The sequence below is a fragment of the Streptomyces albiaxialis genome, assembly GCF_039530985.1.
Taxonomy (GTDB): Bacteria; Actinomycetota; Actinomycetes; order Streptomycetales; family Streptomycetaceae; genus Streptomyces; species Streptomyces albiaxialis.
On sequence record NZ_BAAAPE010000007.1, the window covers coordinates 555,544 to 664,902 of the forward strand.

General features: G+C 72.3%; 111 protein-coding genes and 1 pseudogene (2 of these 112 cut by a window edge). 62 read left to right on the forward strand and 50 right to left on the reverse strand.

The window, feature by feature from the left end; all coding sequences use genetic code 11:
• Window positions 1-1,457, forward strand: the 3' portion of a protein-coding gene (locus tag ABD343_RS13490; protein ID WP_344527576.1) for an N-acyl-D-amino-acid deacylase family protein. Its footprint begins 139 nt before the window's first position; the window shows 1,457 of its 1,596 coding nt (coding positions 140-1,596); its start codon lies beyond the left edge, outside the window; its stop codon occupies window positions 1,455-1,457.
• On the opposite strand, the gene ABD343_RS13495 is transcribed toward ABD343_RS13490, so the two are convergent.
• Entirely contained in the window at window positions 1,454-2,026 is a 573-nt protein-coding gene (locus tag ABD343_RS13495) for a dihydrofolate reductase family protein (RefSeq protein ID WP_344527578.1), read from the reverse strand. The two genes, ABD343_RS13490 and ABD343_RS13495, sit on opposite strands and share 4 nt — an antisense overlap.
• Before the next feature lie 177 nt (window positions 2,027-2,203).
• Between ABD343_RS13495 and ABD343_RS13500 the strand changes: the two genes are divergently transcribed.
• Genes ABD343_RS13500 through ABD343_RS13515 form a run of 4 tightly spaced genes read left to right on the forward strand, consistent with a single transcriptional unit; the run spans window position 2,204 to window position 5,823 of the window.
• Window positions 2,204-3,109: an ATP-binding cassette domain-containing protein gene (locus ABD343_RS13500; protein ID WP_344527580.1), complete on the forward strand. Its 906-nt coding sequence runs from the start codon at window positions 2,204-2,206 to the stop codon at window positions 3,107-3,109.
• Window positions 3,106-3,894 (forward strand): ABC transporter permease, encoded by a 789-nt coding sequence (locus tag ABD343_RS13505; protein WP_344527582.1) that lies wholly within the window; start codon window positions 3,106-3,108, stop codon window positions 3,892-3,894. Before ABD343_RS13500 ends, ABD343_RS13505 begins: the two co-directional genes overlap by 4 nt.
• Complete coding sequence (locus ABD343_RS13510; RefSeq protein ID WP_344527583.1) at window positions 3,891-5,246, forward strand: sensor histidine kinase; 1,356 nt, start codon at window positions 3,891-3,893, stop codon at window positions 5,244-5,246. The genes ABD343_RS13505 and ABD343_RS13510 overlap by 4 nt, the downstream gene beginning before the upstream one ends.
• Window positions 5,152-5,823 carry a response regulator gene (locus ABD343_RS13515; RefSeq protein ID WP_344527585.1) on the forward strand — a complete coding sequence of 224 codons (672 nt, stop codon included), beginning with the start codon at window positions 5,152-5,154 and terminating at the stop codon, window positions 5,821-5,823. Before ABD343_RS13510 ends, ABD343_RS13515 begins: the two co-directional genes overlap by 95 nt.
• A gap of 157 nt (window positions 5,824-5,980) precedes the next feature.
• Here ABD343_RS13515 and trhA read toward each other — a convergent pair whose 3' ends face one another.
• Window positions 5,981-6,670: a PAQR family membrane homeostasis protein TrhA gene (gene trhA / locus ABD343_RS13520; protein WP_344527587.1), complete on the reverse strand. Its 690-nt coding sequence runs from the start codon at window positions 6,668-6,670 to the stop codon at window positions 5,981-5,983.
• A 249-nt stretch (window positions 6,671-6,919) separates the two neighbouring features.
• On the opposite strand from trhA, the gene ABD343_RS13525 reads away from it, so the two are divergent.
• Complete coding sequence (locus ABD343_RS13525) at window positions 6,920-8,782, forward strand: phosphoenolpyruvate carboxykinase (GTP) (RefSeq protein WP_344527588.1); 1,863 nt, start codon at window positions 6,920-6,922, stop codon at window positions 8,780-8,782.
• Window positions 8,783-8,791: 9 nt separating this feature from the next.
• Here the strand turns inward: ABD343_RS13525 and ABD343_RS13530 are convergent, their stop codons facing one another.
• A complete protein-coding gene (locus ABD343_RS13530) occupies window positions 8,792-9,196 on the reverse strand; it encodes an SCO4983 family protein (protein ID WP_344527590.1) in 405 nt (134 codons plus the stop codon).
• A 96-nt stretch (window positions 9,197-9,292) separates the two neighbouring features.
• Complete coding sequence (locus ABD343_RS13535) at window positions 9,293-10,504, reverse strand: pyridoxal phosphate-dependent aminotransferase (RefSeq protein ID WP_344527592.1); 1,212 nt, start codon at window positions 10,502-10,504, stop codon at window positions 9,293-9,295.
• Between the two features lie 109 nt (window positions 10,505-10,613).
• Here ABD343_RS13535 and ABD343_RS13540 point away from each other — a divergent pair, with 109 nt between their 5' ends.
• The 3 genes from ABD343_RS13540 to ABD343_RS13550 all read left to right on the forward strand — a co-directional run bounded on the left by ABD343_RS13540 (window position 10,614) and on the right by ABD343_RS13550 (window position 13,740).
• Complete coding sequence (locus ABD343_RS13540) at window positions 10,614-12,302, forward strand: MFS transporter (protein ID WP_425578170.1); 1,689 nt, start codon at window positions 10,614-10,616, stop codon at window positions 12,300-12,302.
• 5 nt (window positions 12,303-12,307) lie between these two features.
• On the forward strand, window positions 12,308-12,952 hold the full coding sequence (locus ABD343_RS13545; protein WP_344527595.1) for a TetR/AcrR family transcriptional regulator: 645 nt from the start codon (window positions 12,308-12,310) through the stop codon (window positions 12,950-12,952).
• A gap of 140 nt (window positions 12,953-13,092) precedes the next feature.
• Entirely contained in the window at window positions 13,093-13,740 is a 648-nt protein-coding gene (locus ABD343_RS13550) for a VHL beta domain-containing protein (RefSeq protein ID WP_344527597.1), read from the forward strand.
• Window positions 13,741-13,861: 121 nt separating this feature from the next.
• On the opposite strand, the gene ABD343_RS13555 is transcribed toward ABD343_RS13550, so the two are convergent.
• On the reverse strand, window positions 13,862-15,934 hold the full coding sequence (locus ABD343_RS13555) for a thioredoxin domain-containing protein (protein ID WP_344527598.1): 2,073 nt from the start codon (window positions 15,932-15,934) through the stop codon (window positions 13,862-13,864).
• Between the two features lie 329 nt (window positions 15,935-16,263).
• Complete coding sequence (locus tag ABD343_RS13560; protein WP_344527600.1) at window positions 16,264-16,797, reverse strand: DNA polymerase III subunit beta family protein; 534 nt, start codon at window positions 16,795-16,797, stop codon at window positions 16,264-16,266.
• A gap of 215 nt (window positions 16,798-17,012) precedes the next feature.
• On the opposite strand from ABD343_RS13560, the gene ABD343_RS13565 reads away from it, so the two are divergent.
• Both ABD343_RS13565 and ABD343_RS13570 read left to right on the forward strand, forming a co-directional pair.
• On the forward strand, window positions 17,013-17,396 hold the full coding sequence (locus tag ABD343_RS13565) for a VOC family protein (protein ID WP_344527602.1): 384 nt from the start codon (window positions 17,013-17,015) through the stop codon (window positions 17,394-17,396).
• Window positions 17,393-18,268: a sigma-70 family RNA polymerase sigma factor gene (locus ABD343_RS13570; protein ID WP_344527604.1), complete on the forward strand. Its 876-nt coding sequence runs from the start codon at window positions 17,393-17,395 to the stop codon at window positions 18,266-18,268. Before ABD343_RS13565 ends, ABD343_RS13570 begins: the two co-directional genes overlap by 4 nt.
• A gap of 511 nt (window positions 18,269-18,779) precedes the next feature.
• Here ABD343_RS13570 and ABD343_RS13575 read toward each other — a convergent pair.
• The gene (locus ABD343_RS13575; protein ID WP_344527606.1) at window positions 18,780-19,232 is read right to left on the reverse strand and encodes a hypothetical protein; all 453 of its coding nucleotides are present in this window, start codon (window positions 19,230-19,232) and stop codon (window positions 18,780-18,782) included.
• On the opposite strand from ABD343_RS13575, the gene ABD343_RS13580 reads away from it, so the two are divergent.
• Complete coding sequence (locus tag ABD343_RS13580; protein ID WP_344527607.1) at window positions 19,231-19,920, forward strand: hypothetical protein; 690 nt, start codon at window positions 19,231-19,233, stop codon at window positions 19,918-19,920. The genes ABD343_RS13575 and ABD343_RS13580 overlap by 2 nt on opposite strands.
• A gap of 16 nt (window positions 19,921-19,936) precedes the next feature.
• On the opposite strand, the pseudogene ABD343_RS13585 reads toward ABD343_RS13580, so the two are convergent.
• Window positions 19,937-20,131, reverse strand: a pseudogene (locus ABD343_RS13585) (IS5/IS1182 family transposase); the annotation flags it as partial.
• 122 nt (window positions 20,132-20,253) lie between these two features.
• Between ABD343_RS13585 and ABD343_RS13590 the strand changes: the two are divergent.
• Window positions 20,254-21,450: an ABC transporter substrate-binding protein gene (locus ABD343_RS13590; protein WP_344527608.1), complete on the forward strand. Its 1,197-nt coding sequence runs from the start codon at window positions 20,254-20,256 to the stop codon at window positions 21,448-21,450.
• Window positions 21,451-21,828: 378 nt separating this feature from the next.
• Complete coding sequence (locus tag ABD343_RS13595) at window positions 21,829-22,188, forward strand: hypothetical protein (protein ID WP_344527609.1); 360 nt, start codon at window positions 21,829-21,831, stop codon at window positions 22,186-22,188.
• A 104-nt stretch (window positions 22,189-22,292) separates the two neighbouring features.
• On the opposite strand, the gene ABD343_RS13600 is transcribed toward ABD343_RS13595, so the two are convergent.
• The 4 genes from ABD343_RS13600 to ABD343_RS13615 form a co-directional block, all read right to left on the reverse strand.
• Window positions 22,293-22,604: an SCO5918 family protein gene (locus ABD343_RS13600; protein WP_344527610.1), complete on the reverse strand. Its 312-nt coding sequence runs from the start codon at window positions 22,602-22,604 to the stop codon at window positions 22,293-22,295.
• A gap of 57 nt (window positions 22,605-22,661) precedes the next feature.
• Window positions 22,662-23,072, reverse strand: coding sequence for a CBS domain-containing protein (locus tag ABD343_RS13605; protein WP_344527611.1), 411 nt, complete (start codon window positions 23,070-23,072; stop codon window positions 22,662-22,664).
• Window positions 23,073-23,118: 46 nt separating this feature from the next.
• Window positions 23,119-24,636, reverse strand: coding sequence for a DEAD/DEAH box helicase (locus tag ABD343_RS13610; protein WP_344527612.1), 1,518 nt, complete (start codon window positions 24,634-24,636; stop codon window positions 23,119-23,121).
• 253 nt (window positions 24,637-24,889) lie between these two features.
• On the reverse strand, window positions 24,890-25,093 hold the full coding sequence (locus tag ABD343_RS13615; protein WP_344527613.1) for a cold-shock protein: 204 nt from the start codon (window positions 25,091-25,093) through the stop codon (window positions 24,890-24,892).
• Between the two features lie 502 nt (window positions 25,094-25,595).
• Between ABD343_RS13615 and ABD343_RS13620 the strand changes: the two genes are divergently transcribed.
• Window positions 25,596-26,687: an IS630 family transposase gene (locus ABD343_RS13620; protein ID WP_344527614.1), complete on the forward strand. Its 1,092-nt coding sequence runs from the start codon at window positions 25,596-25,598 to the stop codon at window positions 26,685-26,687.
• On the opposite strand, the gene ABD343_RS13625 is transcribed toward ABD343_RS13620, so the two are convergent.
• On the reverse strand, window positions 26,684-27,442 hold the full coding sequence (locus ABD343_RS13625) for an IclR family transcriptional regulator (RefSeq protein WP_344527615.1): 759 nt from the start codon (window positions 27,440-27,442) through the stop codon (window positions 26,684-26,686). The genes ABD343_RS13620 and ABD343_RS13625 overlap by 4 nt on opposite strands.
• A gap of 195 nt (window positions 27,443-27,637) precedes the next feature.
• Between ABD343_RS13625 and ABD343_RS13630 the strand changes: the two genes are divergently transcribed.
• The 8 genes from ABD343_RS13630 (at window position 27,638) to ABD343_RS13665 (ending at window position 37,097) form a co-directional block, all read left to right on the forward strand.
• Window positions 27,638-28,249, forward strand: a complete 612-nt coding sequence (locus tag ABD343_RS13630; protein ID WP_344527616.1) for a VOC family protein — start codon at window positions 27,638-27,640, stop codon at window positions 28,247-28,249.
• A complete protein-coding gene (locus tag ABD343_RS13635) occupies window positions 28,246-29,154 on the forward strand; it encodes a fumarylacetoacetate hydrolase family protein (RefSeq protein WP_344527617.1) in 909 nt (302 codons plus the stop codon). Before ABD343_RS13630 ends, ABD343_RS13635 begins: the two co-directional genes overlap by 4 nt.
• Complete coding sequence (locus ABD343_RS13640; RefSeq protein WP_344527618.1) at window positions 29,154-30,383, forward strand: alpha/beta hydrolase family protein; 1,230 nt, start codon at window positions 29,154-29,156, stop codon at window positions 30,381-30,383. Before ABD343_RS13635 ends, ABD343_RS13640 begins: the two co-directional genes overlap by 1 nt.
• A complete protein-coding gene (locus ABD343_RS13645; protein WP_344527619.1) occupies window positions 30,380-31,312 on the forward strand; it encodes an NADP-dependent oxidoreductase in 933 nt (310 codons plus the stop codon). The genes ABD343_RS13640 and ABD343_RS13645 overlap by 4 nt, the downstream gene beginning before the upstream one ends.
• 33 nt (window positions 31,313-31,345) lie before the next feature.
• The gene (locus ABD343_RS13650; protein ID WP_344527620.1) at window positions 31,346-32,959 is read left to right on the forward strand and encodes a bifunctional 3-(3-hydroxy-phenyl)propionate/3-hydroxycinnamic acid hydroxylase; all 1,614 of its coding nucleotides are present in this window, start codon (window positions 31,346-31,348) and stop codon (window positions 32,957-32,959) included.
• 37 nt (window positions 32,960-32,996) lie between these two features.
• The gene (locus ABD343_RS13655) at window positions 32,997-33,797 is read left to right on the forward strand and encodes an alpha/beta fold hydrolase (RefSeq protein ID WP_344527621.1); all 801 of its coding nucleotides are present in this window, start codon (window positions 32,997-32,999) and stop codon (window positions 33,795-33,797) included.
• A 130-nt stretch (window positions 33,798-33,927) separates the two neighbouring features.
• A complete protein-coding gene (locus tag ABD343_RS13660; RefSeq protein WP_344527622.1) occupies window positions 33,928-35,553 on the forward strand; it encodes a BCCT family transporter in 1,626 nt (541 codons plus the stop codon).
• A gap of 23 nt (window positions 35,554-35,576) precedes the next feature.
• Window positions 35,577-37,097, forward strand: a complete 1,521-nt coding sequence (locus ABD343_RS13665) for an FMN-binding glutamate synthase family protein (RefSeq protein WP_344527623.1) — start codon at window positions 35,577-35,579, stop codon at window positions 37,095-37,097.
• 15 nt (window positions 37,098-37,112) lie between these two features.
• On the opposite strand, the gene ABD343_RS13670 is transcribed toward ABD343_RS13665, so the two are convergent.
• The gene (locus ABD343_RS13670; RefSeq protein ID WP_344527624.1) at window positions 37,113-37,967 is read right to left on the reverse strand and encodes an NAD-dependent epimerase/dehydratase family protein; all 855 of its coding nucleotides are present in this window, start codon (window positions 37,965-37,967) and stop codon (window positions 37,113-37,115) included.
• A gap of 172 nt (window positions 37,968-38,139) precedes the next feature.
• Here ABD343_RS13670 and ABD343_RS13675 point away from each other — a divergent pair, with 172 nt between their 5' ends.
• The 4 genes from ABD343_RS13675 to ABD343_RS13690 all read left to right on the forward strand — a co-directional run bounded on the left by ABD343_RS13675 (window position 38,140) and on the right by ABD343_RS13690 (window position 42,404).
• Window positions 38,140-38,970 (forward strand): helix-turn-helix transcriptional regulator, encoded by an 831-nt coding sequence (locus ABD343_RS13675; RefSeq protein ID WP_344527625.1) that lies wholly within the window; start codon window positions 38,140-38,142, stop codon window positions 38,968-38,970.
• A 59-nt stretch (window positions 38,971-39,029) separates the two neighbouring features.
• The gene (locus tag ABD343_RS13680; protein ID WP_344527626.1) at window positions 39,030-39,959 is read left to right on the forward strand and encodes a helix-turn-helix domain-containing protein; all 930 of its coding nucleotides are present in this window, start codon (window positions 39,030-39,032) and stop codon (window positions 39,957-39,959) included.
• A gap of 142 nt (window positions 39,960-40,101) precedes the next feature.
• Window positions 40,102-41,181, forward strand: a complete 1,080-nt coding sequence (locus ABD343_RS13685; RefSeq protein ID WP_344527627.1) for a hypothetical protein — start codon at window positions 40,102-40,104, stop codon at window positions 41,179-41,181.
• 95 nt (window positions 41,182-41,276) lie between these two features.
• On the forward strand, window positions 41,277-42,404 hold the full coding sequence (locus ABD343_RS13690) for a PP2C family protein-serine/threonine phosphatase (protein ID WP_344527628.1): 1,128 nt from the start codon (window positions 41,277-41,279) through the stop codon (window positions 42,402-42,404).
• A 52-nt stretch (window positions 42,405-42,456) separates the two neighbouring features.
• Here ABD343_RS13690 and ABD343_RS13695 read toward each other — a convergent pair whose 3' ends face one another.
• Window positions 42,457-43,644 carry a hypothetical protein gene (locus ABD343_RS13695; RefSeq protein ID WP_344527629.1) on the reverse strand — a complete coding sequence of 396 codons (1,188 nt, stop codon included), beginning with the start codon at window positions 43,642-43,644 and terminating at the stop codon, window positions 42,457-42,459.
• Window positions 43,645-43,744: 100 nt separating this feature from the next.
• On the opposite strand from ABD343_RS13695, the gene ABD343_RS13700 reads away from it, so the two are divergent.
• A complete protein-coding gene (locus ABD343_RS13700; protein ID WP_344527630.1) occupies window positions 43,745-44,932 on the forward strand; it encodes a cystathionine gamma-synthase in 1,188 nt (395 codons plus the stop codon).
• A 142-nt stretch (window positions 44,933-45,074) separates the two neighbouring features.
• Here the strand turns inward: ABD343_RS13700 and ABD343_RS13705 are convergent, their stop codons facing one another.
• From ABD343_RS13705 to ABD343_RS13715, 3 genes are read right to left on the reverse strand one after another with little or no spacing between them, the layout of a single operon-like run.
• A complete protein-coding gene (locus ABD343_RS13705) occupies window positions 45,075-45,320 on the reverse strand; it encodes a hypothetical protein (RefSeq protein ID WP_344527631.1) in 246 nt (81 codons plus the stop codon).
• Window positions 45,321-45,323: 3 nt separating this feature from the next.
• Window positions 45,324-45,800 (reverse strand): sigma factor-like helix-turn-helix DNA-binding protein, encoded by a 477-nt coding sequence (locus tag ABD343_RS13710; protein ID WP_344527633.1) that lies wholly within the window; start codon window positions 45,798-45,800, stop codon window positions 45,324-45,326.
• 47 nt (window positions 45,801-45,847) lie between these two features.
• Window positions 45,848-46,411: a MarR family winged helix-turn-helix transcriptional regulator gene (locus ABD343_RS13715; protein WP_344527635.1), complete on the reverse strand. Its 564-nt coding sequence runs from the start codon at window positions 46,409-46,411 to the stop codon at window positions 45,848-45,850.
• A 202-nt stretch (window positions 46,412-46,613) separates the two neighbouring features.
• Between ABD343_RS13715 and ilvA the strand changes: the two genes are divergently transcribed.
• The 3 genes from ilvA to ABD343_RS13730 all read left to right on the forward strand — a co-directional run bounded on the left by ilvA (window position 46,614) and on the right by ABD343_RS13730 (window position 49,914).
• Window positions 46,614-47,864, forward strand: a complete 1,251-nt coding sequence (gene ilvA, locus ABD343_RS13720; protein WP_344527637.1) for a threonine ammonia-lyase — start codon at window positions 46,614-46,616, stop codon at window positions 47,862-47,864.
• A gap of 200 nt (window positions 47,865-48,064) precedes the next feature.
• Complete coding sequence (locus ABD343_RS13725) at window positions 48,065-49,072, forward strand: ATP-binding cassette domain-containing protein (RefSeq protein ID WP_344527639.1); 1,008 nt, start codon at window positions 48,065-48,067, stop codon at window positions 49,070-49,072.
• The gene (locus ABD343_RS13730; RefSeq protein ID WP_344527640.1) at window positions 49,069-49,914 is read left to right on the forward strand and encodes an ABC transporter permease; all 846 of its coding nucleotides are present in this window, start codon (window positions 49,069-49,071) and stop codon (window positions 49,912-49,914) included. The genes ABD343_RS13725 and ABD343_RS13730 overlap by 4 nt, the downstream gene beginning before the upstream one ends.
• Before the next feature lie 86 nt (window positions 49,915-50,000).
• Here the strand turns inward: ABD343_RS13730 and ABD343_RS13735 are convergent, their stop codons facing one another.
• The 5 genes from ABD343_RS13735 to ABD343_RS13755 form a co-directional block, all read right to left on the reverse strand.
• Entirely contained in the window at window positions 50,001-51,410 is a 1,410-nt protein-coding gene (locus tag ABD343_RS13735; RefSeq protein WP_344527642.1) for an alkaline phosphatase, read from the reverse strand.
• A gap of 212 nt (window positions 51,411-51,622) precedes the next feature.
• Window positions 51,623-52,120, reverse strand: coding sequence for a transcription elongation factor GreA (gene greA / locus ABD343_RS13740; RefSeq protein ID WP_344527644.1), 498 nt, complete (start codon window positions 52,118-52,120; stop codon window positions 51,623-51,625).
• 130 nt (window positions 52,121-52,250) lie between these two features.
• Complete coding sequence (locus tag ABD343_RS13745) at window positions 52,251-53,174, reverse strand: D-isomer specific 2-hydroxyacid dehydrogenase family protein (protein WP_344527646.1); 924 nt, start codon at window positions 53,172-53,174, stop codon at window positions 52,251-52,253.
• A 148-nt stretch (window positions 53,175-53,322) separates the two neighbouring features.
• Complete coding sequence (locus tag ABD343_RS13750) at window positions 53,323-53,967, reverse strand: bifunctional 4-hydroxy-2-oxoglutarate aldolase/2-dehydro-3-deoxy-phosphogluconate aldolase (RefSeq protein WP_344527648.1); 645 nt, start codon at window positions 53,965-53,967, stop codon at window positions 53,323-53,325.
• 124 nt (window positions 53,968-54,091) lie between these two features.
• On the reverse strand, window positions 54,092-54,484 hold the full coding sequence (locus tag ABD343_RS13755; RefSeq protein WP_344527650.1) for a DUF4307 domain-containing protein: 393 nt from the start codon (window positions 54,482-54,484) through the stop codon (window positions 54,092-54,094).
• A gap of 144 nt (window positions 54,485-54,628) precedes the next feature.
• Between ABD343_RS13755 and mca the strand changes: the two genes are divergently transcribed.
• The 5 genes from mca to ABD343_RS13780 all read left to right on the forward strand — a co-directional run bounded on the left by mca (window position 54,629) and on the right by ABD343_RS13780 (window position 57,222).
• Entirely contained in the window at window positions 54,629-55,507 is an 879-nt protein-coding gene (gene mca / locus ABD343_RS13760; protein ID WP_344527652.1) for a mycothiol conjugate amidase Mca, read from the forward strand.
• Between the two features lie 4 nt (window positions 55,508-55,511).
• On the forward strand, window positions 55,512-55,766 hold the full coding sequence (locus ABD343_RS13765; RefSeq protein ID WP_344527654.1) for a hypothetical protein: 255 nt from the start codon (window positions 55,512-55,514) through the stop codon (window positions 55,764-55,766).
• A 40-nt stretch (window positions 55,767-55,806) separates the two neighbouring features.
• Window positions 55,807-56,472, forward strand: coding sequence for a peptide-methionine (S)-S-oxide reductase MsrA (gene msrA / locus ABD343_RS13770; protein WP_344527656.1), 666 nt, complete (start codon window positions 55,807-55,809; stop codon window positions 56,470-56,472).
• Between the two features lie 127 nt (window positions 56,473-56,599).
• Window positions 56,600-56,953 carry a DUF6247 family protein gene (locus ABD343_RS13775; RefSeq protein WP_344528554.1) on the forward strand — a complete coding sequence of 118 codons (354 nt, stop codon included), beginning with the start codon at window positions 56,600-56,602 and terminating at the stop codon, window positions 56,951-56,953.
• Entirely contained in the window at window positions 56,950-57,222 is a 273-nt protein-coding gene (locus ABD343_RS13780) for a hypothetical protein (RefSeq protein ID WP_344527658.1), read from the forward strand. The genes ABD343_RS13775 and ABD343_RS13780 overlap by 4 nt, the downstream gene beginning before the upstream one ends.
• 218 nt (window positions 57,223-57,440) lie before the next feature.
• On the opposite strand, the gene ABD343_RS13785 is transcribed toward ABD343_RS13780, so the two are convergent.
• Both ABD343_RS13785 and ABD343_RS13790 read right to left on the reverse strand, forming a co-directional pair.
• On the reverse strand, window positions 57,441-57,740 hold the full coding sequence (locus ABD343_RS13785) for a hypothetical protein (protein ID WP_344527660.1): 300 nt from the start codon (window positions 57,738-57,740) through the stop codon (window positions 57,441-57,443).
• A 675-nt stretch (window positions 57,741-58,415) separates the two neighbouring features.
• Window positions 58,416-58,673, reverse strand: a complete 258-nt coding sequence (locus tag ABD343_RS13790) for a hypothetical protein (protein ID WP_344527662.1) — start codon at window positions 58,671-58,673, stop codon at window positions 58,416-58,418.
• A 398-nt stretch (window positions 58,674-59,071) separates the two neighbouring features.
• Here ABD343_RS13790 and ABD343_RS13795 point away from each other — a divergent pair, with 398 nt between their 5' ends.
• A complete protein-coding gene (locus ABD343_RS13795; RefSeq protein ID WP_344527664.1) occupies window positions 59,072-60,235 on the forward strand; it encodes a DNA methyltransferase in 1,164 nt (387 codons plus the stop codon).
• On the opposite strand, the gene ABD343_RS13800 is transcribed toward ABD343_RS13795, so the two are convergent.
• From ABD343_RS13800 to ABD343_RS13815, 4 genes are all read right to left on the reverse strand, one after another.
• Window positions 60,213-61,580, reverse strand: coding sequence for a 5-methylcytosine restriction system specificity protein McrC (locus ABD343_RS13800; protein WP_344527666.1), 1,368 nt, complete (start codon window positions 61,578-61,580; stop codon window positions 60,213-60,215). The two genes, ABD343_RS13795 and ABD343_RS13800, sit on opposite strands and share 23 nt — an antisense overlap.
• Window positions 61,577-62,560 (reverse strand): McrB family protein, encoded by a 984-nt coding sequence (locus tag ABD343_RS13805; protein WP_344527668.1) that lies wholly within the window; start codon window positions 62,558-62,560, stop codon window positions 61,577-61,579. The genes ABD343_RS13800 and ABD343_RS13805 overlap by 4 nt, the downstream gene beginning before the upstream one ends.
• Window positions 62,553-63,269 carry a hypothetical protein gene (locus ABD343_RS13810; protein WP_344527669.1) on the reverse strand — a complete coding sequence of 239 codons (717 nt, stop codon included), beginning with the start codon at window positions 63,267-63,269 and terminating at the stop codon, window positions 62,553-62,555. Before ABD343_RS13810 ends, ABD343_RS13805 begins: the two co-directional genes overlap by 8 nt.
• A 417-nt stretch (window positions 63,270-63,686) precedes the next feature.
• Window positions 63,687-64,334 (reverse strand): TetR/AcrR family transcriptional regulator C-terminal domain-containing protein, encoded by a 648-nt coding sequence (locus ABD343_RS13815; RefSeq protein ID WP_344527671.1) that lies wholly within the window; start codon window positions 64,332-64,334, stop codon window positions 63,687-63,689.
• A 54-nt stretch (window positions 64,335-64,388) separates the two neighbouring features.
• On the opposite strand from ABD343_RS13815, the gene ABD343_RS13820 reads away from it, so the two are divergent.
• Both ABD343_RS13820 and ABD343_RS13825 read left to right on the forward strand, forming a co-directional pair.
• Window positions 64,389-65,861, forward strand: a complete 1,473-nt coding sequence (locus ABD343_RS13820) for an FAD-dependent monooxygenase (protein WP_344527673.1) — start codon at window positions 64,389-64,391, stop codon at window positions 65,859-65,861.
• Window positions 65,858-67,432, forward strand: a complete 1,575-nt coding sequence (locus tag ABD343_RS13825) for an MFS transporter (protein ID WP_344527675.1) — start codon at window positions 65,858-65,860, stop codon at window positions 67,430-67,432. The genes ABD343_RS13820 and ABD343_RS13825 overlap by 4 nt, the downstream gene beginning before the upstream one ends.
• Here the strand turns inward: ABD343_RS13825 and ABD343_RS13830 are convergent.
• Window positions 67,393-68,679: an SGNH/GDSL hydrolase family protein gene (locus tag ABD343_RS13830; RefSeq protein WP_344527677.1), complete on the reverse strand. Its 1,287-nt coding sequence runs from the start codon at window positions 68,677-68,679 to the stop codon at window positions 67,393-67,395. The two genes, ABD343_RS13825 and ABD343_RS13830, sit on opposite strands and share 40 nt — an antisense overlap.
• A 233-nt stretch (window positions 68,680-68,912) precedes the next feature.
• Here ABD343_RS13830 and ABD343_RS13835 point away from each other — a divergent pair, with 233 nt between their 5' ends.
• The gene (locus tag ABD343_RS13835; RefSeq protein ID WP_425578171.1) at window positions 68,913-69,863 is read left to right on the forward strand and encodes a DUF5829 family protein; all 951 of its coding nucleotides are present in this window, start codon (window positions 68,913-68,915) and stop codon (window positions 69,861-69,863) included.
• A 44-nt stretch (window positions 69,864-69,907) separates the two neighbouring features.
• The gene (locus ABD343_RS13840; RefSeq protein ID WP_344527679.1) at window positions 69,908-70,531 is read left to right on the forward strand and encodes a hypothetical protein; all 624 of its coding nucleotides are present in this window, start codon (window positions 69,908-69,910) and stop codon (window positions 70,529-70,531) included.
• Here the strand turns inward: ABD343_RS13840 and ABD343_RS13845 are convergent.
• Together ABD343_RS13845 and ABD343_RS13850 are read right to left on the reverse strand one after the other, a co-directional pair.
• A complete protein-coding gene (locus tag ABD343_RS13845; RefSeq protein WP_344527680.1) occupies window positions 70,516-71,295 on the reverse strand; it encodes a VOC family protein in 780 nt (259 codons plus the stop codon). The two genes, ABD343_RS13840 and ABD343_RS13845, sit on opposite strands and share 16 nt — an antisense overlap.
• A gap of 54 nt (window positions 71,296-71,349) precedes the next feature.
• Window positions 71,350-72,546 carry a trans-sulfuration enzyme family protein gene (locus ABD343_RS13850; RefSeq protein WP_344527681.1) on the reverse strand — a complete coding sequence of 399 codons (1,197 nt, stop codon included), beginning with the start codon at window positions 72,544-72,546 and terminating at the stop codon, window positions 71,350-71,352.
• A 63-nt stretch (window positions 72,547-72,609) separates the two neighbouring features.
• Here ABD343_RS13850 and ABD343_RS13855 point away from each other — a divergent pair, with 63 nt between their 5' ends.
• The 6 genes from ABD343_RS13855 (at window position 72,610) to ABD343_RS13880 (ending at window position 77,513) form a co-directional block, all read left to right on the forward strand.
• Window positions 72,610-74,115 (forward strand): aminotransferase-like domain-containing protein, encoded by a 1,506-nt coding sequence (locus tag ABD343_RS13855; protein ID WP_344527683.1) that lies wholly within the window; start codon window positions 72,610-72,612, stop codon window positions 74,113-74,115.
• Window positions 74,063-74,968: a phosphorothioated DNA-binding restriction endonuclease gene (locus ABD343_RS13860; RefSeq protein ID WP_344527685.1), complete on the forward strand. Its 906-nt coding sequence runs from the start codon at window positions 74,063-74,065 to the stop codon at window positions 74,966-74,968. The genes ABD343_RS13855 and ABD343_RS13860 overlap by 53 nt, the downstream gene beginning before the upstream one ends.
• A gap of 23 nt (window positions 74,969-74,991) precedes the next feature.
• The gene (locus tag ABD343_RS13865) at window positions 74,992-75,507 is read left to right on the forward strand and encodes a VOC family protein (RefSeq protein WP_344527687.1); all 516 of its coding nucleotides are present in this window, start codon (window positions 74,992-74,994) and stop codon (window positions 75,505-75,507) included.
• 10 nt (window positions 75,508-75,517) lie between these two features.
• A complete protein-coding gene (locus ABD343_RS13870; RefSeq protein ID WP_344527689.1) occupies window positions 75,518-76,438 on the forward strand; it encodes a MerR family transcriptional regulator in 921 nt (306 codons plus the stop codon).
• A 41-nt stretch (window positions 76,439-76,479) separates the two neighbouring features.
• Window positions 76,480-76,974: an FBP domain-containing protein gene (locus tag ABD343_RS13875; protein WP_344527691.1), complete on the forward strand. Its 495-nt coding sequence runs from the start codon at window positions 76,480-76,482 to the stop codon at window positions 76,972-76,974.
• A gap of 95 nt (window positions 76,975-77,069) precedes the next feature.
• Window positions 77,070-77,513, forward strand: coding sequence for an acyl-CoA thioesterase (locus tag ABD343_RS13880; RefSeq protein ID WP_344527693.1), 444 nt, complete (start codon window positions 77,070-77,072; stop codon window positions 77,511-77,513).
• Here the strand turns inward: ABD343_RS13880 and ABD343_RS13885 are convergent.
• Window positions 77,503-78,975, reverse strand: coding sequence for a hypothetical protein (locus tag ABD343_RS13885; RefSeq protein ID WP_425578172.1), 1,473 nt, complete (start codon window positions 78,973-78,975; stop codon window positions 77,503-77,505). The two genes, ABD343_RS13880 and ABD343_RS13885, sit on opposite strands and share 11 nt — an antisense overlap.
• 116 nt (window positions 78,976-79,091) lie before the next feature.
• Window positions 79,092-80,327 carry a L,D-transpeptidase gene (locus ABD343_RS13890; RefSeq protein ID WP_344527697.1) on the reverse strand — a complete coding sequence of 412 codons (1,236 nt, stop codon included), beginning with the start codon at window positions 80,325-80,327 and terminating at the stop codon, window positions 79,092-79,094.
• A gap of 294 nt (window positions 80,328-80,621) precedes the next feature.
• Here ABD343_RS13890 and ABD343_RS13895 point away from each other — a divergent pair, with 294 nt between their 5' ends.
• A complete protein-coding gene (locus ABD343_RS13895) occupies window positions 80,622-80,795 on the forward strand; it encodes a hypothetical protein (RefSeq protein WP_344527699.1) in 174 nt (57 codons plus the stop codon).
• 27 nt (window positions 80,796-80,822) lie between these two features.
• Here ABD343_RS13895 and hutH read toward each other — a convergent pair whose 3' ends face one another.
• Window positions 80,823-82,394, reverse strand: a complete 1,572-nt coding sequence (gene hutH / locus ABD343_RS13900) for a histidine ammonia-lyase (RefSeq protein ID WP_344527701.1) — start codon at window positions 82,392-82,394, stop codon at window positions 80,823-80,825.
• A gap of 123 nt (window positions 82,395-82,517) precedes the next feature.
• On the opposite strand from hutH, the gene ABD343_RS13905 reads away from it, so the two are divergent.
• A complete protein-coding gene (locus tag ABD343_RS13905) occupies window positions 82,518-83,081 on the forward strand; it encodes a TetR/AcrR family transcriptional regulator (RefSeq protein ID WP_344527703.1) in 564 nt (187 codons plus the stop codon).
• Window positions 83,082-83,331: 250 nt separating this feature from the next.
• On the opposite strand, the gene ABD343_RS13910 is transcribed toward ABD343_RS13905, so the two are convergent.
• The 4 genes from ABD343_RS13910 to ABD343_RS13925 form a co-directional block, all read right to left on the reverse strand.
• Window positions 83,332-84,525 carry a GGDEF domain-containing protein gene (locus tag ABD343_RS13910; protein WP_344528558.1) on the reverse strand — a complete coding sequence of 398 codons (1,194 nt, stop codon included), beginning with the start codon at window positions 84,523-84,525 and terminating at the stop codon, window positions 83,332-83,334.
• A gap of 78 nt (window positions 84,526-84,603) precedes the next feature.
• Window positions 84,604-85,413, reverse strand: coding sequence for an enoyl-CoA hydratase/isomerase family protein (locus ABD343_RS13915; protein ID WP_344527705.1), 810 nt, complete (start codon window positions 85,411-85,413; stop codon window positions 84,604-84,606).
• A gap of 366 nt (window positions 85,414-85,779) precedes the next feature.
• A complete protein-coding gene (locus ABD343_RS13920) occupies window positions 85,780-86,988 on the reverse strand; it encodes an adenylate/guanylate cyclase domain-containing protein (RefSeq protein WP_344527707.1) in 1,209 nt (402 codons plus the stop codon).
• Window positions 86,989-87,113: 125 nt separating this feature from the next.
• Entirely contained in the window at window positions 87,114-87,986 is an 873-nt protein-coding gene (locus tag ABD343_RS13925) for a biotin--[acetyl-CoA-carboxylase] ligase (RefSeq protein WP_344527709.1), read from the reverse strand.
• Window positions 87,987-88,300: 314 nt separating this feature from the next.
• On the opposite strand from ABD343_RS13925, the gene ABD343_RS13930 reads away from it, so the two are divergent.
• From ABD343_RS13930 to ABD343_RS13950, 5 genes are all read left to right on the forward strand, one after another.
• The gene (locus ABD343_RS13930) at window positions 88,301-89,890 is read left to right on the forward strand and encodes an acyl-CoA carboxylase subunit beta (protein ID WP_344527711.1); all 1,590 of its coding nucleotides are present in this window, start codon (window positions 88,301-88,303) and stop codon (window positions 89,888-89,890) included.
• Between the two features lie 43 nt (window positions 89,891-89,933).
• A complete protein-coding gene (locus tag ABD343_RS13935; protein ID WP_344527713.1) occupies window positions 89,934-90,137 on the forward strand; it encodes an acyl-CoA carboxylase subunit epsilon in 204 nt (67 codons plus the stop codon).
• A gap of 70 nt (window positions 90,138-90,207) precedes the next feature.
• Window positions 90,208-90,342, forward strand: a complete 135-nt coding sequence (gene mmpB, locus ABD343_RS13940) for a morphogenic membrane protein MmpB (protein WP_344527715.1) — start codon at window positions 90,208-90,210, stop codon at window positions 90,340-90,342.
• A gap of 61 nt (window positions 90,343-90,403) precedes the next feature.
• Complete coding sequence (locus ABD343_RS13945; protein ID WP_344528560.1) at window positions 90,404-91,027, forward strand: Maf family protein; 624 nt, start codon at window positions 90,404-90,406, stop codon at window positions 91,025-91,027.
• Between the two features lie 4 nt (window positions 91,028-91,031).
• A complete protein-coding gene (locus ABD343_RS13950) occupies window positions 91,032-92,039 on the forward strand; it encodes a hypothetical protein (RefSeq protein ID WP_344527716.1) in 1,008 nt (335 codons plus the stop codon).
• Here the strand turns inward: ABD343_RS13950 and ABD343_RS13955 are convergent.
• Window positions 92,005-92,421, reverse strand: coding sequence for a hypothetical protein (locus ABD343_RS13955; RefSeq protein WP_344527717.1), 417 nt, complete (start codon window positions 92,419-92,421; stop codon window positions 92,005-92,007). The genes ABD343_RS13950 and ABD343_RS13955 overlap by 35 nt on opposite strands.
• A 308-nt stretch (window positions 92,422-92,729) precedes the next feature.
• Here ABD343_RS13955 and ABD343_RS13960 point away from each other — a divergent pair, with 308 nt between their 5' ends.
• Window positions 92,730-94,517 carry an acetyl/propionyl/methylcrotonyl-CoA carboxylase subunit alpha gene (locus tag ABD343_RS13960; RefSeq protein ID WP_344527719.1) on the forward strand — a complete coding sequence of 596 codons (1,788 nt, stop codon included), beginning with the start codon at window positions 92,730-92,732 and terminating at the stop codon, window positions 94,515-94,517.
• Window positions 94,518-94,621: 104 nt separating this feature from the next.
• Here ABD343_RS13960 and ABD343_RS13965 read toward each other — a convergent pair whose 3' ends face one another.
• Both ABD343_RS13965 and ABD343_RS13970 read right to left on the reverse strand, forming a co-directional pair.
• A complete protein-coding gene (locus tag ABD343_RS13965) occupies window positions 94,622-95,578 on the reverse strand; it encodes a DeoR/GlpR family DNA-binding transcription regulator (protein WP_425578173.1) in 957 nt (318 codons plus the stop codon).
• 151 nt (window positions 95,579-95,729) lie between these two features.
• Window positions 95,730-97,226 (reverse strand): NAD(P)H-quinone dehydrogenase, encoded by a 1,497-nt coding sequence (locus ABD343_RS13970; protein ID WP_344527722.1) that lies wholly within the window; start codon window positions 97,224-97,226, stop codon window positions 95,730-95,732.
• Window positions 97,227-97,322: 96 nt separating this feature from the next.
• Between ABD343_RS13970 and ABD343_RS13975 the strand changes: the two genes are divergently transcribed.
• A complete protein-coding gene (locus ABD343_RS13975) occupies window positions 97,323-97,760 on the forward strand; it encodes a gamma-glutamylcyclotransferase family protein (RefSeq protein WP_344527723.1) in 438 nt (145 codons plus the stop codon).
• On the opposite strand, the gene ABD343_RS13980 is transcribed toward ABD343_RS13975, so the two are convergent.
• Genes ABD343_RS13980 through ABD343_RS13990 form a run of 3 tightly spaced genes read right to left on the reverse strand, consistent with a single transcriptional unit; the run spans window position 97,732 to window position 99,355 of the window.
• Window positions 97,732-98,271 carry a tetratricopeptide repeat protein gene (locus tag ABD343_RS13980; RefSeq protein WP_344527725.1) on the reverse strand — a complete coding sequence of 180 codons (540 nt, stop codon included), beginning with the start codon at window positions 98,269-98,271 and terminating at the stop codon, window positions 97,732-97,734. The genes ABD343_RS13975 and ABD343_RS13980 overlap by 29 nt on opposite strands.
• Window positions 98,272-98,282: 11 nt before the next feature.
• Window positions 98,283-98,714 (reverse strand): SRPBCC family protein, encoded by a 432-nt coding sequence (locus ABD343_RS13985; protein WP_344527727.1) that lies wholly within the window; start codon window positions 98,712-98,714, stop codon window positions 98,283-98,285.
• 5 nt (window positions 98,715-98,719) lie between these two features.
• Complete coding sequence (locus ABD343_RS13990) at window positions 98,720-99,355, reverse strand: CGNR zinc finger domain-containing protein (protein WP_344527729.1); 636 nt, start codon at window positions 99,353-99,355, stop codon at window positions 98,720-98,722.
• Window positions 99,356-99,376: 21 nt separating this feature from the next.
• Here ABD343_RS13990 and ABD343_RS13995 point away from each other — a divergent pair, with 21 nt between their 5' ends.
• Window positions 99,377-99,832: a VOC family protein gene (locus tag ABD343_RS13995; RefSeq protein ID WP_344527731.1), complete on the forward strand. Its 456-nt coding sequence runs from the start codon at window positions 99,377-99,379 to the stop codon at window positions 99,830-99,832.
• Between the two features lie 42 nt (window positions 99,833-99,874).
• Here ABD343_RS13995 and ABD343_RS14000 read toward each other — a convergent pair whose 3' ends face one another.
• Complete coding sequence (locus ABD343_RS14000) at window positions 99,875-100,588, reverse strand: DUF5701 family protein (protein ID WP_344527733.1); 714 nt, start codon at window positions 100,586-100,588, stop codon at window positions 99,875-99,877.
• A gap of 65 nt (window positions 100,589-100,653) precedes the next feature.
• Entirely contained in the window at window positions 100,654-101,040 is a 387-nt protein-coding gene (locus tag ABD343_RS14005) for a VOC family protein (protein WP_344527735.1), read from the reverse strand.
• A gap of 117 nt (window positions 101,041-101,157) precedes the next feature.
• Between ABD343_RS14005 and ABD343_RS14010 the strand changes: the two genes are divergently transcribed.
• Window positions 101,158-101,862: a TetR/AcrR family transcriptional regulator gene (locus ABD343_RS14010; RefSeq protein ID WP_344527737.1), complete on the forward strand. Its 705-nt coding sequence runs from the start codon at window positions 101,158-101,160 to the stop codon at window positions 101,860-101,862.
• Here ABD343_RS14010 and ABD343_RS14015 read toward each other — a convergent pair.
• Window positions 101,847-103,013 carry a PP2C family protein-serine/threonine phosphatase gene (locus ABD343_RS14015; protein ID WP_344527739.1) on the reverse strand — a complete coding sequence of 389 codons (1,167 nt, stop codon included), beginning with the start codon at window positions 103,011-103,013 and terminating at the stop codon, window positions 101,847-101,849. The genes ABD343_RS14010 and ABD343_RS14015 overlap by 16 nt on opposite strands.
• A gap of 277 nt (window positions 103,014-103,290) precedes the next feature.
• On the opposite strand from ABD343_RS14015, the gene ABD343_RS14020 reads away from it, so the two are divergent.
• The 3 genes from ABD343_RS14020 to ABD343_RS14030 are packed head-to-tail and all read left to right on the forward strand — an operon-like array spanning window position 103,291 to window position 106,746.
• Window positions 103,291-104,112 (forward strand): purine-nucleoside phosphorylase, encoded by an 822-nt coding sequence (locus tag ABD343_RS14020; RefSeq protein ID WP_344527741.1) that lies wholly within the window; start codon window positions 103,291-103,293, stop codon window positions 104,110-104,112.
• Window positions 104,113-104,146: 34 nt separating this feature from the next.
• Complete coding sequence (locus tag ABD343_RS14025) at window positions 104,147-105,838, forward strand: phospho-sugar mutase (RefSeq protein WP_344527743.1); 1,692 nt, start codon at window positions 104,147-104,149, stop codon at window positions 105,836-105,838.
• Between the two features lie 56 nt (window positions 105,839-105,894).
• Window positions 105,895-106,746 (forward strand): arylamine N-acetyltransferase family protein, encoded by an 852-nt coding sequence (locus tag ABD343_RS14030; protein WP_344527745.1) that lies wholly within the window; start codon window positions 105,895-105,897, stop codon window positions 106,744-106,746.
• Window positions 106,747-106,793: 47 nt separating this feature from the next.
• Here ABD343_RS14030 and ABD343_RS14035 read toward each other — a convergent pair whose 3' ends face one another.
• Window positions 106,794-107,504 (reverse strand): PH domain-containing protein, encoded by a 711-nt coding sequence (locus ABD343_RS14035; RefSeq protein ID WP_425578174.1) that lies wholly within the window; start codon window positions 107,502-107,504, stop codon window positions 106,794-106,796.
• Window positions 107,505-107,605: 101 nt separating this feature from the next.
• On the opposite strand from ABD343_RS14035, the gene ABD343_RS14040 reads away from it, so the two are divergent.
• Entirely contained in the window at window positions 107,606-108,637 is a 1,032-nt protein-coding gene (locus ABD343_RS14040; RefSeq protein WP_344527747.1) for a protein kinase family protein, read from the forward strand.
• Here the strand turns inward: ABD343_RS14040 and ABD343_RS14045 are convergent.
• Window positions 108,553-109,359, reverse strand: the 3' portion of a protein-coding gene (locus ABD343_RS14045) for a proline iminopeptidase-family hydrolase (protein WP_344527749.1). Its footprint extends 114 nt past the window's final position; 807 of the gene's 921 nt are visible here — the last part of the coding sequence; its start codon lies beyond the right edge, outside the window; the stop codon is at window positions 108,553-108,555. The two genes, ABD343_RS14040 and ABD343_RS14045, sit on opposite strands and share 85 nt — an antisense overlap.

Sequence of the window (109,359 nt, forward strand, 5' to 3'; positions counted from 1 at the left end):
CCATCGAGGCCGACGGCCGGGCGCTGGCGCCCGGCTTCATCGACATGCACGCCCACAGCGACCTGGCCCTCCTGCGCGACCCGGACCACTCGGCGAAGGCCGCGCAGGGCGTGACCCTCGAAGTCGTCGGCCAGGACGGCCTGTCGTACGCGCCCGTGGACGACGAGACGCTCACCGCGATCCGCAGCGCCATCACCGGCTGGAACGGCGACGGCTCGGACATCGACTTCGACTGGCGCACCGTCGGCGGCTACCTGGACCGCATCGACCGCCAGGGCACCGCCGTCAACGCCGCCTACCTCATCCCGCAGGGCACCGTCCGCATGCTCGCGATGGGCTGGGACGACCGCCCCGCGACCCCCGAAGAGCTGGACCGGATGCGCACGCTCGTCGCCGAGGGCATGGAGCAGGGCGCCGTCGGCATGTCGTCCGGGCTCACCTACACCCCCGGCATGTACGCCTCGGACTCCGAACTGGCCGAGCTGTGCCGCGTCGTCGCCCGGTACGGCGGCTACTACTGCCCGCACCACCGCTCGTACGGCGCGGGTGCCCTCCAGGCGTACGCGGAGATGGTCGAGCTGACCCGCGACGCGGGCTGCGCGCTCCATCTCGCGCACGCCACCATGAACTTCGGGGTCAACAAGGGCAAGGCGCCCGAGCTGCTCGCGCTGCTCGACAAGGCACTCGCCGAGGGCGCCGACATCACCCTCGACACCTACCCGTACACCCCCGGCTGCACGACGCTCGCCGCGATGCTCCCGAGCTGGGCCAACGAGGGCGGCCCGCAGGCCACCCTGGCCCGCCTCGCCGACCCGGACACGACCGCGCGCATCCGGCACGTCATGGAGGTCGAGGGCGCCGACGGCTGCCACGGCGTGCCGATCGAGTGGGACACGATCGAGATCTCCGGCGTCAGCAACCCGGAGCTGCACGCGTACGTGGGCCGTACGGTCGCGGAGTCCGCCGCCGCGCGCGGCGAGGAGCCGTTCGCCACCGCGCACCGGCTGCTGACCGAGGACCGGCTCGGGTCCACGATCCTCCAGCACGTGGGCCACGAGGAGAACGTCCGGCAGATCATGCGGCACCCCGCGCACACCGGCGGGAGCGACGGCATCCTCCAGGGCGACAAGCCCCACCCCCGCGCGTACGGCACGTTCCCCCAGTACCTGGGGCGGTACGTGCGCGAGCTGGGCGTCCTCTCGCTGGAGGAGTGCGTGGCCCATCTGACCTCGCGCGCCGCGGCGCGGCTGCGCCTGGCCGACCGGGGGCTGGTCCGCGAGGGGTACATGGCGGACCTCGTCGTCTTCGACCCGGAGACGGTCGCGGCGGGCTCGACCTTCGAGAAGCCGCGCACCCTGCCCGTCGGCATCCCCCACGTGCTGGTCGCGGGCACGCCCGTGATCGAGGACGGGCGCCGCACCGAGGCCCTGCCGGGACGGGCGGTGCGCCGCCGCTAGCGGACGACGTCGAAGACGTTCTTCTGGATGCCGTTGGCGTAGGCCTCGTGCTCGACGAGCCTGAGGTGCTGGGTGTCCTTGTCGGTGGCGGAGAAGAGCCGCTTGCCCGCGCCGAGCAGCAGCGGGAAGACGAGCAGGTGATAGCGGTCGATGAGGCCCGCGTCGGACAGCTCGCGGTTGAGGGTGGCGCTGCCGTGCATGATGATCGGGCCGCCCTCGGTCTCCTTGAGCGCCGCCACCTCGTCCAGCGAGCGCAGGATGGTGGTGGGGCCCCAGCCCTCGATCAGGGCGTCCTCGCCGAGCGTGGTGGAGACGACGTACTTCGGCATCGGCTTGTACTCGGCGAACTCCTCCATGTCCGGCCACACGGGGCTGAACGCCTCGTAGCTGACCCGGCCGAAGAGCATCGCCGAGGCCTCCTGCTGCTCGCGGCCCTTGATCTCGTACGCCTCGGGGAGGAAGTCGATGTCCTTGAACGTCCACCCCGAGTTGCGGTAGCCGGGCTCGCCGCCGGGGGCCTCCACGACGCCGTCGAGCGAGACGAAAGCGGTGCTGATCAGGGTGCGCATCTGAGGTCTCCTGGAAGTGTCGTGCCTGTCGCGTGGTGACAGAGGAGACCGCCGCGCGGCCCGGAAGTCATCGCCCGTGCCGAAAGTTTTTCCGTAGTACCCGGGTACCAGGGCCCGCCCGCCCCTCACACCCGTGGTCCGACGTGCCGCCCCGGCGCCGTCCCTAGCGTCGTGAGCATGCTCACCGTCGAATCACTCACGAAGCGCTACGGCAACAGGACCGCCGTGGACGGCCTCTCCTTCACGGTCAGGCCGGGCACGGTCACCGGCTTCCTCGGCCCCAACGGCGCCGGGAAGTCCACCACGATGCGCCTCCTCGTCGGCCTGGACGCGCCCACCAGCGGCCGGGCCCTGATCGACGGCCGCCGCTACGCCGACCTCCCCGCGCCGCTGCGCGAGGTCGGCGTGCTGCTGGAGGCCCGCTCGGTGCACCCGGGCCGTACCGCGTTCCGGCACCTCATGGCCCTCGCCCACACCCACGGCATCCCCCGCCGCCGCGTCGAGGAGGTGATCGGCACGGTGGGGCTCCAGGACGTCGCCGGGAAGCGGGCCGGAAGCTTCTCCCTCGGCATGGGCCAGCGGCTCGGCATCGCCGCCGCGCTGCTCGCCGACCCGGCGGTGATCCTGCTGGACGAGCCGGTCAACGGGCTCGACCCGGAGGGCGTGCGCTGGGTGCGCACCCTCCTCACGTCCCTGGCCGCCGAGGGCCGCACGGTCTTCCTCTCCTCGCACCTGATGAGCGAGATGGCGCAGACCGCCGACCACCTCGTGATCGTGGGCCGGGGCAGGCTGCTCGCCGACACCACGGTGGAGCGGTTCGTGCGGGAGGCGGGGCTCGGCAGGGTCCGGGTCGTGACGCCGGAGGCGGACCGCCTCGCCGGGCTGCTCGGCGACGGGGCCGTGCGCGAGGCCCCGGACACCCTGCGGGTCACGGGCACGGACGCCGCGCACATCGGCCGTACGGCTGCCGCGCACGGCATCCCCCTGACGGAACTCAGCCCGCACACCGCGTCATTGGAGGACGCGTTCATGGAACTCACCCGCGACACTGTCGAGTACGAGGGGAGGGCGGCGGCCGCATGACGACGTACGGGACGCACGAGACGTACGGGGTGACGTTCCCCCGTGTGCTGCGCGCGGAGTGGAGCAAGCTGTGGTCGCTGCGCTCGACCTGGTGGACGCTGGGCGGCACCGTCGCGCTCGTCCTCGCGCTCGCCGTGGGCGCGGGGATCGCGACGGACACCACGGGCAACGGGCCCGCCGGTGACCCCATGGACGTCAGCCTGTTCGGGGTGAACTTCGCGCAGCTCATCCTGCCCGCCCTGGGCGCGCTGATCACGGCGGGCGAGTACGCGAACAGGTCGGTCCGCTCCACCATGACGGCCGTGCCGCGGCGGCTGCCCGTCCTGTGGGCGAAGAGCGCCGTGTTCGGCGCCGTGGTCCTCGCCCTCCTCCTCGCCACCGCCTTCGCGGCGTTCGCGCTGGCGCAGGTCTTCCTGGCCGACACCCGGCTCGCCACCTCGTTCGGCGACCGGGGCGTGGTGCGGGCGCTGTGCGGGGCCGCGGTGTCCACCGCGCTGCTCGGGGTGCTGGGCCTCGCGCTGGGCGCGCTGCTGCGCAGCGCCCCGGCCGCGATCGGCGTCTTCGTGGTCGTCCTCACGGCACTGCCGCAGTTCGCGAGCGCGCTGCCGTACGCCTGGGTGGACACGGCGGTGCACCACACCCCGCTGCCCGCCGGTCAGGGGCTGATGGCGGTCGTACCGCAGCCGGACCTCCCGGGCCCGCTGGCCGGGCTGGTCACGCTGGCGGTCTGGGCGGCGGTCACGCTGATCGCCGCGGCCGTCCTGCTGAGGCGCCGGGACGTATGAGCACCGGCGCCGGAAGCGGCGGGGACAGCGGGAGCGGCGGGAGCACCAGGGGCCTCCACCACGCGTTCCAGCGCGTACGGGAGTTCGACGCACGGCACCCGTGGCTGTGGAACGTCCTGCTGCCCCTGCTCGTCGCCCTGCCCGGGCTGAGCGTGCTCATCGACGGCACCTGGCGGGACGGCCCGGAGAACGTACGGGCCGGCCCGCCGCCGGACGGCATCCCGCCGTCCTGGCCGTGGCTGCTGTCGGCGGGGCTCGTGGTGCCGCTGCTGTGGCGCAGGCGCTGGCCCTTCGCGGTGTTCCTCGTGATCTCCGGCTTCCTCTTCGTCTCCAGCCAACTGGGCCTCAGCCTGCCCGTCTCCCTCGCGGTGGTCCTCGCGCTGTACGGGGTCGCGCTGCGCTCGCCGCTGTCCCGGCTCGGCTGGGCGGGCGCCTCGATCCTGGTCACGGTGGCGGCCGAGGCGCTCTTCCGGGCGCCGGAGGACGCCGGCCGTACGTACGTCCCGGTCTTCGCCATCGCCGCGGCGGTCGTCGCCGCGGGCATCGCCGTGCGCACCCGGCGCGAGTACCTGGCCTCGCTGCTGGAGCGGGCCGCGCGGCTGGAGATCGAGCGCGACCAGCGGGCCCGGCTCGCCGCCGCGGCCGAACGGGCGCGCATCGCGCGGGAGATGCACGACGTCCTCGCGCACAACCTCTCGGTGATCACGGGGCTCGCGGACGGCGGCTCGTACGCCGGGCGGCGCTCCCCCGAGCGCGCCCGGCAGGCGCTCGACGCGATCGCCGCGACCAGCCGCGAGGCCCTGGACGACCTGCGCGGGCTGCTCGGCGTCCTCAAGGACACCGAGAGCGAACTCGCCCCGCAGCCGGGCCTGCTGGAGCTGGACCCGCTGCTGGACCGGGTGCGGGCCGCCGGGCTGCCCGTACGGGCGTCCCGCGAGGGCGCGGCGGCGGACGCCGAGTCGCCCGGCCGCCAGCTCGCCGTCTACCGGGTGGTGCAGGAGGCGCTGACCAACACCCTGAAGCACGGCGGGAGCGGGGCGACGGCGACGGTGACCGTGACGTACGGGCCCGACGGCCTCACCGTCACCGTCACCGACACGGGAACGGGCACCGGCGACCGGGGCCCGGGAGGCGGCCAGGGCATCGGCGGAATGCGCGACCGCGCCCGCGCGTACGGCGGCACACTGGAGGCGGGCCCCGCGCCGGGCGGCTGGCGGGTCCGCCTGTGGCTGCCCCGGACTACGACGGACAGGACCATTGACGACAGTTCTGATCGCGGACGACCAGGCGATGCAGCGGTTCGGGTTCCGGATGCTGCTGGAGAGCCAGGACGACCTGACGCCCCTGGGTGAGGCGGCGAACGGCTCGGAGGCCGTACGGATGGCGGCCGAACTCCAGCCGGACGTCGTGCTGATGGACGTGCGGATGCCCGGCCTGGACGGGATCGAGGCCACCCGGCGCATCGTCGCGGGCGGCGGCCGTACGCGGGTGCTCATCCTGACGACGTTCGACCTGGACGAGTACGCCTACGCGGGACTGCGGGCCGGGGCCAGCGGCTTCCTGGTCAAGGACGCGCAGCCCGCGGAACTGCTCGCGGGGATACGGGCGGTGGCGGGCGGCGACGCGGTGGTGGCCCCGGCGATGACGCGCCGGCTGCTGGACGCCTTCGCCGACCGGCTCCCCGGCCCGGACCGGAACGGGCCCGGGCCGGGCGCCGATCCCCGGCTCGCGGCCCTCACCGAGCGTGAACGCGAGGTGCTGACCGCGATCGGCCGGGGCTGGAACAACACGGAGATCGCCGAACGGCTGACGCTCGCGGAGTCCACGGTCAAGACGCACGTGGGGCGCGTGCTCGCCAAGACCGGGACCCGCGACCGCGTCCAGGCGGTGATCCTCGCGTACAACACGGGCCTGGTGAGCCCGGAATGACTCCGTCAGCCACGGGGGAGGTCACCGCCGTCCCGGCGGAAGACACTCCGCCGCGCAGGCGCGCGACCGCGAACGGCAGGGTGCGGCGGAATCACGGACGGCCGGTGCCACCGCGGTGCCCGGCGCCGATACGACGCCCGGCTGATCCGCCGGAGGCTCACGTGTGCTGGTAGGCCACCAGCGAGATGCCGACGTAGTGCACGACGAAGGCGGCGAGCGTGAACGAGTGGAAGACCTCGTGGAAGCCGAACCACCGCGGGGACGGGTTCGGCCGCTTGATCCCGTAGACGACGCCGCCCGCGCTGTAGAGCAGCCCGCCGACGATCACGAGGACGAGGACGGCGATGCCGCCCGTGCGCAGGAAGTCGGGCAGGAAGAAGACGGCGGCCCATCCCATGGCGATGTAGCACGGGGTGTAGAGCCAGCGGGGGGCGCCGACCCAGAAGACGCGGAAGGCGATGCCGCACGCGGCGGCGGCCCAGATCCCCCACAGCAGCCACTCGCGGCGGCCGTCGGGGAGCAGCAGGATCGTCAGGGGTGTGTAGGTGCCCGCGATGATCAGGAAGATGTTGGCGTGGTCCAGGCGCCGTAGCACCGCGTTGACACGGGGACTCCAGTCACCGCGGTGGTAGAGCGCGCTGATCCCGAAGAGCAGGCACGCCGTGAGGGTGTAGATGGCGCAGGCGACACGCCCGCGGGTGCTGCCCGCGAGCGCGGTGAGGAACATGCCGGACACCAGGACGGCGGGGAACATGCCCAGGTGGAGCCAGCCACGAAGCTTGGGCTTGATCACCTGAGCTGCGGCGGAAGCGGCCTTGGAGGCGGCAGCGGAGGCGGGGGCTGTCATCGCCCCATCGTATCTACGGACCCGTAGGTTCCCCGTATACCGGGGGAACGAAGGCATGACGTGACGTGGTGACGGACACACCGTTCCCATCTGGACAGACAACCTCTAGGCTCGCATGATCAGATGAGCACAAGCGGCACCGGATGAGCGAACCGCAGGGCAGCCACGAAAGCATCCGGGTCGCGGCCCCCAAGGGGCACAGAGAGTCACCACAGACACACATAAAACCCTCAACCGTCTGGAGCGATCGTGGCGCGCAGTTCTGCGGCTCCCTCTCCCGTTTCGACCCCTTCCACCCCGTCCGCCCCGCCCACCCGTCACCGTGAGCTGATCGCCTGGGTGGACGAGATCGCCGCCCTCACCGAGCCGGACCGGATCGTGTGGTGCGACGGCTCCGAGGCGGAGTACGAGCGCCTCGCCGAGGAGCTGGTGGCCAAGGGCACGTTCAAGAAGCTCGACCCGGTCAAGCGCCCGAACTCGTACTACGCCGCCTCGGACCCCACCGACGTCGCGCGCGTCGAGGACCGCACCTTCATCTGCTCCGAGAAGGAGGAGGACGCGGGCCCGACGAACCACTGGAAGGACCCGGCGGAGATGCGCGAGATCTTCGCGGGAGACCAGGGCATCTTCCGCGGCTCGATGCGCGGCCGGACGATGTACGTCGTGCCGTTCTGCATGGGCCCGCTCGGCTCCCCGCTCTCCGCTCTCGGCGTCGAGATCACCGATTCGGCGTACGTGGCGGTCGCGATGCGCACGATGACCCGGATGGGGCAGCCCGTCCTGGAGGAGCTGGGCGAGGACGGCTTCTTCGTCAAGGCCGTGCACAGCGTGGGCGCCCCGCTGGCCGAGGGCGAGAAGGACGTGCCCTGGCCGTGCAGTTCGACGAAGTACATCTCGCACTTCCCCGAGTCCCGCGAGATCTGGTCGTACGGCTCGGGGTACGGCGGCAACGCGCTGCTCGGCAAGAAGTGCTACGCGCTGCGCATCGCCTCCGTCATGGCCCGCGACGAGGGCTGGCTCGCCGAGCACATGCTCATCCTGAAGCTGACCCCGCCGCGCGGGGGGTCCGAGGCCATCAAATACATCGCGGCGGCGTTCCCTTCGGCCTGCGGCAAGACCAACCTGGCGATGCTCCAGCCGACGGTCCCGGGCTGGACGGTCGAGACGATCGGCGACGACATCGCCTGGATGCGCTTCGGCGAGGACGGGCGGCTCTACGCGATCAATCCGGAGGCGGGCTTCTTCGGCGTCGCGCCGGGCACCGGCGAGGACACCAACGCCAACGCGATGAAGACCCTGTGGGGCAACTCGGTCTTCACCAACGTCGCCCTCACCGAGGACGGCGACGTGTGGTGGGAGGGCATGACCGAGGAGAAGCCCGCGCGCCTGACGGACTGGAAGGGCAACGAGTGGACCCCGGAGTCGGGGACCCCGGCGGCACACCCGAACGCCCGCTTCACGGTGCCGGCCGGACAGTGCCCGATCATCGCCCCGGAGTGGGAGGACCCGCGCGGCGTCCCGATCTCCGCGATCCTCTTCGGCGGACGCCGCGCCACGGCCGTACCGCTGGTGACCGAGTCCTTCGACTGGCAGCACGGCGTCTTCCTGGGCGCCAACGTGGCGTCCGAGAAGACCGCCGCGGCCGAGGGCAAGGTCGGCGAGCTGCGCCGCGACCCGTTCGCGATGCTGCCCTTCTGCGGCTACAACATGGGTGACTACTTCGCCCACTGGCTGGAGGTCGGCGCGAACGCGGCGGACGCCTCGAAGCTGCCGAAGATCTACTACGTCAACTGGTTCAAGAAGAACGACGAGGGCAAGTTCGTCTGGCCCGGCTTCGGCGAGAACAGCCGCGTGCTGAAGTGGATCGTCGAGCGGCTCAACGGCGAGACCGAGGCCGTCGAGACGCCCATCGGCCTGCTCCCGAAGAAGGAGGACCTCTACACGGAGGGCCTCGGTCTCTCGGACGAGGAGCTGGACTTCATCCTCGCCGTCGACAAGGACGTCTGGCGCGACGAGGCCGCCCTCGTCCCCGAGCACCTCAACACCTTCGGGGAGCACACCCCGAAGGAGCTGTGGGACGAGTACCGGGCCCTGGTCAAGCGCCTGGGCTGACCCGGACGGTTACGCGGGCACCAGCTCGCCGTGGGCGGACATCCGCTCGGCGGCGAGCTGGGCCGCCTCCTCGTCACCGCGCGAGGTCGCGACGGACAGCGCGTTCCCCGCGAGCATGCGCGCCCGCTGGTGCAGGGAGGCGAGGTGTGCGGCGTCCGCACGCTGCGCGGACGGTGCCACGCGGAACGGCGCGCGCCCGCTGAGCCGGGCCACGACGGCGGCCAGCTCCGAGGCGGCCGCATCCAGCGAGGCGTCGGGCGTGAGCACCCGCAGCTCGTCCGTCACGGTGAGCAGCGCCGTCAGATGCCCGGCGAGCCGGATGTCCAGCTCCTCCTCGCGCGTGCGCCGCGGGAGATCCCGCAGAGCGTCGTCGGCCAGGGTGTGGACCGACTTGGTGCGGATCGGTTCGTACATGGATGGCCTCCTGGCTGTGCGTTCAGGAAGCCATCCTAACTTAGACAGAGTCTAAAATTGTCCCGGAACAAAGATCCGGGATCGACGACCCGGCCCTTACGGCTGCCCGTAGCCGTCCAGGAAGCGCCCGATCCGGGTCACGGCGTCGGTCAGCTCGGTCACGGACGGCAGATTGACGATCCGGAAGTGGTCGGGCTCCGGCCAGTTGAACCCCGTGCCGTGCACGATCATGATCTTCTCCGCGCGGAGGAGGTCGATCACCATCTGCCGGTCGTCCTTGATCTTGAAGACCTTGGGGTCGAGCTTCGGGAACGCGTAGATCGCGCCCTTCGGCTTCACGCAGCTCACCCCGGGGATCTGCGTCAGCAGCTCGTATGCCGTGTCGCGCTGCTCGCGCAGGCGTCCGCCCGGCAGCACCAGGTCCTCGATCGTCTGCCGCCCGCCGAGGGCCGCGGCCACCGCGTGCTGCGCGGGCATGTTGGCGCACAGTCGCATGTTCGCCAGGATCGTGAGGCCCTCGATGTAGCTGTCCGCGTGCCCCTTCGGGCCGCAGACCGCGAGCCAGCCGCTGCGGTAACCGGCGACGCGATAGGACTTCGACAGGCCGTTGAAGGTGAGGGTCAGCAGGTCCGGCGCGATGACCGTGGTCGGGGTGTGCGTCGCGCCGTCGTAGAGGATCTTGTCGTAGATCTCGTCGGAGCAGACGACCAGGTTGTGGCGGCGGGCGATGTCGGTCAGGCCGCGCAGCATCTCCTCGTCGTAGACCGCGCCCGTCGGATTGTTCGGGTTGATGATCACGAGCGCCTTGGTGCGGTCGGTGACCTTGCGCTCGACGTCCGCGAGGTCGGGCATCCAGTCGGCCTGCTCGTCGCACCGGTAGTGCACGGCGGTGCCGCCCGCGAGGGAGACGGAGGCCGTCCACAGCGGATAGTCCGGCGCGGGGACCAGCACCTCGTCGCCGTCGTCCAGCAGGGCCTGCATGGACATCTGGATCAGCTCCGAGACCCCGTTGCCCAGATAGATGTCCTCGACGGACAGCTCGACGCCCTGCGTCTGGTAATGCTGCATGACCGCGCGGCGGGCGGAGAGCAGGCCCTTCGCGTCGCCGTAGCCGTGCGCCGAGCCGACGTTGCGGAGCATGTCCTCCAGGATCTCCGGCGGGCAGTCGAAGCCGAACGCCGCGGGATTGCCGGTGTTGAGCTTCAGGATGCGGTGCCCTGCCGCCTCCAGCCGCATCGCCTCCTCCAGGACCGGGCCCCGGATCTCGTAACAGACATTGGCGAGCTTCGTCGACTGGATCACCTGCATATCGCCACCTTACGGGCGAGTTACGCGCCGCGCCCCGTGTTTTCCCTCACCTCGGAGGCCCCTCGTCCGAGGTATTGACAGTGACTCTCTTTTGAGAGTTACTGTCATTATGGAGATGAAGGAGCAGGACCCGCGGCGCTGGTGGGCGCTGGTCGCGCTGGGCGCGTGCATGCTCGTCCTCGGCTTCGACCTCACGATCCTGAACGTGGCGCTGCCCGAGATGGCCGACCAACTCCACGCGGACACCCGGGACATGCAGTGGATCGTCGATGCGTACGTGGTGGTGTTCGCCGCCACGATGCTTCCGGCGGGCCTGCTCGGCGACCGGTTCGGGCGGCGCCGGATGCTCCTCGCCGGGCTCGGCGTCTTCCTCGTCGGCTCGCTGCTGGGCACCCTCACGGACAGCCCGGAGTGGGTGATCGTCGCCCGCGCGGGCATGGGCCTGGGCGCCGCGCTGATCTCCCCGCTGGTCCTCGCCGTGCTGCCCTCCCTCTTCACCGACCCGAAGGAGCGCACGAAGGCGATCGGCGCCGTCACCGCCGCCGTGGCCGGGGGCATGCCCCTCGGCCCGATCGTCGGCGGCTGGCTCCTCGATCACTACTGGTGGGGATCGATCTTCCTGATCAACGTGCCGCTGGCCGCCCTCGGCATGGCCGCCTGCCTGCTGCTCCTGCCCGAGAGCCGCGACCCGGGCTCGCCCCGCGTGGACCCGCTGAGCACGCTGGTGAGCGTGCTGGGGCTCAGCATCCTCGTCTTCGCGATCATCGAGGGCCCCGAGCGCGGCTGGAGCGATCCGGTGGTGCTCGTCTCCTTCCCGCTCGCCGCGCTGCTGCTGGCGGCACTGGTGGTCAGGGAGCGGCGCGCGGGCGGGGAGAACGGGAGGAAGGGGAAGCGGACGAGGCCGATGCTCGATCTCGACCTGCTGAGGCACCCCGGGTTCCGCTGGAATTGCGCGGTGGTCACGCTCGTCACGCTGGTGCTGTCGGGGCTGCTGTTCATCGTTCCGCAGTACCTCCAGGCGGTGCTGGGGAACGATGCGCTGGGCACGGGCCTGCGGCTCCTCCCCCTCATGGCCGGGATCGTGGTCGCGGCCCGCGCCGCCGCGCCGCTCGTCACCTGGCTGGGGACCAGGATGGTGGTGAGCGGCGGGCTGGTGCTGCTGGCGTTCGCCGCCTTCCTCGGAGCCCGCACGGACCCCGGCAGCGGGTACGGGCTGGCGGCCACCTGGCTGACGCTCACCGGCGTCGGCACCGGCCTCGCGATGGTGCCCGCGATGGACGGGGCGGTGGACTCGCTGCCGGACACGCGGACCGGGAGCGGCTCGGGCCTGCTGATGACGGTGCGCCAGGTCGGCACGGCCCTCGGTATCGCGCTGCTCGGCAGTCTGCTGTCCGGGACGTACACGGCGCGGCTCGACCTCGGGGGCAGCGGCCTCCCCCCGGCCGCCCGGGACGCCGCGGGCGACTCGGTGGTCGCCGCCCACCTGGTGGCCGAGCAGAGCGGCTCGCAGCGGCTGGCCGGAGCGGCGGACAAGGCGTTCATCGACGGGATGGGCCAGGTGCTGGCGATATGCGGGATCCTCGCCCTCCTCACCGCCGTCATAGCCGGCACCCTTCTGCCCGACAGAAGGCCGAAGGGTGGGGAAGGGACGCAGAAGGAGAGGAAGGGCGAAAAGGGAGAGAAGGGAGAGAAGGAAGAGAAGGGGGCGAAGGGGGAGAGCGAGGGGGCGCGGGCCGCCGATTCGCAAGACAGCTCCGGCCGGGGCATGGCCCAGCCCGAGGCGGATGGCCGACAATGAGATCCATGGCCCCCGCACCTACAGAATCCGCTACGACGGTTCCCCCGGCCCCGGCAGCGAAGCTCGGGCTGCGCGAGCGGAAGAAGATCCAGACAAGCCAGGCCATCCGGCACGCCGCCTACCGGCTCTTCGAGGAGCAGGGATACGACGCGACGCCTGTCGACCAGATCGCCGAGGAGGCCGAGGTCTCCCCCAGCACCGTCTTCCGCTATTTCCCCACCAAGGAAGACATCGTGCTCACCGACGAGTACGACCCGATGATCGAGGAGACCCTGCGCGCCCGCCCCGCGAGCGAGCCCCCGGTCGCCGCGCTGCGCGAGGCGCTCAGCGACTCGCTCGCCCGGGTCTTCGACAAGGACGCCACCGAGACCTGGCAGCGGATCCGGCTGATCCGCGAGGTGCCCGCGCTGCGGGCCCGGATGAGCGAGCAGTCGGCCGAGACGTGCCGCCTGCTCGCCCGCGCGCTCGCCGAGCGCGCGGACAGACCCGTCGACGACCTCGAAGTGCGCATCGTGACGGGCGCGATGCTCGGCGCGCTGACCGAGGCGATGTTCAGTTGGATCGACAGCGGCGGGTCCAAGACGCTCACCGATCTGGAGCGTCTCGTCGCCCGCGCGCTCAACGTCCTGGAGCGCGGTCTCACGCTCTGATGCCCCCACCGGTGCGCGCGGGTACGCACCATCCCGGTGCGCACCGGTGGTATGTCTGCTACTTCTAAGAAGGCGCGGAAACGCGGCGCGGAAACGCGGCGCAGAAGTGCGACACAGCCGGGGAACCGGGGGGTGAGGCTGTGAGCGATCCGCACGGCGGCCACGGCGGGGGTTTCCTGCACAGGTCCGCGGCGTTCTGGACCATGATCGGCGGTCTCTGTGCCGTCATCGGCCTGGTCGTCTCGCTCGTGGTGGCCACGAAGGCCCCGTCCTCCGAACCGTCCGCCGACGGCGGGGGCGGAGGAGGCGGCGGAGGGAACGGCGGGGGCGGCGCGACGTCCGCTCCCCCGGCGACCAGCGCGTCCCCCACCTCGGCCGCTCCCCCGTCCTCGGCGCCGCCCCCGTCCTCCCCGCTGTCCTCACCGCCCTCGCCGTCCGCCTCCGCGTCCACGTCCGCGGCGGCGCGGGCCGAGCGCCGCTGGCAGTGGTACTACAACGGCGCGGTGAACAACCCCTGTTCGGCCCGCCAGAGCGCCCGTTCGTCCCCGGTGGGCGTGCCGGTCGTATACCGGTTCGCGAACACCTCGCCCGCCGAGACGTTCCGCGTCGCCTGGATCGACCCGAGCGGCGAGGAACGCCCGTACGCGACGGTCGCGCCCGGGCAGAGCTGGTCCACGAACTCCCACACCGGGCACGTATGGATGCTCACGGACGCCGACGAGGAGTGCCTGACCCTCTTCGTACTCCAGAGCAGCGGCCAGACGATCGTGTCCGAGCCGGGCAGGTGACCGGGGGGGGTGACCGGGGGGGGTGACCGGGGGGGGGTGACCGGGGGGGGTGACCGGGGGGGGTGACCGGGGGGGGTGACCGGGGGGGGTGACCGGGGGGGGTGACCGGGGGGAGGTGCCCTCACACCGCCCGCAGGAGGCTCTCCAGCACGCTCGCGTCCACAGTCGGCGCGTCGCAGACGAAGCCCCGGCACACGTACGCGGCGGCCCGGCCCTCCACCAGGTCCCGCCCGCGCAGCAGCGGTACGTCCGTCTCGCCGGGCCCGCCCAGGGCCACCACCGCGCCCGGCGCGGTCGAGAGCAGCGCGGTGCGGTGCAGTTCGTCCGTCCCCGCGTGCGAGGAGTCGCCGACGATCGCGACCTCGCGCGGCCCGTCGAGCAGCGCCTCGGCCACGGAGAGCCCCCAGCCGACGAACCGGGGGACCCTGCCCGCGAGTTCGCGCACGATGCCGAGGGCCCGCTCGGCGGCCTCGCGGTGCCGGGCGCTGCCGGTGTAGGCGGCGTACGAGAGCAGGGCGCCGGTCGCGGCGCTCCAGCCGGAGGGCACCGCGTTGTCCGTCGGGTCCTGGGGGCGGCGGATGAGCCGTTCCGCGTCGTCCGCCGTGTCGAACAGCGTGCCGTCCTCGCCCACGAACCGCGTCAGCACCGTCTCCAGCAGCGCCCCGGCCCGCTCCAGCCACTCGGGCGCGCCGGTGACCGCGTAGAGCGTCAGATATCCCTCGGCCGCGTCGCCGTAGTCCTCCAGCACCCCCGCGCTGCCGCCGGCGGCGCCGTCCCGCGAGGTCCGCACGAGCCGCGCGGCGCCCGCGCGCTCCCCTTCACCCGCGGTGTCCGTGCCGTCGGCGTTCTCCGTGTGCACGGAGGCGAGGAGCCCGGCGGCCGCGGTGGCGGCGGCCACGAGGTCGGGGCGTGCGAAATACGCGCCGGTCTCGGCGAGCGCGGCGACCGCGAGGCCGTTCCAGGCCGTGACGACCTTCTCGTCGCGCGCGGGGCGGGGCCGCAGCTCCCGCGCCGCGAGGAGCCGTTCGCGTACGGACGCGAGGCGATCGGCGTCGGTCAGCTCCCCGTCCGGGTCCGGCAGCCGCAGCACCGAGGCGCCGCGCTCGAAGGTGCCCTCCTCGGTGACGCCGAAGACGCGCGCGGCCAGTTCCCCGTCCTCCTCGCCGAGCACCTCGGCGAGTTGCGCGGGCGTCCACACGTAGTAGGCGCCCTCGTGCGGGGTGCCGGTGCCGTCGTCGCTGTCCGCGTCGAGCGCGGAGGCGAACCCGCCCTGCTCCGTGCCCAGTTCGCGCACCATGAAGTCGGCGGTCTCCAGCGCGACCCGGCGGGCGGCCTCCGAGCCGGTGGCCCGCCACAGGTGCGCGTAGACGCGGCAGAGCAGCGCGTTGTCGTAGAGCATCTTCTCGAAGTGCGGCACGATCCACTCCGCGTCGACCGAGTACCGCGCGAAGCCGCCGCCCAACTGGTCGTAGATCCCGCCGCGCGCCATCGCCTCGCACGTGGCCTCGGCCATCTGCAGCGCGCCCTGCGAGCCCGTGCGCGCGTGGTGGCGCAGCAGGAACTCCAGCACCATCGACGGCGGGAACTTCGGCGCCCCGCCGAATCCGCCGCGCACCGCGTCGAATTCCCGCGTCAGCCCGAGCAGCGCCGCGCCCATCTCCTCACCGCCGGGCACGCGCGGCGCGTCGTAACGCAGCCCCCGCCCCGCCAGGTCCCGGGTGATCCGCGCCGCGACGTCCGCGACCTCTTCCCGCCGGTCCTCCCACGCGACCCGCACCCCCTCCAGCACCTGCCGGAACGAGGGCATCCCGTGCCGGGGCGCGGGCGGGAAATAGGTCCCGAAGTAGAACGGCTCGGCGTCCGGCGTGAGGAAGACGGTCATGGGCCATCCCCCCTGCCCCGTCGCCGCCTGCACGGCCTCCATATAGACGGCGTCCACATCGGGCCGCTCCTCGCGGTCCACCTTGACGCACACGAAGTGCGCGTTGAGAAACGCGGCGGTCCCCTCGTCCTCGAAGCTCTCGTGAGCCATCACATGGCACCAGTGACACGCCGCGTACCCCACGCTCAGCAGCACAGGTACGCCCCGCTCCTTCGCCTCCGCGAACGCCTCCGGCGTCCAGGGCCACCAGTCGACGGGGTTGTCGGCGTGCTGAAGCAGATACGGCGACTGGGAGGTGGCCAGGCGATTCATAACGGCATCGTCGCACGCCCCGGATCCCCCGGCACATCACGCAGGGGTACGCCCGTAGCTGCCACCGACTCCACCCCGCCGACGTGACGGCCCATCGCTCCGGCTCTGCGGAGCAAGCCGCCAGCCTGAGGCCCGAGCAACCCGACCTGATCAACGCCCCCGTACGGACCCCCGCCCTGGAGCGGGTCTCGTGGCTCGCCGACGAAGATGTCCGCGACCACTACTGGGAGAAGAACCGCCGCGCACCTCACCGAGGGCCTGGGCTGCCCCATGCCAGCCCACCTCGTGAACCTGGCCCGCTGCCAACCATCGCAGCGGCTTCCAAGCGTTCAGACGTTGGCTTTATCCACGAGATACGTGGTCCCCGCGAGGGCGGGGGTGGTCCGATGCTTCGCGGCGTCCGCGAGGATCTTGGTCGGGGGCAGCATCGTCGGGACGGTGACGTCTTCGTCGAGGGTGGGCTGCCAGGGGAGCCGTACGACGGGGAACCGGTGGCGGTCCGTGGCTGTCAGCAGGAGCGCTTGGTCTTCGTCGGCCGCGATCTGGATTCCGGTCAGTTCGGTGATCGTGTCGTCCCGCCCGGCGGCCGGGGAGACCTTGCTGACGGGGGCCGCGAGCGCGGCTCCGGACACGGTGCCGATCTCGGCCGGGACAGCGGGGAGGGCGGGGTAGTCCTCCAGCGGCAGGGCGTGCAGGGTGAAGCGGGCGCTGCCAGCCGTGACGATGAGACGGGTGCCGTCGAGAACCAGGCCGACGGGCTCGCTCTTGGGCAGAGCCGCGGTGATGTCCGCCAGGAGGCGCCCGGAGACGAGGGCCTCGCCTTCGTCGGACTTCGCACGTCGCGAACCCCCGTAGGTTCGCACTTCTGATGTCCTCTTCCCGTGGCACGTGGCCTCTGTCCGGCCCAGAGGACGGTAGAGCGAGACGAAGCCCGCACGATGCTTCTCAGGCATCAGCGGTGAGGCGTGTTCCGTTTCCGCTCCTGCGGACCGGTCTTGTTACCTTCTCCCGTCGGCACTCGTCATGAGAGCGACGACCGCATACGAACGGTCGCATCAACGAGTGATTCGAGAGCAGGATGCTGAACAAGATCATGTACGTGACGATCTACGTCACCGATCAGGACCGCGCACTGGAGTTCTACACCGAGGGGCTGGGCCTGGAAAAGCGGCTCGACTTCCCGGGGCCCGAAGGGCGGTTCCTCACTGTCGGGGTTCCCGAGAGCCCGGTGCAGATCATCCTGTGGTCGCATGCGGCGGCTGCGGGGCAGCCTGGGGAAGCGGGCGCGCCCGGTCCGCTGATCCTCGAATCCGACGATCTGCGAAAGGATTTTGAGATCATGCGTCAGCGCGGCGTCGTCTTCGAGGAGACCGAGCCCGAGGACTATCCGTTCGGGGTCCGCATCGAGGCGGTGGACCCGGACGGCAACCGGGTCTCGCTCCGTCAGCAGCGGAAGCCGTGACCGCCCACCCGTCCGGCCTTGTGACCGAGGCGTTCGAAGCCCAGCGCGATCGGCTGCGCGCCGTCGCGTACCGCGTGCTGGGCTCGCACGCCGACGCCGAGGACGTGGTCCAGGAAGCCTGGATGCGCCTCGTCCGTCAGGACGCGGCGACCATCGGCAACCTGGCGGGCTGGCTGACCACGGTGGTCGGCCGAATCAGCCTGGACCTCCTGAGAGCCCGCCGAGTCCACCCCGAAATCGCCTACGAGCAGGAGTTCGCGAACCTCGTGGTGATACCCGACGATGACCCCGCGCCGGACGAGCAGGCGGCGCTGGCCGATTCGGTCGGCCTCGCCCTGCTCGTCGTGCTCGACTCGCTCACCCCGAGCGAGCGCCTGGCGTTCGTCCTGCACGACATGTTCGCAGTCCCGTTCCACGAAATCGGCCGGATCCTGGGCAAGTCCACCGCCGCCACCAAGATGATCGCCAGCCGCGCCCGCCGCAAGGTCCACGCCACGGACCGACCGGCGGGCTCCGGCCGCGAGCACCGAGAGGTCGTCCGGGCATTCGGCGCCGCCGCCCGCAGCGGCGACTTCGAAGCACTTTTGCGTGTCCTCGACCCGAACGTGGAGCTGACCGTCGACACTTCCGACGGCGTGGTCGTCACCCTCGGCGCCACCAAGGTCGCCTCCGGGGCCCGCATGTTCTCCGGCGAGGTCGCCCGCCAACGGCCCGTGCTGGTCAACGGCATCCCCGGCCACATGTCCTGGCGCCCCGACGGAACCCCTCTCTCCCTCATCGCCTTCACCGTCACCGAAGGCCGGATCACCGGCATCCACATCGTCGTCGACCCGGCCAGACTCGCCTCGATCCATCTGCCCGCCGAGACCTGAGCCGGTGTCGTCACCTCGCACACCGACAGGACGGTGTCCGGTGCGATGGCGGAAGCACGCTCCTCCGGCATCGAGTCCACACGTCATCCGCCGTGGCCAGCCGCGCGGGCTGTGCCCCGGCGCCATGCCTCCGAGACAGCACACTCGTCCGCAGCGGGCCGCGGGAGACAGGATCGTGAGGCCGAAATGCACTGGCCTCACCATGCGGAGGAACATTCCGAATCCAGACCTGCAATTCCGCGAGTCCGAATAGCCGCAGTTGCCAGCATCGTCGAAGGGGATACTCGGGACGAGCGCGGTAAGCCCAGCGGCGATTCCCCTCGTGGTCTCCTCGGTTCGCTCCTTTCGGTATGGGTGGACGCAGCCTGTCCGGTCCCCCGCACCGTCCCGGCCTCGATGTTCGGGGGCCGGGACGGCGCGGAGATCCGTCAGATCAGAACGGTGGTTCGTCCGGCCAGGCCGGGGCGGGGCGGGGCGGGGCTGGCCAGCATCGGTACGCGGTCGGCGCCGGTCACTGCGCGGACTCCTCTTCGCCGTCCTTGGCGAGCACGGCGGGGAAGCGCGCGGGGATCCGTCCGGATATCGCGGGCGATCTGTGCGATCTGCAGGGCGCGCTGCCGGCCGACCGGGGTGGAGGCGTCGCGGCGATGTGCTCGTAGTGCTCGGCGAGCGTCGTGATCGCGACGGCGATGTCCACCGGGTCGGCGAGGACGGCTTCGCACGTCGGGTCGGTGAGGCGGAGGCGGAGGCGGAGGCGGCCTACGAGGGCGGCACCCACGGAGTCCGCGAGCAGCGCCGCGAGCAGCGCGGTCAGCCCGGCCCAGATGGCCATCCGCGTGGAGGACACAGAGCCGCCGAGCATGCTCGGCGCGACGATAGCCCCGGCGGCGCCTGCCGCGATTACGAAGAGCGCGTGCAGGCCGTCGATGATCTGGTTCAGTGCGCGGTGCTGAGGGGCGGCCATGAAGGGGCCCTCCTTGGGGAGTTCGGACGGTGGGGCCGCTGGCGTGGAGTGGCGGCTCTCCTTGCCGCCCGTCTACGGCGCCGCCCTCGCCAAGGTCACCAAGCAGGACGACGGCACCGCGACCGGTCGGTACGTGGCCGGAGCCGACTTCATGCTGATGCGCTCTCACCGCACCGACAGTGCCGGGATCTCCGCCGACGCGCAGGGCTGGAAGAGCCCGACGGATCTCGACACCCGGCTCGTTGCCGACCTCGGCTTCCTGATCTATGCGTATGCGGTGCTGCCCGGCGTGCGTCTTACCGGCAAGCAGGCGGAGAGCGGCTACCAGGCGTGGGCCGTTGACGACGCCAGCTCGGGAGCGGTCGCCGTCGGCGCCGGGACGGTGACCGAGTACGGCCCCCGGGCCCTGTGGGAGGAGCTGGAGAAGGCCGCGGCCTCGTGGCGGCAGCAGGGCAGTCCGGGCCTCGCGCGGTACGGCCTCACCGTCACCCGGGATGCGCAGTACACCTGGCTCGATGAGCCGGGAACGTACTCGGGTAGCTCAGGCTGCGTCCCGGTTCTCCTCGCGCGGGCCCCAGACGTAGGCCCCCACGCCACTCGCTCAAGGGCCCGCCCAAGTTCACGTCATCAGGAGCCTGCGGCCTTCGGAGCCGTTCCGGAGGTAGAGGTCTCTCTTCCCGACACCTAGGTTTCTGTCTCTTTGGTCAGCGTCGGGTCCAGATGAGGATGCCCGCGAGGTGAAGTGCTGCCTGGTAGGCGATCACGAGTCTGTCGGTTCGTGTGGCCAGGCCGCACCGCTGTTTGAGGCGGTTGATGCACCGTTCGGCGGTGTTCCGCTGTTTGTACGCCCTCGGCGACATGTCAATGCCCGCGCGTCCGGCGTCCCGCCGGAGTACCCGATCAACGCTCTCGCAGATCATTCACCTTTCCCGGGCCGTGCCGATCGTCCTGCGTGTCGTTGGTACAGAGTGCTCCGGCCGACAGGGCCGGCGACCGATCCGGCGGAAGGAGAGGGGGCACGATGTCGTCGACGTCCCTGTGCGTGGGCGTAGTTGCGCCGTTGACGGGTCGGCTGGCCCCTCTCGGGGCGCCGTTGTCGTACACCCTGCGCAGACTCGCACCCCGGCTCGCGTACGTCCGCAACGGTGGCCGCCGCCACGACGTGACCATCGCCGTGCGCGACAGCCGTTCAGATCCTGACGTGGCCCGGCAGGCCGTCCGGGACCTGGCCGACACCGACCGCGCGAACGTCGTGCTCACCATGGCGGGCACCCGAGTCCTGCCCGCCGTCACCGACACCTGCGAAACGGCCGGGATCCCCTGCGTGTCGACCACGTTCCCCTGGCAGGCGTACCTCCACACCCGCGGCGCCGGGCCCGGACACCGCTTCCGGTGGACGTACCACTTCGCGTGGGGGCTGGACGACATCGCGGCCGTCTTCGCCGACCTCTGGGAACTTGTCGACGGGCGGGGCGCCGTCGGGTGTCTCTGGAACGACGGCCTGCAAGGCGGCCTGCTGCGGCACGAGCGGTACGGCTTCGCCCCGGTGACGTCCCCCCGCGGGCACACCCTGGTCGACCTGGGCGCCTACCGGGAACCCGCCGACGACTTCCACGCACAGGTCCACCGCATGCGCGCACACGGCGCCGATCTCATCACCAGCGCCGCCACCGCCACCGACCTCGCCCTCTTCCACCGACAGGCCCGCGAAGCGGGGCTGCGCCCGCGGCTGATCACCTGCTCACGCTGGCTGACCTACCCGCACACCCCCACCTCCCCCGCCCCCGGCGTCCGGGGTGAACTCGCGGACGCGGGCGTGGCCACCCTGGTCTACTGGAGTCCCGGCCACCCCTACCGCTCCAGCCTGGACGACACCACGTGTGCCGCACTCGCCCACGCCTACCAGCAGGACACCGGAGCGGCCTGGCTCCAGCCGCTCGGCCTGGCTCACGCGCTCCTGGAGACGGCGCACCACGCTCTCGCCGTCGCGGACGACCCCACGGAACGGGCCTCCGTCGCGGCGGCACTCGACGGCGCCGCCCTCGACACCATCGCCGGGCGCCTCGACTGGAGCCGGGGGCCGGCGCCCAATATCGCCCTGCTCCCCCTGGCCGGCGGGCAGTGGCAGCACGGCGCGGAGGGCCCCCGCCTCGCCCTCGTCAGCAACCACGCGCACACGGGCGTACCGCTCACCGGGCAGCTCACGCCGGCACGGTGACGCCCACCGAACCGCCGGTCGCCCCCGGGCCCCGGCCACCGGCCCCCGGCAGCAACACACACCCGAGGGCGTGAGGCGCTGTTCGATTCTCCGATGGCCACTCCGGAGCCGCTGTCAGTTGATCTTGGATCCAGGCGTCGATGCCCTCGCTGAGCCGCTCATCGTAGGCGTCCACACGCCGCGTACCCCACGCTCAGCAGCACAGGTACGCCCCGCTCCTTCGCTCCGCGAACGCCTCCGGCGTCCAGGGCCACCGGTTCATGCGACCCAGCCTGCTCGTACTCAGCGTCCTGACCGGGAGGGACAGTACGGCTCCTGGTCCGCGGAACAGTGCCACCGCGGAAGCCGGCCGGAGGGCCGATATTAGGATCCTGTCTCATGTCGAAGCCTGACGCGCTGCTCGTTGACATCGCCGCTCTGGTGGAGTCCGGGCACAGCAATCAGATGTCTCTGACCGTGGTCGCCTGTGGTGCTGTCATCACGGGTCGTCTGGCTCCCCAAGCCGTCTGGAGGCAGCGGGTGTCGGAGGTTCTGGCGGACTCGGCCAGCCTGAGCGAATTCTCCGGCGTGTTCACCGCTGCGAGGCGTGAGGAGGGGCCGCCCACGCATCTGCATTTTCATGTGGCGCGGATTCTGCAGGGCACCGTGGGGATCCCGGAGACGGGCGGGATGTACCGCGTGGCGATCGAGGACGTCAGTGCCTGGACCATGGGCGACTTCAGCTACTCCGACCATTGATCCATGTCGCGTCGAGAAGCCGCGGCACGCGGCGAGGGCCCGGCCGGTGTGTCCCGGTCGGGCCCTCGCCGCTGCTTTGACGGCGGCTCGCGCCTGTCCACCGGTCAGACGGCCGCGGGAGCGCCGAGCATCGCGGAGGCCTCTTGCACGGGGGTGAGCACGCGCGTCGGTGCTGCGGTCACGGGAAGGCCGCGGCAGGTGAAGCCGAGCCGGGTCATGGCCCGGATGATTTCGGCGGCGGTGAAATCGCGGCGGTCCTGGCGTGTGACGACCTGGCCGACCTGCTTGACGGGGTAGGTGCGGCGGCCGATGATCACGGACTCGCCGAGAACCTCCTCGGGCTTGACGCCCTTCATCGATTCCAGGACGCCACTCTTGGTGAGGTCGAAGGGGAAGCGGGCGATGATACAGCGCATGATGCCTCACGGGGAGAGGGGTGAACGGGGGCTGGTTCGGCCGTGGTGGGGGACGGTTCAGCGGGCGAGGGCGAGGGCGAGGACGCCCAGAGCGCTGCCGTGTTCGTCGACCACGGGCAGGGCCTCAAGCCGTCGGTAGCGCATCGCGTGCTGGGCTTCGGCCATGGCGGTCGCGGGAGAGGTGAACGGCCCCCGGTCGCCGAGGACGTCCCGGAGCTGGACCCGGTCCGTGTACGCGGAGCTGTCACGGACCGCGGTGAGCTGGTCCTGGGTGACCAGTCCGGTGCACAGGCCGCTGTCGTCGCACACGAGCAGGTGCCCGGTGCGGGCGCCGGCCATGACGGACAGGGCCACCTCGACGGTCATGTCGTCACAGACCCGCAGTCCGGTGGTGTCCATGGCGTCGGCCACCGTGCCGTGCGCGGGGGTGGCACTCGCCGTGCGGGGCTGCATCTGGACCAGCGTCAAAAGGTGCCTCCTGCATGAGTGGGTCAGTTTTCTGATCACGAAGTCCTCAGGCCGCCGCGTCGAAGGAGGACCGCCGCGCTGTGGCCCGCCGGGCGGCCGAGGCGGGTCCGCGTCGGCCGCGTGAGGGCGCCGCGTTGCGCTTGCGCCGCTCGGCCGCCACCGGCGCGCCGATCGTCACGGGGACGCCGGAGGGCGTTCGGGCGCCGGTGATCCGGCTGAGCGCCTCTTCGCCGGAGCGGACCTGGGTGGTCCGGGAGACGATGCCGGCCGTCGTCATGAGGCGGGTCATGTCGCGGCGCTGGTGGGGGGTGACCAGGGTGACGACGCTGCCGGACGCGCCGGCGCGCGCGGTACGGCCGCTGCGGTGGAGGTAGTCCTTGTGGTCGGCCGGCGGGTCGACGTTGACGACGAGGTCGAGGTTGTCGACGTGGATGCCGCGGGCGGCGACGTTCGTGGCCACGAGCACGGTGACGTGCCCGGTCTTGAACTGGGCCAGGGTCCGGGTGCGCTGCGGCTGTGACTTCCCGCCGTGCAGGGCGGCGGCCCGTATCCCGCTGTTCAGCAGGTCCTGCGTCAGCCGGTCGACGGCGTGCTTGGTGTCCAGGAACATGATCACCCGGCCCTCGCGTGCCGCGATCTCCGTCGTCGTCCGGTACTTGTCCGCGCCGTGAACGTGCAGAACGTGATGCTCCATGGTGGTCACCGCACCGGCGGACGGGTCGACGGAGTGGACGACCGGGTCGGTGAGGTAGCGGCGGACCAGGCGGTCGACGTTGCGGTCCAGGGTGGCGGAGAACAGCATCCGCTGGCCCTCGGGGCGTACTTGGTCGAGGAGCGCGGTGACCTGAGGCATGAAGCCCATGTCGGCCATCTGGTCGGCCTCGTCCAGGACGGTGATCGCGACCTGGTTCAGCCGGCAGTCCCCGCGGTCGATGAGGTCCTTGAGCCGGCCCGGCGTCGCGACGACGACCTCGGCGCCGCCGCGCAGCACATGGGCCTGCCTGCCGATCGACATCCCGCCGACGACGGTTGCCAGACGCAGCTTCACCGAGCGGGCGTAGGGGGTGAGTGCGTCGGTCACCTGCTGGGCCAGCTCACGCGTCGGCACGAGGATCAGGGCCAGCGGCTGGCGGGGCTCGGCGCGCTGTCCGGCGGTGCGGGCCAGCAGGGCCAGGCCGAAGGCGAGGGTCTTGCCGGAGCCGGTGCGCCCGCGCCCCAGGGCGTCGCGGCCCGCGAGGGTGTTGGGCAGGGTCGCGCCCTGGATCGGGAACGGGACGCTCACGCCTTGCGCGGACAGCGTCGCCCGCAGCGGCCCGGGCATGTCGAGGTCGGCGAACGCCTCGACCGGGGGCAGCGCGGGAGTGATCGTCTCCGGCAGGGCGAACTCGCCCTGGACCGCCGCGGGCCTCCGGCCCTGACCGGCCGAGCGGCTCGGACGCCCTGGACGGCTCGGGGCGGGCGAGGCGAAGCGGCCGCCCCGCTTCGAACCGGCACTGGGGTCGAAAGCATGACCGCCGGTCCGGCGGGCGCGGGAGGAGCGACGGTTCGTACGTGTGGGGTTCATGGAGAACCTTCCTTGATACGGCACGCACCAAGGAATTCCCGCAGCGGAAAAGCAGCGCAGGGAATCACGTGAACGAGCCGACTGGAATGCGAAAAGAAACTTGCGTGCAACGGATCCGGAGCAGCGCGAAGGAAATCGATGAGTGAGTGACGCCCTGCGGATGTGAAATCCTGGACGTCGAGTGACGGAGCTCCGAAGAGGCGCGCATCCTCGGATGGAGACGCGGATCGCGGCCACGGAGAATGCGGCGGCGTCAGACGGGAACGATGTTCTCGGCCGCCGGGCCCTTCTGGGTCGGCACGATGTCGAAGGTGACCTTCTGGCCCTCGGACAGCTCACGGAAGCCCTGGGCAGCGATGTTCGAGAAGTGGGCGAACACGTCGACGCCGCTGCCGTCCTGCTCGATGAAGCCGAAACCCTTTGCCGCGTGGAACCACTTCACAGTTCCCGATGCCATGTCATATCTCCTTCAGGGCGTACGCCGGGGCCCCAGCGATGCGCGGGGGCCGGGTCGCCGCGATGATGCCCTGTCCGGAAAATGACCAGCAATACAAAGACGCCTCCAGTGGCCGAGAATGCCGGTGAAAGCGTCTGAGCCTTGGGGAACCACAACTGCAACTGAGACCGACAGTAGCACGAGGTAGCGACTCGCGTGCGGTAAATAATTCCGCTCCGCTGGTCGCGGTAAAAACACTCCTCGCCCGGTGCATTGAACCCTCATCCCGCCGTCATAGATATCGGCCCGCCCGGAGAGTCCCGCAGAGGCAATCGGCCTCGGCCGCCAGCGGGCACGTGAGGGCCCGCTCCGGCAGTCGTGCGGTGGCCGAACAGCGCACGACAGAGGAGAGAAGAAGGAGACGGGCACCTCAGGATCGCCCGACCCCCGTCCTCTCAGGCGGCGGCGCGGACAGAGAACACCGGCATACTGACCTGAGTCGTAGGTTCGTCGTTGGTTGTGTGTGAGTCGTCCTGGTCCGAAGATTCCGCCGTTGTCCGTGTCTGATGCCCAGCGGGGTGTGCTGGAGGGCTGGGTGCATCGCCGTACGACGGCTCAGGCGTTGGCGCTGAGGTCGCGGATCGTCCTGGAGTGCGCCGAGGGGCACTCGATCATGGAAGTGTCGCGGCGGCTGGGGGTCGCCGCGGACACGGTCCGCACCTGGCGGCGTCGTTTCCTGGAGCGGGGCCTGGAGGGCCTGCACGACGAGCCGCGGCCGGGTGTCCCGCGGAAGATCACCGACGCGGATGTCGAGCGGGTCATCATCAAAACCCTGGAGGAGAAGCCGGAGAACGCCACGCACTGGTCGACCAGATCCATGGCCGCGGCGACCGGGATGTCCCAGTCGGCGATCTCCCGGATCTGGCGGGCGTTCGCCCTGGCCCCGCACCGCGCCCGGACGTTCAAGCTGTCCACGGACCCGCTGTTCATCGACAAGGTCCGCGACGTCGTCGGCCTCTACCTCGATCCGCCCGAGAAGGCACTGGTCCTGTGTGTGGATGAGAAGTCGCAGATCCAGGCCCTGGACCGCTCCCAGCCGGTCCTGCCGATGATCCCCGGCGTCCCCGAACGCCGCAGCCACGACTACGTCCGGGCCGGCACCACGACCCTATTCGCCGCCCTGGAGGTCGCCACCGGCAAGGTCATCGGCTCCCTCCACCGCCGCCACCGGGCGCAGGAGTTCAAGAAGTTCCTCGCCAAACTCGACAAGGACGTCCCCGCCGGGCTGCAGGTGCATCTGATCCTGGACAACTACGCCACCCACAAGACACCCGACATCAAGAAGTGGCTGCTGGCCCACCCCCGCTTCCACCTGCACTTCACCCCGACCAGCGCGTCCTGGCTGAACCTGGTCGAGCGCTGGTTCGCCGAGCTGACCCAGAAGAAGCTCAAGCGCGGCGTCCACCGCTCCGTCCCCGCCCTCGAACGCGACATCCGCTCCTGGCTCGCCGACTGGAACGAACACCCCAGACCCTTCATCTGGACCAAGACCGCCGACGAGATCCTCGACAAACTCGCCGCCTACTGCCGACGGATCTCTGACTCAGATCACTAGCTGAGGCGTGTGCCGAGTTCCGTGGCGGCTTTGGTGACCGCGTCGCCGAGTTGGGCGAGTTTCGCTCCGGCCCGTCTCGCCGGGCCGGATACGGACAGCGCGCCGCAGGCCACGCCCTGCCGGTTCCGGATCGTGGCCGCCACCGCGCAGAGGTCCTGTTCGCTTTCCTCCAGGTTGGTGGCGTAGCCGGTCTCCCTGACCTTTTCGAGCTCCGCTTCGAGCGCCCGGCGGGTGCTCACCGCGCGCTCGGTTCCGCCGCGCAGCCGCGCGCCCGGATAGCGGCGGCGCAGCTCTTCCGGGGGCAGCTCGGCGAGCAGGGCCTTGCCCGCGGCGGAGGCGTGCGCCGGGCCCCGCTGACCGGTGCGCAGCCCGGCGCGGATCACCTGCTGGCTCTCCACGCCCTCGATGAAGACGGTCTCCGTGCCCTCCAGTACGAGCAGGTGCGCGGTCTCGGAGGTGTCCTCGACGAGCTTCTCCAGCAGGAGACGCGCCTCGTCGCGGAGGGAGACCGCCCCCATCACGGCGATGCCGAGCCTGGCCAGGGCGGGTCCGGGGCCGTACCCCTTGGTCTGTACGTCCTGGCGGAGCAGGTCGCGGGCCTGCAGGGTGGTCAGCATCCGGTGGGCGGTCGACCTGGCCACCCCCAGTTCGGCGGACACGTCGGAGACGCGCAACGACGGCTTCTCCACCAGCATCAGCAGGATCCGCGCCGCGTTGTCGATCGATTCCACCGGGTAGGCGGCCGACACTGCCACACCCCCTCCGTCTCGCGGTCGTCACCGCGCCTGTTCTGGTGATTGAGCTGCATTTCGCCAGCCAGAATAGCCGCCCTCCCGCGCGGCGTGCCCGCGGAACTCCGCCCTCCTCCCGTTCTGCTGAACAGAGCGTCCACCGTCCAGCAGAACATTCCGCCATTGACGCACCACCACACCCAGACTACGGTGCAGAACATGATCTGCACAGCAGAACACACGTCCCCGGCGCCGTCCGTCGCGGAACTCGGCCATGTGGGCCTGCGCTGTCACGACCTGAGCAGGCAACTGGCCTTCTACACCGACGTACTCGGGCTGACGGTCACGGACCACGACGAACGGCTCGGCATCTGGTTCCTGTCCGCCCGGCCGGACACCGAGCATCACGAACTGCTCCTGGCCGGGGGCCGGGACGCGCCGGTCGGCGTCAAGCTCGTCCAGCAGGTGTCGTTCCGGTGTGCGCGCTTCGAGGACGTCCTCGGCTTCCACCGGCGATTCCGGGAGCACGACGTCCGGCTCGACATGATCGTCTCGCACGGCAACGCCATCGGGGTCTACTTCTACGACCCGGAGGGCAACCGGTGCGAGGTCTACTGGCGGACCGGGCTCGTGGCACGGCAGCCCTTCGTCGAGCACATCGACATCGAGACCGACCCCGAGGAGCTTCTCGACGCCGTCCGGGCCTCGGTCGAGCGCCACGGCGCGACGGGCTTCACCGAGGAGAGTTACCGCGCCTGGACCCGCGAACAGGCCCGCGCGCCCCAGGGTGCCGCCGGTGCCGCCAGGGCCGCCGGGGAGGTGCCGGAGTGAAGTTCGTACGGTACGCGGACGGCACGTCCGCACGCGTCGGCGTGGTGGACGGTGACCTGGTCCGGGTCGTCGACGGCCCGTCGGACCTGCTGCCCCTCGTCGAGGCCGGAGAGGCCGAACTGCTCGCCGCCGGACGGACCGCGCTGCGGCGCGGCGCGACCGTGCCGCTCCGGGACATCGTTCCGCTGTCGCCGATCGCGACGCCGCCGACCGTCCGCGACTTCTACGCCTTCGAGCAGCACGTCCGGGCGGGGCGCGCCTGGCGGGGCCTCGACATGGAACCGGACTGGTACGAGCTGCCCGTCTTCTACTTCTCCAGCCCCTACGCCGTGATGGGCTGCGGGCCGGTGCCGATGACCCCGGGCACGGAGCGCTTCGACTTCGAGCTGGAGGTCGCCGCGATCGTGGGGCGCGGTGGCCGCGACCTGACCGCCGGGGAGGGCGAACGCGCCATCGCCGGGTACTGCGTGCTCAACGACTGGAGCGGCCGGGACGTGCAGCAGCGCGAGATGAAGCTGTCGCTGGGGCCGGTGAAGGGCAAGGACACCGCGACGAGCCTCGGCCCGTACTTCGTGACCCCGGACGAGATCGCCGACCGCCGCGAGGGCAGCGGATACCGCCTCGACATGACCTGCACGGTCAACGGCGTCCCGTACTCCCGCGCCCTGTGGTCGGACATTCACTGGTCGTTCGGCGAGATGATCGCGTACGCCTCGCGCGGCGCCGAGGTGCGGCCCGGCGATGTGGTCGGCTCCGGCACCTGCGGCACCGGCTGCGTCCTGGAGCTGTCCCGCACGCACGGCTCGACGGCCTACCCCTGGCTGCGGCCGGGGGACGAGGTCGTGGCGGCGGTCGAGGGTCTCGGCGAGCTGCGCAACACCGTCATCACCGGGACCGCGCGCTGATGGACGCGGACGCTCCCGTACCGGCGGAGAGCCCGGCCGTACCGGCACAGGACCCGCCCGCGTCGGCACAGGACCCGGCCAAGCTCCGGGCCGCGTTGCTGCGTGCCATGCCGTTGTCCCGCATGCTCGATTACGGCATGGACCACGGGGACGCCGTCCGACTGGCCGGTGCGGACGTCTCCGAGCCGTGGCACGAGGTCGCGGCCCGCCTGGCCGACGCGCAGTCGGCCCGCGCGGCGGCGGCCGCCGACCGGGGCGACGCCGAGACCGCGGTCGCGTGCTACCGCCGGGCGACGGCCTGCCTGGTCTTCGCGCAGATGGCCTTCAACGCCGACCACCCCGTCAAACGCGCGCTCTACGTCCGGCTCACCCGGGCCTACCGGGCCGCGGCCGAGCTCGACACCGAACTGCGCGTGGAACGGTTGTCGGTCCCGTTCCGGCAGAGCCACTGCACCGCCTGGCTCGTGCGCCGCTCCGACGCCCGCCCCGGCACCCGCTCCAGCGCCCGCCCCGGCCCCGCGGTCGTCATCGTCGGCGGGCAGAGCGGCTGGGGCCCGGCCTTCCACCGGCAGGCCGAAGCCCTGGCCCGGCGCGGGCTGTCCGCCGTCCTGCTGGAGGCACCGGGCCAGGGCGAGACGCGCATGTCCGGCGGACTCCACCTCGACGGGCACGTCGACCGGGCGTTCAGCGCCGTGCTCGACGCCGTGGGCGCCCGTACCGGGTATGACGGCCGGTACGGGGTGTGGGGGAACAGCTTCGGCGGGCTGCTCGCCGCCCGTGCCGCCGTGCACGACAGCCGTTTCGGCGCGTGCTGCGTCAACGGGGCCGGTACGCGGCCGGAGCCGCTGCCGTTCCGGACCGCGCGCGAGCAGACGCGGGCGCTCCTGGGCGTCGGCACCGACGACGAGGCCGCGGCCGTCCTCCGCACGCTGTGGCTCGACCCGGCGGCCGACCGCATGAGCGCCGCGCTGCTCGTGCTGCACGGCGGCAACGACCCGCTGGTCGGCCTCGACCAGCAGAAGGCGTTCCTCGGCCTCTCGGCGCGTTCCGCCCTGCGGGTCTGGGACGACGGCGACCACACCGTCTACAACCGCTCGGCCGAGCGCACGGAGTTCGTCTGCGACTGGTTCCGTGCCCAGCTCAGCCGTACCGCCGTGGGTGCCCCGGAGAGACCGGCGAGTCCGGCGCCCGCTTCCGAACAGCTCACAGAATCATCGAGGAGACCATGAAAGCCATCGCACTCCGGCACTACGGCGGCGCGGAAGCGCTGGAGCTGACCGAGCAGCCGACGCCCTCGGTCGCGCCCGGGGAATTCCTGGTCCGGGTCAAGGCGGCAGGGGTGAACCCGGCCGACGAGAAGATCGCCGTCGGCAATCTCGACGGCATCATGGTGACCCACTTCCCCCTCGTCCCCGGCTTCGAGATGTCCGGGGTCGTCGAGGCCAGAGGCTTCGGTGCCACCGAGTTCGAGATCGGCGACGAGGTGATCGGCTTCGTCCTCAAGGACTGGGCGGAGCACGGCACCTACGCCGAACTGGTCTCCGCCCCGGTCCGCACGCTGGCGCGCAAGCCGGAGTCCTGGGACTGGCTGCACGCGGCGTGTCTGCCGCTGAACGGGCTGACGGCCCACCAGGCCATCGGGCGCGTCGGCATCGGCGAGGGCGACACCGTCCTGATCCACGGGGCCTCGGGCGGGGTCGGCACGCTCGGCGTGCAGATGGCGGTCCACCGGGGCGCACGCGTCATCGGCACCGCCGGCGAGCGCAACCACGACTACGTACGTGAACTCGGCGCCACACCGGTCGCCTACGGGGAAGGGCTGGCCGACCGGGTGCGCGCGCTCGCGCCGAAGGGCGTCGACGCGGCGCTCGACTTCTACGGCGGGGACGCGGTGGCCGTCTCGCGGAAGGTCGTGAGGGACCCGGCGCGGATCGCCTCCATCGCCGACCTCACCGCTCCGGACCAGGGCGGCCATCTGGTGTGGGCACGCGCGAACCCCGGCGAGCTGGCGGAGGTGGCCGCGCTCGCCGAGTCCGGGAAGCTGTCCGTCCCCGTGCACCGCTCCTTCCCGCTGGAGCGGGCCGCCGACGCCTGGCGGACGCTCCACGAGGACGGCCGCGGTCGCGGCCGGGTCGTCCTGGACATCGACGCCGCCTGACGCGCTCTCCGGCGCGAGCGAAGGGTTGGACACATGCAGCTTGCCGATGCCGATGCCGATGCTGATACCGATGCCGTGGACGCGGACGTCCTCATCGTCGGGTACGGCCCGGTCGGTCAGACCCTGGCCGCCCTCCTGGGCGCTTCGGGGCACCGCGTAGTGGTGTGCGAACGGCGGACCGGGCGCTACGAGACGCCACGGGCCGGTCACTTCGATCACGAGATCATGCGCGTCTTCCAGTCGCTGGGAATCGCCGACGAGGTACGGCGCATCGCCGAGCCGGCCCGGGCGTACGCATTCCTCGATCCCGACGGAAGCGTGATCTCCCGTCTGCCGAGGGACTGGGCCGCCCCCTCCGGCTGGGACGCGTCGTACCACTTCTACCAGCCGGAACTCGAGGAGGTCCTGGACGCGGCGGTCCGCGGATCAGCCACCGTGGACGTGCGGTTCGGTGCGGAGGTGGTCGATCTGCGCCAGGAGGACGGTCGTGACGGCCGGGGCGGTCGTGACGGCCAGGACGGCCAGGACGGCCACGTGGCGGTGACGCTGGCGGACGGCCGCGTCGTGACCGCCCGCTTTGCCGTCGGCGCTGACGGCGCCAACAGCGCGGTGCGCAGGCTCTGCGGCGTTCCGACGGAAGACCTCGGTTTCCGGGGCGACTGGCTGGTCGTCGACGTCCGGCCCTGGCCCGGCGCCCCGGACCTGGACATCCCCGACACCGGCCAGGTGCTCGACCCCGCGAGGCCGAACCACATGGGCCGGGTGGCCCAGCGGTACTTCCGCTGGGAGTTCATGCTCGTCGAGGGCGACGATCCCGCCGAGATGGTGAGGCCGGAACGCGTCCGGGAGCTGCTCAGCCCCTGGATCGGCCCGGACGAGGGGGAGGTGATCCGGCAGACCGTCTACCGGTTCCGGTCCCTCGTGGCCGATACGTTCCGCCACCGGTCGGTGCTGCTCGCCGGGGACGCCGCGCACGTCATGCCGCCGTTCCTCGGACAGGGCATGAGCTCCGGTGTCCGGGACGCCGCGACGCTCGCCTGGATGCTCGACCTCGTGTTGTCCGGCGCCGCGGGCCCGGAGCTGCTGGACCTCTACACGCTCTCGCGGAAGCCGCAGGTCATCGCCTACATCGGGGAGTCGGTGCGGGTGGGGAACGTCGTCTGCGAGACCGACCCCGTCCGTGCGGCGCGACGCCGTGCGGAGATGCGGTCGGCGACCGGGCTTCCGCCGCCGTTCCAGCCGCCCGTCGGCGCGGGCTTCCGGGACGGACAGCCGCTGGCCGGTCACTTGGCCGTACAGCCGCTGCTGCGTACGGGCGGCGGGAAGGCCGAGCGGTCCGACGACGTGCTCGGCCGCGGGTTCACCCTGTTCAGCCTGGTCGCACCGGACGCGGCGACGGCCGCGGCCCTCTCGGACCTCGAACGCGCGATCGGGCTGCGGTCCGTCGTGGTCGGCGCCGGGGAAGTCGAGGGAGCGGGGGTCGAGGGGGTCGAGGAGGAGGGCGAGGCGCTGCGCGGCTGGATCGAGGAGTCCGGCGCCGTGGCCGTGCTGGTCCGCCCCGACTTCTATGTCTACGGCACCGCCGCCGGGCCCTCCGAGGTGGTGGACCTGCTCGCCTCGCTGCGCACGGACCTGTCGCTGGTGTAGCGGCACGGCACACGGAGGAACCCCGGAGAGGAGTCCCATGCCGAAGACGGACAACGGTATCCACTACGAGGAGCGGGGAGACGGGCCGGACACGGTCGTTCTGCTGCCCGGCCTCGGGTGCTCGCTCGCCTGCTGGTCCGGGGTGGCGCCCCTGCTCGACGGCCGGCGCCTCGTCCTCATGGACCTGCCGGGCCACGCGGGTTCCCTCGACGCGCCCGCCGACGGGTCGAGCCTCGCCCGGATCGCCGCGACGGTGACCGACGCCTGTGACGAGCTGGGCCTCGAACGCTTCGCCCTCGTCGGGCTCTCCTTCGGCGGCGCGCTCAGCGTGCGGATCGCGCTCGACCGGCCCGGGCAGGTGCGCGCGGCCATGGCGCTCATGCCGTGGAACGCGGGCGGTACCGAGGCGGGCGACCCCGTCATCGAACGGTTCGCCGGGTCCTTCCGCGACGTCGAGGCCATCACCGAGGCCATCGGGGCCATCTCGCTGGACCCGGGCAGGACGACCGACGTCGTGCGCACGATGACGACCGCCGTCACGGAGCGGTTCTGGCGTAGCTGGCTCGGAACCGGTGGCGGCGCCTACACGAGCATGTCCGAGGAGCTGCCCGGGCTGGCCGTGCCGACGTGCTACGTCCTCGGTGGCAGGGACGCCATCGCCCCGCGGGACAAGCTGATCGCCGACGTCCGCGCGATGCCCGGCGGCCGCCTGGTCCTGCTGCCGGACGCGGGCCATCTCGCCCCGTACGAGTGCCCCGAACTCGTCGCCCGGGAGATCCGCGAGTTCCTCGGCCGCCACCCGGACGCCCGGCCGCCGGGCGAGCTGTCCGGAATTTGACGACAACGGTCTTCGGATAGCACGCTTCCTCGCTGACCTGCGCACCGAGCGGTCCTGTCCTCCGCTCCGTGCGAGCGCCCCGCGCCGCGCCGTGCCCGGTCCTCGCAAATCCCCCTCAGCTAGGAACCCCATGCCGATCCCCCCTGCCCGCACCGCCGTGTCCACCGACGGCGGGCACGCCACGGACGACGACGAAGGGGGGCATGAGGCCACGGCCACGGCGGCTTCCGGGGCGCGCGGGCGTACCGACATACCCGTGCTCGCCGTGAGCGGCGGGCTGCTGCTCGCGTTCGTGCTGGCCGCGCTGATCGCGCCCACGGCCACGGGCGACGCCGTGAACGCCGCCTTCACCTTCGCCGCACGGTGGTTCGGCCCGCTGTGGCAGGTGCTGCTGCTCGCGACGTTCGGCGTCGCGCTGTGGCTGGGCTTCTCGCGGTACGGGCGGGTGCGGCTCGGGGGCGCCGGGGCGCGCCCGGAGTACGGCCGGTTCCAGTGGATCGCGATGATCATGTCGACGCTGCTCGCGGGCGGCGGCGTCTTCTTCGCGGCGGGCGAGCCCGTACAGCACTACGTCGACACGCCGCCCTTCTACGACGGGGTGAGGGGCGGCACCCAGGAGGCGGCGAACGCGGCGCTCTCCCAGAGCTTCGCGCACTGGGGCTTCCTCGCCTGGGCCGTCCTCGGGACGCTCGCCTCGATCGTGATGATCCGGGGCCAGGAGCGCGGCCTGCCGCTGCGCCCCCGCACGCTGCTGCACCCCTTCCTCGGCGAGCGCGTCCGGCACTCCCGGCTGGGGACGGCGGTGGACATCGTCTGCGTCATCGCCGTGGTGGCCGGGACCGTCGGCCCGATCGGCTTCCTCGGCCTCCAGGTCTCCTACGGGCTCTCCGAGGTGTTCGGCATCTCCGGCGGCCACCCCGTGCAGCTCGGCGTCATCGCCCTGCTGACGGTCGTCGCCGTCCTCTCCGTCGCCAGCGGCGTCGACCGCGGCATCCAGTTCTTCAGCAGGGCCAACGTCTGGCTCGCTGTCGCCCTGATGGCCGTCTTCCTGGTGCTGGGCTCCCTCGGCTTCGTCCTCGACTCGTTCCTGGGCGGCTTCGGCCAGTACGTACGGGACTTCGTGCCGCTGGCCCTCAACCGGGGCGACCACGCGTGGCTCGGCTCCTGGACGGTCTTCTTCTTCGGCTGGTTCCTCGGCTACGGGCCGCTGATGTCCATCTTCGTGGCCCGCATCTCCAGGGGCCGCACCCTGCGCGACCTGGTGGTCTCCACCGCGCTCGTCCCGCCGCTGGCCACCATGTTCTGGTTCACGGTGTTCGGCGGCACCGGCATCTTCCTGGAGCGGCGCAGCCCCGGCGCGATCTCGGAGCCGCTCAAATCGGCCGGCATGGACGCCGCGGTCGTCTCCATGGCACAGCGGCTCCCGATGGGCGCGGTGGTCGCCGTCGCGCTGCTCCTGCTGACGGTCACGTTCGTGGTGACGACCACCGACTCGATGTCGTACAGCATCGCCGCGGCGGGCACGACGTCCGGTGAACCGGCGCGCGCCGTACGGTCGTTCTGGGCCCTGCTGATGGGCGCCGCGGCGGCGGTGCTGATCCTGGTCGGCGACGGCGGCATCACGGCCCTGCAGTCGTTCATCGTGGTCACGGCGGTGCCGGTGGGCTTCCTCATGCTGCCGACGCTGTGGACGGCTCCCCGGGTGGCCCGGGAGATGGCGCGGGAACAGGGCGTCTCTACCATCGGGGGCCGGTAGTCGTAGAGAGGCGGGGAACTGGGATGCGGGCTCGGAATGTGGGGATGGCCGCCGCGGCGGTGGTGGGGGCGGTGGCGGCACGCGATCTGCTGCAGAAGAAGCACGCGCTGCTCAGGAACTTCCCCGTGGTCGGGCACGCCCGCTACCTGCTGGAGCGCATCGGGCCGGAGCTGCGGCAGTACGTGGTGACGTCGAACGAGGAGGAGCGCCCCTTCAGCAGGGACCAGCGCACCTGGATCTACGCGTCGGCGAAGGAGGAGAACAACTACTTCGGCTTCGGCACCGACGTGGACGTCGAGCATGTGCAGGGGCACGCGTATGTGAAGCAGCGGACGTTCGCCGGGACGCTGCCCGATCCGCACGACCCGCAGGCGCCGCTGCCCTCCGCGAAGGTGCTGGGCGGTCCGCGGGGGCGGGCGAAGGCGTTCCGTCCCGCGAGCGTCGTGAACATCTCCGCGATGAGCTTCGGTTCGCTCTCCGGCGCCGCCGTCACCGCGCTCAACAAGGGCGCGGCGATGGCCGGGACGATGCAGAACACGGGCGAGGGCGGCCTCTCGCGGTACCACCGCAACGGCGGGGACCTCGTCCTCCAGATCGGGACCTCGTACTTCGGCTGCCGCGACGAGGACGGGAACTTCGACCTCGGCAGGCTCAAGGACGTGGTCGCCGGGGCCCCGGTCAAGGCGATCGAGATCAAGCTCTCGCAGGGCGCCAAGCCGGGGCTCGGGGGCATGCTGCCGGGGGCGAAGGTGACGCCCGAGATCGCCGAGGTGCGCGGCATTCCGGCCGGGAAGGACTGCGCCTCGCCCTCCCGGCACACCGCGTTCCACGACGTCGACTCGATGCTCGACTTCGTGGAGCTGCTCGCGGCCGAGACCGGCCTGCCGGTCGGGATCAAGAGCGCCGTCGGCGAGATGGGCTTCTGGCAGGAGCTGGCCGCGCTGATGGCCCGCGGCGACCGCGGGGTCGACTTCGTGACCGTCGACGGCGGCGAGGGTGGCACCGGCGCGGCCCCGCTGATCTTCACCGACTCCGTGTCGCTGCCGTTCCGCGTGGGCTTCTCCCGCGTCTACGGCACCTTCGCCGAGCAGGGCCTCACCGACCGGCTCACCTTCATCGGCTCCGGCAAGCTCGGCCTGCCCGAGAACGCCGCCGTCGCCTTCGCGCTGGGCGTCGACATGATCAACGTGGCCCGGGAGGCGATGCTCTCCATCGGCTGCATCCAGGCGCAGAAGTGCCACACCGACAAGTGCCCCACCGGCATCGCCACCCAGGACCCGTGGCTGGTGCGCGGCGTCGACGCGCCCTCGAAGGCCACCCGGGCCGCCGTCTATCTGCGGACCCTGCGCAAGGAGCTGCTGAAGGTCTCGGGCGCCGTCGGCGTCGCCCACCCGGCGCTCCTCACCACCGAGGACATCGAGATCATGAACGGCGACTACGACGCCCGTACGCTCGCGAGCGTCTACGGCTACAAGGACGGCTGGGGCGCACTCGGCCCCGAACTGGCCCAGGAGATCACCGGACTGATGACCGCCCGGTCCTGACGCCGGAGCGGGCGGCTACAGCAGCCCCGCCTCGATCGCCGTCCACACCGAGGGGACCATCGGGCGGTACCCCAGCTCGTGGCGGATGCGGGCCGTCGACATCACGCTGTGCCACGGGTCCGGGGTCTCCCGCCCGTAGACCTCGTCCGGCACCGGAAGGCCGTGGACGCGGTAGAGGTCGACGGTGGTGACGGGGGCGTCGTCGGCGATGTTGTAGACGCCGCGCGCCCCCGGCGCGTACAGCAGCCGCTTCAATCCCTGCGCCACGTCCACGTGGTGGCCCATGTGGAGGTGCTGCAGGGCGGGCCAGCGCGGCGCCCACTCCATGACGTTGTCCAGGTGCGGGTCCCCCTCCCCGTACACGAAGGGCAGCCGTCCGATACGGAGGTCGTCGAGGCCGTCCAGGTCCCGGAGGGCGCGCTCCGCCTCCCACTTGGACTCGGGGTACGCGCCCCACAGGTGCGTGCCCGGCACGGTCTCGTCGTCCTCGACGAGCGGCCTGCCGCGCCCCGCGCCGTAGACGAGGCCGGTACTGACCTGCACGAACCGCCGTACGCCCGAGGCCGCGGCGGCCCGGCCCAGCTCGACGGCCGCGTCCCGGTTGACGGCACGCGCCTCCTCGTCCGGCACGCCGCGGAACGCGGCGGCGACGTTCACCACCGCGTCCGCCCCGGCCGTCGCCTTGGCCAGCGCCTCCGTGTCCCGCAGGTCACCGACCAGCACCTCGGCGCCGAGCGCGGCGAACCGTTCGCCGCGGGCCCCGTCCCGCACCAGGACCCGCACCTCGTCGCCGGGCGGCGCGCCCTGCAGCAGCCTCGGCACGAACCTCCGGCCGACCTGTCCCGTCGCACCCGTCACCAGTGTCAGCATGGCCGCCTCCTTGTGTCGTAGCCATGCCGTGAAGCGTGGGCGAGCGGCGGCACCGGCGGGAGAGACGCGGTTGTCCGGGGACCGGCCGCCCCGGGACCGGCCGCCCGGGGACCCGTCATCCAGGGACCGGCGGTCCCTGGATACGGGCGCGCGTCCGGGAGACCCTGGGGCCATGGACCGCACCGGCCTCGCCGACTTCCTGCGCCGCGCCCGCGCCCGCCTCGCCCCCGCCGACGTGGGGATGAGCGCCGGGCCCCGGCGCCGCACCCCGGGGCTGCGCCGCGAGGAGGTGGCGCAGCTCGCCGGGATGTCCCCGGACTACTACACGCGCCTGGAACAGCGCCGCGGCCCGCACCCCTCGCGGCAGATGCTCGCCGCCCTCGCCCGCGCCCTGCGCCTCACGGACGCCGAGCGCGACCACCTGTTCCACCTCGCGGACGAGGAGCCGCCCCGACCGGGCGGCTCCTCGGAGCACGTACGCCCGGGGCTGCTGCTGATCCTGGACCGGCTGCACGACGTGCCGGCGGCGGTCATCAGCGACTGGGGCCAGATGCTCGCGCAGAACGCGATGGCCGTGGCCCTGACCGGCGACCACACCGGCGCGAACCTCGTGCGCCACTGGTTCACGGTGCCGGGCGCGCGGGACCTGGCGCCGCCCGAGAGCCACGAGCAGCACGCCCGCGCGCACGTGGCGAGCCTGCGCGCCGTCACCACGGCACGCCCCGACGACCCGGGCCCGGCCGCGCTGGTGGCCGAACTGCTCGCCGCCTCGGCGGAGTTCGCGGCCCTGTGGGAGGAGCACGACGTCGTCGTACGCCGCCCCTCGCCGAAGCGGTTCGTGCACCCGGTCGTCGGCGTCCTCGACCTCGACTGCGAGGTGCTGCTCGGCGACGGCCACAGCCAGCAGCTCGTCGTGCACTCGGCCCGGCCGGGCACGCCCACGTACGAGCGCCTCGAACTGCTGCGCGTCGTCGGCCTCCAGGACCTCACCGGCACCCCGTAGCCGAGTCTGCTACTCGCAGGGGCAGGCTGGTTCCGGGAAGCCTGCCCATACTCGTTCGCATGGACGAGACAGCGCGGGGCAAGCCCCTCCTCGGTGAGTTCCTGTCCACGCGGCGGGCGCGGTTGAAGCCCGCGGACGTGGGGCTCCCGGACTACGGCGACCGGCGGCGCGTGCCGGGGCTGCGGCGGGAGGAGCTGGCCCAGCTCGCGGGTGTCAGCGTGGCCTACTACATCCGGCTGGAGCAGGGGCTGTCGCTCAACGCCTCGCCGCAGGTGCTCGACGCGCTGGCCACGGCGCTCCGGCTGGACGACGCGGAGCGGCACCATCTGCACACCCTCTCCGGCGGCACCGGGAAGGGGCGTCGACGGCTCCCCGCCGAGCGGGTCACGCCCGAGATGCGGCAGCTCGTGGCCTCCTTCGGAGACTCGCCCGTGGTCGTCGTCGGGCGGCGTTCGGACGTCCTGGCGTGGAACCGCGCCGGTCACGCGCTGTTCGCCGGGCACCTGCCCGCGGACGGCCCTGACCGGGCGGCCACGCGGCCCAACACGGCACGGCTGGTGTTCCTGGACGCCCATACGCGGGACCTGTACGCGGACTGGCACAGGAAGGCGCGGGACGTCGTCGGCAAGCTGCGGCAGGCGGTCGGCGAGTACCCGGACGACCGCCGCCTCGCCTCGCTCATCGGCGAACTGACGGTGGGCAGCCCGCACTTCGCCCAGCTCTGGGCCGAACACCGGGTACGGGCCTGGGACACGGCCGAGTACCGGATGCGCCACCCGACGGTCGGCGAGCTGGACGTACTGCAGCACTCGCTCCCCGTCCCCCGCGCGCGGGGGATCCGGGTGGTGGTGACGACGGCGGAGCCCGGCTCGCCGTCCCAGTCGGCACTGCGGCTCCTCGACCAGCCCCTTGAGCCCGCCGACGCCTCCGCCGAATCCGACGAATCCGCCGACTCGCCCGTACGCGTCACTCCCGTCCCGCGCTCCTGACGCACACGTAACACCGCGCAGCACCCTCTGGCCCGTCCGCGCCACGGGTCCATGCGCGCATGCCTTCTCACCCCGGCTCACCCCGGCTCACACCGGCTCACACCGACCGGACCCACCGGACCGACTCTCCCGAGGAACAACGATGACGAACAAGAAGACCAGGCTGCGGATCGCCCTCGCGGGCGCGGTGCTCGTCGCCGCCGCCGCCACCGGCACGGCCATCGCCGCGAACGGATCGGACGGCGGCTCCGGCTCCGGTACCGCGAGCGAGCGGGGCGACGCGCCGCGGCAGACCCCCGCCCCCATCAAGGCCGACGGCGCGAACGTCTTCCCGCACTCGCTGGACTACGACGCGCCCTCGAAGACCTTCTTCACCGGCTCCCTCAAGCAGGGCAAGGTCTCCGCCGTGACCCCGGACGGCACGGTGCGCACCCATATCGACGACCCGGAACTCGTCTCCGCGCAGGCCGTCCTCGCCGACCGGAAACGCGACCGCATCCTCGTCAGCAACGTGGACTACGGCACCGCCGAGCGCTCACGGAAGAAGAACCCCTTCCACGTCGCGGGCGTCGGCAGTTACGACCTGAAGACCGGCGAGCAGGACTGGTGCGTCGACCTCACCGCGGTCGCCGACGACGGCAAGAAGCACCTGATCTCCGACGTCACGGTCGCGCCCGACGGCACCGCGTACGCCGTGGACGAGCTGACCCCGACGGTCTTCCGTATCGACAAGAAGGGCCGCGCCTCGGTCCTGGTGCGCAGTGACCTGCTCCAGGGCACGCTGGACATCCCCGACTTCCTCGACGACGTGGGGATGGCCGCGGTCGAGTGGGTGAAGGGCGACCGGCTGGTCATCGCCATGGCCGACGGCAGCCTCGTACGGGTGCCCGTCCAGGACCCCGGGAAGGCCGAGAAGGTGAAGCTCTCCAAGCCGCTGGCGGCGCCCACGGCCGGGATGCGGCTCATGAAGGACGGCTCGCTCACGGCCGTCAGCAGCGGCCTGCTCTCCGGCAAGCCCGCCGAGATCCAGCACGTGAAGCCGGATGACGAGGGTTGGAAAGAGGCCGCGGTGAAGGTCACCGACCGCGTCGAGGACCCCGTCACCAGCGACGTGACCGCCGGACCCGCCGGTCGGACGTACGCGCTCAGCGGTGGCCTGGCCGACCTCCTCGCGGGCAAGCCCAACGACGGCTTCGCCCTGTCCCCCGTCAGGACCGGCTGAGGGGCGATTTCCCCGGCCCGCCCCGGCGGGGCGGGGACGGGCGGCGGCCGGGCCTGCCTAGTGTGCGAGGAGTTCCCGACCGCCCCGGAGGCCCCGTGCCCGGCATCCGCCGCAGAAGAACCGGCCGCCCCTTCGAAACGTTCGAACCGCCCCGCGACTCCACCGTCGCCCTCGGGGTCGTGTCGGCCACGGCCCTGGTCGTCCTCCTCGGACTCCTGTCCGAGTCCGCGGTGTGGCTGCTGGGGCTTCTGGTGTTCCTGCCGGGCACGGCCTCCGCGCTGTGCACCGTACGGCAGACGCGTTTCGTCGCCGCGTGGACCGTACTCGTCGTCACCGGCACCGTCCTGGTCCGGCACGCCGAGGGAGAGCCGTGGCTCGACAGCGTCCTGATGGCGCTGTTCACGCTGGCCCTCGCCGGGGCGTCCGTGTACGCCTGCGGGCGGCGGATCGAGCGGGAGGGGGAGATGCTGCGCCTGCGCTCGACGGCCGCGGCCATGCAGCGGCACATCCTGCACCCCCTCCCGCTGCTCACCGACGACGCCCTCGTCAACGGCGTCTACGAGCCCGTGCAGGAGGACCGCCTCATCGGCGGGGACATCTACGACGTGGTCGAATCCCCCTGGGGCACCCGGGTGATGATCGGCGACGTGCAGGGCAAGGGCCTGGCCGCGGTCGGCGCCGCGTTCGCCGTCATCGGGGCCCTCCGCGAGGCCGCGCACCGCGAGCCCACCCTGACCGCGCTCGCCGACGCCCTGGACGCCGCCGTCGCACGGCACAACTCGTACGCCGAACAGACCGGCGAGGACGAGCGGTTCGTCACCGCCCTCCTCCTCAACATCGACGCGCACGACCAGGTCCAGGCCGCCAACTGCGGCCACATCCCGCCCACGGTGCTGCACGACGGCGCCCTCACCACGCCGTCCCTGGGCTCCGGAGTGCCGCTCGGCCTCGCCGAACTCGCCGCCGAGCCCGTGACCGTGGACTGGTTCCCCTTCCCGCCGGGCGCGACGCTGCTGCTGAGCACCGACGGGCTGACCGAGACCCGCGCCCCGGACGGCACCTTCTACCCGCTGGACGAGCGCCTCGCCGAGCTGGCCGGGCTCTCCCCCACCGACCTGCCGCAGTCGCTGTACGACGACGTACGGGCGTTCGCCGGGCCCGGCAGCCGGCACGACGACGTGGCCATCCTGACCGTCCGCCGGTCGCCCGGCCGCGGGGCCTGAGCGGAAACCCAGGTCTGAGCCCGGGTACGGGACCCGCTCCGCCTCCGGCGGTTCAGCGCGGCGCCTTCGCCCCGCCCGTCGCCTCCCAGCCCGCGATGGCCAGGGCGCGGTAGGCCGCGTACGCCTGGCCGGGATCGCCCTCGTCGACCCACGGCACCGCGCCCACGTGGCCGTCGACGACCGCGAGGGCCTCCATCGCCTCCCCGTAGCGCTCGGCGCGCACCAGGAACCAGATCAGCAGGTGCAGCACGTGCGGGCGCACCGGGTGGTCCTCGTCGACCTGGTCGACGGCGAACTCGGCGGCCTCGATCGCGTCCCGGATCTCCGCGCTCTGATAGAGCCCCCGCACCAGGTTGACCTCGGGCAGGTGCGTGTACGCGGCGAAGAGCGGGAGCGCGGGCAGCAGCGTGCCCTCGGGCGCCTTGCCCGCCGCGGCCCGCGCGAAGCCGTCCGCCTTCTCCTTGGAGCCGCTGCCCTTCTCCGACCAGTACGGCAGCGCGGCCAGGTGCGCGCCCATGTGGTGCGGCGCGAGACGGCGCACCGTGGACCACAGGGACTCGAAGTCGGCCTCGCGGTACCCGAGGTGCCGGGCGATCGTCAGCTCGACCAGATACGGCGTCGGGTCCTCGGCGGCGAGCTTCGCGGCGTCCTGCGCGACGTTCCGCGCCTCCTCCAGGATGATGCGGAAGTCGCTGGACGCGGGGTCGGCCAGCGCCTGCCAGACCAGGAACTGCGCGTACACCTGCGCGCCGCCCGCGTCGCCGGGCCGCTGGGACCGCCACTCGCGCAGCCAGCGCGCGTCCTGCCGCCGGGGGCCCTTGTCGAACGAGACCGCGTCGGAGGGCCCGTCGGCCGCCGCCGTCCCCTTCTTGTCCGCCGCCCCCGCCGTCTCGTCGGCCTCCTTGGCGCGGGACAGCTCCATGGCCGCGGCGCCCGCCAGGGACTGGACGCGCTGCCAGCGCAGCTCGTACTCGTCGCCGGTGAAGGCGAGCAGCCGCGCGACGGGCTCCCAGTCCTGGGTGCGCTGCGTCTCCTCCAGGGCCTCGACCAGCTCGCGGTCGGGCCCGGGGAGCCGCACGTCGAGCTGGTCGACGGGCACGAATCCGTACCCCGCGGAGGGGTCGGCGAGCCGCGCCGCCCCCTCGGCGGCGTTCCCGCGGAGCTGTCTGCGGCGCATGGCGGGAACGGCCAGCACGCCGACGATGGCGGCGAGGGCGATCAGGAGAAGCAGGGCTTCCATGACGTCGGTACTCCACGGGCGGTCTTGGGGAGCTGCGGGCAGGGGCACGGCTCGGCGGAGCGCGCCCACCCTCCACCGTACGGCCCACTACCCTCGCCTCATGAGTGAGCAGCGTGAGAACGCCAACGACAGCGACAGCACGGGCAGCCGCCCGGGCGGTTTCGAGACCCTCGCCATCCACGCGGGACAGTCGGCCGACCCCGCGACGGGGGCCGTCGTGCCGCCCATCTACCAGGTGTCCACGTACAAGCAGGACGGCGTCGGCGGCCTGCGCGGCGGATACGAGTACAGCCGCTCGGCCAACCCGACCCGCACCGCGCTGGAGGAGAACCTCGCGGCCCTGGAGGGCGGCAGGCGCGGCCTCGCCTTCGCCTCGGGGCTGGCGGCCGAGGACTGCCTGCTGCGTACGCTCCTGGTCCCCGGCGACCACGTGGTGATCCCCGACGACGCGTACGGCGGCACGTTCCGCCTCTTCTCCAAGGTCGCCGAGCGGTGGGGCGTGGAGTGGTCGGTCGCCGACACCTCCGACCCCTCGGCGGTACGGGCGGCGCTGCGCGACCGTACGAAGGCGGTGTGGGTCGAGACGCCCTCGAACCCGCTGCTGGGCATCACCGACATCGCGGCCGTCGCGGAGATCGCGCACGGCGCGGGCGCCCGGCTGGTCGTCGACAACACCTTCGCGAGCCCCTACCTCCAGCAGCCCCTGGCGCTGGGCGCCGACGTCGTCGTGCACTCGACCACGAAGTACATGGGCGGCCACTCGGACGTGGTGGGCGGCGCGCTGGTCGTGAGCGACCCGGCGCTCGGCGACGACCTCGCGTTCCACCAGAACTCGATGGGCGCCGTCGCGGGCCCGTTCGACGCCTGGCTGGTGATGCGCGGCATCAAGACGCTGGCCGTGCGCATGGACCGGCACTGCGCGAACGCCTCCCGCGTCGCGCAGCTCCTTCAGGCGCACCCGAAGGTGACCGAGGTCTTCTACCCGGGCCTGCCCTCCCACCCGGGGCACGAGGTCGCGGCGAAGCAGATGCGGGCCTTCGGCGGCATGGTCTCGTTCCGCGTCGCGGGCGGCGAGAAGGCGGCCGTCTCGGTCTGCGACCGGGCCCGGCTCTTCACGCTGGGTGAATCCCTGGGCGGCGTGGAGTCGCTGATCGAGCACCCCGGCCTGATGACGCACGCCTCGGCGGCGGGCTCAGCGCTGGAGGTCCCGGACGACCTGGTGCGGCTCTCGGTCGGCATCGAGTCCCAGGACGACCTGCTGGCGGACCTGACCCAGGCCCTGGCGTAACGGCGTTGCTCCCGTGCCCGGTGCGGATGGCTGCGCCCGGGCTGCCCCACCCGGTGCGCGGCAGACCGCGGCTCCGTCGTGGCTTGTCGCGCAGTTCCCCGCGCCCCTGAAGCCGCCCCTCCGGGGCGTGCTTCGGGGCGCGTCACCACCCCACCGTCGGTGACGTCTCCGGCGGTGGGGACGACCAGGGGTCGTACGCGAGGGTCCAGACGGCGAGGGCCAGCAGGGCGACGAGGAGCAGGAGCGAGACACCCGTCCGCAGCACGCGCCGGCGGCGGGCCAGCCGGGTGCCCACCGCGAGGGCACGCTCGGCGAGGTCGGGCGGAAGGGGCTGCACTCCGTCGATCAGGCGGCGTACCTCCCGTTCCTTGCGGTCGGGCAGCCTCATCGCTCACGTCACCCCCTCGGCGACCACGGGCCCGGGTCTCTCGCGGGGCTCGCTGAGCACCGTGGCCATCGCGCGCGAGCACAGCGCGCGGACGCGCTCGACGGGCAGCCCGAGCCCGGCGGCGGTCTGCTCCTCGGCGACTCCTTCGAAGAGCCGCAGGACGAGGACGAGGCGCTCCTGCGGCGGCAGTGCGCCGAGCAGCCCGCCCCGGTCGCGGCGGTGGCGCCAGGCGGTGTGCGAGAAGCGCGCGGCCAGCTCCTGGCGCGTGCGCTCGTACGGATCCTCGCCGCGCAGCCGGTCCCAGTCGGCGCAGGTGTGCGCGAGGGCGCCGATGAGCAGCCGCTCCGCCTCGGGCGCGGCGCCCGGGGGTTCGGCGGTGAGGAGGGTCGCGGCATGCAGCAGCCTGCCGCCCGCGCCCGCGACGAAAGCTTCGAACTCCCGGGCGCGGCGGCGCTCCTGCCGTGCCCGCCGCTCTCGCACTCTGCGCGCCTCCTGCCGCCTATAGGACGGCAGCGACGCTGATCAAATCAAGAGGCGGGAACGTCCTGACCTGGCGGAGTGCCCGCCGGGCCGCCGGGGTTGACGCCGAGGAGCGCCGTGTTGAAACGGGTGAGGAGGGTGCAGAACTGCTCCCGCTCCTCCTCGCTCCAGCCGTCGGTGACGAGCTCCATCAGCTCGCGCCGCGAGGAGCGCACCTCCTCCAGCCTGGCCTCGCCGCGCGGCGAGAGCTGGAGCACGACCGCACGGCCGTCCTCCGGGTGCGAGGTCCGCTTGACCAGCCCGGATTCGACGAGCGGGGCGACCTGCCGGGTCACGGTCGAGGAGTCGATGCCCATGCCGGCCGCGAGCGCCTTGACGCCCATCGGCCCTTCCTGGTCCAGCCTGTTGAGCAGGAGATAGGCGGCACGGTCCATCGAGTTGCGGGCCTGGCCGACGCCGCCGAGCCGGGTCTGCTCGGCCCGCCGCGCGAAGACGGCGATCTGGTGCTGCATCGCGTCGAAGACGGTGGATCCGCTGGGGGCGGTCCGGTTCTCGGCAGGCACCGCGTGGTCGTCGGTGATGTCTGTCGTCATGTCCGGGTGCGTGGGCATGGCCGGGGTGCTCGCTTCTTTGGTCTGCGGAAGGGTTCCAGCGTTCCGGTACGTGCGGGTACGGGGGTGGTGGGCACAGAGTACGCGGACCGGCCGCCGGGCGTACCGTCGCTGCACGAACCGGTGACCTCGTAGTGACGATACGGAGTCCCCGCCGGTTCCGGCCGGGCGGGTGGGGGCCGGGTGCTGCGAGACTTGGCCCATGGTCACCAGCACAGCCGGGGGCCGGGGGGCGGCGCGGCCCACGCTCCCCCGGGTCTCCGTGGACGACGTACGCATGGCCCGCAAGACCCTCGACGGGGTCGCCCGCACGACCGCGATGGAGGGGAGCCGGCACCTCTCCTCCCTGGTCGGCTCTCCTGTCCACCTCAAGTGCGAGAACCTCCAGCGCACCGGCTCCTTCAAGCTGCGCGGCGCGTACGTGCGCATCGCGGGGCTCTCGCCCGCCGAGCGCGCGCGGGGCGTCGTCGCGGCCAGCGCGGGCAACCACGCGCAGGGCGTCGCGCTGGCGGCCTCGCTGCTGGGCGTGGAGTCGACGGTGTTCATGCCGGTGGGGGCGCCGCTGCCGAAGGTCGCGGCGACCCGCCAGTACGGGGCCACGGTGCGGATGCACGGGCACGTGGTGGACGAGACGCTGGAGGCGGCCGAGGAGTACGCGGAGCGTACGGGCGCCGTGCTCATCCACCCCTTCGACCACCCGGACGTGGTGGCGGGGCAGGGCACGCTGGGGCTGGAGATCCTGGAGCAGTGCCCGGAGGTGCGCACGATCGTCGTCGGCATCGGCGGCGGCGGCCTGGCGGCGGGAATCGCGGTGGCGGTCAAGGCGCTGCGGCCCGACGTCCGCGTGGTCGGCGTGCAGGCCGAGGGCGCCGCGGCGTATCCGCCGTCGCTGGCGGCGGGGCGTCCGGTCGCGCTGGAGCGGGTCGCGACGATGGCGGACGGGATCAAGGTGGGCCGCCCCGGGGACGTGCCCTTCGAAATCATCGGCGCTCTCGTGGACGAGGTCCGCACGGTGTCCGAAGACGCCCTCTCCAGCGGGCTGTTGCTGTGCCTGGAGCGGGCGAAGCTCGTGGTCGAGCCGGCGGGGGCGAGCCCGGTGGCCGCGCTGCTGGCGTCGCCGGGGAGCTTCGCGGGGCCCGTGGTCGCGGTGCTCTCGGGCGGGAACGTGGACCCGCTGGTCCTCCAGCGGACGCTGCGCCACGGCATGGCGGCGGCGGGCCGCTATCTGTCGCTGCGGCTGCGGCTCCACGACCGCCCGGGGGCCCTCGCCGCTCTGCTCGGGGAATTGTCAGTGGTGGACGCTAACGTCCTGGACGTGAGCCATGTCCGGACCGATCCGCGGCTCGGGCTCGACGAGGCGGAGGTGGAGCTGCACTTGGAGACGAAGGGTCCGGAGCACTGCGTGGACGTCGCCTCGTCGCTCCGCGCCGCGGGTTACAAGGTCATGAGCTGAGCCCGCGGACGGGCGCGCCGAGCGGTCCGTCCCTCGCGAACACCGAACGCGAGCTATCGCGTATCACTTGACGCGATACATCGCGTCACCTCATACTGCTGTGCGCCGAGCCCCGCTGCTCGCGCATTCCGTACATGCCGGGAACGACCGGCCGAACTAGCATTTCCGTAGCACCACTCCACATCTTCAGGAGTCCACCCATGCCAGGTGCCATTTATGCCGAGGGTCTGGTGAAGACCTTCGGCAAGGTGAGGGCTCTGGACGGCGTCGATCTCGACGTGCCGGAAGGCACCGTCCTCGGCCTGCTGGGGCCGAACGGGGCGGGGAAGACCACCGCCGTGCGCGTCCTCACGACCCTCCTCCAGCCCGACAGCGGCAAGGCGGTGGTCGCCGGGATCGACGTCCTCAAGCACCCCACGGCGGTGCGGCGTTCGATCGGCCTGTCCGGCCAGTTCGCCGCCGTCGACGAGTATCTGACCGGCCGCGAGAACCTCCAGATGGTCGGGCAGCTCTACCAGATGTCCGGCCGGGACGCGAAGAAGCGCGCTGTCGAGCTGCTGGACCGGTTCAACCTCGCCGACGCCGCCGACCGTACGGCGAAGACGTACTCGGGCGGCATGCGCCGCAGGCTCGACCTGGCCGCCGCGCTGGTCGTCAGCCCGCCCGTGATGTTCATGGACGAGCCGACCACCGGCCTCGACCCGCGCAACAGGCAGGCCCTGTGGGAGGTCATCGAGGAACTGGTCTCCGGCGGCACGACACTGCTGCTCACCACGCAGTATCTGGAGGAGGCCGACCGCCTCGCGCACGACATCGCCGTCGTCGACCACGGCAAGGTCATCGCCCGGGGCACCTCCGACCAGTTGAAGGCCCAGACGGGCGGCGAGCGCGTCGAGGTCGTCGTCCACGAGCGCGAGCACATCCCCGCCGCCCGCGAGATCCTGGAGCGGCACGCCCTCGCCGGTGCCGCGCCGGACGCCTGCGCCGTCGAGGAGCACACCCGCAAGCTGACCGTCCCGGTCACCGGCGGCGCCAAGCTGCTCGCCGAGATCATCCGCGAACTGGACACGCGGGGCATAGAGATCGACGACATCGGCCTGCGCAGGCCGACCCTCGACGACGTCTTCATCTCCCTGACCGGCCACGCGGCCGAGGAGGCGACGGCGGACGCGGACGCCGAGGACGAGACGAAGGAGACCGAGAAGTGAGTGCCACCACCCAGGCGGCCCCCAAGGGCCGAGGGGGCGTCGCACAGGCGGTCACCGACTCCCTGGTCGTCGCCCGGCGCAACCTGATCCGCATGACCCGGATTCCCGAGATCGTCCTTTTCGGCCTCATCCAGCCGGTGATGTTCGTGATCCTCTTCACCTACGTCTTCGGCGGGTCCATCCAGGTCGGCGGCTCGCTCTCCTCGCAGGACTACCGCGAGTTCCTGATGGCCGGCATCTTCGCCCAGACCGTCACCTTCGCGACCGCGGGCGCGGGCGCGGGCATCGCCGAGGACATGCACAAGGGCCTCGTGGACCGCTTCCGGTCGCTGCCCATGGCGCGCGGCGCGGTCCTCACCGGCCGCACCCTCGCCGACCTGGTGCAGACCGCGCTCACCCTCGTGGTGCTGGCGGGCGTCGCGCTGCTCATCGGCTGGCGCACCAGCGAGAACTTCGGCAAGATCCTCGCGGGCTTCGCCCTGCTGCTCCTGCTCGGGTACGCGTTCTCGTGGATCGGCGCCCTGATCGGCCTCTCGGTCCGCACCCCGGAGGCGGCCACCTCGGGCGGACTGATCTGGCTGTTCCCGCTGACGTTCATCTCGAACGCCTTCGTGGACTCCAACAACCTGCCGACGTTCTTCCGGCACATCGCCGAGTGGAACCCGTTCAGCACCACCGTCCAGGCCTGCCGCGAGCTGTTCGGCAATCTGCCGCCCGGCTTCGAGGCCCCGGACGCCTGGCCCATGCAGCACCCGGTCTGGGCCTCCGTGATCTGGTCGGTCCTGATCCTCCTGACATTCCGCACCCTCGCGGTCCGCAAATACCGCAGGGCGGCCGGCTGACCCCGGCTGGCCCCGGCAGAGCGCGGGAAGCGAGAAGGGGGCGGGCCCACAGGGCTCGCCCCCTTCTCATTCGTCCCGTGCCCTTCTCAGCGCAGGTTCAGTGCTCTGGTGACGGTGGCGAAGAGGTCGGTCTGGTTGGTGACGCCGAGGACGCGGTCGGAGTTCGGGCCCGAGGCCGCGATGCGGACCTGGGTGCCGGTGTGCTCCTGGGCCTTGGCCGGGTCGTTGTTCGAGTAGCTGACCTGGAGCGGCTGCCCCTCGTCCGTGATCAGCGTCGAGGAGAGGCCCGCGGGCTTCGCGTCGACGGGCACGATCTGGCTGGCGTGGCCGTGGTCGGCGGTGGTCACCACGAGGGTGTCCGGGTGCTTCTTCGCGTAGTCCTGGGCGACCTTCACGGCGCGGTCGAACGCGGCGGTCTCGCCGATCTGGCCACAGGGGTCGGCGGCGTGGTCCTGCTTGTCGATCGAGGCGCCCTCGACCTGGAGGAAGAAGCCCTTGCCCTTGCCGTGCTGCTTGCCGTGCTTGCCGTTCGCCTTCCCCTTGTGCCCGGCCTTCTGCTTGGCCTCCAGCAGTTCGATGGCCTTCGTCGTCTGGCTCTCCAGCGACGGCGTGCCCTTCGGGCGCTCGGGGTTGGAGGTGGTGCAGCGCTGCGGCTCGGTGCCGCCCTTCGCGGCCTTCTTGCCGGTCCACTCGACGGGCACGTTCTCCGGCGCGAACAGGCCGAGCAGCGGCTTGCCCGGCTCCGCCCCCGCGAGCCCCTTCTTGTCGGTCACCAGCGAGTACCCGGCCTTCTTCGCCTGCTCGATGACCGTACGGCCCTTGTGCGGGCCCTCGGTGATCCGCTGGTCGAAGCGGGCCTTGCCGCCGCCCAGCAGTACGTCGGCGCCCGTGGTGACCGTCTGCTCGGCGATCGAGCCCCCGCCGCCCTCGCCCAGCGTGTCGTCCGGGCACTTCTTCATGTCCTCGGGGCCCTGGCAGCCGCGGTCCGTCACATGCGCGTCCTGCACGGCGGGCGTGGCGTCGGTCAGCTCGGCCGTGGTGACGTTCCCTGTGGCCAGGCCCTTCTTCTTGGCCAGCTCCAGCATCGTCGGCACGGGCTCGTCGGTGTGGGTCTTGGAGATCCGGCCGTTCACCGTCTTGTGGCCCGTGGCCCAGCCGGTGCCGCTGGCGGCGGAGTCCGTGACGTAGTCGGGCCTGCCCTTCTCGTCCACGGAGTACGTCGTGTAGGCGCCGGTCCTGGGGAAGCGGTCCATGTTCAGGCGGCCGTTCGCGCCCACCGTGTAGTCGCGGGCCAGGGTGATCTCGGAGTCGCCCATGCCGTCGCCGATGAGCAGGATCACGTTCTTCGCCTTGGTCCCGTGGGCCGCCGCGGAGGTGACGGGGGCCGCCGGGCTCTCGGGAGTTGCGTAGGCGAAGCTGGGGACGGCGATCCCGGCGGCCAGCACGGCGGCGGTCCCCCAGGCCAGGCGGCTTCTCGTGAGACGCGGAACGGGCATGTGTTTCCTCCGGTGACGGGGTGGCGTGACGGAGGCAAGACCAACAGGTTGCCCTATACATCCAGTGCCGTACGCATGGACGCCCGGTGAACTGCCTCCCATGGCTCCCTATGCGAAACGACCGGCCCCCCGAAGGGGAACCGGTCGTTCCGGATGAAACGGGCGTCGTCTCGGCCTCGCGGCCCTCCCGGCCTGTCGGCCCTCGACGGCCCTCAGCCCTGGTACGGCTTCGCCTTCAGGATCTTGACCGAGGCCATCTTCCCGTTCGGCAGCTCGTACTCCGCGTCCTGGCCGACCTTCTTGCCGTTCACCCCGGTGCCCAGTGGCGACTGCGGCGAGTACGTCTCGATGTCCGTGCTGGCGTACTCCCGCGACGCGAGGAGGAACGTGATGGTGTCGTCCTCGTCGCCGTCGAAGGCGATCGTCACCACCATGCCCGGTTCCACCACACCGTCGTCCGCCGGAGCCTCGCCCACCTTGGCGTTCTCCAAGAGCTGCTGGAGCTGGCGGATCCGCAGCTCCTGCTTGCCCTGCTCCTCCTTGGCCGCGTGGTACCCGCCGTTCTCGCGGAGGTCGCCCTCTTCGCGAGCCGCCTCGATCTTCTTAGAGATCTCGCTGCGTGCAGGACCCGACAGGTACTCCAGCTCGGCCTTGAGCTGGTGATACGCCTCCTGGGTCAGCCAGGTGACGTTGTCGCTGGTCTGGGTCACAGGTGCTCCTCGTCGGTACTGGGGATATAAAGCAACGCCCTACCAGGAGGCTGCGCCTTCTCAGGTGGGCGAAACCACGAGCTTAACAATTCCGGCGGAAAAGGGAAGAAGGCCAAGGCTCCGTTCCTGGTCAGAAGCCCCGCGCCGGAGAGACCACACCCAGGGGCGGGCTGCCCGCCGCGACCCGGCGGACGTTCTCCTCGACGCGCGCGGCGAGACCGCGCCAGTACGACGGGCGCGGATTGGCGGAGTGCGGCGTGATCAGCACCCGCTCCAGCTCCCACAGCGGATGGCCCTCGGGCAGCGGCTCCGGGTCGGTCACGTCGAGCGCGGCCCCGCCGATCGCGCCGTTCTTCACGGCCTCGACCAGGTCGTCCGTGACGACGAGGCCGCCGCGCGCGACGTTCACCAGCCAGGCGTCCTCCCGCATCAGCGCGAACTCGCGCGCCCCGAACATTCCGCGAGTCTCCGGCGTCGCGGGCGCCGAGACGACCACGTGGTCCGCCTCCGGCAGCACCTCGCGGTACGCGGCGCGCGGCACCGTCCGCGCCGCGCCCACGACCGGTCCGCTGTCCGAGACGGCCAGCACCCGGCAGCCGAACGGCTCCAGCAGCCGTATCAGCGCCCGGCCGATGCCGCCGCAGCCGACGACCGCGACCGTCGAGCCCGCGAACTCCCGCGTCGCGGGCGGCCCCCAGCTCTTCGCCCGCGCCGCCTCCGGCAGCCCGCGCGCCGCCGCGAGCATCATCGCGAGCGCGTGCTCGGCGACGGGCGCGCCGTAGACGCCGACGGCCGTCGTGAAGACGGGGTCGTCGGTGATCACCCCGGCCTCCAGCCACGCCTCGACGCCCGCGGCGGGGAGCTGCACCCAGCGGATACGGCCGTGCAGCATCCCGCGCAGCTCCGCCGGACCACCGGCACCGCAGTAGACGACCGCCTCGGCTTCCTCCAGCGCCACGAGGCGCCCGCCCCCGCGCAGCACGGCCTCCGTCAGCGCGGGAACGGGATCGGGCCCGACGTGGACGGCGGGCTGGGGCGTACGCGTGGACGGCATGAGGGCACCTCCGGGAAGAGCGGGGCGAGTAAAGGAGAGCAGGGGAGAGCAGGGCTCGGCGAACGGACGAACGAACAGGACCGAAGGTACGGGCGGGCCCACGCGCCCCGTACACGCGGGCCGCGCCGCGCGCGCGAGCGAGCAGGCGTCAGCCGTGCGCCGCGCCCCGTTCCGTACGTGCGCGGGCGAGCGCGTCGAGCAGCGCGGACACGCGCTCCCCCGCCGCCGCGGCGCCGCCCGAGGTCAGGGCCGAGCCCATGCCGCAGGCCACGGCTCCCGCCGCGATCCACTCCGGTGCGTTGCCGATCGTCACGCCCCCGGTGGGGATCAGCGGCGCCTGGGGCAGCGCGGCCCGTACGTCACGGATCCAGGACGGGGAGACGGCGGAGGCCGGGAACAGCTTCAGCGCGTCGGCGCCCTCCTCCAGCGCCCGCACCATCTCGGTGGGCGTCGAGACGCCGGGGAGGACGGGGACTCCGTAGCGGTGTCCGGCGCGGATCACCTCGGGGTGCAGGCTCGGCGAGACGAGGAAGCGCGCCCCGGCGGCGACGGCGGTACGGGCCGCGGTCGCGTCCAGCACGGTCCCGGCGCCGACCAGCGCGTCCGGGCGGGACGCGGCCAGCTCCTCCACGGCGCCGACGGCACCCGGCGTGGTCAGCGCGACCTCCACCGCGCGCAGCCCCGCGTCGAGCACGGCCTCGGCGGCGTCCACGGCCTCGCGCGCCGTGTCCGCGCGGACGATGCCGAACGCGCCCTGCGCGGTCACGGCCTGGATGAGTTCCCATCGGTACATGTGGTGCGGGTGCTCCTTGTGTGACGAGTGGTGAGTGTGCCCCCTCCGTCACCTGCCCGCTCGCGCCCCGCTCAGACGCCGGGAATCAGCGCGTGCCCGGGCTCCGGCCCCGGCCCCGCGCGGCTCAGCCCGTCTCGCAGCCGACCAGTTCGGCGCTGGTCGCGCGGGAGGTCGTCCGCATGTCGGTCACGGCGTCCACGCGCTCCTCGCCCTTGCCGTACGTCACGTCCTTGCGGCCCACCTCGGCGCCGTCCTCGGCCAGGGCGCGGACGGTGCACACGCCCTCGACGCCGGAGTCCTTGCGCACTTCGAGGTGGACCTCGACGGTCCTGTCCGAGACGACCTTGAACTTGATCATCTCGCCGCTGACGTCCTTGCCGGAGACGTACGAGAAGCCGATCCAGGCGATGACGCCCAGCATCAGAACGCCCAGCACAGCGCCGGTGATCTTCAACCGCCGGTCCGTACGGGCCTCTCCGACGGCACCGCGCGTGCGCCCGTAACGGCCCTCGGTCATGGTCCGTTCCTCTCCCGGGCTCGATGTGGTGCGGGCTACCGGGAATACATCACGGCGCCGGTTCGGTCACTATAGAAGCCGCCCGCGACGCTCCACAGACCAGGGCCGAAGGCGGGGCCGCTTTGACCTTACGAGGAATGAGTCTTGACTGAGCAACTGCGACTGATGGCCGTGCACGCGCACCCCGACGACGAGTCGAGCAAGGGCGCGGCGACCATGGCGAAGTATGTCGATGAGGGGGTGGACGTGCTGGTCGCGACGTGCACAGGCGGAGAGCGAGGCTCCATCCTCAACCCCAAGCTCCAGGGCGACACCTATGTCGAGGAGCACATCCACGAGGTCCGCAAGAAGGAGATGGACGAGGCCAGGGAGATCCTGGGCGTCCAGCAGTCCTGGCTCGGCTTCGTGGACTCGGGGCTGCCCGAGGGCGACCCGCTCCCGCCGCTCCCGGAGGGCTGCTTCGCCCTCCAGGACGTGGACGAGGCGGCGGGCGCGCTCGTGAAGCTGATCCGCTCGTTCCGCCCGCAGGTCATCACGACCTACGACGAGAACGGGGGCTATCCGCACCCGGACCACATCATGACCCACAAGATCTCGATGGTCGCCTTCGAGCACGCGGCGGACACCGAGAAGTACCCCGAGGCCGAGTTCGGCCCGGCCTGGGAGCCCCAGAAGCTCTACTACAACCAGGGCTTCAACCGTGCCCGTACCGAGGCGCTGCACAAGGCCATGCTCGACCGCGGCCTGGAGTCGCCGTACGGGGAGTGGCTGGAGCGCTGGGAGAAGATGGGCATCCCGGAGCGCTCCCTCACCACGCACGTGCCCTGCGCGGAGTACTTCGAGATCCGGGACAAGGCACTGATCGCCCACGCCACCCAGATCGACCCCGACGGGGGCTGGTTCCGGGTGCCGATGGAGATCCAGAAGGCCGCCTGGCCCACGGAGGAGTACGAGCTGGCGAAGTCCCGCGTGGAGACCTCCCTCCCCGAGGACGACCTCTTCGCAGGCATCCGCGACAATTGACGGTATGAGCGCGACGCAGACGGCACACTCGGCGGCGGTCCAGCTCCTTCCCCTGGCGAAGGAGCTGGACGAGAACAAGGTCACACCAGGCGTCCTCGGCTTCATCGTCTTCGCGGTGATCGGCGTGGCCGTGTGGTTCCTGATGAAGTCGATGAACAAGCACATGAACCGCGTCGACTTCGAGGAAGAGCCGGAGACGCCCTCGCCGGGGGCGGCCTCGCCGGGGGCCAAGACGAAGGACGCGGCACCCTCCACGTAGGGCCACGGCCCTCCTGGGCGGCCCAGAAACGGAGCACCCCATGCTGTTCGGCAGGACGAAGAACCACCTCCCCACCCCCGAGGAGGCCCTCAAGGGCCGCCCGGAGCCCGCGTACACGGTCCCCGAGCGCCACACGGTCCTCGGCAACCCGTTGCAGGGCCCCTACCCCGAGGGCCTGGAGACCGCCGACTTCGGCATGGGCTGCTTCTGGGGCGCCGAGCGGATCTTCTGGCAGACGGACGGTGTCTGGACGACCCTCGTCGGTTACCAGGGCGGCCGGACGCCGAACCCGTCGTACGAGGAGGTCTGCTCGGGCCTGACGGGCCACACGGAGGCGGTCCGTGTGGTCTACGACCCGTCGAAGGTGTCCTACGCCGACCTCCTGAAGCGGTTCTGGGAGAACCACGACCCGACCCAGGGCTTCCGCCAGGGCAACGACGTGGGCACCCAGTACCGCTCCGCGGTCTACACCCACACCCCGGAGCAGGCCGCCACGGCCGAGGCCTCCCGCGCCGCCTACCAGCGCGTGCTCACATCCTCCGGCCACGGCGACATCACGACGGAGATCCTCCCCTCCGAAGGCCGCCCCTTCTACCCCGCCGAGGCCTACCACCAGCAGTACCTCGACAAGAACCCCGCCGGCTACTGCGGCATCGGCGGCACGGGCGTCTCCTGCCCGGTCGGCATCGCCCCCGCGTCGGACTGACCCGGCTTCCCGCCCCCACGAGCCGGCGGACACCCACATCCGCCGGCTCACTCCTTCGAGCGGTGGGCCGACACTCCTGCCCGATACGCTGACGCCAGGGATCAGAATCACGCCCATGGGAGCAGCCGTGACCACCTCAGCCGCCGGGCAACCACTCATCCCCCAGCCTCCGGCGACGGTCGCCGCACTGCGGCAGGCCATCAGTCAGATCGCACCCGCGGCGCTGCCCGCCTTCACGCGAGAGCTGGACCAGGCGGCCGATCAGGCCCGGCAAGGGTCCGATCTCGCTCCGCTCCAGCGGTTCATCGCCCAGTGGGCCGTCTATGTCCACATCCAGCGTCAGCCCGAACTGGCAGCGGACTTCCGCCGCTGGGAGGACACCTCCGAATCGGGCGACGCCGCCCAGGCCCGGCAGGCCGCCGCCGAGATCGGGCGGATCCTCGACGAGGCCCACGCGGCCACCGGCCTCCCGGCCCGGTGAACGCGGACTGGCGCTGGGAGTACGACCCCGACCACGCCCATGTGGCGGGCGGTATCCCTGCTCACGTAGCGGCCGAAGTCGAACGTCTGGCGGGACAGCTCGTCGATCTCGCCAGTACGGGCGTCGACATCAGCGACCTGGGCAACGGCCCCCGGCCCGGTGGCCTACGCCGCATGGACGCGGCTGGAGGCTGGTTCTATTTCCTGTTCGCACCGCGCGACCCACTGATCATCATCGTCCGCATCGTGCCCCCGTTCGACGCGCTCTAGCTTGAGGCCCGGGACACCTGCTACGGGAGCCTCGTCGGGAGAGGCCAGCCCCTCTCGCTCATTCCAAGATCCTTGCGCATCACGCGGCGCAGCTCCGCGATCGCCTCGTCGTAGGCGTCCTCCACGCCTCGCGTACGCCCCACTCGCGGCGTCGGCACCCTCCGCGAGCACGTCGCGGGTGTCGCGCAGCAGCTTGAACGCCGCGCTGGAGGCGGCGATCACTTCCTGGGGCGCGAGGATCGCGAGCTGGTGGCGCAGCTCGTACACCCCGGGCGCGAGGACGAGCTCACGCGCCAGGCCCGGCGGTCGTCATCGGACAGCCCGGAATCGTTCGCGGCCTCGTTGAGCGCGGTCCTGATCCGGGAGAGGGCGGCGGAGTACTCCGCGTACAACTGCTGCCGCGTCTCCAGCGCCCGGTCCTCCCGCTCCCGCCGCCACCGCAGCCGATCGGCGAGCAGCGTCGCCCCGACGCCGATCCCCGCGCCAAGTGCCGTACTGACAGGCGATATCCACTCCACGGTGCGGCAGCCCAGAGCGAACCCGTCTCGTTTTCCGGGAGTTCGACTCCCCTAGACTCCACTTACTATAGCCCATCTGACCTGCGGAAACGCGGTTTGGAGGGGCCTTTTTTCGCGCTGACGTGTCAGCACGGCGGTGCTGACGACTCCTTCATAGGCCCCGATTTTTCGAGGTTTGCCATCCCTATGTCTCCCCGTGGTTCCCCTAGGCTCTCGCGGTCTGGGGAGCAGCCTGTGTTGGGCTGTGTCTGCAGTGTGGGGCTCTTCCTCGGTACGGTTGTGATCGACCCGCCGCCGTTGAGGAGGTGGGCAGTCGTGACTCTTCCTGTGCTGTATCCGCGCTCAGGGAACCTGCGTAAAGTCGCTGAGCAGATCGAGGCTGCGACCGGGCTGCGGGGCGAGATCATCGGAGACAGTCTCGTGATGTCCCCCACGCCGCGCGGCAAGCATGTCGGCACAATCCGACGTCTGCGGGTTCAGATCGAACCCTGGCTGCCCGAGAGGCTGGCTCCATGCGAGATGCCGTCGGTCGCGATGCCGGAGGACCCGGACGACTATGCGACGCCCTGGAGCTGCAGGAAGTGCGCGAAGAGCCGGAGGAGCCTGCCGTGCCGCGCATGCAGCCAGGACGAGTCGGCAGCTCGGGAAACTGGAACAAGGAGACCCCGGGCGCTGCTAACCGGCAGCCTTACCGCGGTGCTCGTCCCAGCCGGACAGAATCTGGCTGACCCTGCCGTGGGAGATGCCGAGGAGACGCTGAATCTCCGCACCGCTGGCACCGGCCGAATGGAGTTCCCTCGCGGTAGCGTCACGCGCGGTCAGTACGTCCTTGCGCACCGCTCCCAACCGGTCGAGCAGGACGGCGAGGCTCGCGGCGCGCTTGCGTGGGTCGGCCTCCTGCATGGCGCGCTTCAGTTCGGTCTCGGGAGTCATCAGGACGCCATCCTACCGTTAGCACGCTTGCGTACAGCATGTTAACGTGCTAACATGCTGGAGTGGATGCACAGCCGATCGGCCTCACGACCGGACGGCTTCCTGGCCGCACTGACGGGGCCGTAAACCTCGCGCCTCCATCCTCGCGGCTCGCGGTCTCGTGGGGGCCGACGCCCTGCCCCCTGCCGTGCTGGCGGCAGACTCGCCGAGTGAAGTGTCGGATACATGCGATCGGGCTTGCCCCCGTCCGCCGGGCGGCCTCGAGGCGGCTATTGTCAGTGGTCGCGTCTAGTGTCCCTGCCGGAGGGTGTGTGAGGTGCGGAGGTGCGCGTCGTGCCTACGTGATTCCCCCACCGCTTGCACCAAACTGAAGGCTGGCCCGGTAGAAGGAGAAGAGAGTGACCCTGACTCTTGAGGCTAATGACGCGGAGCCCGTTATTTCGCGGAACCTGTCGACGGCTGGTGTCAGCAGCCTGGAGGACTGGGAAGAGAACCTCTCGCCCGCCAGTGCAGAGGTGGTCATTGGGGACGCCCGCCGGACCGGCCTGGAGGACAATTCGGTCGACTTGATCGTCACCTCACCTCCGTACTGGCAGAAGCGTGACTACGGCCACGCGGATCAGATCGGTCAGGAGTCGACACCGCAAGCTTACGTCGAGTCGATGATGGAATGTCTGGACGAGTGGAAGCGACTACTCCGCCCGGCTGGCTCGGTCTTTCTCAACGTCGGCGATACCTATCACAAGCGGTCCCTCATGGGTATCCCGGGGCTATTGGAGTTCGCCGCAGTACAGCGCGGCTGGCTGATCCGCAATCGGATCATCTGGACCAAGGACAGCGGCATGCCAGAACCCGCTAAGAACCGGCTCGCAAACCGCCACGAATACGTCATTCACCTCGCCCTGAAACCGAACTACTACTACGACCTGATCGGCTACAGCGAATACATGGGCAACGGCGCCAACCCCGGCGACGTCTGGAAGATTATGCCTGAGCGGAACATGGGTGCACACCTTGCCCCATACCCGCAGGAGTTGGTGCGTCGCGCCGTCATGCTCGGCTGTCCGCCACAGGTTTGCTCCACCTGCGCTAAGCCTCGCACCCGCGTGTTGGAGCGAACCGACCAACTCGATCCGCAGAGGCCACAGGCTCGACGCGCCATGGAGTTGGCGAAGGAGCACGGGCTGACGCCCGACCACATCCGCGCGGTCCAAGCGACCGGCATCTCTGACGTCGGTAAGGCCACCAAGTTCCAGAATGGCACCGGGCGGAATTCCCAGGAAGTACAGCAGCTTGCTGCCGAAGCAAAAGCGGTCCTCGGTGGCTACTTCCGCGAATTCACCTTCGCCAAGAAGGCAACCGTGGGCTGGACCGACTGCGGCCACGGTACGCCGGCCCGCGGCGTAGTGCTTGACCCATTCATGGGCACCGGAACCACCCTGAAGACCGCAACTGCCATGGGCCAGGACGCGATCGGTGTCGACCTAGTGGCGCTTGCACAGGAGACAGAGGTTCCGAAACAGGGGAAGGCGAAGGAGTCTACAAAGCGATCAGTTCGCTGATTTTCGCACCCATCTCCTCCATCTCCGCCTCCAGATCGTTGGCACCGAGATCGATCCGATACTGCGCTACGACCACTGAGCCGATGCGTCCGGCCACGTGGAGACCCTTCTTCGCGCCAGCTCGGCGCGGGTGAATGGTCATCACGACTGGAGCCCTGTAACGGAGGCCATAGAGCACTATCTGCTCGACCTCGGAGCGGGCGGCCAAGTTCTTGACGTCGGTGTATTTCACGTCCGCGATCACAGGGTGAGTGCCGTCGTCCATGCGGAAGACGACGTCGGGCTCAGCGTATGGCGGCTCACCGCTCGTTGTCGGCACTTCGTGATCCGGCAAGACCCGACTCGTGGCATCTGGCAGGTCCTCGTAGAGCGGCAGCCGGCCAGGTTCCTGGTTGCCGTCGAGGACCGCCAGGTTCGGATGACCAGCCAGTGCCGCCCGAAGGCTGACACGGACGAATTTCTCGAAGAGGTCCTCAGTCTTTACGAGCAGCGTTGGCATGGTGAGGTCGCCGGTAGGTGCGTCCAGACTTATGCCGCGGCGAGTCAGAATTGCGACGGCGAGATCGAGCGCCGACCGGTAGTAGGACCGCGTCTCGGGGATGGGAGATTCGCCGCGCACCTGTGGGTCATCGAGACTGGCGGGGTGATTCTCCAGTGTCACGTGTTCGAGGGTTCGCAGTGCCTCCCCGAGACGCGCTACGCGCCCACGCACGCCCTTGTGGCGCGGCGCGTTGACGTAACGGCCGTGCAGGAGTGAGACCGCGCTCTTCAGGCAGCGGTTCGGCGGGTTGTCGATGGTCCGCTCGAACCAGGAGTACTGCGCCCGATGGTTCATGCCGCGCGCCGCGAACCGGAGCATGGTGGCCGTCGTGTCGATGCGGCCATGTGGGTAGGACCCATCCTCGGTACGGCGGTCGTAGGTACGGAGGAATCCGTTCAGGGCGATGGTGTCCATCACGTCGAGCAGCCCGTCCGTCATCACGTCGAGCAGCCAGTCACTCCACTGATCGGTCGGCCTGTACTCGCGCAATGCCGACAGCATTGCTGGGGCATAGCCGGCCACGGTCACCATGTGCGTGAGGCTCCGAAGCGGGAACCGCGGGCGTACCTGAATCGCAATGCGGTCGGTGAGCGGCATCAGACCGGTCACGCCTTTAGCGGAGAGGCGGAGTTGGCCGTCCTTGAAGTCAACTCGTACGTAGTGGTTCAGCACACCGGGAGCCAGAGCAAGGCGTCCGTCGTGCCCGATAACGTCCTCCGGGGCAACGCTGATCGGCCCATACTCCGAGCACGGGATGACGGTCCGGTTCGGCTCCGTGAGCCGGTCAAGCGTAACGACCGTCATGGCGCCTCGGCCTTCGATCCGGCTTCCTCGGCAACAGGCGGCTGACTCTCGTCGTCAGGCGACTCGAAGATCGCTGCCCAGCCATTGACCATTTCAGCGCGCGTCTCCGGATCGTACTTGAATGCCCGGTCGACGAGGTACTTCAATTGGTAATCCCAGACCTCTTGAAGGGTCTCTGCATCGGTCACGTCAGCGAAATACGCGTGCCCCACGGCAGCGGCCGGCGTCTGCGCCGCACGGGCGTTGATCTTGCTGAACCAGCCGAGCAGGCGCCGATGAATGTTGCCATCGGGGAAGCCGTTATCGTCGAGCATCCGCTCGAGCAGTTCCCGGCTGGGCGGCATATCGACCTTCGCAAACCGGCGTTCGAACGCCGCGTCCACGTCGTCAACACCACGGTCAAGCGGGTTCATCGTGGCAATCAGAAACACGTTCAGCGGGATCGAGATGGTGTCACCGGACGGCAGGTTGAAACGCTGGCCACGCTTGTTCCGCTCGATGTAGGTCAGCGCCTCGCCGAACACGCGGCCAACGTCCGCGCGGCTCAATTCATCAACGACGAGCACGTAGGCGTCATCCGCGTTCTCATGTGCTTTCCGCACCAGTTGGAGGAAGACCCCGTCGCGGGGTTCGAACCCGCTGCCATCCTTCTTCGGGCGATAGCCCTCCATGAAATCCTCGAACTGATACGAGGCATGAAACTGGATGTCGGCTCGACGGTTGCCATCGCCACCCGTGATCTTGTCCGCGATCTGCCCGGCCAACCACGACTTGCTGGTGCCGGGCGGGCCACTGAGGATCACGCCTCCGAAGCGCCGTAGAAGCCTGAGGATCGTCTCCAACCGGGGGTCGTCGGACTGGAGCAGCGGGGCGTCCGGGGCACTGGACCCATGTGACGCCTGAGCGCGCGCGACGTACCCGATATCCAGGTCGTCGGCATTCAACTCCCGGAGGCCCTGGACCAGGGACACGTCAGTCATTGAGCGCGCCTTCCTTATGGTCGGATTCATTGCCGGACGCCTGATCGAACGGTTCGAACCAGGGCTCGGTGAACTGAATCGGTTCGTTATCCTCGAAGATCACGTCGAAATCAGTGCTCTGCTCGAAGCCAAATTCCTTCCTGAAGGCGGTGATCAACTCGTCGTAACCACCCTCGCCCTCAAAGACGAAGCCGTAGTTGCGCAGATAGTAGGTCGCCAGTGCCCAAGCAGGCACTTTCGTTCCTTTCAACAGCCTGTCAAGGGCCTGCTGGGCGTGATCGGTGGAAAGCTCGTAGTTGTCGCCGTTCGCGTTGAGCATGAAGCTCGAGGTCGCCCTCATCGACTTCGGGGCGTAGCTTCCGGCAAGATTGCGGTTATACCAGTAACCTGTCTCATCCCTGCGATTGACCGAACTGAACGGCCGGTAGTGCGGCTTGGTGGGCGGCCCACCAGGCATCTTCAGCAGATCGCTGACCTCCTTCCAGTCAGGATTTATGTTCGTCGGAGAGCCAGAGGCAACGGCCAACTTGCGTAGCTGAAGGTAGGCCGGGAAGTGCTCGTGGATGCGCTGGGCCTTCAGTGCGCCGATCCCAGCGATGACTGCCGCCCTGGTGAGCACGTGCAGGTTGTGGGTGTCTTCTACGACCGCCATCGACTCCTCCAGCAGCGCGCCTCTGCTCTGCGCTGGTGCTTCTCCCGTCTCACTCACGTGAGCCAACGTACCTAAAGGGCACCCGTGCCGGTCACCTTGTTGGGAAACGTAGATCAATAGATCCAAGCGTCTGCCTGCGGGCAGGACGCGCGGGTGCGCGCGGTCAGGATGCGCCCTCGACCCGGCCTCCGGGAACGCCTGCGTCACCTGAGCGCGACGACCTGATGATCACGCCGGTGGAGCAGGTCCGTCGATGTTCCCTGCAAACAGCTTTCCACCCGCCTCCATGGCAGCCTTGAACATCAGTTCTATTGGTCGTCATTGCCGAATGTGAACGCTGGCGTGTCCGTGCTGACACGTCAGCACGGGTGCCGGATCGAGGGGGATCGAGCCGGACACAGGAGGATACAAACAGGGGGTTGTTGTCCGGGTTCTTCGGGGTTCTCGCAGGTCAGCGAGGTAACAATTTCGGGTTCAGTTCTCCGGGGCCGGGGTTGCCGTTGCTGCCCGGAGGAGTTGGTGGAGGCCGAAGTGGAAGCGGGCTTCGAAGTCGGTGGAGGTGAGGTCGTCCAGGGTGGAGGTCAGGGCGGGGAAGCGGTGTTCGTCGGCCTGGGCGCGTAGGCGGGTGCGGGCGTCTTCGGGGGTGGCCTGTTCCTCCTGGACGAGGCCGAGGGTGAAGTAGAAGAGGTTCCAGGCGGTCCAGGCCGCCGTCTTGCGGGTGGGGCAGCCGCGGAGCAGGGCGCTCAGCAGGCGGTCGGTGAAGGCGAGGGTGCGCGGCTCCGCGGGGAACGTGCCGGAGACGAGCAGCGCGCCATCGCGATGGGCGAGCATCGCGTGGCGGAGGCGGCTCAGGAGTTCGGCCGCCTGTTCCTCCCACGGTTCCGGGAGGTCCTCGACATCGACCTCGGCGAGGACGGCCTCGGCCATCGCGTCCAGGAGCCGGTCCTTGGTGCGGATGTGCCACATCACGGTGTTCATGCTGACGCCCAGCTCGGAGGCGATCGCCCGGGTGGAGAGCTTGGCGACACCGCCCCTGTCGAGCACGGCGAACGCGGCGCCGACGACATGTTCCAGCGTGATGCCGACCTTGGCGCGATCGGCGGCGGCTTGCTTCTTGGTCACTGAACAAGTATACCTGTGCCTGTTCTTCTTGGTCACTGATAGAGAGGTGCACCCATGGAGCAGCAGAGCGTCGTGATCGCCGGCGGCGGGCCCACCGGCATGTGGCTGGCCTGCGAGCTGCGGCTGGCCGGGGTCGGCGTCGTCGTCCTGGAGCGGGCGCCGGAGATCGATCCGCACTCCCGGGCCCTCACGGTCCACCCCCGCACCATCGAGACCTTCGCGCTCCGCGGCGCACACACGCGCATGCTCGCGGAGGGCGGACGGATATCCAGCGGCCACTTCGCGGTGCTCGACGACCGCCTCGACTTCGGCTCGCTGGACACCGATTTCCCGTTCACCCTCACGATCCCTCAGGCAAGGACCACAGAGCTGCTCCAGGAACGCGCCCTCGCACTCGGTGCCGAGGTGCGGCGCGGGCACCGGGTGACCGATGCCGTGAGCGCCCCTGACTCCGTGAGCCTCACCGTCCTCGCGCCGGACGGGCGTACGTACGCGCTCGACGCCCCCTACGCCGTCGGCTGCGACGGCACGCGCAGCGTCGTGCGGCAGTGCGCGGACATCGCGTTCGAGGGCACCTCGTTCACCGCGCTCGGGACGCTCGGGGACGTGGTGCTCGACGAGCCGCCGCCCGGCGCGGTCGTGAGCGCGTGGACGCGGCGGGGCACGCTCATGCTCGTCCCGCTCCCCGGCGGCCTGCACCGGATCGCGATGCACTCGCCGGAGGACATCCGCGAGGACTGGCCGGGCGAGCTGACGTTCGAGGACTTCCGCGAACGGGTCCGGGCCGTCACCGGCACGGACTACGGGATGCACAGCCCCTCCTGGCTCTCCCGGTTCGGCAACACGAGCCGCCTGGCCCGGAGTTACCGCGCGGGCCGGATCCTGCTGGCGGGCGACGCCGCGCACCAGCACATGCCCGCGGGCGGCGTGGGGCTGAACGTGGGCGTCCAGGACGCGATGAACCTGGGGTGGAAGCTCGCCGCCGTCGTCACCGGCCGGGCGCCGGACGCGCTGCTCGACACGTACCACGCGGAGCGCCACCCCGTCGGCGCCGACACCATCGAGCACACCCAGGCGCAGACCGCGCTGATGATGGGCTTCTCGCCGCAGGGCAGCGCGCTGCGCTCCCTGATGGGCAAACTCATCGCGGAAAGGCCCCAGTTGCGGGACGCGCTCGCGGAACGCCTCTCCGGGCTCTCCGTCGCGTACGACCTGCCCGGCGCCACGCATCCGCTCGCGGGGCGCCGCGCGCCGAACCTCCTCCTCGCCGACTCCCGGCACCTCTACGACCTGCTGGCGGACGGCCGACCCGTTCTCGTCGGCTCCCCGCGCACGAGCGACGGACGTCTCGCCCCGCAGCAGCCGCAGCACAGGCCCGCGTGGGACGGCGTCGGCGCCGCGCTGATCCGGCCCGACGGCTACGTCGGCTGGGCCTCCGGCACGACCGACTCCGCCGCCCTCGCCCGCGAGGCCGAGCACGCCCTCGCCGCCCTCCACGGCACGCCCCCCGAAAGGCATCCCGCATGATCCACCGCACCACCCGCCAAGTCCGGCCCGTTCTCGCCCTGCTCGCCCTCACGCTCACCGTCTCGGCGGTCCTGCTCGGGAGCACCGTGCTCAACGTCGCGCTGCCGACGATGCAGGACGAGCTGGGCGCGGACAACACCGCGCAGCAGTGGTTCCTCAACGCCTACACCCTCACCTTCGCGGGCTTCCTGCTCGTCGCGGGGAACGCGGGCGACAGGTTCGGGCTGAAACGGCTGCTCGTCTGGGGCTCGGCGGCCTTCGCCGTGACGACGGCGGTGACCGGGCTCCTCGGCTCGCCCCCGGCGATCATCGCGCTGCGCGCGCTGACGGGCGTGGCCGCCGCCACGATCATGCCGACGACGCTCGCGGTGATCCTCCGGGTGTTCCCGGAAGGGAACCGCGCGCGGGCCATCGCCGCGTGGGCCGCCGCCTCGGGGCTGTCCATCTCGCTCGGGCCGCTGCTCGGCGGCGCGCTGCTGAGCGCGGGCCTGTGGTGGGGCTCCGTGCTCGAACTGGTCGCGCTCGTCGCCCTCCTGGGCCTCGCGGCGACCTGGGCCTGGATCCCCGCCGTTCCGGCGAGCGGGGCCGGGGAGCTGCGCGTGACGCCCGTCGCCGCGTCGCTGGCGGGCATCGGCCTGCTGGTCTTCGGCGCCGTCCACGCCATCGACGACGGCTGGACCTACCCGGGTACGTGGGCGCCCGCGGCGGCGGGCTGCCTCGTGCTCGCCGGGCTCGTCGTGGCGGAGGTCCGGCACCGCGAACCGCTGGTGGACGTCGGGCTCTTCCGGCACGGCTCGTTCACCGTCGCCGCGGTGGCGCTGACGCTCGGCTCGTTCGTCGTCTTCGGCTACCTCTACTTCACCACGTTCTATCTGCAGATCCTGCGCGGCTACTCGCCGTTGCAGACGGGCCTGCTCCTCGTCCCCCTCTCGGCGGGGCTGGTGGTCGGGGCGCCGCTCTCGCGCGTGGCCACGGAGCGGTTCGGGGCGCGCGCGACGATCGCGGCCGGGACCGCGCTCATGACCGCGGCGTTCGCGGGCGTGACCGGGCTGGGTGCCCGTACGGGCGCGGGCTGGTTCGTCGCGGACGCGTTCGTGCTCCAGCTCGGCTTCGCGCTCGTCCTCGCGCCCGGCACGACGCTGGCCTCGTCCTCGGTCCCCGCCGAGCGCGCCGGTGCGGGCTCGGCGCTGCTCAACACACTGCGCCAGCTCGGCAGCGCGCTCGGCGTCGCGGTCCTCGGCTCGGTCCTGTGGTCCCGGTACGGGGGCCTGGTGCGGGACCGGCTCGCCGAAGCGCCCGCCGACGTACGCGGGGCCGCGTCCGAATCGCTCGCCTCGGCGCTGGCCACGGGCGACCCCGCGGCGGCGCGGGCCGCGGAACCGGCGTTCCTCAGCGCGATGCACACGGCCGCCCTCGTTGCCGCCGGGGTGTGCGCGCTCGCGCTGCTCGCCACGCTGGTCACCCGCACGGCCCCGCGCCGCTCCCGCCCCGTCGCCTCGGCCCCCGAGGGCCCCGAGGGCCGCAGGGACGGTCAGAACACCTCCGCGGCCTCCTCCGCCATCGCCCGGTAGCCCGCGTCGTTCGGGTGGAGGTGGTCGCCGCTGTCGTAGGCCGGGGCCATGCGGTCCCGGTCGTCGGGGGACGCCATGGCGCGGTCGAGGTCGACCACCTTGTCGTAGGCGCCGGAGGTGCGGATCCAGTCGTTGAGGGCGTCCCGCTTGGCCTCGCCGCGCTCCGTGAAGTACTCGGCGCCCTTGAAGGGGAGGAGCGTCGCGCCGATCACCTTGAGCCCCTTCGCACGGGCCTGGCCGATGAGGTCGCGGTGGGCGGCGACGAGCTGCTCCACCGACACGTCGGGGATCTCTCCTCCGGAGCCGCCCAGGCCGATGTCGTTGATGCCCTCCAGCACCAGGACGGTGCCCGCGCCGCGCTCGGCGAGGGCGTCCTTCGCGAAGCGGTCCACGCCGCTCTCGCCGGTGCCCGGGGTGCCGGTGGTGATCATGTTGCCGCTGATGCCGTGGTTGAGGACGGGGCGGGGGCGGCCCTCGCGCGCGAAGCGCTCCGCCAGTTCGTCGGGGAAGCGGTTGTCGGCGTCGACCGTCGCGCCGTACCCGTCGGTGATCGAGTCCCCGAACGCCACGACGCCGTCACGGCGCCCGCCCTCGCCCCGGCCGTCCTCGTCCCGTCCGCCGTCACCCCGTCCGCCCTCGCGGCCGCGGACCTCGACGCCCGCCAGGTAGTACCAGGACTCGGAGGTCTCGGTGAAGGCCGCGCCGCTCTCGTCGGCGCGGTGGTCGCCCGAGGCGCGGTAGCTCGTGGCGAGCGAGGTCATGTGGAACGTCGCGGGGCCGGTCGGCTCGGCCAGGTACAGGGTGACGGTCAGCGACTCCAGCGGGCGCACCCGCATCGGGAGCGCGTCGCTGAACGTCTTCGCGCCCGCCGGGATCGTCACGGACCCGCGCTTGCCGAAGGTCAGCGGCCGGACCGTGCCCTTCCGTACGGACGCGCCCTCGCCGGTACGCCCGACCGTCGCCCCCGCCACCTTCAGCGCGGCGGCGCCGTAGCGGTTGGAGAGGGCGAAGCGGGCGCTGCCGCCGCCCTCGCTGACGCGGACGACCTGGCGTACGGTCTGCCGCTCGAAGCCCTTCTCGGACCAGTTCGGGAAGAACCCGGGGCCCGGCTGCTGGACGGAAGTGGCCCAGCTCCCCCGCCATCCCTTCCCCTCGTTTCCCCCGGATCCGCTCGCGCCCTGCGCGGGCCACAGGGGCACGGCCAGCAGGGCGGCCGCCGAGCACAGGACCGCCGCCCGGCGTGCCACGGCTCGTAATCGCCGCCGGGCGCCGTCCGTGGGGGTCGCGTTCCGCGTCGTCCGTCTCTCCGTGTCGCGCATGAGTCCGCTCCTTCGCTCGTACCGTTCGATTCGTCCCGCATCAGCTTCCCCTCCTGTCCCGCTTTACTCGGTGTTGTGGTCCTCTCTCCTCCATATCCGTGCGGTTGGCCGATTTCGGCGATGTTCTCGGCGTAAGGCACGGGGCGCTCTACTATCCCGGCATGCTGGTTCGACGAGCGTTACAGGTGATCGTGGCCGTCTCCGTGATCCTCGCGGGGGCTGTCGGGGGCGGAGTGGCTACGGCCGAGGACCGGTCCCGGGCCGAGGACGCGCGGCCGCAGGGCGGCCGCCAGACGCTGTACTACAACCACGCGTACGGGGTGCTGGACCGGGAGACCGCCGACGCGATCGAACACTCGGAGTATCTCCGGGAGTTCGCCAACTTCCAGGTCCGTACGACGACCGGCTCCGACGGCCGGACGTGGACGGGCCGCTATCTGCTCGGGCGCGAGACGTATCTGGAGCTGTTCGGGGTCGGGGACCTGCCCGGCCAGGACGGCGAGTTCGGGGCGGGCGGGATGGGGGTCTCCGTCGAGCGCGACGGCCGGCTCGCCCAGGTGATCGACCGGCTGCGCGACCTGGGGATCACGGACCCCGTCGAGTACAAGCAGACGCGGGACTTCGGCGACGGCGTGCCGGTGCCGTGGTTCGACGCGGTCTTCACCACCGGCGAGTACGACGCCTTCGGCGCCTGGGGCATGGAGTACCGCCCCGAGTACTTCGCCGACCCGCGCGGCAAGACGGAGCCGCCCAACTACCCCGGGGACGTGGGCCGCGAGCGCTACCTCAACGACGACTACCGCGACCACCTCATGCGCGACATCACCTCCGTCCGGCTCGGCGTGACCGCCCGCGACCTCGCCAACACGGTGCCGCTGCTGCGGGCCGGCGGGTTCAAGCTCCGCTCCACGGAGGGCGGGGGCGTCGTCGCGCGCGGCGGCGGGACGGTGCTGCGCTTCGACGCCGTCCCGCGCGCCGAGGCGGGCCTCAAGCAGGTCGGGATGTCCCTCAACCGGCCCGTGAAGGAGCCCCACGAGGAGCGCATCGGCAACTCGACGCTCACCGTCGGCCCGGACGCCGGCGCCGTATGGAGGTTCGACGGGACGGCCTGAAGACGAGCCGCACGCAGGGAGAACGGAGCTGCGAGGATCGTCCCGTGAGTTTCGGGACGTACGCGCGCCAGGTACGGGACGAAGGGCTCCCGCCGCACCGGCGGCACGGGGCCCTTCGCCATGCCGTGGAGCGCTACGGCCCCCTCGGCTTCCACGCGACCTGGGCCTACGTCATCACCGAGGCCCTCCCCTCCCCCGACCTCCGCCGCGACCCTGCCGCGCTCGTCCGCGCGCTCGCGGTGCTGGAAGAGAGCCGGGCGGTGTGGCTCCGGGACGTCGCGGCGTACGCCGCCGTACGGCGCGCGGAGAAGGCGAGAGGGCTGCGTGTGCCTCGCGGGGCGGAAGCTGTTCCGCTCGCGCCCGGCGGGCGGGGCAGGCCCCGCTGGCCCGGCGACAGCCCGCCCTCGCGGCTCGGGCTGGTGGCCGCCGTCGCGGACCAGCACGCCGCGTTGCGCCGCGCCTCGCCGGAACCGCCGGACCCGTCCCTCCACCGCACGCTCGACGCCTGCGCCGCCGGATTCCTCGCCGCGCTGGGACGGCCGGACGAGTCCACGCGTGGCCAACTGGCGTCCATAATAAGGGAGTTGGAGGCACGCCCCGCCGTGACCACGCTCCCTTGGGTGCGGCTGGCGCGGCTGCTGGACTACGCGACTCACGCGGCCCGGTAGTCGAGCCCCAGCACGCTCCCCTCCGGGACGGGCGTCCCGTCGGGCCCCGGGGTCAGCAGGACCGAGGCGACCCGGGCGCGCGGGCCCCGGAAGAGTCTCAGCTCCCCCTCCGGGAGCGCCACGCGCCACTCCCCGCCCTCCCGCACGGGCCCGGGCAGTCCGAGCGCGCGGGCCGTCCACAGGGCGTCCCCCTCCGGGTCCGGGGTCTCGACGCGGAGGGCCTCGATCGCGAAGGGCGCCCGCTCCGGCTTGCGGGCTTCGAGGAGCGCGGCACGCTCCTGCCGGGTTCCGGGGTAGGTGAGGACGAACGGCCGCCAGGCCGGGCCGTCGACGGGCCAGCCGATGTCGTAGGAGATCGTGCCCTCGCCGCGCGGGAACGTGGGGACGACGTGCTCGACGCGGGTCCCGAGGGCCCGCATCCGGGCGACCGCCTCGGCCGTGTCGGGGACGATCACGCCGACGCCGACCGCGGCCCCGCCCTCCGCCGCCGCGGCGCGGAGGTCGGGGGCGAAGTGCCGGGCCTGCCCCGCGTAGGTCGAGGCGGTGTACGCCGACTCGTCGTCGAGGCGGAGGAGTTCGACGTACCGGGTGCCGTCCGTACGCCAACTGCCGTTGCTGAAGCCCAGGCCGGGCGCCGCCGGGGCGGCGGCACGGGAGGCGGGGAGGCCCGCCTCCCGGTACGCGGCGACGGCCGCGTCGAGGTCCGGCACGACATGGACCAGGTGGTCGAACGCGGGGCCGTGGAAGGTGAGATCTTCGCGCACGGACGCTTCCCTTCGGGCAGGTGACGCGGGAGACACAAGAGACTTAGGAAAGCCTCACCTTAGTGCGTCCTGGAGATCCTCCCACAGGTCGTCCACGTGCTCGATGCCGACCGACAGCCGGATAGTGCCCTCGCCGATGCCCGCCGCCGCCAGCGCCTCGGGGGTGAGCTGACGGTGCGAGGTCGTCGCGGGGTGCATGACGAACGTACGGACGTCGCCCAGCGAGGCGTTGCGCGAGGCCAGCCGGAGCGCGTCCATGACCTTCCGGCCCGCGTCCCGGCCGCCCGCCACGTCGAAGGAGAGCAGCCCGCCGCACCCGGACAGCAGCCGCCGGGCGACCTCGTGGTCGGGGTGCGAGGGCAGGCCCGGGTAGTGGACGGCCGTGACGGCGGGGTGGCCGTCGAGGCGCTCGGCGAGGGCCTGGGCGTTCGCGCTGTGCCGCTCGACGCGCAGGCCGAGCGTCTGCGTGCCGCGCAGCGCCAGCCACGCCGCGAACGGGTCGAACACCGCGCCGTGCTCCAGCGACTGCCGCCACACCCGGCGGTGGACCTCGGGGTCCTTGAAGACGGCCACGCCGCCGATCAGGTCCGCGTGCCCGCCCAGGTACTTCGTCGCCGAGTGCAGGACGATGTCGGCGCCGTGCTCCAGGGGGCGGCACAGCAGCGGCGAGGCGAAGGTGTTGTCGACGACCGTCAGGACGCCGGACCCGTCGTCCTTCAGGGCCCCGGCCAGCGCGGGGATGTCGGCGACGCAGGTCATCGGGTTGGAGATCGTCTCCAGGTAGAGGACGCGGGTGCGGGGGCGCAGCGCGCCGCGCACCTCCTCGGCGTCCCGCCCCGACACGTACGTCACCTCGACGCCCCACCGCTCCGCGAGGTCGGTGAGCAGGGCGTACGTCCCGCCGTACAGGCTCTCCTGGGCGATCACGTGGTCGCCCGGGGACAGCAGCGCGTGGAGCGTGGTGCTGATGGTGCCCATCCCGGACGCGGCGGCCAGCGCGGTGCCTCCGCCCTCCAGTCCGGCGACGGCCTCCTCGAAGGCGCGGACGGTGGGGTTGCCGTAGCGCCCGTAGAGGAAGGCGCCGTCCGGGCCGTCGAAGGCCGCGACCAGCTCGTCCGCCGAGTCGAACGAGAAGAGGTGGCCCTGGTAGAGCGGGGTGGTCAGCGGCGTGCTGCCCTCGGGGCGGACGACGGGCGCGTGGACGGCGCGGGTGTGGGCGCGGTGCCTGGTGGGGTCTGCGTGGTGCGTCATGCCCGCCAGTCTTCGGGGAATTGGGTTGCCCTCACAGAGCCAATCCCGCAGATTGGTCCCCCTATGACTCCCACCCCGGCCCCCCGCGCGTCCGTCGCCTCGCTCGTGGCCCGGCTCGGCCGCTGGTCCGCCGGGCGCGGGCCGCTCTATCTGCTGCTGGCCGCGCGCTTCCGGCAGCTCATCGACGAGGGCGTACTGCGGCCCGGCGCCGCGCTGCCGCCCGACCGCGCGCTGGCGGCAGCGCTGGCCGTGGGCCGCACGACGGTCGTCGCGGCGTACGAGGCGCTGCGCCAGGAGGGCCGGATCGTCCGGCGCCAGGGCAGCGGCACCCGCGTCGCGGACGTCGCGCTGGCGCCGCCCGACGAGCGCCTGGCGGCGGGCGACGCGACCTCGAACCCGCTCTTCCTGCACCTGCTCGAACCGCCCGACGGCGTCATCCTGCTGAGCTGCGCCTCCCCCGAGGGCGCCCCGCCCGAGGTCGCCCGGGCGTACGCGGGCGTCGCCTTCCCCGCCGAGGGCGACCTCGGCTACCACCCGGCGGGGCACCCCGCGCTGCGCGCCGCGCTCGCGGACCGCTTCACGGCCCGGGGCCTGACGACGGCGCCCGAGCAGATCCTCGTCACGACCGGCGCGCAGCAGGCCCTCGCGCTGCTCACCCGGCACCTCGTCGCGCCCGGCGACCCGGTGCTGGTGGAGGCGCCGACGTACCCGGGCGCGCTGGACCTCTTCCGCGAGGCGGCGGGCGTGCCGCTGCCGGTGCCGACGGGCCCGGACGGGGTGGACGTGGACACGGCGGTCCGGGTGCTGGCCGCGCACCGGCCCGCGTTCGCGTACGTCATCTCGCGCTTCCAGAACCCGACGGGCGGCGTGCTGCCGCCGCTGCCCGCGCGCCGCCTCGCGGAGGCGGCGCGGGCGCACGGGGTGCCGCTGGTGGACGACGAGGTGCTGGCCGAACTCCCCCTGGACGGCTCCGGGTTCCCCGGCCCGCCGCCGCTCGCCGCGCTGGACGGCGCCGCGGACGTCATCACGCTCGGCTCGCTCAGCAAGGTCGTCTGGGGCGGGCTGCGCATCGGCTGGCTGCGCGGTCCCGCGCCGCTCGTGGCCCGGCTCGCGCGCCTCAAGGCCGTCCACGACCTGGGCACGGATGTCCCCGCGCAGCTCGCGGCCGTGACGCTCGTCGCCGGGCTCGACGCGCTGCGCGCCCGGCGCGTGCGCGAACTGCGCGCCCGGCACGACCTTCTCCGCGCCGAGCTGGCCCGGAGCCTGCCGTCCTGGCACTGTCCCCCGGTCCGCGGCGGGCAGACGCTGTGGGCGCGGCTCCCGCTGGGCGACGCCGTCTCCTTCGCGCAGGTCGCGCTCCGGCACGGGGTGGCGGTCCTCCCCGGCGCCGTCGTCGACCCCACGGGCGCGAGCACCCGCTGTCTGCGCCTGCACTTCCTCTCCTCCCCCGCCGAACTCACCGAGGCGGTACGGCGCCTGACGGCGGCCTGGCGCGCGTACTCCGTAGAGTCGCCGCATGGACTGGATCGAGCGGACCGGACGCCTGAAGCAGTGGACGCGGGAGGGTGAACGGGCCCCGCACAAGCCCCTGTTGATGCTCTACGCGCTGGGCTCCTTCCAGCGGGACCCGGACGCCGCGCTGCGCTTCACGGACGTCGAACGGGACCTTCTCGGCCTGCTGCGCGCGTACGGGCCCCGGCGGGAGACGACCCCCGCGTACCCCTTCCACCACCTCGCCACCGACGGCGTGTGGGAGGTGCGGACCGAGGACGGCGGGGGCAGCCCCGGGCCCAGGGTCGGCGCGCTGCGCGCGAGCGGCGCCGCCGGGCGCCTCGCGCCGGGGCTGCGGGAGGCGCTCGCGCGCGAGCCCGACCTGCTGGGGCAGCTCGCGCACACCCTGCTCGGGCTGCACTTCCCGCCGTCCCTGCACACGGACATCGCGCTGGACGCCGGGCTCGACCTGGAGGCCGCCGACGCGCTGCGCGGCATCCCCCGGGAGGCGCGGGACCGGCCGCGGGCCGCCGGTATCCGGCGCCGGGTACTGGCGGCGTACGCGTACCGGTGCGCGTTCTGCGGCTTCGACGGCAGGCTGGGGCGCACCCCGGTGGGGCTGGAGGCCGCGCATGTGCGGTGGTGGGCGTTCCGCGGGCCCGACGCGGTCGCCAACGGGCTGTGCCTGTGCGCCCTGCACCACAAGCTGTTCGACAAGGGGGTGCTGGGGCTGGGGCCCGAGCGGCGGATCCTCGTCTCGGACGCGTTCGACGGCGCGGGCACGGCAGCCCGTACGCAGGTGCGGGAGCTGCGCGGACGCCCGGTGGCCGTACCGGAGGACGGGAGCGAACCGGTGGCCGCGCCGTACGCGGAGTGGCACCGCCGGGAGGTGTTCAAGGGCGACGGCCGAAAGGGCTTGACCCTGACGTAACAGGAGGCTCGACGATCCTCGGCATGAGCACCTACATCAGCCCCGTGCCCATGCCCGCCGACGACGCGGAGGCCCCCGAGGTCTGCCGCGAGATCTACGGCATGCCGGCCTACCTCCACGTACCCACGCCCGATCTCGCGGCCTCGGCGGACTTCTGGGTCCGCGGGCTCGGCTTCGTCGACTTCTACACGCTCCCCGGCCAGGTCACGCACCTGCGGCGGTGGGCGTTCCAGGACGTGCTGCTCGTGCCCGGCGAGCGCGCCCCCGGCCACGCGGCCGGGACTCCGGCGACGGGCATGGCCTTCTCCTGCGTCCTCAGCCAGATCGAGGAGATCGCGGAGGCCTGCGAGAAGCTGGTGCCGGGCTGCGTCAGCGGCCCGGAGGAGATGCTGTGGAACTCGGTCGAGCTGACGGTCGTCACGCCGGAGAACACCCGCGTCGTGATGACCGCCGCCCGGCCGATCGAGCCGGGCGGCCCGGCGGAGGCCCGGCTGCGCGAGGCGGGCTTCGACTTCGGGATCCCGGACCGGAGTGCGTGAGACTGACCGCATGACCGACGCGCGCGAGGAGCCCCCGGCCGGACCCCCGCCGGAGCCCCCGGCGGGCGGGTCCCGGCTGCTGACCGTCGGCCGGGCCGCCGCGCTCGTCGGGGTCAGCGTCAAGACGCTGCACCACTGGGACGCCATCGGCCTCGTCCGCCCGAGCGGGCGGACGAGGGCGGGCTACCGGCTGTACGCGGACGAGGACATCGCCCGCGTGCACCAGGTCCTCGTCCACCGGGAGACCGGCCTGCCGCTCGCCGAGATCGGCCGCCTCCTCGACGCGCCGGACACCGACGCGCGCGGGCGGCTGCGCCGCCAGCGGGAGCAGCTCGTGGAGCGCGTCGCGCGGCTGGAGAAGATGATCGGCGCCGTCGACCGCATGCTGGAGGCCTCGCGCCGGGGGATGCGGCTGACCCCGCGCCAGCAGGTCGAGATCTTCGGCGACGACTGGCGGCCCGACTGGACCGACGAGGCCGAGGAGCGCTGGGGCGGCAGCGCGCAGTGGGCGCAGTACGCGGAGCGGGCCGCCGCGAAGTCGCCGGAGGACTGGAAGGAGATCGCGGCCCGTACGGAGGAGCTGAACGCCGATTTCGCCGCCGCCCTCCGCGCGGGCGCGGCGCCCGGCTCCGAGGCGGCGAACGCCCTCGCCGAGCGCCACCGCGCGCTCATGTCCACGTACTTCGACTGCACGCACGCGATGCAGGTCTGCCTCGCCCGCGAGTTCACCGGCGAGGGCAGGTTCGCCGCCTACTACGACGCGATGGAGCCGGGCCTCGGCGCCTGGCTGCGCGGGACGGTCGACGCGAACGCCCGCGCCCATGGCACCGACCCGGAGACGGCGACCTGGCCGGAGCCCGGGGAGACCGGGACCGGGGAGACCGGGACCGGGACGTCCGATATTCCCTCGCCAGAGGCCTATAAGAAATAACCGTTTGCCTAGGCATCCTAGGCAAAGTTAGCGTCGCCCACATGAGAGCCGCACGTGAACCCGATATCCGCGCCTCGTTCGTCAACTGCTCGCGGGGCGAGGCCAAGCGCCTCGGCGTCCCCCGTGACCTGGACGAACGCCCCTGGGGCGATCTCGACTTCCTGGGCTGGCGCGACCCGGGCGCGCCGGACCGCCGTTATCTCGTGGCCGAGCGCGACGACCGGCTCGTCGGCATCGTGCTGCGCATCCCCTCGCAGCCCCGCGTCGCCCGGAACCACACGATGTGCTCGGTCTGCCTGACCACGCACCCGGGGGACGGCGTGACGCTCATGGCGGCGCGCAGGACGGGCAAGGCGGGCCGCGAGGGCAACACGGTGGGGGCGTACATGTGCACCGACCTGGCCTGCTCGCTCTACGTGCGCGGCAAGAAGATCCCGGCCTCCGGCGGGCGGCTCCAGGAGTCGCTCTCGGTGGAGGAGCAGATCGCCCGCACCCGGGCCAACCTCTTCGCGTTCCTGGACAAGCTGGACGGCTGACCGTGCGGGATCCGTACGGGGTCCGTACGGGAATGGCCGGGCCCCGCCCCGCTGTTCCGCCGACGGATGCCCGCGAGCCGATCCGAAGGAGCCCCATGCCCGAGCAGCAGCCCCCGGCGTTCAGCGTCCCCGTCACGGTGCGGGGGTACGAGACGGACACCCAGGGCCACCTGAACCAGGCCGTCTATCTCCAGTACGCCGAGCACGCCCGCTGGTCCCTGCTGCGCGCGGCCGGCGTCGAGCAGGCGGCCCTGGTCGCGGCCGGGTACGGCCCCGTCGTACTGGAGACCACGGTGAAGTACCTGCGGGAGCTGCGCGCGGGCGACGAGGCCGAGGTGAGCTGCGCCTTCGAGTGGACGGAGGGCCGGAAGGTGCACGCCGTGCGGCAGACCGTCCGCACGGCCGACGGGACCCTCACCGCCACGGTCGACGCGGTGGGCGGGATCCTCGACCTGCGCACGCGCCGCCTGGTCGAGGACCCGCGCAAGCCCCTGATGGAGCTGGCCTCCGACCCCGCGGTGCTGGGCCTCACGGCCTGACGGCGCCCTCCCCGGGCGGCACCGCGATCCGCCACCCCGGGTTGTACGTGCCGGGGACGGGGAACGCGCGCCAGCCCGCGCCCACGGCCCACGCGGGCAGCGGCCGTCCGCGCAGGACGAGCGCGCTCGCCCGGCCGGGGCCCGCGGGCCCCTCCCCCGCCGCGCAGCCCGCCACGTGGGCGACGGGGATCACGGAGCTGTTGCCGCGCAGCACGCACGGCGGCTCCACCCCGTGCGCGCGCAGCAGCCGCTCCATGCGCCGCCAGTCCTCGCGGGCCCCCGCCTGGATGCCGGAGTGCAGCCCCGCCTGGTGGGCCTGGTAGGCGAGGTGGGACACGAGCAACACGGCGGCCACGGGGAGGAGCACGCGCCGCGCCCGCAGGGCCCGCGCCCGCAGGGCCGCGCACGCGCCCGCAGCGGCGACCGGCGCGAGCAGCGCGTAGGCGGGCAGCAGGAAGCGGGGCGCCGCGTAGTCGAGGAAGAAGAGATACGGCACGGCCACCGCGAGCGCGGCGGCCACCGGCAGCGCGGCCCACGCGAGCCGTCCCGCCGCGCGCGCAGCCCACAGCCCGAGCGCGACGAGGGGCGGCAGCAGCAGCCACCAGCCCGCCGAGGCCCAGTCGGTCCCGGCGGCGCCGCACGGGCGGCACAGCAGCGGCCCGTCGAGCGCCGCCGCGTGTTCCGGCAGCGAGAAGGCGGGGCTCATGCCGCCCTGGACGCCGCTGGCCTCGCGCAGCCGTTCCCGTACGCCGCCGAACCGCAGCCACGCCTCGACGGCCCAGGGCACCAGTCCGAGCGCCAGCCCCCCGCACACGGCACCGCTCAGGCGCCACCGCACCCTCCTTCTGCCCGCCCTCCGGCCCGCCGCCAGGAGCGGCACGGCGGCGAGCAGCACCAGTCCGGGCCAGACGGCGTCGTGGGGCCGCATCAGCGCGGCGGCGGCGAGCCCGCCGACGAGCCCGGCGTACGCGCGCCCGCCCGCGCCGTCCAGCACGCGCAGGAAGCAGCCGACGGCGCAGGCGAGCCCCGTCGCGACGTAGTGGTTGGGCATCGCGGCCCCCGCGTAGAAGAGCGCGGTCCACAGGCCGCCGTAGAGCCCGGCGGCGAGCGGCACGGTCCCGGCGGGGAAGCCCGCGCGGGCGGCGAGGGCGAGCCAGGGCCGGAAACCGAGGTAGAGGGCGAGCGCGGCGGCCAGCGTGAGGTAGCAGCGCAGCAGCCCCACCGAGTCGCTGAAGGCCGCCACGGGCGCGATGAGGAGCGGCACCCCGCGCGTACGGGGCGCGCTGAACGGCACCTCGGGGCCCGGACCGTGCGGCGGGAAGCGGCTGGCGTAGACGATCTCGTCCCAGCCCAGCGCCAGCGTCGGGGGAACGAGAACGGTCGAGACGAGAACGAAAAGCGCACATACCGCGATCAGCAGGCGATGCGGATCAATCCGCGCAGGACGCTTCACATCACGCATCTTGCACCCATGAAAGGGGCGGGGCACGGACCCTCGTGAGGATCCGTGCCCCGCCCCTGTGTCCCGGGCGGCTCAGCCGGCGGCGCGGCTCAGCCGGTGCGGTGGCGCGCCGTGGGTCAGACGGCGGAGCCCGCCTTCCACTCCGACCAGTCCATGTTCCAGCCGTTGAGGCCGTTGTCGGGCTGGATGGTCTTGTCCGGGGAGCCCTTCATGACGACGACGTCGCCGATGAGCGAGTTGTCGTAGAACCACGCGCCGTCGGTGCCGGAGTCGCCCGCGCCCTTGGCGTCCTTCATGCCCACGCAGCCGTGGCTGGTGTTGCCGGAGCCGAAGGGGGCGCCCCAGTAGTTGCCGTGGATGAAGGTGCCGGAGGTGGACAGCCGCATGGCGTGCGGCACGTCGGGGATGTCGTAGCCCTCCGCGCCCTTACGGCCGAATCCGACCGTGTTGCCGTCCATCCGGGTCTCCTTGTGCTTCTCGGAGATCACCATCTTGCCGTTGTACGTCGGGTTCTTGGCGCTGCCCGCGGAGATGGGGATGGTCTTGATGGTCTTGCCGTCGCGGACGACCTTCATCTTGTAGGTCTTCGCGTCCACGGTCGTGATCTGCGAGCGGCCGACGTTGAAGGTGACGGTCTTGTCCTGGACGCCGGTGATGCCCTGGCCGCCCTTCACGCCGTCGAGGTTCAGGTCGACGGTGATCTTGGTGTTCGGCTTCCAGTAGTCCTCGGGGCGGAAGTCCAGCCGGTCGCTGCCGAACCAGTGGCCCACGATCTCCTGGCCGCTGGTCGACTTGACCTTGATCGCGGACTGGACGGCCTTCTTGTTGGCGATCTGCTTGTCGAAGGTGATCGACACCGGCATCCCGACGCCCACCTTGGCGCCGTCCTCGCCCGCGTAGGTCCCGATGAAGCTGTTGTCCGGCGAGACGGTGGTGAAGGTCGAGTTCTCGACGGCCTTGCGGCCCTCGCCGTCCTTCGCCTTCGCGGTGACCTCGTACTTCGTGGCCCGCTCCAGCGCCTGCTTGGGCTTCCAGGACTTGCCGTTCGCCGCCAGCTCACCCTCGACCTGGGTACCGCTCTGGGCGGCCTTCATGGTCACGCTCGTGAGCTTGCCGCCCTTGACGGTGATGTTGCCACCGGTGTTGATGCTCGCGCTGTCCGAGCCGTCCTTGCCGGTGATCTTTATTCGCGCGTCCGACGTGCTGTCCTTCTTGCCCGATATCTCGGACTTCGCCGCGGAGCTGTCGTCGCCGCCGTCATCGCCGCCGCCACCGCACGCGGTCAGCGTCAGAACGCCGCCGAGCAGTACGGCCGTCGCCGCAATGCCTTTACGGCGCTTCCCCACCGTCATCACTGGCCTCTCCATTTACCCTCGGAACCCCATGTCTCCCCGATTTGACGCGGACGGCTGTGTACGCCCGCACACCATCCGAAACCGGACATGCGAACCCCAGCACTACGCAAGAGAACGCAAGCGTGACTATGACCGGTTCCACTTTCGGTGAAACTGTGGGGTAGAACACTCATCCGGGTCGTATGCCGCGCTCCCGCAGGTGAACGGAATGACGGCTTCCTTTGGCCCCCTCCCTGTCAGTAACATCGGCGCCCGTACGGTTAGTTCACGCACCCCCGACGGAGTCTCCCCGTGTCCGGATCCGGACTCTCCCGCGTGTCCGCGCATCGCCGCCCTCTCGTCACCGCCGCGGTGGCGGGCGGCCTGCTCCTCGCCCTCTGGTTCGTCCCCTCCGCGAACGCGACCCAGGAAGCACCGAAAGGGCACCCTCAGGTGACCGATCACCAGCCCGCCCACCCCCGCTAGCCCGCGCCCGCGGGGGCACGGCGGACCTCAGACCAGCTCGCCCGTCACCGGCTCCACGGCACGGAGCAGCGCCCCCGTACGGACGAACTCCTCCGAGGTGCCCAGATCCGGCGAGAGGAAACGGTCCTCGCCCGGCCCTTCGGCGCCCGCCTCGCGCAGCGCCCGGACCACGGCGCGGCCCGCCTCGCCGCCCGGCAGCGCGCCCGCGCCCTCGCGGATCTCCAGGGCCCGCGCCGCGGCGTACAGCTCGACGGCGATCACGCGGGTCAGGTTGTCCACGGCGGTCCGCAGCTTGCGCGCCGCCGACCAGCCCATGGAGACGTGGTCCTCCTGCATCGCCGAGGACGGGATCGAGTCGGCCGAGGCCGGGGCGGCGAGCCGCTTCAACTCGCTGACCAGCGCCGCCTGCGTGTACTGGGCGATCATCAGCCCCGAGTCCACGCCGGGGTCGTGCGCGAGGAAGGGCGGCAGGCCGTGCGAGCGGTTCTTGTCCAGCAGCCGGTCCGTACGCCGCTCCGCGATCGACGCGAGGTCGGCGACGGCGACGGCGAGGAAGTCGAGCACGTACGCCACGGGCGCGCCGTGGAAGTTGCCGTTCGACTCCACGCGGCCGTCCGGCAGCACCACGGGGTTGTCGACGGCGGCGGCCAGCTCGCGCTCGGCGACCACGCACGCGTGCGCGAGGGTGTCCCGGCCCGCGCCCGCGACCTGCGGCGCGCACCGCACCGAGTACGCGTCCTGGACGCGCGGCGCCGCCGCCTGCCCGTCGTGGCCGGTCTGGTGGTGCCCGGTCATGCCGGAGCCGTCCAGGACCTTGAGCATGTTCGCCGCGCTCGCGGCCTGCCCCGGGTGGGGGCGGATGGCGTGCAGCTCGGGCGCGAGGACGCGGTCGGTGCCGAGCAGCGCCTCCAGGCTGAGCGCGGCGGCGATGTCGGCCGAGGTGTAGAGCCGGGCGAGGTCGTCGCAGGCCATGAGCAGCATGCCGAGCATGCCGTCGGTCCCGTTGAGCAGCGCCAGCCCCTCCTTCTCGCGCAGCTCGACGGGGGCGATGCCATGCTCGGCCAGCAGCTCGCGCGCCGGGCGGACCTCGCCGTCGGGGCCCTCGGCCTCGCCCTCGCCCATGAGCGTCAGGGCGCAGTGCGAGAGCGGCGCGAGGTCCCCGGAGCAGCCGAGCGAGCCGTACTCGTGGACGACGGGGGTGATGCCCGCGTTGAGCACGTCGGCCATGGACTGCGCGACCTCGGGCCGTACGCCCGTGTGCCCGGAGGCGACGGTCTTGAGGCGGAGGAACATCAGCGCGCGCACGACCTCGCGCTCCACGCGCGGGCCCATGCCCGCGGCGTGCGAGCGCACGATGTTGCGCTGGAGCTGGGTGCGCAGGTCGTGGCCGATGTGCCGGACGGCGAGCGCGCCGAAGCCGGTGGATACGCCGTAGACGGGGTCCGGCTTGGCGGCGAGGTCCTCGATGAACCGGCGGGCGGTGCGCAGCGCTTCGAGCGCCTCGTCTGTCAGCTCGACCCGTGCCCCGTGACGGGCGACGGCGACGACGTCCCCGGGGGTGACCCCGGAGGACCCCACCCTCACTGTGTGCATATCCATATTCACGAACCCTAGTGAGTGAATGTCGTTCTGTCACGAGAGAGCGGTCCGCGCCTGCCTAGGTGCATTAGGCTGCACGCTGCCAGGCCTAGGTTCGCGAGTTGTGGAGGGTGGAGGGTGCCCATGCCGCGCGCCGGACTGACGGCCGAGCGGATCACCGCCGCGGCGGCCGACCTCGCGGACGCCCGAGGGCTCGACAACGTCACGCTCTCCGCGCTCGCCCGCGACTTCGGCGTCAAGGACGCGAGCCTCTACTCGCACGTGCGCGGCGTCCGCGACCTGCGCACCCGGATCGCGCTCCTCGCGGCGGCCGAGCTGGCCGACGTCCTCGGCGCCGCCGTCGCGGGACGCGCCCGCCGGGACGCGCTCGTCGCCTTCGCCGACACGTACCGCGCGTACGGCCTGGAACACCCCGGCCGGTACGCCGCGCTCCAGCTCCCCCTCGACCCTGAGGAGCACGCCGACGACCCCGGCTTCCTGCGCGGCGTCGAGCTGACGTACGGGCTGCTGCGCGGCTACGGGCTGGAGGAGCCCGACGCCACCGACGCGGCACGGCTGCTGCGGGCCACCTTCCACGGCTACGTCCACCTGGAGGCGGGCGGCGGCTTCGGCGCGCCCCGGCCCGTCCGCGCCTCGTGGGAACGCTCCCTGGAAGCCCTCCACCGGACCTTGGAGAACTGGCCGTAGGGGCCCCTGAGCAGGGACTGCCCCTTGCTGCGCGTTGCAGGCTGCGGATCGCGGATGGTCGCGCGCGCAGTTCCCCGCGCCCCTTGAGGGCACTCCTCGCAGCGCCCCGTCAGGGGCGCGGGCCCGTACAAGACTTCGGGGCTTGCCCGATCAGGGCGCGGGGAACTGCGCGACCAGCCACGACGCCGTCGCAGCCTGCAACGCACCGCACGGGGCACCCCGAACCCAGCCCTGATCCGCGGGGCGCGCCTCAAAGGTGGCGGCCGCGGAAGGTGCGGCGTTCCCCCCGGGGGGACACCGCGGGGGCGTCCGCGAGCCGGACCACGGGATCGTCGGCTCCCCCGTCGCGCCCCGCGACAACCGGCTTCGGGGAGCGCGCCGCCTTCGCGCGGTACTGAGCGGCGTCCGCGAGCCGGAAGAGGCGGCGTGCGCTGCGGACCTCGCCGATCGGGTCGCCCGTCGAGGCCACCCCGCACGCCACGCCCTCGCCCAGCTCCAGACCGGCCGCCCTGCGGCACAGCTCGTCGGCGGCGCGGACCACCTCGTCGGCGGTGGGCCCGGGGGCGAGCAGGCAGAACTCGTCGCCGCCCAGCCGCCCCGCGAGCGCGCCCGGCAGCATCGCGCCGCACAGGGACAGCACCGAGCCGAATCGTTCCAGCAGCCTGTCGCCCGCCTCATGGCCGTGCGCGTCGTTGACCCGCTTGAGGCCGTTGATGTCGCAGACCACGAGGCTCACGACGGTGCCGTGCTCCCGGTGCGACTCCACCGCCTCGTCCAGCCGCGCGTCCACGGCCCGCCGGTTGGCCAGGCCCGTCAGCGGGTCGGAGAACGCGAGGCGGCGGACCTCCTCCAGGTGCTCGTCCTGCGCGAGACCCGAGGCGATGATCGCCGCCAGCACCGTCGCGAACGCGGCGTCACCCCGGTCGAAGGCGGGCTCCCCCGTGCCGCGGGCGACGTGCAGCTCTCCCCACGCCCGCCCGTGCAGCACCAGCGGCGCGACGACGCACGAGCCCCGCCCACGGCGGCGCAGCGCGTTGGACCGCCCCGAGAACGCGTCGTCCCGGGTGCCGACCCAGGCGTGCGGCTCGCCCCCGCCGCCCGCCCACTCCTCGTGCAGGAACTCGGTGATCTCCGGGAAGTCGTGCACCGGGTACGACTCGTCGGCCGGGAACTCCTCCTCGCCCTCGGCCAGCTCCCCCACGTTCACCAGCACCCGCAGCCGCCCCCGGTCCCGCTCCCAGCAGGAGATCGCCGCGAACGAGCCGCCCAGCGCCTCACGGGCCCCGCGCGCCGCGGCGTGCGCGAGCGCGCGGTGCGGCAGGTGGGGCGTGTCGTCGCACGGGACCGGCACCGGCACCGGAACGGGCGCCGAGGTGTGCGCCGCCGCCATCGCCTGTGCCAGCCCCACCACGGCACAGAGCCGGGCGTCCGCGTCGTCTCCCATTCGGCCCATACGACCAAGATTAGGAGGCTTCGACCCGTTCCGCCGTATGGACCCGTGCACGGAGGGTGACGCCCTCCGTCACCGGCCCGGCCAGTCCGGCTTCCGCTTCTCGTTGAACGCCGCGACGCCCTCCGCGCGGTCCCCCGAGAAGGCGACCGTGCGCCAGGCCGCGTCCTCGACCTCCAGCCCGGCCCGCAGGTCCATGCCCCAGCCCGTACGGAGCGCGCGCTTGGCGGCGCGCAGCCCGACGGGCGAGTTCGCCGCGATACGGGCGGCGAGGGCCAGCGCCTCCTCGCGGTCCTGCCCCGCCTCGTCCGTGAGCCGGTCGACGAGCCCCAGCTCGCGGGCCTCCGCGGCCTCCACCCGGCGCGCGGTGTAGATCAGCTCGGCGGCGCGCGCGGCGCCCACGCGGCGCGGCAGGAGCTGGGTGCCGCCCCCGCCCGGGATGACGCCGACGGACACCTCGGGCAGCCCCACGACGGCCGTCGGGTCGGCGACGATCAGGTCGCAGGAGAGCGCCAGCTCGAAGCCGCCGCCGAGCGCGTACCCGTGGACGGCGGCGACGGTCGGCACGGGCAGCTCCAGTACGGCCGTGTACGCGGCCCGCGTGTGCGGCCGCTGCCGGCCCAGCTCGGCGTCGCTGAGCGCGTTGCGCTCCTTGAGGTCGGCGCCGACGCAGAACGCCCGCTCGTGCGTGGAGGTCAGGACGACGGCGCGGACGTCGTTGTCCGCGGAGAGCTCCGCGCAGGCCTCGGTGAGGGCCTGTGCGAGGGCGGTCGAGATCGCGTTCATGGCCTTCGGCCGGTCCATGACGAGCTCAGCGACATGCGTCTCCGGGTTCCTCCGGACGCCGACCCACTCTCCGTAACGCGCTTCGGTCTGAGTCATGCGGGCACCCTACGTTTCGCCCCGGCGAGAGCGCCCCGAAGGGGCGCGGGGAACTGCGCGACAAGCCACGACGCGGGCGCGCCCCGCAAACCACAGCCCGGGGCACCCCGAACCCGGCCCTTGTACGCGCGCACCCAGCGAAGTGGGCTGCGCTTGCCAACCCTGCTCCCCCAAGCTCTTCGAGCAGGGGGCGCCCCCAGTGGCAGACTTCCCAAGCACAGTGGGGTTGAGGGCGAGCAAGACGTGCCCCGGCAGGGGCGCGGGGAACTGCGCGACAAGCCACGACGCAGCCGCAGCCCGCGGAGCACAGAACGGGGCACCCCGAACCCGGCCCCCGGAACAGACGGCGCAAGCCCCCCGCAGGGGCTAGCGGCGGCGGAGCAGCCAGGGTTCGACCACGCCGAGGCCACGGACAGGGCGCTGGTAGAGGGGTTGGAGGGCGAAGCGGAAACCGGAGAGGTCCTCGCTCTCCTTCTCGGACTCCGGGGCGTCCCCGGAAGCCGTCAGCTCCGCCCGTACCGCACCGTCGACCAGGACCGTGTCCTTGGGCGCTATCGAGGTCAGCCGGCTGGCGAGGTTGACCGTGTTGCCGAACACGTCGCCCATCCGCGTCGTCATCGTGCCGAAGGCGATGCCGACGCGCAGCTCGGGCATCGTCTCGTCGTTGGCCATGGTCTCGATCAGCCGCAGCCCGATCTCGGCGGCGGTGCCCGCGTCGTCGGCCACGTAGAGGATCTCGTCGCCCAGGGCCTTGATCAGCCGCCCGCCGTGCGCGGCGACCAGGTCGGCCGAGGTCGTCTCGAACGCCTCGACCAGCTCGCCCAGCTCGTCGTCCTCCAGCCGCCGCGTCAGCCGCGTGAAGCCCACGAGGTCCGCGAAGCCGATGGCCTGGCGCCGGTCGACCATCTCCTCGTCGTCCTGCGCCTGCACGACACGCCCCGTCGCGGCGGCGAGCTGGCGCCGCCAGACGTAGACGAGGAACTCCTCCAGCTCCGGCAGCAGGAGCTGCACCAGCGGATACGTGACCTCGTTGCGCGTCATGCCCGGCTCGGGCGGCTCGGTGAGGCCCTCCAGGAAGGAGTCGATCTGCCAGTCGGCGAGCCGCGCCGTGGTCTGTCCCGTGGAGCGCGCGACCTGCACGGCCATCGTCTCGCTCAGCAGCCCGGCCTCGACGAGGCCCGCGAGGCGCCGCAGCGCCAGGACGTCCGCCTCCGTCAGGGCACGGGCCTGGCCGACGTCGGCGAAGCCCATCGCCCGCCAGAAGCGGGAGGCCAGCTCCATCGAGACGCCCGCGGCCCGCGCGGCCTGGAACGGGGTGTACTGGCGCTCCGAGCCGAGGATCAGCTCCTCGATACGGAGCGCGCTGGGGTCCTCCTCGCCGTCCGGGTCCGCGGGGTCCGCGTCGGGCGGATCGGCGGCCTCCGCCGGGTCGGCCCCGTTCGGACTGGCCTCGGCACCAGGACCGGCACCGGCACCGGTTCCGGTACCGCCCCCGGAACCCCCGTCCTCCTCCGCGTCCCCCGCGGACGCGGACTCGTACGTACGTGCGGGCGTGCCCGGATCATCCACGGTCACTGCCCGCCCCTTGCACCCCTCGCGGCGTACCGTCGTCCCTGCGCACAGCCCTTCCGTTCCTCTTGCTCAGCCTCATCCGGCCACATCTCAGCGCCGAGCCCACCATACGGCAGTTGTGCGATAGCTCACTCTCCGGCCGTGGGGCGCAGGTGCACGATGTCACCCGCCGCGACCGGCCGCTGCACGCCCTCCGCGGAGGCGATCACCAGCCGTCCGTCCCCGTCCACGGCGACCGCCTCGCCCGTCAGCTCGTCCCCGCCGGGCAGCTCCGCCCGTACGGTACGGCCGAGTGTCACGCATCCGGCGGCATATGCCTCCAGCAGCACGCTCTCCGTCGGGTCCCCGTCGGCGGCCGTCCAGCGGCCGTACCAGTCCTCGAACGCGCGCAGCACGGCCCGCAGCAGCGGGTCCCGGTCCGTGCCCTGCGCGCCCGCCAGCGCGAGGGAGCCGGCCGTCGGTACGGGCAGCTCGTCGGCGCTCAGCGTGACGTTCAGGCCGATGCCGAGGACGACCGCGGCGCCGCCGGGGGTCTCGACGCGCTCGGCGAGGATGCCGCCGAGCTTGCGCTCCTCGCCGCCGACGCGCGCGAGGACGTCGTTGGGCCACTTGAGTCCCATGTCGACCCCGGCGGTCCGGGCGAGGGCGCCCGCCACGGCCACGCCCGCGAGGAGCGGGATCCAGCCCCAGCGCTCGGCGGGGGGCGCGGGGCGCAGCAGGGTCGAGAAGAAGAGCCCGGAGCGCGGCGGGGCGCTCCATCCCCGGTCCAGCCGTCCGCGGCCCGAGGTCTGCTCCTCGGCGACGAGCACCGTGCCGGGTTCGGCCTCGCCCTTGCGGGCGCGGGCGGCGAGCTCTGTGTTGGTGGAGCCGATGCTGGGGACCACGTCGAGTGCCGTGAACATCGAGTCGTCCCGGACGAGGGCTTTGCGGAGTGCGGCCTCGTTCAGTGGCGGCCGATCCAGATCGGACCAGCGATTACGGGGTACGTCGGAGTCAGCCATCCCCTCAGGCTAGAGGCCCCCCAGGCCTTTGGGCTTGCCCGATCAGGGGCGCGGGCCTGTATCCGATATGCGGCTCCGCCGCGCGGGCGCGCCCGGTCACCACGCCACGAGGCCTGCCCCTCCAGACCTCCCGAGCTTCGCGGGAAGGGAGGGGAGAAGCGGGGGCCTGGCCCGGCGGGGTTGCGCGGCAGGAGTCGGCGGGGCGCCCCAGTGGCGAGCGGAATGTGGTCAACGCCGCACCGTCAGAACCGACGCGCGCCGATAACCTACGAACCGGTAGCCCCCGATGACGAGCGAGTAGGAGCCCCCCGCAGATGTCAGAGCAGGCGAGCCCAGACATCCACACCACCGCGGGCAAGATCGCGGATTTCGAGCGGCGTACCGCCGAGGCGGTGCACGCGGGCTCGGAGCGCGCGGTGGAGAAGCAGCACGCCAAGGGCAAGCTGACGGCCCGTGAGCGAGTGGAACTGCTGCTCGACGAGGGCTCGTTCACGGAGCTGGACGAGTTCGCACGGCACCGCTCGACCAACTTCGGGCTGGAGAAGAACCGCCCGTACGGGGACGGGGTCGTCACCGGTTACGGAACCGTGGACGGCCGCCCCGTCTGCGTGTTCTCGCAGGACTTCACCATTTTCGGCGGCGCGCTCGGCGAGGTCTACGGCGAGAAGATCGTCAAGGTCATGGACTTCGCCCTGAAGACCGGATGTCCGGTCATCGGGATCAATGACGGCGGCGGCGCCCGTATCCAGGAGGGCGTCGCGGCGCTCGGCCTGTTCGCGGAGATCTTCCGCCGCAACACGCACGCCTCCGGCGTGATCCCGCAGATCAGCCTCGTCCTGGGCCCCTGCGCGGGCGGCGCGGTGTACTCCCCGGCGATCACCGACTTCACGGTGATGGTCGACCAGACCTCGCACATGTTCATCACGGGCCCGGACGTCATCAAGACGGTCACCGGCGAGGACGTCGGCTTCGAGGAGCTGGGCGGCGCCCGTACGCACAACACGACGTCCGGCGTCGCGCACCACATGGCGGGCGACGAGAAGGACGCCATCGAGTACGTGAAGGCGCTGCTGTCCTACCTGCCGTCCAACAACCTCTCCGAGCCGCCGGTCTTCCCCGAGGAGGCGGACCTGGAGACCTCGGACGAGGACCGCGAGCTGGACACGCTGATCCCGGACTCCGCGAACCAGCCGTACGACATGCACGGTGTGATCGAGCACGTGCTCGACGACGGGGAGTTCCTGGAGACGCAGGCCCTGTTCGCGCCGAACATCATCACCGGTTTCGGGCGGATCGAGGGCCAGGCGGTGGGCGTCGTCGCCAACCAGCCGCTGCAGTTCGCCGGGTGCCTCAACATCGACGCGAGCGAGAAGGCCGCCCGCTTCGTGCGCACGTGCGACGCGTTCAACGTGCCGGTGCTCACCTTCGTGGACGTCCCCGGCTTCCTGCCGGGCACCGACCAGGAGTACGACGGCATCATCCGCCGCGGCGCCAAGCTCATCTACGCCTACGCGGAGGCCACGGTCCCGCTCGTCACCGTCATCACCCGCAAGGCGTTCGGCGGCGCGTACGACGTCATGGGCTCCAAGCACCTCGGCGCCGACCTCAACTTCGCCTGGCCGACGGCCCAGATCGCCGTCATGGGCGCCCAGGGCGCGGTCAACATCCTGCACCGCAAGACCCTCGCGGCGGCCCCCGAGGACGGCCGCGAGGAGCTGCGCGAGCAGCTCACCCAGGAGTACGAGGACACGTTGCTGAACCCGTACGTGGCGGCCGAGCGCGGCTACGTCGACGCCGTGATCCGGCCGTCCGAGACCCGCCGCCACATCACCCGGGGCCTGCGCACGCTGCGCTCCAAGCGGGAACAGCTTCCGCCCAAGAAGCACGGCAACATCCCGCTCTGAGCCCGGCAGCACCCCGCAGCGAGCGCGTCGAGGAGGCAGCGCCATGATCAAGGTCGTACGAGGCAATCCGACGCCGGAGGAGCTGGCCGCCACCCTGGCGGTGGTCAGAGTGCGGGCCGCCGCGGCAGCCACCGCGGAGCCCGCCGGCGCCGTGCGCAGCGCGTGGTCCGACCCGGCCCGCACGGTGCCGGGGCGGACCCCGGCACCCGGCCCCGGCACCTGGCGCCGGTCCTTCTGGCCCGGCTGACACGAGCACGCGGCTGATCTGAGTACGCGTACTCAGGCGCGAGCGGGGCGTTCCGTTCCATCATCGGTCGATGCTGTGGTCGGATCCCCGTGACGAGCCGGACGAGGAAACCCGCGCGGCCCGGACGAAGTTGGAGCGTCTGTACTGGGTGCTGCCGGTCGTCGTCGCCGTCGTGATGCTGCTGCTGCACGCGAGCAACGTGTGACCGGGCCCGGGCCCTCCCCCAAGCTCTTCGAGCAGGGAGGTACCCCATGGCCGCTCGTACGATGGCGGCCATGACCGACTCAGCACCGCGCCCCCGCCTCGTGCTCGCCTCCGCCTCCCCCGCCCGCCTCGGCCTGCTCCGGCAGGCGGGCCTCGCCCCCGAAGTGATCGTGAGCGGGGTGGACGAGGACGCGCTGACGGCCGCGAATCCGGCGGAACTCGCGAAGGTCCTCGCCGAGGCGAAGGCCGCGGCGGTCGCCGCGCGCCCGGAGGCGGCGGGCGCGCTCGTCGTCGGCTGCGACTCGGTCCTGGAGCTGGACGGCGAGGCCCTGGGCAAGCCCGCGGACGCGGAGGAGGCCACGGCCCGCTGGAAGGCCATGCGGGGCCGCGCGGGCGTCCTCAGGACCGGGCACTGCGTCATCGACACCCGCGAGGGCGGCGGACGTACGTCCACGACGGCGTCCACCGTGGTCCGCTTCGGGGAGCCCACGGACGCGGAGGTCGCGGCCTACGTGGCGAGCGGCGAGCCCCTCCATGTGGCGGGCGCCTTCACCCTCGACGGCCGCTCGGCGCCGTTCGTCGAGGGCATCGAGGGCGACCACGGCAACGTCATCGGGCTCTCGATGCCGACGCTCCGCGCGCTCCTGGCCGAACTGGACGTCGCGATCACCGACTTGTGGGCGTGAGCGGATGACGGACCTGCCCACGGTCGAGCTGACGTTCCGGGGAGAGCTGGCGCCGCCCGAGGAGGGCGACACGGCGGCCTGCGTCTCGCTCTCCCCGCACGGCGAGCCGGTCGCGCTGTGGACGGCGCCCGCGGACCACGGGGAGCAGATCGCCAAGGACATCCTGCCGAACGGGGTGGGGGTGCCGAGAACGCGTCTGGACGGCGGCGTTCCGATGCGGTTCGTGACCTACGGGCCGGAGCCGGTGGTGACCGCGCTGGAGACCGCGCTCGCCGTGCCGCGCGCCCAGCCGCTCTCCGGCGGCCGGGTCCTGGTGGTGGGCGCGCGCTGCGTGTATCACCCCGAGGAGGGTCCGGAGCGCAACGCCGAGATCCACGGCGCGGACGGACGCCTGCTGGCGCGGGGCACGTTGGGCGACGGGATCGCCGGCATCCGCACGGACGTGGCCGACGGCATCTGGGTGAGCTACTTCGACGAGGGCATCTTCGGGAACAACGGCTGGGGCGGCCCGGACGGTCCGGAACCGATCGGCTCCGACGGCCTGGTCAGGTTCGCCGACGACCTCACACCGGACCGCCCACTCCCCGGTGACGGCCCCTGGGGGCTGCCCGCCGAAACCCCCCGCGTGGCCCTGGAGTCCACCACCGTCTGGACGTCCTTCCACAACATGCGCGAACGCGTCCTGGTCCGCTTCGACCCGTCCGAGGGCGCGGGGCCCCGCCGCGGCTGGAGCCTGGAGGGGACGGGCGGCGGCTGGGCCGTTCCGCTGGGGCGGGACCGTACGGTCGCCCAGGTGGGCGGGGAGGACAGGCACGACGTGCTGACGTACACGACGCTGGAGGACGACGGCCGGGCCGTCCCCGGTGCGCGCTACCGCCTGGCCCTGCCCGGCGGCGGGGCGCTGGGGAGGTTCTCGGGCCACGGACACGCGGGCGTCCTGCACGTGTTCAGCGGGACGACGTGGTGGAGCGCCGACCTCAGTGAGCCTGCGCGGGAGCGCCGTACCAGGTGAGGGACCACACGATGAGGCCGAGGACGGCCATCATCACCAGGAACGCGGTCCAGCCGACGAGACCGATCGAGAAGGCACCCAGCAGCCCGTGGACGACGGCGCAACTGATCAGGACGATACGGAAGAAGCCCAGCGGCGACTTGTCCCGCACGGCGCTGCGGGCGAGTATCAGCGCGCAGCCGGCGAGATAGCCCCCGATGAGCGCGGCGCCGATCCAGGCGGACACCGTCATCGCCCGAGGATCGATTCCCGCCAGCGACATGTCCTGCGCGTCAACGACCTTGCCCAGGAAGAGGTTGACCAGTACGAGGACGACCGCCTCCAGGGTCAGCGCGAGCGCCGCGGCGGCGGCGACCGTTCTCCTGTGCCCCAGTCTCTTCACGGCGCGCACGCTACTCACGGGTACGGGCCGGGGCAAGGGGTGGGACGCAGCGCAAAGTTTCTTCCAGCGTTTCATAGGGATCCCACAAAGAAGACGCCCCGGACCGGGGGTGGAGGCACAGAGAGCAAGACCACATCCCGGGGGCGGCGGGCGAACGCCAAAACCCGGCGTACCTTGGAACGACGGGGGACGAGGCTCCCGTGGTACCGACGGGTGACACTCTGTGTGGGCAAGCTCACCCCCCTTGGCGGCTCGGCGTGGGGTGTCGCCAGTACCTAAACTCAGCTTGTTTCAAGGAGGGAGCCATCGTGCGCAAGGTGCTCATCGCCAATCGCGGCGAGATCGCGGTCCGCGTGGCCCGCGCCTGCCGGGACGCGGGAATCGCGAGCGTCGCTGTATATGCCGAGCCGGACCGGGACGCGCTGCATGTCCGTGTGGCCGATGAGGCATACGCCCTGGGCGGTGACACCCCGGCGGCGAGCTACCTGGACGTCGCCAAGGTGCTCAAGGCCGCCGCCGACGCGGGCGCGGACGCCGTCCACCCGGGCTACGGGTTCCTCTCGGAGAACGCCGAGTTCGCGCAGGCCGTGCTGGACGCGGGGCTGACCTGGATCGGTCCGCCGCCGCACGCCATCCGCGACCTGGGCGACAAGGTCGCCGCGCGCCATATCGCGCAGCGCGCGGGCGCCCCGCTGGTGGCGGGGACCAAGGACCCGGTCTCGGGCTCCGAGGAGGTCGTGGCGTTCGCGGAGGAGCACGGTCTGCCCATCGCCATCAAGGCCGCCTTCGGCGGCGGCGGTCGCGGCCTGAAGGTCGCCCGCACGCTGGAGGAGGTCCCCGAGCTGTACGACTCGGCGGTGCGCGAGGCCGTGCAGTCCTTCGGCCGCGGCGAGTGCTTCGTCGAGCGCTATCTGGACCGTCCCCGGCACGTGGAGACGCAGTGCCTGGCGGACAAGCACGGGAACGTCGTGGTCGTCTCGACCCGCGACTGCTCCCTCCAGCGCCGTCACCAGAAGCTCGTCGAGGAGGCCCCCGCGCCGTTCCTGACGGAGGAGCAGAACGCCGAGCTGTACCGCGCGTCGAAGGCGATCCTGCGCGAGGCGGGGTACGAGGGCGCGGGCACCTGCGAGTTCCTCGTCGGCCAGGACGGCACGATCTCCTTCCTGGAGGTCAACACCCGCCTGCAGGTCGAGCACCCGGTGACCGAGGAGGTCGCGGGCATCGACCTGGTGCGCGAGATGTTCCGTATCGCCGACGGCGAGGAGCTGGGCTACGACGACCCGGCGCTGCGCGGTCACTCCTTCGAGTTCCGCATCAACGGCGAGGACCCGGGCCGCAACTTCCTCCCGGCGCCGGGCACCGTGACCACCTTCGCCCCGCCGACCGGTCCCGGCGTCCGGCTGGACGCGGGCGTGGAGTCCGGCTCGGTCATCGGCCCGGCCTGGGACTCGCTGCTGGCCAAGCTCATCGTCACCGGCTCGACCCGCCGCCAGGCCCTGGAGCGGGCGGCGCGGGCGCTGGACGAGTTCACCGTCGAGGGCATGGCCACCGCGATCCCCTTCCACCGCACCGTGGTCCGGGACGCCGCGTTCGCGCCGGAGGTCGACGGGCGCGAGGGTGAGCCGTTCGACGTCCACACCCGGTGGATCGAGACGGAGTTCGTCAACGAGATCCAGCCCTACGCGGCGCCCGGCGCCGGCGTGGAGGAGGAGACCGACGACGAGGGCTCCCGCGAGACCGTCGTCGTCGAGGTCGGCGGCAAGCGCCTGGAGGTCTCGCTGCCCTCCTCGCTGGGGATGCCGCTGGCCCGTGCCGCGATCGAGGGCGGGGCGCGCAAGCCGCGCCGCAAGGCCGCCAAGAAGTCCGGCTCCGCCGCCTCCGGCGACGCCCTCGCCTCCCCGATGCAGGGCACGATCGTCAAGGTCGCCGTCGAGGAGGGCCAGCACGTCGAGGAGGGCGAACTCGTCGTCGTCCTGGAGGCCATGAAGATGGAGCAGCCGCTCAACGCGCACCGCGCGGGCACCGTCAAGGACCTCAGCGCCGAGATCGGCGCCTCGATCTCGTCCGGCGCGGTCATCTGCGAGATCAAGGACTGACCTCGGGGACCGACCTCGGGGACCGACCGGGCTCAAGGGCCGTACGCCCGGGTGCGCCCGCCTCTTCCGTACGAGGCGGGCGCACCCGGGCGTTGTCGCTCCTGTCAGCGGCGGCGGGGAGCCAGGTCGGCGACCCGGGGGGACTTCGCCGGCGCCGGTCCGTCCGGCAGGGACGTCGCGCTCCGCAGTTGCGTCGGCGGCGGGGGTGTGGAACTCCCGCCTCCGCCCGGCGGACCCGGATTCCGCCGGGGCCCCGGCATCTGGACGTCCCGCATCTCGCGCCGTTCCTCACCCGCCGGGGGCGGTGCGGAGCGCACCGGTCCCGCGACGGCGATCTGCACGCCCCGGTCGGCCAGCGCCTGAAGCTCCGTCTCCGCACGGTCGTCGTGCGGCGGCGGCTCGTCCGTGACCAGACGGGTGATGAGATCCGTCGGCACGGTCTGGAACATCGTGTCGGTTCCGAGCTTCGTATGGTCGGCCAGGACCACGACCTCCGCGGCGGCCTGCACCAGCGCCCGGTCCACGCTCGCGGAGAGCATGTTGGACGTGGACAGGCCGCGCTCGGCCGTCAGCCCGCTCCCCGAGAGGAACGCGCGGGAGACGCGCAGCCCGTGCAGGGACTGCTCGGCACCGCTGCCGACCAGCGCGTAGTTGGAGCCGCGCAGGGTGCCTCCGGTCATGACGACCTCGACCCGGTTGGCGTGTGCCAGCGCCTGGGCGACCAGCAGCGAGTTGGTGACGACGGTCAGGCCGGGGACGCGCGCGAGGCGCCGCGCCAGCTCCTGCGTCGTCGTCCCGGCGCCGACGACGACGGCCTCGCCCTCTCCGACGAGGCCCGCGGCGAGATCGGCGATGGCCGTCTTCTCCGCGGTCGCTAGATGGGATTTCTGTGGGAAGCCGGATTCCCGGGAGAAGCCGCCCGGGAGCACGGCACCGCCGTGTCGGCGGTCGAGCAGTCCTTCTGCCTCCAGCGCCCGTACGTCACGACGCACGGTCACTTCTGAGGTCTGGACGACGCGGGCCAGCTCACGGAGCGAGACGGCCCCGTTAGCTCGCACCATTTCAAGGATCAATTGACGACGTTCCGCAGCGAACACGAAACTGACAGTAACGCCAACGACCGTCTGCTTTCAGCAGTTTGCGCCGATTAACAGAAGTTGTTCGTACGCGGACCCCTGATGTGGTAGAGGGCCCCACCCGGCGCCGTCCTGGCTACTCCGCGGTCTTCCGCGTGTGGAGCTGGCGCGCGACCTCGGCGATCGAGCCGGTCAGGGACGGGTACACAGTGAAGGCGTTCGCGATCTGTTCCACTGTCAGATTGTTGTCGACCGCGATCGAGATGGGGTGGATCAGCTCGCTGGCCCGCGGCGCGACGACCACGCCGCCGACCACGATGCCGGTCCCGGGGCGGCAGAAGAGCTTCACGAAGCCGTCGCGGATGCCCTGCATCTTCGCGCGCGGGTTGCGCAGCAGCGGCAGCTTCACGACGCGCGCGTCGATCTTCCCGTTGTCCACGTCCGCCTGGCTGTAGCCGACGGTGGCGATCTCCGGGTCCGTGAAGACGTTCGCGGAGACGGCCTTGAGGTTGAGCGGCGCCACCGCGTCGCCCAGGAAGTGGTACATCGCGATCCGGCCCTGCATCGCGGCGACGGACGCGAGCGCGAAGACGCCGGTGCAGTCACCCGCCGCGTACACCCCGGGCGCCGACGTACGGGAGACCTTGTCCGTACGGATGTGCCCCGACTCCTTGAGCACGACCCCGGCCTCCTCCAGGCCCATGTCCGCCGTGTTCGGCACGGCGCCGACCGCGACGAGGCAGTGCGAACCCGTGATCGTACGGCCGTCCTGGAGGGTGACCTCGACACGGTCGCCGACCCGTCCCTCCTTGCCCGCCTTCGGCGAGGAGGGTCCCTGATACGAGCCCGGCACACGTTTCGCGGACGCCGCCCGGGAACGGCTCATCACGTTCATCCCGCGCCGCCGGAAGACGTCCTCCAGCACCGCCGCCGCGTCCGGGTCCTCGCCCGGCAGCACGCGGTCGCGCGAGGAGACGAGGGTGACCTGCGAGCCCAACGCCTGGTAGGCGCCCGCGAACTCGGCACCGGTCACGCCGGAGCCGACCACGATCAGCTCCTCGGGCAGCTCCTCCAGGTCGTACACCTGCGTCCAGTTGAGGATCCGCTCGCCGTCGGGGAGCGCGTCGGGGATCTCGCGGGGGTGCCCGCCGGTGGCGACGAGCACGGCGTCGGCCGTCAGCTCCTCCTGCGAGCCGTCGGCGGCGGTCACGGTGATGCGCCGCGACCCGTCCGTGGCCTGCCCCGGCTCCAGCCGCCCGCGCCCGCGCATCACGCGCACGCCCGCGCGGGTGACGGAGGCCGTGATGTCGTGCGACTGCGCCAGCGCGAGGCGCTTCACCCGGCGGTTGACCTTCCCCAGGTCGACGCCGACGACCCGCGCCGGGTCGTCCGGGTCGTGCGTCGTGTCCTCGACGCGGATGCCCAGCTCCTCGTACGAGGAGTCGAAGTTCGTCATCACCTCGGCGGTGGCGATGAGCGTCTTGGACGGCACGCAGTCGGTGAGCACCGAGGCCCCGCCGAGCCCGTCGCAGTCGACGACGGTCACCTCCGCGCCGAGCTGCGCCGCGACCAGCGCAGCCTCGTATCCGCCAGGTCCGCCACCGATGATCACGATCCGAGTCACATACTCCATTGTCCCGCACGCGACAGGGGATCACCCGGCGGGGTTCGCGTCGGCCGGGGCGCACGTGAAAGAGAGGACCGTGCCCGTCGGCGTACCCTCGTGCGCATGTCGCTCTATGCCGCCTACGCCGGCAACCTCGACGCACGGCTCATGGCACGCCGCGCCCCGCACTCCCCGCTGCGCGGCACGGGGTGGGTCACCGACTGGCGGCTCACCTTCGGCGGCGAGCACATGGGGTGGGACGGGGCGCTGGCCACGGTCGTCGAGGCGCCCCGCGCGCAGATCTTCGTCGCGCTCTACGACATCGCGCCGATGGACGAGGACTCCATGGACCGCTGGGAGGGCGTCGGGCTCGACATCTACCGGCGGATGCGGGTGCGCGTGCACACCCTCGACGGCGACGAGCCCGCGTGGTGCTACGTCCTCAACGGCTACGAGGGCGGGCTGCCCTCCGCCCGCTATCTCGGGGACATCGCCGACGCCGCCGAGTCCGCGGGCGCCCCGCACGACTACGTCATGGAGCTGCGGAAGCGGCCGTGCTGAGGTCCGTCGCGTAGTGCGCGAGCGCCGCGCGGTACTCCCGTACGGAGGGGTCGTCGCTGGTGTCGGCGAGGAGGACCAGGAGCAGGCGCATGGCCTCCTCGTGCGCGCCCGTGTTGTGCAGGGCCATCGCGAGGAACGCGCGCAGCGCGCCGTCCTCCGGGTAGGCCGCGGCGGCCTCGCGCAGCAGGGCGACGGCACGCTCGTGCGCGCCGAGCACGCGGTACGTGCTGCCGAGGCCGAGCAGCGCGCCCCGGCGGTCGTCGTCGGTGAGCGGCGGGGCCTCCGCCGCGAGCGCGCGCTCGTAGAAGGGGACCGCCTCCCGCTCCAGGCCGAGCACGTCGTGGGCCCAGGCGGTCTGGTAGGCGATCTCGGCGTCGTCCGGGTGGCGCGCGCTCAGCGTGAGCAGCCGCTGCCGCGCCGCCTCGCGCTCCCCCGCGCCCCGCAGCCGTACGGCCTCGGCGAGCGCCTCGTCCCTGCTGTCCGGCTCGTCCCCGCTGTTCGGCTCGTCCACAGGCGCGGAGTCTACGGGCGCGCGGACGCGCCGGGGTCGGCGCGTCCGTCGAGCGCCGCGGCGATCCTCGCGGCGACGTCCCGCCAGTGGGCACGCTGCCGCTCGCGCTCCTCCCGCGAGGCCATGCGCTCCTGGTGGAGGCGGAGGACCGCGCGGGTGCCGTCCCCGGCCGGGGAGACGGCCACCTGGACGGTCGTCGGGCCGTAGGTGACACGGATGCGGTCGCCCGGCCGATAGCCGCGGACCTCGCCCTCGACGCCGTCCGCCGTGCGGTACGGGGCGCCGCGCTCGGGCGTCAGCTCCGCGCCGGGGCCGAGCCACAGGGCGAGGCCCTCGGGGCCGCTGACGAACTCCCAGACGGCGGACGGCGGATGGGGCAGCGTGCGGGAGACGCCGATCTGCCATCCCGCGTCCTTGGTGAGTCCCGTGGGGCGTGCGCGCATCTTCCTCACCTCTCTTCTTGTTCGTCTTCCTGTTCGCCCGCGCGGCGCTCGCGGCGCTCGCGCAGGGCGCGGACCTTGTGGCGGTTGCCGCAGCGCTCCATCGAGCACCAGCGGCGGCGGCCGGGGCGCGACGTGTCCACGTAGACGAGCGCACAGTTCTCGCCGGAGCAGACCCGCACGCGGTGCGCGTACGGCCCCGTCAGCAGCTCGACCGCGTCGCGCGCGACCGTGGCGAGCAGCCGGGTGCCGTCGGCGGGCGCGGCCCAGCGCCGCTCGGCGCCGTCCGGGGCGAGGACGGGGGCGAGCGGGGGACACGCCGCCGCCTCGTTGAGCACGGTCACGTCGGCGGCGGCCGGGCGCTCGCCGTGCGCGCGGGCCGTGGCGGCGCGGAAGAGGGCGTCGCGCAGCTCGCGCGCGTCCGCGACCTGCGCCGCGGATATCTCCAGCGCGGGCGTCGGCGTCAGCCGGGAGCGCTCGGCCCACGCGGCGAGGTCCTCGGGGGCGTGCAGCGCCTCGTACCGCCTGTACGGCCCCGGGCCGCCGGTCGTCAGCAGCTCCAGGCTGAGCGCGCCGGGATCGAACCGGAAGGGCGCCCCGGTGAAGGGACGCATCAGCATCCCGGTGCTTGCCGTCGAGTCCATGTAACCAGTATAACCAGTTACATGACGGCACTGAACTGGAAACTGGTCATCGACGCCCAGGACGCCCCCGCGCTCGCGGACTTCTGGGCCGCCGCGCTGCAGTACGAGGTGGAGGACCCGAGCCCTCTCATCGGGCAGCTCCTGGCGGCGGGACACATCGGCGAGGACGTGGTCACCGAGCACGGAGGCCGGAAGATCTTCCGGGGGTACGCCGGGATCCGGCACCCGGAGGACCCCTTCGACGAGGCGAGCGGCGTGGGCCGGGGGAGGCGGCTGCTCTTCCAGGACGTGCCGGAGGGCAAGACGGTCAAGAACCGCCTCCACGTCGACGTCCACGCCGGACCCGAGGGCACGGACGCGCTCGCCGACCGCCTGGAGAAGCTGGGCGCCACCCGCGTCCGCGAGATCGACAAGGGCATGGCGGGACGCTGGTGGCTCATGCGGGACCCGGAGGGCAACGAGTTCTGCGCCGCCTGAGCCCGGGCCCGGGCCCGGGCTGGCCCCTATGCCGTGATGCCGTTACGCCGTACGGCCCGTGGTGGAGGCGAAGCCGAGCCAGGTGTGGCGGTTGTTCCACCAGCACCAGCCGGCCTTGGGGGCGCCGCGCCGCTCGCGGCCGTCGCGCCCGGTGCCGTTGCTGATCCACAGCGCGGGCGTACGGGCGTCGAACGTGCCGTTCGCCTTGCGCAGCCGGGAGCCGATCGTCATGAAGCAGCGGTTGCGCTCCAGCGCCGCGGGCTGCTGGAGCACCCAGTGGACGCCCTCGCTCAGCAGCATCGGGCTCCGGCCCCGCCCGGCCAGCTCGGGCAGGGCCTCCTGCGGGCTCCAGTTGGCCAGGTCGTCGCCGCGGTCCGGGGCGCCCACCAGATAGAGGGGCCCCGGCCCCTCGGGCAGCTCGATGCCGCAGGGCGCGAAGTCGTCGATGTCCGCCATGTCGGTCACGACGAAGCCGGGCTTGCCCCCGCGGTCGAGCAGCGGGACGAGGGCCGAGGCGGGGACCCGGTCCGGGTGGACGGCGAGCAGGGCGCCGCCGTCACCCCCGCCCTCGCCCTCGCCCGCGCCGTCGGCCCCGGCGGCCCCGGCGGCGCGGGCGGCGAAGCCGCGCACCTCGTCGGCGGACACCCCCGCGAGCCGGTGCACCCCCAGCTCGACCAGGCGTTCCGCCTGAACGGCGAGCGGCGGGAGCGGCGGGAGGGCGGGGGTGGCGGTGTCGGCCGTGGGGCTTGCCTGCATGGATCCTCCGTGGTGGGTGCGGGTGGTGGGCGTGACGGACGTGACGGACGTAAGGGGGCCGTGGCTCAGGACTGCTCCGTGGCCCACTCGACGAACTGGATCACGAGGCCGTTGGGGTCGGTGACCTGGAAGAGGCGCTCGCCCCACGGCTCCTCGCGCAGCGGCATGGTGATCGCGACACCCTCCTCGCGCAGCCGCCTCTCCTCGGCCTCGATGCCGGTGAGGGTGAAGGCGAGGATCGTGCCGGACGCGCGCCGGTCGCGCTGCTCGGGCGGCAGGACCTCGGTGCCGCGGGCGAGCAGGACGATGTCGGCGGCGGCGTCGGGCCGGGTCAGCGAGGCGAAGCCGTCGGCGGCGGCCTGCTCCACGTAACCGAGGTGGGCGGTGAGGAACTTCTGCGAGGCGGCGACGTCGTCGACGGTGAAGGAGAGGGTCGTCGTGGTGATCTGCACGGGTGGACCTCCTGGGAGTACGTACGTCGCCCAATGGAAAACTTGCGACGGACGTAAACTTAGCGCGGCACCCTCGGGGGTGTCAACATAAAAATGCGTCGAGGGTAAGATTGCTCCATGAGTATCGACGCCACCGCCGCGCAGACGCCCCCGGCCGGGCTGCGCGAGACCAAGAAGCAGGAGACCCGTCAGCTCCTCTCCGACGCCGCCACGCGCCTCTTCCTCGACCAGGGCTTCGAGCGGACGACCATCGCCGAGATCGCCGCCGCCGCGCGGGTGGCCAAGAAGACGGTGACCAACTACTTCCCGCGCAAGGAAGACCTGGCCCTGGACCACCAGGACGCGTTCGTCGGCTCGCTGGCCCGGACGGTGGCCGACCGCGCGCCGGGCGAGTCGGCGCTGACGGCCCTGCGCCGCGCGTTCGCCGAGGCGGCCGACACCACCGACCCGGTCGCCGGGTTCGCCCCCCGCGACTTCGCCCGGATGATCGCCGACAGCCCCACCCTGACGGCCCGCCTGCGCGACCTGCACGACCTGCGCGAGGCCGCGCTCGCCGAGGCCCTCGCGAAGACGACCGGGGTCGGTGCTGGTGCCGACGCCGGAGCCGACACCGGTGCCGGAGCCGACGCCCGTCGTGGCGATCTCGCGGCGCGGACCGCCGCGGCCCTGTTCGGCGCGGTGCACCGCATGCTGTTCGAGCGCGTCCAGCGGCTCACCCTCGACGGGCGGGACGCCGCGGAGATCCGCGCCGACGTCACGGCGGCGGCCGAGCACGCCTTCGCCCTGCTGGAGCCCTCCCTCGGCGACTACGCCACCGCCTGATCCTCCCCCGGCGCGGCGCGCCGGAGCGCGACGAGGGCCGCGTCGTCGCCGAGGCTCCCGCCGCCGTGGGCGAGCAGATCGGCCTTGAGACGCCGTACGAGCGTCTCGGGGCCGTCGCCCGCCCAGCCCGCGAGCCGTTCGGCCAGCGGGTAGAAGGCGCCCGCCGCGTCGCGCGTCTCGATGACGCCGTCCGTGTAGAGGAGGAGCAGGTCGCCGTCCTCCAGCGGGAAGGTGTCGGCCCGGTACCCGGAGGTGGCGAACTCGCCCAGGCCCAGCGGGGGCTCGGGCGCTTCCGAACGGAGCGTGACGACGTGGCTGCCGCGCAGCAGCAGCGGGGGCGGGTGGCCGCAGTTGACCACGCGGACCTCGTGCCCGCTGTCGGGGATCTCCACGACGGCGGCGGTGACGAAGTCCTCGCCGCCGTCATGGGCCCCCGCGCCCCCGGCGTACCCGGTGTCCCCCGCGAACCCCTCGGCCTCCGCGAGCCCGCGGCTGACGCTCCGCTCCAGGTACGCCGCGAGTCCGGACACGTCGGCGTGGCAGTGCGCCGCTTCCCGGAAGGCCCCGAGCAGCAGCGCCGCGTCGCTGACCGAGTCGAGCCCCTTCCCCCGTACGTCGCCGATGAGGAGCCGGGTCGTCGCCCCGGGCCGCGCCGCCGCGAACAGGTCGCCGCCGACCTGGGCCTCGGCGTCGGCCGCCAGATAGGCGGAGGCGACGCGGAGCGGGCCCAGCCGAGGGGGCAGCGGGCGCAGCAGCACCCGCTGCACGGCCTCGGAGACCGACCGCACCTGGGACATCTCCCGCCGCTGCCGCTCGCGCAGCAGTACGAAGAGCGTGACGACGCCGGTGACGAGGAGGAGCGCGACGGCCTGCGTCTGGTGGTTGAGCGTCAGCCAGCCGCGCCGGGTGACCCCGATCCCGAGCTGCACGGCCGCCGCGAGGGTGCCGACCGACGCGACGAGCCAGGGTCCGCCGAAGGCCGCCGTCACGGCGGGCGCCGCCACGAGCAGGGGCCCGAGGTGCACCTCGGGCGGGGCGAGGATGTCCACGACCGCCACCACGGCGATCAGTCCCAGCGGCAACGCCAGCAGCGCGTACCGCCGCTGCCCGGACGACCCGCCCGCACCTCCGGTACGCCCATATGCCCACATCGTCCCTGTATATCCCGCCCCCGACCACCCCCGACGCCCCCCACGCCGACACATCCCAGGGCACCCCGCGGCACACCCCGAGGGCCGGATCCCCACACGGGGCCCGACCGGGGCCCGCCGCACAGGCAAGATCCCCGCACAGGGGCGCACGACGTGCCCGGCGAGCCCACCAGGGGACCAGGTGATCGTCCGACGCGCCGGCGAGGGGCCCTGTGGCATCGTCCTGACTTCGCCACGCCGTCTACGCGCGTAGGCCGAGACGGGCTACGCTCGTCGCGTGAACGCATCTCCCACTACGCACACCGACGACGACCCGTACCGCTCCGCCGACGCCGCCGCCACGCGGCTGCGGGAGCTGACCGGGGCCGACAGCCATGACGTCGCCCTTGTGATGGGCTCGGGCTGGGTGCCCGCGGCGGACGCGCTCGGCGAGCCCGAGCACGAGTTCGCGGTGACCGAGCTGCCCGGCTTCCCGCCCCCGGCCGTCGCGGGCCACGCGGGCACCATCCGCTCGCACCGCATAGGCGACAAGCGCGCGCTCGTCTTCCTCGGCCGTACGCACTACTACGAGGGCCGCGGCGTCGCCGCCGTCGCGCACGGCGTGCGGACCGCCGTCGCCGCCGGCTGCAAGACGGTCGTCCTGACCAACGGCTGCGGCGGGCTCCGCGCGGGCATGCGCCCCGGCCAGCCGGTCCTCATCAGCGACCACATCAACCTCACGGCCACCTCGCCCATCGTCGGCGCGAACTTCGTCGACCTCACCGACCTCTACTCCCCCCGGCTGCGCACGCTCTGCCAGGAGATCGACCCGTCCCTGGAGGAGGGGGTCTACGTCCAGCTCCCGGGGCCGCACTACGAGACGCCCGCCGAGATCGGTTTCCTGCGCACCATCGGCGGAGACCTCGTGGGCATGTCCACCGTTCTGGAGGCCATCGCGGCGCGCGAGGCGGGGGCCGAGGTGCTCGGCGTCTCCCTCGTGACGAACCTGGCCGCCGGGATGACGGGCGAGCCGCTCAACCACGAGGAGGTGCTCCAGGCCGGCAAGGATTCCGCGACCCGCATGGGGGCACTCCTCGCACAGGTCCTGGAGCGGGTCTGAGCCCGGCACTCCCCCACTACGAGAGGTGACCGACGTGACCACCGACGTGACCGACGCTGACCACGTCATCGAGGCGGCCCGCGCCTGGCTGGCCGAGGACCCCGACCCGGAGACCCGCGAGGAGCTGGCCAAGCTCATCGAGGCGGAGGCGCTGGACGAGCTGCGCGACCGCTTCTCCGGCACGCTCCAGTTCGGCACGGCCGGGCTCCGCGGCGAACTGGGCGCGGGGCCGATGCGGATGAACCGCGCCGTCGTCGTCCGTGCCGCGGCCGGGATCGCCGCGTATCTGCGCAGGACGGCCGGGAGCGACGGCGTCGTCGTCATCGGCTACGACGCCCGGTACAAGAGCCTCGACTTCGCGCGCGACACCGCCGCCGTGATGGTCGGCGCCGGGCTGCGGGCCGCGCTGCTGCCGGAGCCGCTGCCGACGCCCGTCCTCGCGTACGCCATCGGGCACCTGGGCGCCGTCGCCGGGATCATGGTCACCGCCAGCCACAACCCGCCCCGGGACAACGGGTACAAGGTGTATCTCGGCGACCGCACGCAGATCGTGCCGCCCGCCGACGCGGAGATCGCCGCCGACATCGCGGCCGTCGGCCCGCTGGCCGGGGTCGAGCGCCCCGAGTCGGGCTGGGAGGTGCTGGGCGACGACCTGCTCGACGCGTACCTCGCGCGGACGGGCGCGGTGCTCACCGAGGGCTCGCCGCGCGACGTGCGTACGGTGCACACGGCGATGCACGGCGTCGGCTCCCGCACGGTGCGGCTCGCGTTCGAGCGCGCGGGCTTCCCCGCACCGGTGCCGGTGGCGGGGCAGGCCGAGCCCGACCCGGACTTCCCGACCGTCGCGTTCCCCAACCCGGAGGAGCCCGGCGCGATGGACCTCGCGTTCGCGACCGCGCGGGAGCTGGAGGGCGGCGGCCCGGACGTGATCATCGCCAACGATCCGGACGCCGACCGCTGCGCCGTCGCCGTCCCCGACCCGGAGGCCGACGCGGGGTGGCGGATGCTCCGCGGCGACCAGGTGGGCGCGCTGCTGGCGACGCACCTGATCCACAAGCGGGCGAAGGGCACGTTCGCGACGACGATCGTCTCCTCCTCGCTGCTCTCCCGCATCGCCCGCGCGGCCGGGCTGCCGTACGAGGAGACGCTCACCGGCTTCAAGTGGCTCGCCCGCGTCGACGGCCTGCGCTACGGGTACGAGGAGGCGCTCGGGTACGCGGTCGATCCCGAGGGCGTCCGCGACAAGGACGGCGTCACCGCGGCGCTGCTCGTCGCGGAGCTGACCGCCGAACTCAAGCAGGCGGGGCGGACGTTGACCGATCTGCTCGACGACATCGATGTCGAGTACGGCGTCCACGCCACCGACCAGCTCTCGGTCCGCGTCGAGGACCTGTCGCTGATCGCCGCCGCCATGGTCCGGCTGCGCGAGAACCCGCCGCGCGCGCTGGCGGGGCTGCGCGTGGACCGCGCGGAGGACCTCAGCGAGGGCTCGGAGAGCCTGCCCCCGACCGACGGCCTGCGCTACCACCTGGCGGGCGACGCGGGGCGCGGCATCGAGTCCGGCCGTGTGATCGTCCGCCCGAGCGGCACCGAGCCCAAGCTCAAGTGCTATCTGGAGGCCGTGGTGCCGGTCGGCGGCGCGGACGGGCTGCCGGACGCACGGGCGCTCGCGGCGGACGTGCTGGCCTCCGTGAAGCGGGACCTGGCGGAGGCGGCGGGGGTCTGAGCCTCTTGAGGCCGAGGAGGCGGAATAGGCGTCGGCGACGGGAGGTTGACCCGCACATGTGGAGCAGCGAGCACCTCGACCTCGACGCCTATCTCGCCCACCTCGGACACGAGGGCGACCGGTCCCCGACCCTGGAGACCCTGCGCGCCGTGCACCGGGCGCACGTCCTGACCGTCCGCTGGGACACGCTCGACAGCTTCCTCCACCACGAGGTGCGCCTCGACCTGCCGACGGTGCAGGAGAAGCTGCTCCGCCAGGGGCGCGGGGGTTACTGCTACGAGCACGCGACGCTCTACGCCGCGGCGCTGGAGAAGCTCGGCTTCCGCTTCACCGCGGTCTCCGGCCGTATCCAGATGGGCGCCGACAATCCCCGACCGCCCACGCACGCCATGCTCCTCGTCGAGCTGGACGGCGCCCGCTGGCTGACCGACATCGGCTTCGGCGCCAGCCCGCTGGCCCCGATCGAGCTGCGGGACGGCGCCCGGCTCACGACCGACGACGGGCGGGCGTACGAGCTGCGGCACGAGGCGATCGTCGGCGCCGACCCCGGCTGGGCGCTCTACGAGCAGCCGGACGACCCGGAGAAGCGCCTGCGGCGGCACATCTTCACCGAGAACCCGCAGTATCCGGTGGACTACGCGGTGGGGAACCACTTCGTCGCCTCGAACGCACGCTCGCCGTTCGTCATCCGCCCCTTCACCCAGCGCCTCCGCACCGACCGCCTCGACCAGCTCGACGCGCTCGTCTGGACGACCGAGCGCCCCGGCCGGGAGCCGGTCAAGGAGACCGTGCGGCCCCACGAGGTGCCCAAGCTACTGGCCGACGTCTTCGACATCCGCGTCGGCACGGAGGACGCGGAGCTGCTGGTGAGCAGGCTGACGGAGCTGGAGACCCCGGCGGGTCCGTAACGGGCGACCCCCGTCGGTTCGGAGCGGGCCCCAGCCCGTGGCGGGCCTCAGCCCATGGCGAGCAGGACGGCCAGGGCGATCGCTCCGGCGAGCGCCGGGCCCATGACCTCGTACGCCCAGCGCACCGTGACCTTGCCCTGCGCCGCCTCGCTCGTGCCGTGCTCCTCCCGCAGCTCGCGCAGCTCGTCGACGGCCTGGTCGGAGGGGGCGCGCTTGTCGGACAGGTCGGCCGCGTGCGGCGAGACGTCCGGGACGGGGCGCCCGAGGCCGAAGAGACCGCCGGGGCCGGGCGCCGGGCCCTGCCCCGAGGCGACGCGCTCGTTGTGCCGGTTGGCCTTCTTGCGGGCGCGCAGCGAGACGGGGATCGCCCAGAGCTGGTACTTGGTGCCGTCGGCGACGACCTCGCTGGAGTATCCGGCCCGCAGCGACTCGATCGCGCCCCACGGCACGGTGACCGTCCGGAACGGGTTGCGGACCCGCATCCGGGTGTCCCCCGCGTACACGGCGGGGCGCAGGGTGAAGGCGATGACGAGCGGCGCCGCGCACACCAGCGCCGCGAGCGCGGTGAGGGGGGTGCGCCCCTCACCGTTGAGCACGGCGTCGCCGACGAGCCACAGCCCCAGCGCCAGCAGCACCACACCGCCCGCCATCGCGGCGGGCGACCGGTAGCACCGGTCGGCGAACTTCTGCTCCGGCGGCTCCGGCGGCCCGGCCTCGGCCCCGCGCCCGGCCTCGCCGTTCTCTGCGTCCTCGCTCATACCGCCGATTCTGCCCGACACCCCGCGGGACGGGAGCCCGCGGGGTGTGAGGGGCGCCACTCCCGCCCGGTGGCGCGGCTCCGCTCCCCCACACTCGGGGCATGGACAACGGAGGCCGGTCACGGCGCCGGGACGCGGAGCGCCCGGAATCCCGCTCCGGTGAGCCCCGCTCGCCGGTCGCCCCGCCCGCGCCGCTCCCACCCGTCGCCTCCCGCCTCGCCGCGCTCGGCGACCGGCGGCTGGCCGCCGCCGTCGCCGCCGCGCCCCCGCTCGGGCCCGGCATCGGCGGCAGGACGGCGGAGCTGGACGTCGGCGGGACGCCCGTGTTCGTCAAGCGGGTGCCGCTGACGGAGCTGGAGCTGCGCCCGGAGCACGCCCGCTCGACCGCGAACCTCTTCGCGCTCCCGGCGTACTACCACTACGGGCTCGGCTCGGCCGGTTTCGGCGCCTGGCGCGAGCTGGCCGCGCACCTCGCGGCGAGCCGCTGGGCCCGGGAGGGCGCGTACGGCGGCTTCCCGGTGACGTACCACTGGCGCGTGCTGCCGGACTCGCCGCCCGAGGGGTTCGCCGACGAGTTCGGCGGGATCGACGGCGCCGTGGCGTTCTGGGAGGGGTCGCCCGCCGTACGGCGCAGGCTGGAGGCCCTCGGACGCGCGACGTCCAGCCTGGTCCTCTTCCTCGAACACCTGCCGGGCACGCTCGCGGACGCCCGTGAGCCCGGCCCGGACCGGACCGTGGCCGAACTGGAGCGCGGCGCGCGGTTCATGGCCTCGCGCGGCCTCGTCCACTTCGACGCCCACAGCCGCAACGTCCTCACCGACGGGCGCCGCCTGCTCTTCACCGACTTCGGCCTGGCCCTCAGCGCCCGTTTCGCGCTCGCCCCCGACGAGGCGCGGTTCCTCGCCGCGCACCTGGCCTCGTACGACCGCTGCTTCGTGCTGAGCGAGGCACGCCGCCGCCTCGGCGCGGACCTCGGGGCCCGGGGGCCCGCCGCGGATCTGCTCGACGCCTTCCACCGGCGGCTGCTCGACGGGAGCAGGCGTACGCCCTATCCCGCGGCGGAGATCGAGGCCGCGCTCGCGCCGGAACGGCCGCCGGGCGGGCACGCGCGGGATTCGACGCGCGCCATATAGTCCCGGATGAGGGAGACATACGCCCCGCGGAGAGGCTCCTCCTCCAGATATCCCATATGCGCCGCGCCGGGCTGCGTCACGTGTACGGAATCCGGAATGCGCGCGGCGATGTCGGCGAGATGCGCGGGAACGCATTCGTCGAATTCGCCGCCGAGAACGAGCGTGGGGACCCGGATCCTTTCCAGCGCGTCGAAGATGTCCCAGTCCTTGAGCGTGCCGGTCACGTGATAGTCCGCGTGCCCGATCATCGTCCGGAACGTCGTCGGGCTCATGAGTTGCGGGTCCAGGCTCAGGGAAGACGTGCGCAGCACGCACGCCCGCACGTATTCCTCCTGGGCCACCCGGTAATCGGGGTCGTCCGTTCCGCCCCGCAGTTCCCTGCCGTACGTACGGCCGAGCACGTCACCCGGAAGTCCCGCCATCAGCTCCCGGACCTCCCGCTCGAAACGGGGCACGCTCGCGAGGCCGTTGGCGCAGATCAGGCTGGTCCATTCCGGCGCCCGCTCCGCGGCGTACTGAAGGCCGAGCATCGCTCCCCACGAGTGGCCGTAGACGTGCGGGCGTTCCAGGCCGAGCCCCTCGGAGACCGCGCCCAGTTCGTCGAGGAAGCGGTCCACGGTCAGCAGCGAGACGTCGTCGACCGGGTCCGAACGCCCCACGCCGAGCTGGTCGTACCAGACGACCTCGCGTTCCTCGGCGAGCGGCGCGAAGGCGTCGAAGAG

Excerpts from the sequence above, each read along its gene's own strand:
- ABD343_RS13910 (WP_344528558.1), bottom strand. The coding sequence starts at position 84,525 with ATGGGAGACGACGCGGACGCCCGGCTCTGTGCCGTGGTGGGGCTGGCA.
- ABD343_RS13575 (WP_344527606.1), bottom strand. The coding sequence starts at position 19,232 with ATGGCCGCCCCTCAGCACCGCGCACTGAACCAGATCATCGACGGCCTG.
- ABD343_RS13510 (WP_344527583.1), top strand. The coding sequence starts at position 3,891 with ATGAGCACCGGCGCCGGAAGCGGCGGGGACAGCGGGAGCGGCGGGAGC.
- ABD343_RS13595 (WP_344527609.1), top strand. The coding sequence starts at position 21,829 with ATGTCGAAGCCTGACGCGCTGCTCGTTGACATCGCCGCTCTGGTGGAG.
- ABD343_RS13650 (WP_344527620.1), top strand. The coding sequence starts at position 31,346 with ATGCAGCTTGCCGATGCCGATGCCGATGCTGATACCGATGCCGTGGAC.
- ABD343_RS13890 (WP_344527697.1), bottom strand. The coding sequence starts at position 80,327 with ATGACGGTGGGGAAGCGCCGTAAAGGCATTGCGGCGACGGCCGTACTG.
- ABD343_RS13615 (WP_344527613.1), bottom strand. The coding sequence starts at position 25,093 with ATGGCATCGGGAACTGTGAAGTGGTTCCACGCGGCAAAGGGTTTCGGC.
- ABD343_RS13505 (WP_344527582.1), top strand. The coding sequence starts at position 3,106 with ATGACGACGTACGGGACGCACGAGACGTACGGGGTGACGTTCCCCCGT.
- ABD343_RS13600 (WP_344527610.1), bottom strand. The coding sequence starts at position 22,604 with ATGCGCTGTATCATCGCCCGCTTCCCCTTCGACCTCACCAAGAGTGGC.
- ABD343_RS13725 (WP_344527639.1), top strand. The coding sequence starts at position 48,065 with ATGCCAGGTGCCATTTATGCCGAGGGTCTGGTGAAGACCTTCGGCAAG.
- ABD343_RS13915 (WP_344527705.1), bottom strand. The coding sequence starts at position 85,413 with ATGACTCAGACCGAAGCGCGTTACGGAGAGTGGGTCGGCGTCCGGAGG.
- ABD343_RS13610 (WP_344527612.1), bottom strand. The coding sequence starts at position 24,636 with ATGAACCCCACACGTACGAACCGTCGCTCCTCCCGCGCCCGCCGGACC.
- ABD343_RS14030 (WP_344527745.1), top strand. The coding sequence starts at position 105,895 with ATGTGGAGCAGCGAGCACCTCGACCTCGACGCCTATCTCGCCCACCTC.
- ABD343_RS13680 (WP_344527626.1), top strand. The coding sequence starts at position 39,030 with ATGGACGAGACAGCGCGGGGCAAGCCCCTCCTCGGTGAGTTCCTGTCC.
- ABD343_RS13565 (WP_344527602.1), top strand. The coding sequence starts at position 17,013 with ATGCTGAACAAGATCATGTACGTGACGATCTACGTCACCGATCAGGAC.
- ABD343_RS13495 (WP_344527578.1), bottom strand. The coding sequence starts at position 2,026 with ATGCGCACCCTGATCAGCACCGCTTTCGTCTCGCTCGACGGCGTCGTG.
- ABD343_RS13700 (WP_344527630.1), top strand. The coding sequence starts at position 43,745 with ATGAGTGAGCAGCGTGAGAACGCCAACGACAGCGACAGCACGGGCAGC.
- ABD343_RS13645 (WP_344527619.1), top strand. The coding sequence starts at position 30,380 with ATGAAAGCCATCGCACTCCGGCACTACGGCGGCGCGGAAGCGCTGGAG.
- ABD343_RS13820 (WP_344527673.1), top strand. The coding sequence starts at position 64,389 with ATGGAGCAGCAGAGCGTCGTGATCGCCGGCGGCGGGCCCACCGGCATG.
- ABD343_RS13675 (WP_344527625.1), top strand. The coding sequence starts at position 38,140 with ATGGACCGCACCGGCCTCGCCGACTTCCTGCGCCGCGCCCGCGCCCGC.
- ABD343_RS13925 (WP_344527709.1), bottom strand. The coding sequence starts at position 87,986 with ATGGCTGACTCCGACGTACCCCGTAATCGCTGGTCCGATCTGGATCGG.
- ABD343_RS13705 (WP_344527631.1), bottom strand. The coding sequence starts at position 45,320 with ATGAGGCTGCCCGACCGCAAGGAACGGGAGGTACGCCGCCTGATCGAC.
- ABD343_RS13965 (WP_425578173.1), bottom strand. The coding sequence starts at position 95,578 with ATGGTGCGAGCTAACGGGGCCGTCTCGCTCCGTGAGCTGGCCCGCGTC.
- hutH (WP_344527701.1), bottom strand. The coding sequence starts at position 82,394 with ATGGATATGCACACAGTGAGGGTGGGGTCCTCCGGGGTCACCCCCGGG.
- ABD343_RS13540 (WP_425578170.1), top strand. The coding sequence starts at position 10,614 with ATGGAGATGAAGGAGCAGGACCCGCGGCGCTGGTGGGCGCTGGTCGCG.
- ABD343_RS14015 (WP_344527739.1), bottom strand. The coding sequence starts at position 103,013 with ATGTGGGCATATGGGCGTACCGGAGGTGCGGGCGGGTCGTCCGGGCAG.
- ABD343_RS13790 (WP_344527662.1), bottom strand. The coding sequence starts at position 58,673 with ATGACTCCCGAGACCGAACTGAAGCGCGCCATGCAGGAGGCCGACCCA.
- ABD343_RS13945 (WP_344528560.1), top strand. The coding sequence starts at position 90,404 with ATGGCGGCCATGACCGACTCAGCACCGCGCCCCCGCCTCGTGCTCGCC.
- ABD343_RS13800 (WP_344527666.1), bottom strand. The coding sequence starts at position 61,580 with ATGACGGTCGTTACGCTTGACCGGCTCACGGAGCCGAACCGGACCGTC.
- ABD343_RS13655 (WP_344527621.1), top strand. The coding sequence starts at position 32,997 with ATGCCGAAGACGGACAACGGTATCCACTACGAGGAGCGGGGAGACGGG.
- ABD343_RS13555 (WP_344527598.1), bottom strand. The coding sequence starts at position 15,934 with ATGAATCGCCTGGCCACCTCCCAGTCGCCGTATCTGCTTCAGCACGCC.
- ABD343_RS13850 (WP_344527681.1), bottom strand. The coding sequence starts at position 72,546 with ATGACGCACCACGCAGACCCCACCAGGCACCGCGCCCACACCCGCGCC.
- ABD343_RS14035 (WP_425578174.1), bottom strand. The coding sequence starts at position 107,504 with ATGAGCGAGGACGCAGAGAACGGCGAGGCCGGGCGCGGGGCCGAGGCC.
- mmpB (WP_344527715.1), top strand. The coding sequence starts at position 90,208 with ATGCTGTGGTCGGATCCCCGTGACGAGCCGGACGAGGAAACCCGCGCG.
- ABD343_RS13950 (WP_344527716.1), top strand. The coding sequence starts at position 91,032 with ATGACGGACCTGCCCACGGTCGAGCTGACGTTCCGGGGAGAGCTGGCG.
- ABD343_RS13630 (WP_344527616.1), top strand. The coding sequence starts at position 27,638 with ATGATCTGCACAGCAGAACACACGTCCCCGGCGCCGTCCGTCGCGGAA.
- ABD343_RS13875 (WP_344527691.1), top strand. The coding sequence starts at position 76,480 with ATGAGAGCCGCACGTGAACCCGATATCCGCGCCTCGTTCGTCAACTGC.
- ABD343_RS13665 (WP_344527623.1), top strand. The coding sequence starts at position 35,577 with ATGCGGGCTCGGAATGTGGGGATGGCCGCCGCGGCGGTGGTGGGGGCG.
- msrA (WP_344527656.1), top strand. The coding sequence starts at position 55,807 with ATGCTGTTCGGCAGGACGAAGAACCACCTCCCCACCCCCGAGGAGGCC.
- ABD343_RS13990 (WP_344527729.1), bottom strand. The coding sequence starts at position 99,355 with ATGGACTCGACGGCAAGCACCGGGATGCTGATGCGTCCCTTCACCGGG.
- ABD343_RS13755 (WP_344527650.1), bottom strand. The coding sequence starts at position 54,484 with ATGACCGAGGGCCGTTACGGGCGCACGCGCGGTGCCGTCGGAGAGGCC.
- ABD343_RS14000 (WP_344527733.1), bottom strand. The coding sequence starts at position 100,588 with ATGCAGGCAAGCCCCACGGCCGACACCGCCACCCCCGCCCTCCCGCCG.
- ABD343_RS13590 (WP_344527608.1), top strand. The coding sequence starts at position 20,254 with ATGTCGTCGACGTCCCTGTGCGTGGGCGTAGTTGCGCCGTTGACGGGT.
- ABD343_RS13975 (WP_344527723.1), top strand. The coding sequence starts at position 97,323 with ATGTCGCTCTATGCCGCCTACGCCGGCAACCTCGACGCACGGCTCATG.
- ABD343_RS14010 (WP_344527737.1), top strand. The coding sequence starts at position 101,158 with ATGAGTATCGACGCCACCGCCGCGCAGACGCCCCCGGCCGGGCTGCGC.
- ABD343_RS13715 (WP_344527635.1), bottom strand. The coding sequence starts at position 46,411 with ATGCCCACGCACCCGGACATGACGACAGACATCACCGACGACCACGCG.
- ABD343_RS13880 (WP_344527693.1), top strand. The coding sequence starts at position 77,070 with ATGCCCGAGCAGCAGCCCCCGGCGTTCAGCGTCCCCGTCACGGTGCGG.
- ABD343_RS13640 (WP_344527618.1), top strand. The coding sequence starts at position 29,154 with ATGGACGCGGACGCTCCCGTACCGGCGGAGAGCCCGGCCGTACCGGCA.
- ABD343_RS13750 (WP_344527648.1), bottom strand. The coding sequence starts at position 53,967 with ATGTACCGATGGGAACTCATCCAGGCCGTGACCGCGCAGGGCGCGTTC.
- ABD343_RS13865 (WP_344527687.1), top strand. The coding sequence starts at position 74,992 with ATGAGCACCTACATCAGCCCCGTGCCCATGCCCGCCGACGACGCGGAG.
- ABD343_RS13545 (WP_344527595.1), top strand. The coding sequence starts at position 12,308 with ATGGCCCCCGCACCTACAGAATCCGCTACGACGGTTCCCCCGGCCCCG.
- ABD343_RS13580 (WP_344527607.1), top strand. The coding sequence starts at position 19,231 with ATGAAGGGGCCCTCCTTGGGGAGTTCGGACGGTGGGGCCGCTGGCGTG.
- ABD343_RS13855 (WP_344527683.1), top strand. The coding sequence starts at position 72,610 with ATGACTCCCACCCCGGCCCCCCGCGCGTCCGTCGCCTCGCTCGTGGCC.
- ABD343_RS13905 (WP_344527703.1), top strand. The coding sequence starts at position 82,518 with ATGCCGCGCGCCGGACTGACGGCCGAGCGGATCACCGCCGCGGCGGCC.
- ABD343_RS13685 (WP_344527627.1), top strand. The coding sequence starts at position 40,102 with ATGACGAACAAGAAGACCAGGCTGCGGATCGCCCTCGCGGGCGCGGTG.
- ABD343_RS13670 (WP_344527624.1), bottom strand. The coding sequence starts at position 37,967 with ATGCTGACACTGGTGACGGGTGCGACGGGACAGGTCGGCCGGAGGTTC.
- ABD343_RS13970 (WP_344527722.1), bottom strand. The coding sequence starts at position 97,226 with ATGGAGTATGTGACTCGGATCGTGATCATCGGTGGCGGACCTGGCGGA.
- ABD343_RS13530 (WP_344527590.1), bottom strand. The coding sequence starts at position 9,196 with ATGTACGAACCGATCCGCACCAAGTCGGTCCACACCCTGGCCGACGAC.
- trhA (WP_344527587.1), bottom strand. The coding sequence starts at position 6,670 with ATGACAGCCCCCGCCTCCGCTGCCGCCTCCAAGGCCGCTTCCGCCGCA.
- ilvA (WP_344527637.1), top strand. The coding sequence starts at position 46,614 with ATGGTCACCAGCACAGCCGGGGGCCGGGGGGCGGCGCGGCCCACGCTC.
- ABD343_RS13885 (WP_425578172.1), bottom strand. The coding sequence starts at position 78,975 with ATGCGTGATGTGAAGCGTCCTGCGCGGATTGATCCGCATCGCCTGCTG.
- ABD343_RS13805 (WP_344527668.1), bottom strand. The coding sequence starts at position 62,560 with ATGACTGACGTGTCCCTGGTCCAGGGCCTCCGGGAGTTGAATGCCGAC.
- ABD343_RS13765 (WP_344527654.1), top strand. The coding sequence starts at position 55,512 with ATGAGCGCGACGCAGACGGCACACTCGGCGGCGGTCCAGCTCCTTCCC.
- ABD343_RS14040 (WP_344527747.1), top strand. The coding sequence starts at position 107,606 with ATGGACAACGGAGGCCGGTCACGGCGCCGGGACGCGGAGCGCCCGGAA.
- ABD343_RS13695 (WP_344527629.1), bottom strand. The coding sequence starts at position 43,644 with ATGGAAGCCCTGCTTCTCCTGATCGCCCTCGCCGCCATCGTCGGCGTG.
- ABD343_RS13535 (WP_344527592.1), bottom strand. The coding sequence starts at position 10,504 with ATGCAGGTGATCCAGTCGACGAAGCTCGCCAATGTCTGTTACGAGATC.
- ABD343_RS13745 (WP_344527646.1), bottom strand. The coding sequence starts at position 53,174 with ATGCCGTCCACGCGTACGCCCCAGCCCGCCGTCCACGTCGGGCCCGAT.
- ABD343_RS13500 (WP_344527580.1), top strand. The coding sequence starts at position 2,204 with ATGCTCACCGTCGAATCACTCACGAAGCGCTACGGCAACAGGACCGCC.
- ABD343_RS13870 (WP_344527689.1), top strand. The coding sequence starts at position 75,518 with ATGACCGACGCGCGCGAGGAGCCCCCGGCCGGACCCCCGCCGGAGCCC.
- ABD343_RS13860 (WP_344527685.1), top strand. The coding sequence starts at position 74,063 with ATGGACTGGATCGAGCGGACCGGACGCCTGAAGCAGTGGACGCGGGAG.
- ABD343_RS13935 (WP_344527713.1), top strand. The coding sequence starts at position 89,934 with ATGATCAAGGTCGTACGAGGCAATCCGACGCCGGAGGAGCTGGCCGCC.
- ABD343_RS13835 (WP_425578171.1), top strand. The coding sequence starts at position 68,913 with ATGCTGGTTCGACGAGCGTTACAGGTGATCGTGGCCGTCTCCGTGATC.
- ABD343_RS13735 (WP_344527642.1), bottom strand. The coding sequence starts at position 51,410 with ATGCCCGTTCCGCGTCTCACGAGAAGCCGCCTGGCCTGGGGGACCGCC.
- ABD343_RS13995 (WP_344527731.1), top strand. The coding sequence starts at position 99,377 with ATGACGGCACTGAACTGGAAACTGGTCATCGACGCCCAGGACGCCCCC.
- ABD343_RS13930 (WP_344527711.1), top strand. The coding sequence starts at position 88,301 with ATGTCAGAGCAGGCGAGCCCAGACATCCACACCACCGCGGGCAAGATC.
- ABD343_RS13985 (WP_344527727.1), bottom strand. The coding sequence starts at position 98,714 with ATGCGCGCACGCCCCACGGGACTCACCAAGGACGCGGGATGGCAGATC.
- ABD343_RS13660 (WP_344527622.1), top strand. The coding sequence starts at position 33,928 with ATGCCGATCCCCCCTGCCCGCACCGCCGTGTCCACCGACGGCGGGCAC.
- ABD343_RS13825 (WP_344527675.1), top strand. The coding sequence starts at position 65,858 with ATGATCCACCGCACCACCCGCCAAGTCCGGCCCGTTCTCGCCCTGCTC.